General features: G+C 38.7%; 95 protein-coding genes, 3 rRNA genes, 2 pseudogenes and 2 other annotated features (1 of these 102 running past the window's edge). Of the genes and pseudogenes, 86 read left to right on the top strand and 14 right to left on the bottom strand.

What is annotated here, in order from left to right; translation table 11 throughout:
* From BN986_RS24325 to tuf, 31 genes are all read left to right on the top strand, one after another.
* Positions 1 to 1097: ribosomal RNA gene (locus BN986_RS24325) — 16S ribosomal RNA — on the top strand; the annotation flags it as partial.
* 190 nt (positions 1098 to 1287) lie between these two features.
* Positions 1288 to 4210 (top strand): 23S ribosomal RNA (locus BN986_RS24320).
* A gap of 55 nt (positions 4211 to 4265) precedes the next feature.
* A 5S ribosomal RNA gene (rrf, locus tag BN986_RS24315) occupies positions 4266 to 4381 on the top strand.
* Positions 4382 to 5056: 675 nt separating this feature from the next.
* Positions 5057 to 5743, top strand: coding sequence for an MgtC/SapB family protein (locus tag BN986_RS24310; protein ID WP_244445090.1), 687 nt, complete (start codon positions 5057 to 5059; stop codon positions 5741 to 5743).
* Between the two features lie 181 nt (positions 5744 to 5924).
* The gene (locus tag BN986_RS24305) at positions 5925 to 6392 is read left to right on the top strand and encodes a CtsR family transcriptional regulator (protein WP_040985148.1); all 468 of its coding nucleotides are present in this window, start codon (positions 5925 to 5927) and stop codon (positions 6390 to 6392) included.
* Positions 6393 to 6414: 22 nt separating this feature from the next.
* Positions 6415 to 6975 (top strand): protein-arginine kinase activator protein McsA, encoded by a 561-nt coding sequence (locus BN986_RS24300; RefSeq protein WP_040985146.1) that lies wholly within the window; start codon positions 6415 to 6417, stop codon positions 6973 to 6975.
* Entirely contained in the window at positions 6972 to 8036 is a 1065-nt protein-coding gene (locus tag BN986_RS24295; protein WP_040985145.1) for a protein-arginine kinase McsB, read from the top strand. The genes BN986_RS24300 and BN986_RS24295 overlap by 4 nt, the downstream gene beginning before the upstream one ends.
* 13 nt (positions 8037 to 8049) lie before the next feature.
* A complete protein-coding gene (clpC, locus tag BN986_RS24290) occupies positions 8050 to 10482 on the top strand; it encodes an ATP-dependent protease ATP-binding subunit ClpC (protein ID WP_040985143.1) in 2433 nt (810 codons plus the stop codon).
* 267 nt (positions 10483 to 10749) lie between these two features.
* Positions 10750 to 12123 carry a DNA repair protein RadA gene (radA, locus tag BN986_RS24285; protein WP_040985140.1) on the top strand — a complete coding sequence of 458 codons (1374 nt, stop codon included), beginning with the start codon at positions 10750 to 10752 and terminating at the stop codon, positions 12121 to 12123.
* A 214-nt stretch (positions 12124 to 12337) separates the two neighbouring features.
* A complete protein-coding gene (locus tag BN986_RS24280; protein ID WP_040985138.1) occupies positions 12338 to 13435 on the top strand; it encodes a PIN/TRAM domain-containing protein in 1098 nt (365 codons plus the stop codon).
* Between the two features lie 267 nt (positions 13436 to 13702).
* Positions 13703 to 15172 carry a glutamate--tRNA ligase gene (gene gltX, locus BN986_RS24275; RefSeq protein ID WP_040985136.1) on the top strand — a complete coding sequence of 490 codons (1470 nt, stop codon included), beginning with the start codon at positions 13703 to 13705 and terminating at the stop codon, positions 15170 to 15172.
* A gap of 136 nt (positions 15173 to 15308) precedes the next feature.
* Positions 15309 to 15526, top strand: a binding site (T-box leader).
* 136 nt (positions 15527 to 15662) lie between these two features.
* Complete coding sequence (cysE, locus tag BN986_RS24270; protein ID WP_040985181.1) at positions 15663 to 16331, top strand: serine O-acetyltransferase; 669 nt, start codon at positions 15663 to 15665, stop codon at positions 16329 to 16331.
* Complete coding sequence (gene cysS / locus BN986_RS24265) at positions 16312 to 17718, top strand: cysteine--tRNA ligase (RefSeq protein ID WP_040985134.1); 1407 nt, start codon at positions 16312 to 16314, stop codon at positions 17716 to 17718. Before cysE ends, cysS begins: the two co-directional genes overlap by 20 nt.
* Positions 17718 to 18113, top strand: a complete 396-nt coding sequence (locus tag BN986_RS24260) for a Mini-ribonuclease 3 (protein ID WP_040985132.1) — start codon at positions 17718 to 17720, stop codon at positions 18111 to 18113. The genes cysS and BN986_RS24260 overlap by 1 nt, the downstream gene beginning before the upstream one ends.
* Before the next feature lie 150 nt (positions 18114 to 18263).
* On the top strand, positions 18264 to 18992 hold the full coding sequence (rlmB, locus tag BN986_RS24255) for a 23S rRNA (guanosine(2251)-2'-O)-methyltransferase RlmB (RefSeq protein ID WP_040985179.1): 729 nt from the start codon (positions 18264 to 18266) through the stop codon (positions 18990 to 18992).
* Entirely contained in the window at positions 18993 to 19499 is a 507-nt protein-coding gene (locus BN986_RS24250; RefSeq protein ID WP_040985130.1) for an NYN domain-containing protein, read from the top strand. It abuts the gene before it with no gap.
* 327 nt (positions 19500 to 19826) lie between these two features.
* A complete protein-coding gene (gene sigH / locus BN986_RS24245; RefSeq protein WP_040985128.1) occupies positions 19827 to 20480 on the top strand; it encodes an RNA polymerase sporulation sigma factor SigH in 654 nt (217 codons plus the stop codon).
* A gap of 147 nt (positions 20481 to 20627) precedes the next feature.
* Positions 20628 to 20777, top strand: coding sequence for a 50S ribosomal protein L33 (gene rpmG, locus BN986_RS26570; RefSeq protein ID WP_077605138.1), 150 nt, complete (start codon positions 20628 to 20630; stop codon positions 20775 to 20777).
* Positions 20778 to 20826: 49 nt separating this feature from the next.
* Complete coding sequence (gene secE / locus BN986_RS24240) at positions 20827 to 21000, top strand: preprotein translocase subunit SecE (protein ID WP_040985126.1); 174 nt, start codon at positions 20827 to 20829, stop codon at positions 20998 to 21000.
* Positions 21001 to 21137: 137 nt separating this feature from the next.
* Complete coding sequence (gene nusG / locus BN986_RS24235) at positions 21138 to 21674, top strand: transcription termination/antitermination protein NusG (protein WP_040985124.1); 537 nt, start codon at positions 21138 to 21140, stop codon at positions 21672 to 21674.
* A gap of 241 nt (positions 21675 to 21915) precedes the next feature.
* The gene (gene rplK, locus BN986_RS24230) at positions 21916 to 22341 is read left to right on the top strand and encodes a 50S ribosomal protein L11 (protein ID WP_040985122.1); all 426 of its coding nucleotides are present in this window, start codon (positions 21916 to 21918) and stop codon (positions 22339 to 22341) included.
* A 230-nt stretch (positions 22342 to 22571) separates the two neighbouring features.
* Positions 22572 to 23264, top strand: coding sequence for a 50S ribosomal protein L1 (rplA, locus tag BN986_RS24225; protein WP_040985120.1), 693 nt, complete (start codon positions 22572 to 22574; stop codon positions 23262 to 23264).
* A gap of 49 nt (positions 23265 to 23313) precedes the next feature.
* Positions 23314 to 23457: a sequence feature (ribosomal protein L10 leader region), on the top strand.
* A gap of 49 nt (positions 23458 to 23506) precedes the next feature.
* Positions 23507 to 24004 carry a 50S ribosomal protein L10 gene (rplJ, locus tag BN986_RS24220; RefSeq protein ID WP_040985117.1) on the top strand — a complete coding sequence of 166 codons (498 nt, stop codon included), beginning with the start codon at positions 23507 to 23509 and terminating at the stop codon, positions 24002 to 24004.
* Between the two features lie 54 nt (positions 24005 to 24058).
* On the top strand, positions 24059 to 24424 hold the full coding sequence (gene rplL / locus BN986_RS24215; RefSeq protein ID WP_040985115.1) for a 50S ribosomal protein L7/L12: 366 nt from the start codon (positions 24059 to 24061) through the stop codon (positions 24422 to 24424).
* Positions 24425 to 24781: 357 nt separating this feature from the next.
* Complete coding sequence (locus BN986_RS24210; RefSeq protein WP_040985114.1) at positions 24782 to 25387, top strand: class I SAM-dependent methyltransferase; 606 nt, start codon at positions 24782 to 24784, stop codon at positions 25385 to 25387.
* 410 nt (positions 25388 to 25797) lie between these two features.
* Positions 25798 to 29343 (top strand): DNA-directed RNA polymerase subunit beta, encoded by a 3546-nt coding sequence (gene rpoB / locus BN986_RS24205; protein WP_040985111.1) that lies wholly within the window; start codon positions 25798 to 25800, stop codon positions 29341 to 29343.
* A 215-nt stretch (positions 29344 to 29558) separates the two neighbouring features.
* Positions 29559 to 33173, top strand: coding sequence for a DNA-directed RNA polymerase subunit beta' (gene rpoC, locus BN986_RS24200; RefSeq protein WP_040985109.1), 3615 nt, complete (start codon positions 29559 to 29561; stop codon positions 33171 to 33173).
* A gap of 355 nt (positions 33174 to 33528) precedes the next feature.
* Positions 33529 to 33948, top strand: coding sequence for a 30S ribosomal protein S12 (gene rpsL / locus BN986_RS24195; protein ID WP_040985107.1), 420 nt, complete (start codon positions 33529 to 33531; stop codon positions 33946 to 33948).
* A gap of 34 nt (positions 33949 to 33982) precedes the next feature.
* Complete coding sequence (gene rpsG / locus BN986_RS24190; protein WP_040985105.1) at positions 33983 to 34453, top strand: 30S ribosomal protein S7; 471 nt, start codon at positions 33983 to 33985, stop codon at positions 34451 to 34453.
* Between the two features lie 42 nt (positions 34454 to 34495).
* The gene (fusA, locus tag BN986_RS24185) at positions 34496 to 36574 is read left to right on the top strand and encodes an elongation factor G (RefSeq protein ID WP_040985103.1); all 2079 of its coding nucleotides are present in this window, start codon (positions 34496 to 34498) and stop codon (positions 36572 to 36574) included.
* A 106-nt stretch (positions 36575 to 36680) separates the two neighbouring features.
* A complete protein-coding gene (tuf, locus tag BN986_RS24180) occupies positions 36681 to 37871 on the top strand; it encodes an elongation factor Tu (RefSeq protein ID WP_040985101.1) in 1191 nt (396 codons plus the stop codon).
* A 126-nt stretch (positions 37872 to 37997) separates the two neighbouring features.
* Here the strand turns inward: tuf and glpX are convergent, their stop codons facing one another.
* A complete protein-coding gene (gene glpX, locus BN986_RS24175; RefSeq protein WP_040985099.1) occupies positions 37998 to 38942 on the bottom strand; it encodes a class II fructose-bisphosphatase in 945 nt (314 codons plus the stop codon).
* Positions 38943 to 40112: 1170 nt separating this feature from the next.
* Here glpX and rpsJ point away from each other — a divergent pair.
* From rpsJ to BN986_RS27515, 43 genes and pseudogenes are all read left to right on the top strand, one after another.
* Positions 40113 to 40421 carry a 30S ribosomal protein S10 gene (rpsJ, locus tag BN986_RS24170; protein ID WP_040985097.1) on the top strand — a complete coding sequence of 103 codons (309 nt, stop codon included), beginning with the start codon at positions 40113 to 40115 and terminating at the stop codon, positions 40419 to 40421.
* 28 nt (positions 40422 to 40449) lie between these two features.
* Complete coding sequence (gene rplC / locus BN986_RS24165) at positions 40450 to 41079, top strand: 50S ribosomal protein L3 (protein ID WP_040985095.1); 630 nt, start codon at positions 40450 to 40452, stop codon at positions 41077 to 41079.
* A gap of 26 nt (positions 41080 to 41105) precedes the next feature.
* Positions 41106 to 41729 carry a 50S ribosomal protein L4 gene (rplD, locus tag BN986_RS24160; RefSeq protein ID WP_040985093.1) on the top strand — a complete coding sequence of 208 codons (624 nt, stop codon included), beginning with the start codon at positions 41106 to 41108 and terminating at the stop codon, positions 41727 to 41729.
* Positions 41729 to 42016, top strand: a complete 288-nt coding sequence (gene rplW, locus BN986_RS24155; RefSeq protein WP_040985091.1) for a 50S ribosomal protein L23 — start codon at positions 41729 to 41731, stop codon at positions 42014 to 42016. The genes rplD and rplW overlap by 1 nt, the downstream gene beginning before the upstream one ends.
* A gap of 42 nt (positions 42017 to 42058) precedes the next feature.
* Positions 42059 to 42889: a 50S ribosomal protein L2 gene (rplB, locus tag BN986_RS24150; RefSeq protein ID WP_040985089.1), complete on the top strand. Its 831-nt coding sequence runs from the start codon at positions 42059 to 42061 to the stop codon at positions 42887 to 42889.
* A gap of 57 nt (positions 42890 to 42946) precedes the next feature.
* Complete coding sequence (rpsS, locus tag BN986_RS24145; RefSeq protein WP_040985087.1) at positions 42947 to 43225, top strand: 30S ribosomal protein S19; 279 nt, start codon at positions 42947 to 42949, stop codon at positions 43223 to 43225.
* An 18-nt stretch (positions 43226 to 43243) separates the two neighbouring features.
* Positions 43244 to 43585: a 50S ribosomal protein L22 gene (rplV, locus tag BN986_RS24140; RefSeq protein WP_040985085.1), complete on the top strand. Its 342-nt coding sequence runs from the start codon at positions 43244 to 43246 to the stop codon at positions 43583 to 43585.
* Positions 43586 to 43588: 3 nt separating this feature from the next.
* The gene (gene rpsC / locus BN986_RS24135; RefSeq protein WP_040985083.1) at positions 43589 to 44230 is read left to right on the top strand and encodes a 30S ribosomal protein S3; all 642 of its coding nucleotides are present in this window, start codon (positions 43589 to 43591) and stop codon (positions 44228 to 44230) included.
* An 18-nt stretch (positions 44231 to 44248) separates the two neighbouring features.
* On the top strand, positions 44249 to 44683 hold the full coding sequence (gene rplP / locus BN986_RS24130; protein ID WP_040985081.1) for a 50S ribosomal protein L16: 435 nt from the start codon (positions 44249 to 44251) through the stop codon (positions 44681 to 44683).
* Complete coding sequence (gene rpmC / locus BN986_RS24125) at positions 44673 to 44873, top strand: 50S ribosomal protein L29 (protein ID WP_040985079.1); 201 nt, start codon at positions 44673 to 44675, stop codon at positions 44871 to 44873. Before rplP ends, rpmC begins: the two co-directional genes overlap by 11 nt.
* A 26-nt stretch (positions 44874 to 44899) precedes the next feature.
* Complete coding sequence (gene rpsQ / locus BN986_RS24120; RefSeq protein WP_040985077.1) at positions 44900 to 45163, top strand: 30S ribosomal protein S17; 264 nt, start codon at positions 44900 to 44902, stop codon at positions 45161 to 45163.
* A gap of 42 nt (positions 45164 to 45205) precedes the next feature.
* Positions 45206 to 45574 carry a 50S ribosomal protein L14 gene (gene rplN, locus BN986_RS24115; protein ID WP_040985075.1) on the top strand — a complete coding sequence of 123 codons (369 nt, stop codon included), beginning with the start codon at positions 45206 to 45208 and terminating at the stop codon, positions 45572 to 45574.
* 34 nt (positions 45575 to 45608) lie between these two features.
* Complete coding sequence (rplX, locus tag BN986_RS24110; RefSeq protein ID WP_040985074.1) at positions 45609 to 45920, top strand: 50S ribosomal protein L24; 312 nt, start codon at positions 45609 to 45611, stop codon at positions 45918 to 45920.
* A gap of 27 nt (positions 45921 to 45947) precedes the next feature.
* Positions 45948 to 46487 carry a 50S ribosomal protein L5 gene (gene rplE / locus BN986_RS24105; protein ID WP_040985072.1) on the top strand — a complete coding sequence of 180 codons (540 nt, stop codon included), beginning with the start codon at positions 45948 to 45950 and terminating at the stop codon, positions 46485 to 46487.
* Between the two features lie 29 nt (positions 46488 to 46516).
* A complete protein-coding gene (locus BN986_RS24100; RefSeq protein WP_010652082.1) occupies positions 46517 to 46702 on the top strand; it encodes a type Z 30S ribosomal protein S14 in 186 nt (61 codons plus the stop codon).
* Between the two features lie 29 nt (positions 46703 to 46731).
* Entirely contained in the window at positions 46732 to 47130 is a 399-nt protein-coding gene (rpsH, locus tag BN986_RS24095; RefSeq protein WP_040985064.1) for a 30S ribosomal protein S8, read from the top strand.
* 30 nt (positions 47131 to 47160) lie between these two features.
* Positions 47161 to 47697: a 50S ribosomal protein L6 gene (gene rplF, locus BN986_RS24090; protein ID WP_040985063.1), complete on the top strand. Its 537-nt coding sequence runs from the start codon at positions 47161 to 47163 to the stop codon at positions 47695 to 47697.
* A gap of 30 nt (positions 47698 to 47727) precedes the next feature.
* A complete protein-coding gene (gene rplR / locus BN986_RS24085) occupies positions 47728 to 48087 on the top strand; it encodes a 50S ribosomal protein L18 (RefSeq protein WP_040985061.1) in 360 nt (119 codons plus the stop codon).
* 28 nt (positions 48088 to 48115) lie between these two features.
* Positions 48116 to 48616 (top strand): 30S ribosomal protein S5, encoded by a 501-nt coding sequence (rpsE, locus tag BN986_RS24080; RefSeq protein ID WP_187378617.1) that lies wholly within the window; start codon positions 48116 to 48118, stop codon positions 48614 to 48616.
* A gap of 13 nt (positions 48617 to 48629) precedes the next feature.
* Complete coding sequence (rpmD, locus tag BN986_RS24075; RefSeq protein WP_040985058.1) at positions 48630 to 48812, top strand: 50S ribosomal protein L30; 183 nt, start codon at positions 48630 to 48632, stop codon at positions 48810 to 48812.
* Between the two features lie 29 nt (positions 48813 to 48841).
* Complete coding sequence (rplO, locus tag BN986_RS24070; protein WP_040985056.1) at positions 48842 to 49282, top strand: 50S ribosomal protein L15; 441 nt, start codon at positions 48842 to 48844, stop codon at positions 49280 to 49282.
* A 1-nt stretch (position 49283) separates the two neighbouring features.
* The gene (gene secY, locus BN986_RS24065) at positions 49284 to 50579 is read left to right on the top strand and encodes a preprotein translocase subunit SecY (protein ID WP_040985054.1); all 1296 of its coding nucleotides are present in this window, start codon (positions 49284 to 49286) and stop codon (positions 50577 to 50579) included.
* 30 nt (positions 50580 to 50609) lie between these two features.
* A complete protein-coding gene (locus tag BN986_RS24060; protein ID WP_040985053.1) occupies positions 50610 to 51254 on the top strand; it encodes an adenylate kinase in 645 nt (214 codons plus the stop codon).
* A gap of 459 nt (positions 51255 to 51713) precedes the next feature.
* Positions 51714 to 51932, top strand: a complete 219-nt coding sequence (gene infA, locus BN986_RS24055; RefSeq protein WP_040985051.1) for a translation initiation factor IF-1 — start codon at positions 51714 to 51716, stop codon at positions 51930 to 51932.
* Positions 51933 to 51963: 31 nt separating this feature from the next.
* The gene (rpmJ, locus tag BN986_RS24050; RefSeq protein ID WP_010095733.1) at positions 51964 to 52077 is read left to right on the top strand and encodes a 50S ribosomal protein L36; all 114 of its coding nucleotides are present in this window, start codon (positions 51964 to 51966) and stop codon (positions 52075 to 52077) included.
* Positions 52078 to 52100: 23 nt separating this feature from the next.
* A complete protein-coding gene (rpsM, locus tag BN986_RS24045; protein ID WP_040985038.1) occupies positions 52101 to 52469 on the top strand; it encodes a 30S ribosomal protein S13 in 369 nt (122 codons plus the stop codon).
* 21 nt (positions 52470 to 52490) lie between these two features.
* Positions 52491 to 52880, top strand: a complete 390-nt coding sequence (gene rpsK / locus BN986_RS24040) for a 30S ribosomal protein S11 (protein ID WP_040985036.1) — start codon at positions 52491 to 52493, stop codon at positions 52878 to 52880.
* Positions 52881 to 53083: 203 nt separating this feature from the next.
* On the top strand, positions 53084 to 54028 hold the full coding sequence (locus BN986_RS24035) for a DNA-directed RNA polymerase subunit alpha (RefSeq protein WP_040985033.1): 945 nt from the start codon (positions 53084 to 53086) through the stop codon (positions 54026 to 54028).
* A 44-nt stretch (positions 54029 to 54072) separates the two neighbouring features.
* Positions 54073 to 54426, top strand: coding sequence for a 50S ribosomal protein L17 (gene rplQ, locus BN986_RS24030; protein WP_040985031.1), 354 nt, complete (start codon positions 54073 to 54075; stop codon positions 54424 to 54426).
* A gap of 324 nt (positions 54427 to 54750) precedes the next feature.
* The gene (locus BN986_RS24025; RefSeq protein WP_040985029.1) at positions 54751 to 55593 is read left to right on the top strand and encodes an energy-coupling factor ABC transporter ATP-binding protein; all 843 of its coding nucleotides are present in this window, start codon (positions 54751 to 54753) and stop codon (positions 55591 to 55593) included.
* Positions 55569 to 56438 carry an energy-coupling factor ABC transporter ATP-binding protein gene (locus BN986_RS24020; protein ID WP_040985027.1) on the top strand — a complete coding sequence of 290 codons (870 nt, stop codon included), beginning with the start codon at positions 55569 to 55571 and terminating at the stop codon, positions 56436 to 56438. Before BN986_RS24025 ends, BN986_RS24020 begins: the two co-directional genes overlap by 25 nt.
* The gene (locus BN986_RS24015) at positions 56431 to 57228 is read left to right on the top strand and encodes an energy-coupling factor transporter transmembrane component T family protein (RefSeq protein WP_040985025.1); all 798 of its coding nucleotides are present in this window, start codon (positions 56431 to 56433) and stop codon (positions 57226 to 57228) included. The genes BN986_RS24020 and BN986_RS24015 overlap by 8 nt, the downstream gene beginning before the upstream one ends.
* Positions 57229 to 57250: 22 nt before the next feature.
* Positions 57251 to 58024: a tRNA pseudouridine(38-40) synthase TruA gene (truA, locus tag BN986_RS24010; protein ID WP_040985023.1), complete on the top strand. Its 774-nt coding sequence runs from the start codon at positions 57251 to 57253 to the stop codon at positions 58022 to 58024.
* 230 nt (positions 58025 to 58254) lie between these two features.
* Entirely contained in the window at positions 58255 to 58692 is a 438-nt protein-coding gene (gene rplM / locus BN986_RS24005; RefSeq protein WP_040985021.1) for a 50S ribosomal protein L13, read from the top strand.
* A gap of 20 nt (positions 58693 to 58712) precedes the next feature.
* Positions 58713 to 59105 carry a 30S ribosomal protein S9 gene (gene rpsI / locus BN986_RS24000; protein WP_040985019.1) on the top strand — a complete coding sequence of 131 codons (393 nt, stop codon included), beginning with the start codon at positions 58713 to 58715 and terminating at the stop codon, positions 59103 to 59105.
* 358 nt (positions 59106 to 59463) lie between these two features.
* The gene (locus tag BN986_RS28170) at positions 59464 to 59565 is read left to right on the top strand and encodes a homocysteine S-methyltransferase family protein (protein ID WP_081922325.1); all 102 of its coding nucleotides are present in this window, start codon (positions 59464 to 59466) and stop codon (positions 59563 to 59565) included.
* Positions 59566 to 59855: 290 nt separating this feature from the next.
* A pseudogene (locus BN986_RS28165) lies at positions 59856 to 60570 on the top strand (BCCT family transporter).
* Entirely contained in the window at positions 60561 to 61040 is a 480-nt protein-coding gene (locus tag BN986_RS27970) for a BCCT family transporter (RefSeq protein WP_198136807.1), read from the top strand. Before BN986_RS28165 ends, BN986_RS27970 begins: the two are co-directional and overlap by 10 nt.
* Positions 61041 to 61064: 24 nt before the next feature.
* Entirely contained in the window at positions 61065 to 61235 is a 171-nt protein-coding gene (locus BN986_RS27520) for a hypothetical protein (RefSeq protein ID WP_198136805.1), read from the top strand.
* A gap of 42 nt (positions 61236 to 61277) precedes the next feature.
* On the top strand, positions 61278 to 62411 hold the full coding sequence (locus tag BN986_RS23990; RefSeq protein WP_040985018.1) for a M20 family metallopeptidase: 1134 nt from the start codon (positions 61278 to 61280) through the stop codon (positions 62409 to 62411).
* Between the two features lie 338 nt (positions 62412 to 62749).
* The gene (locus BN986_RS23985; RefSeq protein WP_244445089.1) at positions 62750 to 63064 is read left to right on the top strand and encodes a hypothetical protein; all 315 of its coding nucleotides are present in this window, start codon (positions 62750 to 62752) and stop codon (positions 63062 to 63064) included.
* Positions 63065 to 63545: 481 nt separating this feature from the next.
* Complete coding sequence (locus BN986_RS27790; RefSeq protein ID WP_244445088.1) at positions 63546 to 64292, top strand: hypothetical protein; 747 nt, start codon at positions 63546 to 63548, stop codon at positions 64290 to 64292.
* A 30-nt stretch (positions 64293 to 64322) separates the two neighbouring features.
* Positions 64323 to 64958, top strand: coding sequence for a hypothetical protein (locus BN986_RS27515; RefSeq protein WP_244445087.1), 636 nt, complete (start codon positions 64323 to 64325; stop codon positions 64956 to 64958).
* Positions 64959 to 65063: 105 nt separating this feature from the next.
* Here BN986_RS27515 and BN986_RS26555 read toward each other — a convergent pair.
* The 3 genes and pseudogenes from BN986_RS26555 to BN986_RS23970 form a co-directional block, all read right to left on the bottom strand.
* Positions 65064 to 65138, bottom strand: a pseudogene (locus BN986_RS26555) (metallothiol transferase FosB); the annotation flags it as partial.
* Between the two features lie 374 nt (positions 65139 to 65512).
* Positions 65513 to 66721, bottom strand: coding sequence for an MFS transporter (locus BN986_RS23975; protein WP_040985017.1), 1209 nt, complete (start codon positions 66719 to 66721; stop codon positions 65513 to 65515).
* A 77-nt stretch (positions 66722 to 66798) separates the two neighbouring features.
* The gene (locus BN986_RS23970; RefSeq protein ID WP_040985016.1) at positions 66799 to 67953 is read right to left on the bottom strand and encodes an FAD-dependent oxidoreductase; all 1155 of its coding nucleotides are present in this window, start codon (positions 67951 to 67953) and stop codon (positions 66799 to 66801) included.
* Between the two features lie 150 nt (positions 67954 to 68103).
* Here BN986_RS23970 and BN986_RS23965 point away from each other — a divergent pair, with 150 nt between their 5' ends.
* Positions 68104 to 68694 carry a TetR/AcrR family transcriptional regulator gene (locus BN986_RS23965; RefSeq protein WP_040985015.1) on the top strand — a complete coding sequence of 197 codons (591 nt, stop codon included), beginning with the start codon at positions 68104 to 68106 and terminating at the stop codon, positions 68692 to 68694.
* 597 nt (positions 68695 to 69291) lie between these two features.
* Here the strand turns inward: BN986_RS23965 and BN986_RS27785 are convergent.
* From BN986_RS27785 to BN986_RS23940, 5 genes are all read right to left on the bottom strand, one after another.
* Positions 69292 to 69486: a hypothetical protein gene (locus BN986_RS27785; protein WP_244445086.1), complete on the bottom strand. Its 195-nt coding sequence runs from the start codon at positions 69484 to 69486 to the stop codon at positions 69292 to 69294.
* 96 nt (positions 69487 to 69582) lie between these two features.
* Positions 69583 to 69822 (bottom strand): transposase, encoded by a 240-nt coding sequence (locus BN986_RS27780; RefSeq protein WP_040985012.1) that lies wholly within the window; start codon positions 69820 to 69822, stop codon positions 69583 to 69585.
* A gap of 20 nt (positions 69823 to 69842) precedes the next feature.
* Positions 69843 to 70451: a hypothetical protein gene (locus tag BN986_RS27775; RefSeq protein WP_040985010.1), complete on the bottom strand. Its 609-nt coding sequence runs from the start codon at positions 70449 to 70451 to the stop codon at positions 69843 to 69845.
* A gap of 397 nt (positions 70452 to 70848) precedes the next feature.
* The gene (locus tag BN986_RS23945; protein ID WP_040985008.1) at positions 70849 to 71298 is read right to left on the bottom strand and encodes a hypothetical protein; all 450 of its coding nucleotides are present in this window, start codon (positions 71296 to 71298) and stop codon (positions 70849 to 70851) included.
* A 543-nt stretch (positions 71299 to 71841) separates the two neighbouring features.
* Positions 71842 to 72024 (bottom strand): hypothetical protein, encoded by a 183-nt coding sequence (locus BN986_RS23940; protein ID WP_040985006.1) that lies wholly within the window; start codon positions 72022 to 72024, stop codon positions 71842 to 71844.
* Between the two features lie 249 nt (positions 72025 to 72273).
* On the opposite strand from BN986_RS23940, the gene BN986_RS23935 reads away from it, so the two are divergent.
* Positions 72274 to 72786, top strand: a complete 513-nt coding sequence (locus BN986_RS23935; RefSeq protein WP_040985004.1) for a type 1 glutamine amidotransferase domain-containing protein — start codon at positions 72274 to 72276, stop codon at positions 72784 to 72786.
* Positions 72787 to 72844: 58 nt separating this feature from the next.
* On the opposite strand, the gene BN986_RS23930 is transcribed toward BN986_RS23935, so the two are convergent.
* Positions 72845 to 73222: a winged helix-turn-helix transcriptional regulator gene (locus BN986_RS23930; RefSeq protein WP_040985002.1), complete on the bottom strand. Its 378-nt coding sequence runs from the start codon at positions 73220 to 73222 to the stop codon at positions 72845 to 72847.
* Positions 73223 to 73987: 765 nt separating this feature from the next.
* Between BN986_RS23930 and BN986_RS23925 the strand changes: the two genes are divergently transcribed.
* A complete protein-coding gene (locus tag BN986_RS23925; RefSeq protein WP_040985000.1) occupies positions 73988 to 74842 on the top strand; it encodes a formate/nitrite transporter family protein in 855 nt (284 codons plus the stop codon).
* 126 nt (positions 74843 to 74968) lie between these two features.
* Here BN986_RS23925 and BN986_RS23920 read toward each other — a convergent pair whose 3' ends face one another.
* Positions 74969 to 76321 carry an MFS transporter gene (locus BN986_RS23920; RefSeq protein WP_040984997.1) on the bottom strand — a complete coding sequence of 451 codons (1353 nt, stop codon included), beginning with the start codon at positions 76319 to 76321 and terminating at the stop codon, positions 74969 to 74971.
* An 824-nt stretch (positions 76322 to 77145) separates the two neighbouring features.
* Between BN986_RS23920 and BN986_RS23915 the strand changes: the two genes are divergently transcribed.
* From BN986_RS23915 to BN986_RS23905, 3 genes are all read left to right on the top strand, one after another.
* Complete coding sequence (locus BN986_RS23915) at positions 77146 to 78483, top strand: sodium/glutamate symporter (protein WP_040984995.1); 1338 nt, start codon at positions 77146 to 77148, stop codon at positions 78481 to 78483.
* Between the two features lie 24 nt (positions 78484 to 78507).
* A complete protein-coding gene (locus BN986_RS23910) occupies positions 78508 to 79932 on the top strand; it encodes an aspartate ammonia-lyase (RefSeq protein WP_040984992.1) in 1425 nt (474 codons plus the stop codon).
* A 281-nt stretch (positions 79933 to 80213) separates the two neighbouring features.
* Positions 80214 to 81974, top strand: coding sequence for a sigma-54 interaction domain-containing protein (locus BN986_RS23905; RefSeq protein WP_040984990.1), 1761 nt, complete (start codon positions 80214 to 80216; stop codon positions 81972 to 81974).
* Between the two features lie 167 nt (positions 81975 to 82141).
* Here the strand turns inward: BN986_RS23905 and BN986_RS23900 are convergent, their stop codons facing one another.
* Genes BN986_RS23900 through BN986_RS23890 form a run of 3 tightly spaced genes read right to left on the bottom strand, consistent with a single transcriptional unit; the run spans position 82142 to position 83768 of the window.
* Positions 82142 to 82468 (bottom strand): branched-chain amino acid transporter permease, encoded by a 327-nt coding sequence (locus BN986_RS23900; RefSeq protein ID WP_040985175.1) that lies wholly within the window; start codon positions 82466 to 82468, stop codon positions 82142 to 82144.
* Between the two features lie 2 nt (positions 82469 to 82470).
* Positions 82471 to 83178, bottom strand: coding sequence for an AzlC family ABC transporter permease (locus tag BN986_RS23895; RefSeq protein ID WP_052401138.1), 708 nt, complete (start codon positions 83176 to 83178; stop codon positions 82471 to 82473).
* A gap of 35 nt (positions 83179 to 83213) precedes the next feature.
* Positions 83214 to 83768 carry a helix-turn-helix domain-containing protein gene (locus BN986_RS23890; RefSeq protein ID WP_040984988.1) on the bottom strand — a complete coding sequence of 185 codons (555 nt, stop codon included), beginning with the start codon at positions 83766 to 83768 and terminating at the stop codon, positions 83214 to 83216.
* A 592-nt stretch (positions 83769 to 84360) separates the two neighbouring features.
* Between BN986_RS23890 and BN986_RS23885 the strand changes: the two genes are divergently transcribed.
* The 6 genes from BN986_RS23885 to BN986_RS23860 all read left to right on the top strand — a co-directional run.
* Positions 84361 to 85788 (top strand): PTS galactitol transporter subunit IIC, encoded by a 1428-nt coding sequence (locus tag BN986_RS23885; protein WP_244445085.1) that lies wholly within the window; start codon positions 84361 to 84363, stop codon positions 85786 to 85788.
* A 66-nt stretch (positions 85789 to 85854) separates the two neighbouring features.
* Positions 85855 to 86472 carry a hypothetical protein gene (locus BN986_RS23880; RefSeq protein ID WP_040984986.1) on the top strand — a complete coding sequence of 206 codons (618 nt, stop codon included), beginning with the start codon at positions 85855 to 85857 and terminating at the stop codon, positions 86470 to 86472.
* A 71-nt stretch (positions 86473 to 86543) separates the two neighbouring features.
* Positions 86544 to 87020 (top strand): PTS sugar transporter subunit IIA, encoded by a 477-nt coding sequence (locus tag BN986_RS23875; RefSeq protein WP_040984984.1) that lies wholly within the window; start codon positions 86544 to 86546, stop codon positions 87018 to 87020.
* 76 nt (positions 87021 to 87096) lie between these two features.
* Positions 87097 to 87396: a PTS sugar transporter subunit IIB gene (locus BN986_RS23870; RefSeq protein WP_040984982.1), complete on the top strand. Its 300-nt coding sequence runs from the start codon at positions 87097 to 87099 to the stop codon at positions 87394 to 87396.
* 89 nt (positions 87397 to 87485) lie between these two features.
* A complete protein-coding gene (locus BN986_RS23865; protein ID WP_040984979.1) occupies positions 87486 to 88535 on the top strand; it encodes a 2-hydroxyacid dehydrogenase in 1050 nt (349 codons plus the stop codon).
* Between the two features lie 93 nt (positions 88536 to 88628).
* Positions 88629 to 88984: the 5' portion of an L-fuculose-phosphate aldolase gene (locus BN986_RS23860; protein WP_040984977.1), read on the top strand. Its footprint extends 298 nt past the window's final position; the window shows 356 of its 654 coding nt (coding positions 1-356); it begins with the start codon at positions 88629 to 88631; the stop codon falls past the right edge of the window.

The raw sequence follows: 88984 nt of genomic DNA, 5'->3' as shown, positions 1-88984 counted from the left end.
GGAAGAACAAGTACGATAGTAACTGATCGTACCTTGACGGTACCCGACCAGAAAGCCACGGCTAACTACGTGCCAGCAGCCGCGGTAATACGTAGGTGGCAAGCGTTGTCCGGAATTATTGGGCGTAAAGCGCTCGCAGGCGGTTCTTTAAGTCTGATGTGAAATCTTGCAGCTCAACTGCAAACGTGCATTGGAAACTGGAGGACTTGAGTGCAGAAGAGGAGAGTGGAATTCCACGTGTAGCGGTGAAATGCGTAGAGATGTGGAGGAACACCAGTGGCGAAGGCGACTCTCTGGTCTGTAACTGACGCTGAGGAGCGAAAGCGTGGGGAGCGAACAGGATTAGATACCCTGGTAGTCCACGCCGTAAACGATGAGTGCTAGGTGTTAGGGGGTTTCCGCCCCTTAGTGCTGAAGTTAACGCATTAAGCACTCCGCCTGGGGAGTACGGCCGCAAGGCTGAAACTCAAAAGAATTGACGGGGACCCGCACAAGCGGTGGAGCATGTGGTTTAATTCGAAGCAACGCGAAGAACCTTACCAGGTCTTGACATCCTTTGACCGCTCTAGAGATAGAGTTTTCCCTTCGGGGACAAAGTGACAGGTGGTGCATGGTTGTCGTCAGCTCGTGTCGTGAGATGTTGGGTTAAGTCCCGCAACGAGCGCAACCCTTAATCTTAGTTGCCAGCATTTAGTTGGGCACTCTAAGGTGACTGCCGGTGACAAACCGGAGGAAGGTGGGGATGACGTCAAATCATCATGCCCCTTATGACCTGGGCTACACACGTGCTACAATGGACGGAACAAAGGGAAGCGAATCCGCGAGGTGAAGCAAATCCCATAAAACCGTTCTCAGTTCGGATTGTAGGCTGCAACTCGCCTACATGAAGCCGGAATCGCTAGTAATCGCGGATCAGCATGCCGCGGTGAATACGTTCCCGGGTCTTGTACACACCGCCCGTCACACCACGAGAGTTCGTAACACCCGAAGTCGGTGAGGTAACCTTTTGGAGCCAGCCGCCGAAGGTGGGACGAATGATTGGGGTGAAGTCGTAACAAGGTAGCCGTATCGGAAGGTGCGGCTGGATCACCTCCTTTCTAAGGATAATTAACGGAATTTGTACTGGTTTGTTTGGTTCAGTTTTGAGAGAGTAATTCTCTCTATTTGTACCTTGAAAACTAAATAAGAGTAACAACGACATCAAACTTTAGAAATAAGGCAAAGAAGCTATAATATAGCGACACAAATGATTACATGTTGTAATCAACGAGCTTATTCAAAAACTTTAGTTAAGTGAATAAGGGCGCACGGTGGATGCCTTGGCACTAGGAGCCGATGAAGGACGGGACTAACACCGATATGCCTCGGGGAGTTGTAAGTAAACATTATTATCCGAGGATTTCCGAATGGGGGAACCCACTGTTCGTAATGGAACAGGACATCTATCTGAATACATAGGGTAGATGAGGCATACCCGGGGAACTGAAACATCTCAGTACCTGGAGGAAGAGAAAGAAACATCGATTTCCCAAGTAGCGGCGAGCGAAACGGAAAGAGCCCAAACCAAGAAGCTTGCTTCTTGGGGTTGTAGGACATTCCATTGGAGTTACAAAAAAATGCTTTAGATGAATCGACTTGGAAAGGTCAGCCATAGAAGGTAACAGCCCTGTAATCGAAAAAGCGTTTTCTCCGGAGTGTATCCTGAGTACGGCGGAACACGTGAAATTCCGTCGGAATCCGGGAGGACCATCTCCCAAGGCTAAATACTCCCTAGTGACCGATAGTGAACCAGTACCGTGAGGGAAAGGTGAAAAGCACCCCGGGAGGGGAGTGAAATAGAACCTGAAACCGTGTGCCTACAAGTAGTCGAAGCCCGTTAATGGGTGACGGCGTACCTTTTGTAGAATGGACCGGCGAGTTACGATTGTATGCAAGGTTAAGTGGAAGACACGGAGCCGTAGCGAAAGCGAGTCTGAATAGGGCGAAGGAGTATGCGGTCGTAGACCCGAAACTGTGTGATCTACCCATGTCCAGGGTGAAGGTCAGGTAACACTGACTGGAGGCCCGAACCCACGTATGTTGAAAAATGCGGGGATGAGGTGTGGGTAGCGGTGAAATTCCAATCGAACACAGAGATAGCTGGTTCTCTCCGAAATAGCTTTAGGGCTAGCCTCAAGATCATGAGTACTGGAGGTAGAGCACTGATTGGACTAGGGGCCCCTACCGGGTTACCGAATTCAGTCAAACTCCGAATGCCAGTTACTTTAACTTGGGAGTCAGACTATGGGTGATAAGGTTCATAGTCGAAAGGGAAACAGCCCAGACCGCCAGCTAAGGTCCCAAAGTATACGTTAAGTGGAAAAGGATGTGGCGTTGCACAGACAACCAGGATGTTGGCTTAGAAGCAGCCATCATTGAAAGAGTGCGTAATAGCTCACTGGTCGAGTGACGCTGCGCCGAAAATGTACCGGGGCTAAACGTATCACCGAAGCTGCGGATTGTTCTTACGAACAATGGTAGGAGAGCGTTCAAAGTGCTGTGAAGTCAGACCGTGAGGACTGGTGGAGCGCTTTGAAGTGAGAATGCCGGTATGAGTAGCGAAAAAAGAGTGAGAATCTCTTTCACCGAATGCCTAAGGTTTCCTGAGGAAGGCTCGTCCTCTCAGGGTTAGTCGGGACCTAAGCCGAGGCCGATAGGCGTAGGCGATGGACAACAGGTTGATATTCCTGTACCACCTCATGATTGTTTGAGCAATGGGGGGACGCAGGAGGATAAGGAGTGCGCACCGATGGATGTGCGTCCAAGCATGCGAGGAAGTCAGATAGGCAAATCCGTCTGACATGTTTCTGAGCTGTGACGGGGAGGGAAATAGAGTACCGAAGTTCCTGATTTCACACTGCCAAGAAAAGCCTCTAGTTAGATCATAGGTGCCCGTACCGCAAACCGACACAGGTAGGCGAGGAGAGAATCCTAAGGTGAGCGGGAGAACTCTCGTTAAGGAACTCGGCAAAATGACCCCGTAACTTCGGGAGAAGGGGTGCTCACTTGTGAGTGAGCCGCAGTGAATAGGCCCAAGCGACTGTTTAGCAAAAACACAGGTCTCTGCGAAGCCGAAAGGCGAAGTATAGGGGCTGACACCTGCCCGGTGCTGGAAGGTTAAGGGGAAGAGTTAGCTCTTCGGAGCGAAGCTTTGAACCGAAGCCCCAGTAAACGGCGGCCGTAACTATAACGGTCCTAAGGTAGCGAAATTCCTTGTCGGGTAAGTTCCGACCCGCACGAAAGGTGCAACGACTTGGGCACTGTCTCAACGAGAGACCCGGTGAAATTATACTATGCGTGAAGATGCGCATTACCCGCGACAGGACGGAAAGACCCCGTGGAGCTTTACTGTAGCCTGATATGGAATGTTTGTGCAGTTTGTACAGGATAGGTGGGAGCCTTTGAAACGTGAGCGCCAGCTTACGTGGAGGCATCCGTGGGATACCACCCTAACTGTATGACCATTCTAACCCAGGACCGTTATCCGGTTCGGAGACAGTGTCAGGCGGGCAGTTTGACTGGGGCGGTCGCCTCCTAAAAGGTAACGGAGGCGCCCAAAGGTTCCCTCAGAATGGTTGGAAATCATTCGCAGAGTGTAAAGGCAGAAGGGAGCTTGACTGCGAGACCTACAAGTCGAGCAGGGACGAAAGTCGGGCTTAGTGATCCGGTGGTTCCGCATGGAAGGGCCATCGCTCAACGGATAAAAGCTACCCCGGGGATAACAGGCTTATCTCCCCCAAGAGTTCACATCGACGGGGAGGTTTGGCACCTCGATGTCGGCTCATCGCATCCTGGGGCTGTAGTCGGTCCCAAGGGTTGGGCTGTTCGCCCATTAAAGCGGTACGCGAGCTGGGTTCAGAACGTCGTGAGACAGTTCGGTCCCTATCCGTCGTGGGCGTTGGAAGTTTGAGAGGAGCTGTCCTTAGTACGAGAGGACCGGGATGGACACACCGCTGGTGTACCAGTTGTTCCGCCAGGAGCATAGCTGGGTAGCTACGTGTGGTAAGGATAAGTGCTGAAAGCATCTAAGCATGAAGCCCCCCTCAAGATGAAACTTCCCATCACTTGAAGTGAGTAAAATCCCTCAGAGACGATGAGGTTGATAGGTCCGAGGTGGAAGCGTGGCGACACGTGCAGCTGACGGATACTAATCGATTGAGGACTTATCTAAGTTTTTTTATGTCACGTTACTCTTATTTAGTTTTCAGGGTGCAAAATCTTGTAAGTCTGGTAGCGATAGCGAAGAGGTCACACCTGTTCCCATGCCGAACACAGAAGTTAAGTTCTTCAGCGCCGATGGTAGTTGGGGGCTTCCCCCTGCGAGAGTAGGACGCCGCCAGGCACACAAAAAGAGCTAAGCACAATGCTTAGTTCTTTTTTTTATTGAGGAAGAGATTACTAAAATTGATGTTAGGATATTTTTGGATAATCAACGCGTGATATATTATATACTTCCGACATCTCTCCACTTTTTTGAAAATATTTGTGAAATAAGACATTATTTTTACTAAACATACTTCTAAAAAGATGGGTAATAAGCATACATTATGTTTTTTGTGCCTATCCTCCCCCTCTATCAAATTATGCATTTTCTTTAATATTTTATATAGCTTTGGTATAATGACTTCCGTGAAAAGGTCTCTTTTGTAAATGTATTATGCTATTCAGGCATACAATCTAGGATAGAGCACCTTCTTTTTTTGCCTTCCAGAAAACTTTTTAACCTTTGAACTTACATTGAACCCCTTTCCAAAAATTTCAAAGGGAAGTAAGTACAATAACTTTCAAAAAGTTTACCTCCGATAGGATTATTAAAAATTAATAAAAGAATCTTTTCATTTCTATCTATGCCTGGTGTTATACGGATCCATTTTAAGGTATCTGATTTTCTATAGGAATCATTGACTTATTAAATCAAATGGTTTGCCTGTACAATAAAAATTAAGAATAATATTATTTCATTGAAATAAATTGTAAAATATATACAAAAATAAGGGGGAAAAAGGAGGAAAGCAAATTGGAACAATTCATTGGAGAAGATTTTCTAGTTATTGTATCACGTTTGTTTATTGCACTAATATTATCTGGTTTAATTGGTTTTGAGCGAGAAATTAATAATCATTCAGCTGGGTTTCGTACGCATATACTAGTAGGAGTAGGTTCTTGTTTAATGATGATTTTATCCATTTTTGGCTTTATTACATTTATGGAGCAATATGATGAAATCCGATTTGACCCTGCTCGTATCCCTTCCTATGTCATTAGCGGTATCGGTTTTCTGGGGGCAGGAACAATTATAGTTTATGGAGGAACTATCAAAGGATTAACAACCGCTGCTTCTATATGGGCTGTAGCAGGGATAGGATTGGTTGTCGGAGCTGGGATGTATAGTGTTGCTATTGTAACGACACTTATTATTCTTATCAGCTTAATTTTTTTAAACCGAATGGAACATTTCTTTCCCCGGTTTAGAACCAGTAATTTTATTGAAATTGTTGCTTCAGACGAATTTGAAATACATGAAGCTGTAAAATCGATTGAAAAGAATGACTTTAACATTAAGCAGGTCGAAATAAAGCTGTTAGAAGGTAATCAGCGCAGAATTCATATATGGACCAATATGAAAAGCGATAATAGGTTAGTTTATTTATTTGATGATATATCGAAACTTCCAGGAGTGGTAAATATAACAAAAAGAAATTAAATCAAAATATTTTCATAGATTTTCTATAATGATGTTTTGATTTTTGGTCTGTTTGTCAAAAATAGAAATAACATCCATTTGCAACTTAAAGAATTTATATTATAATAAAACCATAGTCAAAGTTAGTCAAAGTCAAAAGAAATAATTTATCAATTAAATTATTTGATTTGAGGTGCGAAGGATGAGTAACATTTCAGATATCATTGAACAATATTTGAAAAAAGTATTACAGGCAGAGGAACAACAAGCTATTGAGATTAAAAGAAGTGAAATTGCAGACCAATTTCAATGTGTTCCGTCTCAAATAAATTATGTTATTAATACGCGATTTACTATTGAAAAAGGGTATATCGTAGAAAGTAAGCGTGGCGGTGGCGGATATATTCGTATTATGCGTATACGTCATCAGGATAAATCCGAATTAATTGATGAGATTATTTATTTAATTGGTGATTCTATTCCACAGCGTGCTGCAATTGATATTTTAGATCGTCTTTTAGAGGAGGAGTTGATCACAGCGCGTGAGGCAAAGTTAATACTAGCAAGTATTGATCGAACAACATTAGCTTTTCAATTACCACTTAGAGATGAGCTGCGAGCACGTATTCTCAAATCTGCATTAACGACACTCAAGTATTTGAACGATTAATTACCTAAAGGGGAGGAATCGTATGGAATGCCAAGAATGCCATGAAAGAAAGGCGACGCTGCATTTTAAACATATTATAAATGGGAAAGAAACTAAAGTCAGCCTTTGTGAAGTGTGCGCCAAAAAGAAAGGATATTTAACCTATCCGGAAGAAGGTTATTCATTAAATGATCTTTTGGCAGGGCTTTTTCAAAAGGATGGATTAAATTTAAACGCTGCAGCAACAGCGAACTCTAACCAGCCCAAACAGCCTCAGGAGCTAAAATGTTCGTCTTGCGGCAGAACGTTTAGTGAATTTAAAGAAGCCGGAAAATTTGGTTGTGCAGATTGTTATGCTTCCTTTGGTTCTAAGGTAGAGCCTATTTTACGGCGCGTACATGCAGGGAATACCAAGCATATTGGCAGGATGCCAAAACGCGCCGGGAAATATATTCAACAAAAACAATTAATATCTTCCCATAAGGAGGAGTTAAAACAGCTGATTGAAGAAGAAGAGTTTGAAAAAGCAGCTATTTTACGCGATAAAATCAGAGAGTTAGAAAAAGCGAATCATCCTAATAAAGAAACGGGTGATGAGACGTGACATTAGAATCATTTATCAACGAAGCTATCAGCCCATGGATGTTGGAGGATGGTCCGGATAAAGATATTGTCATGAGCAGTCGTGTTCGTCTGGCCCGTAACTTTGCAGATAAATTATATCCGACATCTGGTAATAAAGAAGCATTAGAACAAGTATTGCAATTTATAAAGAAAAATTATACCCAGGAAGGTGATTCGGAGCAAGATTCTCTTTCTTTTATACCAATGAAGCAATTAAATATGATTGAAAAACTCGTTTTGGTGGAAAAACACTTAATAAGTCCACATTTAATTAAACATAGTGATTATGCGGCAGTTTTATTATCCGAAAATGAACAGACTTCCATTATGGTAAACGAAGAGGATCATTTGCGTATTCAGGTGTACTACCCAGGACTTCAGCTAAGGAAAGCTTTAGAAGAAGCATACTACTTAGATGATTGGCTGGAGGAAGAAGCCGATTATGCATTTGATGAAACAAAAGGCTATCTGACCAGCTGTCCTACCAATATTGGAACAGGCATGAGAGCTTCGATTATGATGCATTTACCTGCTCTTGTTCTGACAAAGCAAATTAACCGGTTAATCCCAGCAATTAATCAATTAGGACTTGTTGTAAGAGGTATATATGGGGAAGGAAGCGAGGCAAGAGGAAATATCTTTCAAATATCAAATCAGATTACACTAGGTAAATCAGAGGAAGATATTGTGGAGGATTTAGAGAGTATTGTCAATCAGCTTGTTGAGCATGAGCGTATGGCACGTCAGTATATTTACGAACAATCTGAGATCAGCTTGGAGGATCGTGTTTTCCGTTCATATGGCACATTAAAAAATAGTAGAATTATTGATTCAAAAGAAGCTGCTATCTGTATTTCTAATTTACGTTTAGGAATCGATTTAGGCATAATTGAAAACGTTTCTGAGAATATATTGAATGAACTAATGGTTTTAACACAGCCTGGATTCTTGCAACATTATGCGAATAAGGAGCTTCGATCAGATGAGCGGGATATTCGCAGGGCTTCCATTATTCGCGAACGATTAAATTTGAAAAAGTAGGAGGAAAAAACATATGATGTTTGGTCGCTTTACAGAGAGAGCACAAAAGGTATTAGCACTATCTCAAGATGAGGCTGTACGATTAGGCCATAATAATATTGGAACAGAACATATTCTTCTTGGATTAGTACGTGAAGGGGAAGGTATTGCTGCCAAAGCACTGCAATCTCTCGGGTTAGAAGTAGCTAAAATTCAAGAAGAAGTAGAAAAGCTTATTGGTGTTGGCAAGCAGCCATCTCAATCGATCCATTACACGCCTAGAGCAAAGAAGGTTGTGGAACTATCTCAGGATGAAGCAAGAAAACTGGGACACTCCTATGTAGGTACAGAGCATATTCTATTAGGTTTAATCCGTGAAGGAGAAGGTGTTGCAGCTCGTGTATTAAATAACCTTGGTGTAAGCTTAAATAAAGCCCGTCAGCAAGTTCTTCAGTTGTTGGGTAGTAATGAGTCTCAGACAGGCCGTCAAGGGCGTACAGGGCAACAAACAAACGCCAGCACGCCTACATTAGATTCCCTAGCCCGTGATTTGACGGTCAGTGCTAAAGAAGGAAAAATTGATCCTGTAATTGGGCGCTCGAAAGAAATCGAACGTGTGATTCAAGTGTTGAGCCGACGTACCAAAAATAATCCTGTATTGATTGGGGAACCTGGTGTCGGGAAGACCGCAGTTGCAGAGGGTTTAGCACAGCAAATTATTGATAATGAAGTGCCGGAAACGCTCCGGGACAAACGTGTCATGACATTGGATATGGGTACGGTCGTTGCAGGTACAAAATATCGTGGTGAATTTGAAGATCGTTTGAAAAAAGTAATGGAAGAAATTCGTCAATCCGGCAATGTTATTTTGTTTATCGATGAACTTCATACTCTCATTGGTGCCGGTGGAGCTGAGGGCGCGATTGATGCATCGAATATTCTGAAGCCGTCTCTTGCTCGTGGTGAACTGCAATGTATTGGTGCAACGACATTAGATGAATATCGGAAATATATTGAAAAGGATGCTGCATTAGAGCGCCGTTTCCAACCAATTCAAGTAGATGAGCCGACGCTTGATGAAACCATTCAAATCTTGAAAGGTTTAAGAGATCGTTATGAAGCACATCATCGTGTAACCATTACAGATGAAGCGATTGAAGCAGCAGCAACGTTGTCTGACCGATATATCACAGATCGTTTCTTACCAGATAAGGCAATTGATTTAATCGATGAGGCTGGATCCAAAGTACGCTTGAATTCATACACTATTCCACCAAATTTAAAAGAGCTGGAACAAAAACTGGAAGAAGTAAGAAAAGAAAAAGATGCTGCAGTGCAAAGTCAGGAATTTGAAAAAGCAGCGTCCTTGAGAGATTCTGAGCAGCGTTATCGTGAAAAACTTGAAAAAACAAAGAATGAATGGAAAGAAAAACAAGGACAGACAGATTCTGAAGTAACGATGGAAGATATTGCAGCAGTGGTATCTATCTGGACTGGGGTCCCTGTTTCTAAACTGACAAAAGACGAGAGTGATCGTCTGTTGAACATGGAAGAAATTCTCCATGACCGTGTTATTGGCCAAACAGAAGCAGTAAATGCAGTAGCAAAAGCAATTCGTCGTGCTCGTGCGGGATTAAAAGATCCCAAACGCCCGATTGGCTCTTTCATATTCCTTGGGCCAACTGGAATTGGTAAAACAGAGCTTGCTCGTGCACTTGCAGAAGTTATGTTTGCGGATGAAGATGCGATGATTCGGATTGATATGTCAGAGTATATGGAAAGACATGCAACGTCCCGTTTAGTGGGTTCTCCTCCGGGCTATGTAGGTTATGAAGAGGGAGGCCAATTAACAGAAAGAGTTCGCCAAAAACCATATTCCGTTGTACTCTTAGATGAAGTGGAAAAAGCACATCCAGAAGTCTTTAATATTCTTCTGCAGGTTCTTGAGGATGGACGATTAACAGATTCAAAAGGAAGAGTCGTTGATTTCCGTAATACGGTTATTATTATGACCTCTAATGTCGGAGCAAGCGAATTAAGGCGTAATAAATATGTCGGTTTCACATTAGATAATGATGAAAAGAGAGAGCATGAAGATATGAAATCGAAAGTGTTGGATGAATTGAAAAAGGCATTCCGTCCAGAGTTTCTAAACCGTATTGATGAGACAATTGTGTTCCATTCCTTAGAGAAAAAACACATGAAAGATATTGCATCATTAATGCTGAAACAGCTGCAAAAACGTTTGGAAGAACAAGAGTTAACCCTTTCCCTTACAGATAAGGCGATTGAAAAAATTGCTAACGAAGGTTTTGACCCAGAGTATGGTGCCCGTCCACTTCGACGCTCTATCCAAAGTAATATTGAGAATTTATTATCGGAAGAGCTTTTAAAAGGAAGCATTCAAAAAGAACAAAAAGTAAAAATAGGGTTAAATAGCAAAGGGGAGTTTATTGTCCTGCCTTAAAAAAAGCTGTCATGCATGAAAAGCTAGAAGAACACGATTCTTCTAGCTTTCTCTGTTTCATAAAAAATACTTGTGGCATAAATATGGAAGATTATTTTTGAATTTGATGCTTTTCTGTAACCTATGAAATCGAGAAATAGTCTATAATAGTAAATAAGGAAGGAACTTCTAATAAGGTCGTCCGCGTCTAGTAGTGGTCGGCGTAGAAGTCAGTGCAACAGGTGAGAAATTCGCTAGTTGAACAACACTTGAAGGAGGCTTGAAACGTTGGCAAAAAGAAAAACAAAATTTGTCTGTCAAGAATGTGGATATGAATCCGTTAAATTTATGGGTAAATGTCCAGCTTGCCAGCAATGGAATACAATGGTAGAAGAAATTGAAGCTGCTGCTGTAAAAGGCAGAGCAGGATATATGTCTGGTACAGCCTCCTCACAAAAACCTGAAAAGATAACCACGATAGAATCAAAGAAGGAACCTCGTATTACGACGAAAATGCGGGAATTTAACCGTGTATTGGGTGGAGGCGTTGTATTAGGATCGTTAGTTTTAATTGGCGGAGATCCGGGTATTGGAAAATCAACTCTCTTATTACAAATATCTGCGCAGTTGGCAGAGAAGGCTTTACCGGTTCTCTACGTGTCTGGTGAAGAATCTACAAGACAAACGAAATTACGTGCTGATCGATTAGATATAAAAACAGATGAATTATATGTTTTATCCGAAACAAATTTAATGGATATCAGCAGACAGATCGAAGAAATCAACCCTTCCTTTGTAGTCATTGATTCCATTCAAACCATTTTTAAAGAAGAAATAACAAGTGCACCTGGCAGTGTGTCACAGGTAAGAGAATGTACGATGGAGCTTATGAAAATCGCGAAGACCAAAGGCATTCCTATTTTTATTGTCGGCCACGTAACAAAAGAAGGTTCGATTGCAGGTCCGCGCTTATTGGAACATATGGTAGATGCGGTATTGTATTTTGAAGGAGAAAGGCATCATACTTATCGCATTTTAAGAGGCGTGAAGAATCGCTTCGGGAGTACACATGAAATGGGGATTTTTGAGATGAAGGAGGAAGGGTTACGTGAAGTGATGAACCCTTCAGAAATCTTCCTGGAAGAACGGTCTCAAGGAGCGGCGGGATCGACTGTTGTTGCTTCAATGGAAGGAACTCGCACCGTTTTAGTAGAAATACAGGCATTGATTTCACCAACAAGTTTTGGTAATCCGCGCAGAACAGCTACGGGGGTAGACCATAATCGTGTCCCACTTTTAATGGCTGTGTTGGAGAAACGTGTTGGACTCATGCTCCAAAATCAGGATGCTTATATTAAAGTAGCTGGTGGTGTGAAGCTGGATGAGCCGGCGATTGATTTAGCTCTTGCAGTCAGTATTGCATCAAGTTTTCGGGACCATCCCACAAAGCCAGAGGATATTTTTGTAGGTGAGGTTGGTTTGACGGGAGAGATACGCAGAGTATCCCGTATTGAACAACGTGTACAGGAAGCTGCAAAATTAGGGTTTAAACGGGTGATTTGCCCGAAAAATAATTTAGACGGCTGGAATTATCCAGCTGGTATCGAAGTGATTGGTGTTTCCAATGTACAGGAAGCTTTAGAAGTCGGGTTACAACAGTAGATTTTTACATGATATAAAGGTATAAGAAAAACGATGGGTTTAAAGGAATCTCGACTAAGCTTCTCATGTATTGGATCTGGGATTACGTTTACTCGTTCTATTGAAAATCATTGGCAACTTTTTAAACACAAATTTTTACAAGAATTCCAAGCAGATAAGCATATATTACATGTCATTGGGTAATACTATTATAATAGTCAGGAGGTGAAAGGAATTGATGAAAAAAGTAGTACACTTATTCTTTATTATATTAGGGGGGACCATGGGGTATCTCTATCTTCCAGGAATCGTCCAGTTATTAAATGTTGCTGAATCAAGTTGGTTAACTTCATCTATTTTGGGAATGATTGTTGGAGCTATTATATTTTTTATCTTGTCTTATTTACTAGTAAACTATATTGTGAATTTCTTTCGTTGGGTGGAAGATGCACTGGTAAAATTACCAGCCATGGATTTATTTTTTGGCAGTATTGGTTTAATTGTCGGTCTTGTTATAGCTTACTTTGTTAATATGCCATTTCAAGATATGAGTATTCGTGTTTTTTCGCAGGTCTTACCGCTTTTTATCATGATTATACTTGGTTATTTAGGATTCCAGGTTGGTTTTCGCCGGCGGGAGGAATTTATGAATATACTCAAACCTACGAAAAAGGACAAGCGTCGTAGCGCTGAAGAAGAGGATACGGATTCGAATGCGCAGTATCCAAGCCCCAAGATCCTGGATACAAGCGTGATTATTGATGGGCGGATCGCTGATATTTGTCAGACAAACTTTTTAGAAGGAACCATTGTTATCCCTCAATTTGTTCTTGGTGAATTACAGCATATTGCAGATTCATCGGACGCGTTGAAACGAAACCGCGGCAGACGCGGACTGGATATTTTAAACAGAATTCAGAAAGAACTTGCTGTACCAGTGGAAATTTATGAAGGGGACTTTGAAGATATTCCGGAAGTGGACAGCAAACTGATTAAATTGGCAAAAGTCATTGATGGTATTGTTGTCACCAACGATTTTAATTTAAATAAAGTATGTGACTTCCAGGGAGTGTCGGTCTTAAATATTAATGACCTGGCCAACGCTGTGAAGCCGGTTGTTCTCCCGGGGGAAGAACTGCATGTTCAAGTCATCAAAGACGGGAAGGAACATAATCAGGGTGTTGCCTATTTAGATGACGGAACAATGATTGTTGTGGAAGAAGGCAGAGACTACATTGGTAAAAACATTGAGGTTGTTATTACGAGTGTTCTGCAAACTTCTGCTGGACGGATGATCTTTGCAAAACCAAAATTACTTGAAAAAGCTTTGTAAAAAAGGTATAACTGATAAAGGATAAAAAAAGTGATAACATTTATATGTTATCACTTTTCGCATAGAGCTTGTTTGTTAGAAAAACTCGTATTTAAGGAACTTAGTTGAAGTTCCTTAAATACGTAGTTTAACTTATGCTTAAGATAAAGATAGAAGAGATCCTCTTCTGAAATATGTTTAAATGGTCTCATGTCGGTCCTTTTGAATATTTTCTTTAAGAAAAAGCAGGCAGCAATTATATAAAAAACTTTGAGGGAGGCATTTTAAATGAGTAAGGAAGTTCGCGTACGTTATGCGCCTAGTCCAACAGGTCATTTACACATTGGTAATGCTCGTACCGCTTTATTTAATTATTTATATGCAAAACATTTTGATGGAAAATTCATTATCCGTACAGAGGATACGGATGATAAAAGAAATGTAGAGGGCGGCGAAGAGAGTCAATTAAAATATTTAGAATGGCTTGGCCTAGAATGGGATGAAGGAGCAGATATCGGTGGGGATTACGGTCCTTATCGTCAAACAGAGCGCTTAGATATTTATCAAAAATTTGTAGATGAACTGCTGGCGCGTGATTTAGCTTATAAATGCTATATGACAGAGGATGAGTTAGAAGCAGAACGGGAAGAACAGCGTGCCAATGGACAAGTTCCTAAGTATGCCGGGAAACATAGTAACTTAACAGAGGAAGAGATTCAAAGCTTTGAAGCAGAAGGCAGAACGCCAAGTATCCGCATCCGCGTTCCTAAAAATAAAACATATACATTCCAAGATATTGTACGTGGAGAAATCACTTTTGAATCTAGTGATTTTGGTGATTGGGTTATTGTTAAGAAAAATGGAATTCCTACGTATAATTTCGCTGTGGCAATCGATGATCATTTGATGGAAATTACAGACGTATTGCGCGGAGAAGAGCATATTTCGAATACACCAAAGCAAATGATGGTTTATGATGCGTTTGGATGGACAGCACCGCGCTACGGGCATATGACATTAATTTTAAATGAAGAACGTAAAAAGCTGAGTAAACGCGATGAGCACATCCTGCAATTTATCGAGCAATATCGTAATTTAGGCTATTTGCCGGAAGCAATGTTTAATTTCATCAGCTTGCTTGGATGGTCACCAGTGGGCGAAGAAGAAATGTTTACACAGGATGAACTGATTAACATATTTGATCCAGAGCGTTTATCCACCTCTGCAGCAATCTTTGACCAGCATAAATTGAAATGGATGAACAATGAGTATATTAAAAAAGCAGATTTAAACCGTGTGATCGATTTAGCACTACCTCATTTAATCAAAGCAGGAAAGCTTCCTGAAAACATGGATGAGAAGACGCGCGAATGGGCAAAAAATGTGATCAGTCTGTATCGAGAACAATTGCGCTACGGGGCAGAAATCGTTGAATTGACAGAGCTGTTTTTCCAAGAGGATATTAGTTATGGTGAAGCAGAACGGAAAGTATTAGAAGAAGAACAAGTCCCTGAAGTATTACAAGTGTTCACAGATAAATTGATTCATTTAGAGTCGTTTGATAAAGATTCAATTAAAGCACAATTTAAAGCAACGCAAAAAGAAACAGGACATCGTGGTAAAAAACTCTTTATGCCAATCCGTGTGGCGACCACAGGACAAACCCATGGTCCAGAGCTTCCGTTTGCTATTGAATTATTAGGAAAAGATGTTATTGTAAAACGTCTGGATAAATTATTAAAGGAAATGGGAGCTTAAGAGTTCACATTTCCGATGTTATATAATATATTAGCTTTATAAAAGATGTTCAAAATAACCCAAGTAAAATGGTAATCCGTTTTTTATCGGTTTTTGAATATGTATTTAAAAAGATTATTAAGGAAAATGAAATAGAACGAAAGCGTAGATGGGGTAAAGTAAAAATGAATTTCTTACACAGAGAGAGTCACACTTGCTGCAAGTGACTTTAAGGTTTCTTTTTGAAGTGCGCCTCAGAGTCTATCATGGAACATAGAGTACATGATAGCGGTTCTCTGCCGTTAACAGAGCAAAGGGGAGAAAGACTTTTTTCTCTAAACAGAGTGGAACCGCGCTAAAAAAAGCGTCTCTGTGTTTTCAATAACACAGAGACGCTTTTTTTAATAACTGATGAAAATAAAGGAAAGACCGGAGCAGTGTTTCCTTCTTGATAAAAATTGCTGTCATAAATACTACGAATTATTTTAGACTAAAGGGGCTGAACATGGTGATCTTTCGAAGGATGAAGGAGGATATGGAAGTTGTTTTTGAACAGGATCCAGCCGCCCGGACGTATTTTGAAGTTATGTTAACTTATTCTGGCGTACACGCGATTTGGGCGCATCGCATCGCACATTGGCTGTATAATAAAAATTTGAAATTTTTGGCTCGCTTTATTTCGCAATTCTCTCGTTTTATTACCGGTATTGAAATACATCCTGGAGCCAAAATAGGAAGACGGTTATTTATTGACCATGGAATGGGCGTAGTGATAGGAGAAACCTGTGAAATAGGAGATAATGTCACTATTTTCCAAGGAGTAACACTTGGCGGAACGGGAAAGGAACAAGGTAAACGACATCCCACGCTTGAAGATAATGCCATGGTTTCGACAGGAGCAAAAGTGCTTGGCGCAATTACGATTGGGGAAAACTCGAAAATAGGAGGAGGCTCCGTTGTATTAAAAGACGTTCCAGCTAATGCCACCGTTGTTGGAGTTCCTGGTCAAGTCGTCGTCCAAGATGGAAAACGTCTAAACAGGGACCTGGATCATCAAAATATTCCAGATCCCGTAGCGGAAAAGTGCAAAGACTTACAAGAACAAATAAAGGAGCTAAAAGCGGAAGTAGAGCTTTTAAAGAAAGGAAGTATCAACAATCATGACGATTCAAATATATAATACATTAACGAGAGAGAAGGAAGATTTCAAGCCAATTGAGCCTGGGAAAGTTTCCATGTATGTGTGCGGTCCTACGGTATATAACTATATCCATATCGGAAATGCACGGCCGGCGATTGTATTTGATACTGTTCGCAGATATTTTGAATATCGGGGATATGACGTCAATTATGTCCTTAATTTTACAGATGTAGACGATAAAATTATCAAGGCAGCCAAGGAGGCTGAAGAGGAAGTCGGTGCGCTAGCTGATCGTTTTATTGATGCTTATTTAGAGGATGTGGGGGCATTAGGTGTTAAAGAAGCGACCCAAAATCCGCGCGTGATGGATTCGATGCAGGAAATTATATCGTTTATCAAAGAGTTGATAGACAAAGGCTATGCTTATGAAGCAGAAGGGGATGTTTACTTCAAACCTCGTTCTTTTGAAGGGTATGGAAAACTCTCTCATCAGTCTATCGATGAATTACGTTCGGGAGCACGTATTCAAGTCGGTGAAAAGAAACAAGATCCGTTGGACTTTGCTTTATGGAAACAAGCAAAAGAAGAAGAAATTGCTTGGGAGGCACCTTGGGGTAAAGGTCGCCCAGGCTGGCATATTGAGTGCTCGGCAATGGCTAAGAAACATTTAGGAGATACCATTGATATTCATGCCGGGGGACAAGACTTAACTTTTCCGCATCATGAAAATGAAATTGCACAATCCGAAGCACATAATGATACCACCTTTGCAAACTATTGGATGCATAATGGCTATATTAATATCGATAATGAGAAAATGTCGAAATCACTCGGTAATTTTGTGCTGGCCCGTGATTTAATAAATATGCATGACCCGAAAGTATTACGTTTCTTTATGCTTTCTGTTCATTACCGCAATCCAATTAATTTTACGGAAGAGCTATTACAAAGTGCGAAGACAAGTTTAGAACGCATTGAAACAGCATATCATAATTTAGGGCATCGCCGTCAGGCAAGCATGAATTTAAGAGAAGACAATAAAGAATGGTTAGATCGTATTCAGGAGCTCACAAACCGCTTTGAAGCAGAGATGGATGATGACTTTAATACAGCAAATGCCATTTCAATTCTTTTTGATTTGTCGAAAGTGGCAAATGTTTATGTGCAAGAAGAGCAAACAGCCACAGAAATCATTGATGCTTTTCGTGAAAAAATTGCCTCTATGCTTGAAGTGTTAGGGATTGATATTGAAAATGAACAGGAAGAATTATTGGATGAAACCATTGAAGCATTAATTGCTGAACGAAATGAGGCACGTAAAAATCGTGACTTTGCTCGTGCTGATGAAATACGTGACCAATTAAAGAAAGAGCAAATCATCTTAGAAGATACGCCCCAGGGTGTAAGGTGGAAAAGAGGTAAATAATGAAAGCCAGCGATGTCAAGCAAATGAAAAGCCTTGCTCTAGCTTATATTGGTGACGCGATTTATGAAGTATATGTGCGCGAGCTGTTGCTAGAGCGGGGAACAATTAAACCGAATCAATTACACCAGGCGGCGATTAGATATGTATCTGGTAAGTCACAAGCTAAGGTTATTCTTCATTGGCTGGAGCAGGATGCTTTTTTAACAGAAGAAGAGAGCCGAGTAGTTATCCGGGGAAGAAATGCAAAATCAGGCAGTATTCCAAAAAATATTAACGTACAAACATATCGGTATAGTACGGCATTTGAGGCATTGATTGGCTATCACTATTTATTAAAAAATGAACAAAGACTGCAAGAATTGATGTCGAAAGCAATTGATTTTCTAGCACAATAGAAGGGATAAGACAAATGATGGATTTAAAGAAACTTACGGGCTGAGAAAATGCCGAAGTTAGTATATCTACATGCTAGCAAAAAAATAAACGAATGCGAAACTTTCTAAAAGAAGGGAGTGCTTGAAGTGACACAAGAAAAAGAATGGATTATGGGAAAAAACCCCGTAATCGAAGCATTAAAGTCGGGCCGTTCTGTTAATAAAGTCTGGATATCGGAACAACTGCAGGGAGCGGCTGCACACAAAATACAACAGCTTGCCCGGGAAGCAGGAGCAGTTGTTCAGAAAGTTCCAAGGTCAAAATTGGATAAAATGCAAGAGGGGAATCATCAAGGGGTGGTCGCTTCGGTTGCTTCATATCCCTACGCATCTATTGAAGATCTCTTCGCTAGAGCAGACGAAAGAGAAGAAGCTCCTTTCTTTATCCTGTTAGATGAATTAGAGGACCCGCATAACTTAGGATCTATTTTACGTACAGCGGATGCAACGGGCGCACACGGGGTGATTATTCCTAAGCACCGTTCTGTTGGTTTGACAGCTACGGTGGCAAAAACAGCAGCAGGAGCTTTAGAACATATTCCTGTGGCCAGAGTGACAAATATTGCAAATACCATTGATGAGCTGAAGGAAAGAAATATATGGATTATTGGAACGGAAGCGAATGCTGATGAAGATTATCGGCAGTTGGATGGAACGTTGCCAATCGGAGTAGTGATTGGGAACGAGGGGAAAGGAATGAGCCGCCTCGTGAGAAAAAAATGTGACTGGACGGTTAGTTTGCCGATGGTGGGACAAGTATCCTCATTAAATGCCTCCGTTGCATGCAGCTTACTACTTTATGAAGTACTCCGAAAGCGTCAGCCGCTGGGGAGTTTTTAAATGGTTGTATTAATTGTAGATGGCTATAATATTATCGGTGCCTGGCCAGAGCTTGAACAATTGAAAGAAAAAGATATTGGACAAGCAAGGGATCGATTAATTGAACTTCTTGCAGAATATCAAGCATTTACCGGCGACCGCGTTATTGTCGTTTTTGATGCTTACTATGTTCGAGGAATTGAGTCAAAAGAAAAACAGTATAAAGTAGAAGTGATTTATACAAAGGAAAAAGAAACAGCAGATGAGTGTATTGAGAAACTTGTAAAGACGGTAAAGAATATACAAACGCAAGTGTATGTTGCGACGTCGGATTATGCAGAACAACGTACTATTTTTGGCCAGGGCGCTTTACGTAAATCAGCTAGAGAGCTGCAAATTGAAATGGAGGATATGAATCAAGAGATCCGTGTAAAACTTGAGGTGCATCAAAAAGAAAAGCCGTCTGCTAAAATTCCAATAAATCAAGATTTATTAAAACGTTTTGAAGAGATGCGCCGGGGGAAATAGAACAATATACAATAGACAGGCAATGCTTCTCATATCGTTCATGAGAAATCATTCCTGCAAACGGTTTTTAATTTCATAAATTCACGGAAAGAAAAATATTTTTTAGATACTTCAAATAAATAATGGTGGCCTCAAAGGGAGCTTAGGGTAAGCTGTTTTGCCCTTTTGGCCGCCTGAAAATCATAGGCATATAGTCTTGGTTATTTTCACGAAAACGACAAATTACGACTGCTTCTGTCATAAAAGGGCCGTTGACGGTATTTCAGCTCGTCTAGTATAATAGTTCCTATCGTGGAGATATTTGGAGATATCGATTAGGGGGGATTGTTGGTGAATGGTGGGCAAATCAATACACGCAGCAAGAAACTGGACAAGCTAGAAGATATTAATTTGCTGGAATTAATCGATCAAGGCGACAGCTATGCATTGGACCTCCTTATACATCGGTATTTAAATTTTGTGCGGTTAAAAGCAAGAACTTACTTTTTAGTGGGAGCGGATAAGGAAGATATCATCCAAGAGGGAATGATTGGATTATATAAGGCGATTCGTGACTTTGATATGGAGCAGCCAACTCCTTTTAAAGCATTTGCGGAGCTGTGTGTAACACGGCAAATTATTACAGCAATAAAAACAGCAACAAGACAAAAACACCTCCCCTTAAATTCTTATGTATCTCTTGATAAGCCAATCTATGAAGAAGAATCTGACCGGACGTTGCTGGATATCATCTCGAGTCCGGAAGACAGTGATCCCGAGGAAATGCTTATTAATCGCGAAGAATTTGGAGCGATGGAATTTAAATTATCAGAATTATTGAGCGGTTTGGAAAAGCAGGTATTGCAGCTATATTTGGATGGCTGCACTTATCAGGAAATTGCAGAGCAATTAAATCGCCATGTAAAATCAATTGATAACGCTTTAGTACGTGTGAAACGGAAACTAGAAATATTGCTTGAAGAGAATGGCGTTACAATTTAATAAAGTAGAAAGTGTGTCGTTTTTTATGCCAGCTACATGAAGCGACTGTTTTTAGTTGATAAAGAAAAAGAGCAGCTAACATTGACATTATCATACTGAAGTGCTATGTTAATATAGTCTATATCCCTGTGTATTGGGGTGGAAATGATGAATAAAAAGATAGTCTTATCGTGTGCAGTATGTTCTAGCAGGAACTATTCAACGAACAAAAACGCAGCCAATCAATCGCAAAGATTAGAAGTGAAAAAGTTCTGTAAGCATTGCAAAACACATACCCTGCATCGTGAGACCAAGTAGATATAGGTTGATGGATAGATTCGCGTAAGTTCGGAGGGAAACAGATAAGATGTTTAAGTTCTTAAAGAATGTTTCGAATGAAATGAAGAAAGTAAGTTGGCCAAAGGGGAAAGAACTAAGAAATTATACCTTTGTGGTAATTTCTACTGTAATCTTTATGGCGGTATTCTTTTTTGTCGTTGATTTAGGCATATCTGAATTTTTAGATGCATTTTTTGAATAATTCCGTTATAATGCAGGTATAATGAAAAGAAGAAAAAGTCAGCGAAAACCCGGTTTATGCGGGTTTTTTAAATTGGATAAAAAACGATAGTTTATTCATGAAGAGGAGGGGACAGGGCATTTTATTGTCCGATACAAATGGAAAAGAATTGGTATGTGGTTCACACTTATTCTGGTTATGAGAACAAAGTGAAAATGAATCTTGAAAAAAGAGTAGAGTCCATGGGTATGGAAGATAAAATTTTCCGCGTGATTGTACCAGAAGACGAAGAGGCGGAAATCAAAAATGGCAAGAAGAAAATGGTCAAGAAAAAGTCTTTTCCAGGCTATGTTTTAACTGAAATGGTTATGACAGATGATTCGTGGTATGTTGTCCGGAACACACCTGGCGTTACAGGGTTTGTTGGTTCCAGCGGACATGGCGCAAAGCCGACGCCGATATTGCCGGATGAAGTAGATGTCGTATTAAAAAGAATGGGTGTTAGTGAACCGGCTGTTCAAGTCGATTTTGAGATCAAAGAAAGTGTTCGTGTAACAGATGGTCCGTTTGCTGATTTCACAGGAACAATTGAACAAATTGATACAGATAAACAAAAATTGAAAGTACACGTGAATATGTTTGGAAGAGAAACACCAGTTGAGTTGGACTTTTCGCAAGTAGATAAGCTTTCATAGATTTTCTCTGCGCAATAAAAAAAGAGGATTGTTTTGGTGAATGAGAATGGTATAGTAAACTGACAATGATCTTCTACTATAAAGTGTTTTCACGAATTGAGGCTTGCTTTTTTTTTGAATTCATGCTAAGATTCTTTTGTTATTCTTGTTCTCAACTAAAAGGGGTACAAGAAATGAGTGGGAGGGTAAATAAAATTAGAGACCCTATTACCACATCACGGACTTTAAGGAGGTGTGTCTCGTGGCTAAAAAAGTAATCAAATTAGTAAAATTGCAAATTCCTGCGGGAAAAGCTAATCCAGCACCACCGGTTGGGCCGGCTCTAGGTCAAGCAGGTGTTAACATTATGGGATTCTGTAAAGAATTTAACGCTCGAACACAAGAACAAGCAGGTTTAATTATCCCTGTTGAAATCACGGTATTCGAGGATCGTTCATTTACATTTGTTACAAAGACTCCACCAGCAGCAGTATTGCTTAAAAAAGCAGCTGGAATCGAGTCTGGTTCAGGTGAACCTAACAAATCAAAAGTCGCTACTGTAAAACGCGACCAGGTAAAAGAAATCGCTGAAACAAAAATGCCGGATTTAAATGCAGCTGATGTTGATGCGGCAGTGCGCATGGTTGAAGGTACTGCGCGCAGTATGGGAATCACAATCGAAGACTGATTCGATATTCCGTAGACACGCTTTCTAAAGGGTAAAGGTTGCGGTTATTTTCACCCGCAGCCTTATTCGCACGATAGTAAAGTAAAAACTATCGGTTCACTTAAGGTGAGTGAATGCGAACTTTTCCATGAAAGTGATGGATAGATGATTCACGTGCTGGACAAGAGTATATCTCTTGTCTCGTGGGAGGTACAACCGCTATAACCACAAAAGAGGAGGATATAATTAATATGGCTAAATATGGTAAAAAACATCAAGAAGCTTTGAAGCAGATTGATCGTGCAAAAGCATATGAAATAAAAGAAGCTGTAGAGCTTGCAAAGAAGACTGCAAAAGCAAACTTTGATGAAACAGTTGAAGCTGCTTTTCGTCTTGGTGTAGACCCTAAGAAAGCAGATCAACAAATTCGCGGAGCAATGGTTTTACCGCATGGTACTGGTAAGACACAACGCGTTTTAGTATTTGCTAAAGGTGATAAAGCAAAAGAAGCAGAAGCTGCTGGTGCAGATTATGTTGGAGAAGGAGATTACATCAACAAAATTAACCAAGGCTGGTTTGAGTTTGACGTAATTGTTGCTACTCCTGACATGATGGCTGAAGTAGGTAAATTAGGTCGTGTTTTAGGGCCAAAAGGCTTAATGCCAAACCCTAAAACAGGAACAGTAACTTTTGAAGTAGAAAAAGCTGTTCAGGAAATTAAAGCAGGTAAAGTAGAATATCGTGTTGATAAGTCTGCTAACATTCATGTTCCAATCGGAAAAATTTCTTTCGATGAAACAAAATTAGCAGAAAACTTTGCTGCACTTACTGATCAACTTGTAAAGGTTAAACCTCAGTCTTCTAAAGGTACTTACCTTAAAAATGCTTCCATTGCATCTACAATGGGACCAGGAATCAAAGTTGACGTTTCTAACTTCCGTTAATTAGTAGTTGACTTTTAAGCCAACGTTCGATATACTAATTTTCGGTTTCATAAAATCGAATGTTATACCGTAGACAGCAGGGGCTCCTTAAAGCTTAATCATCCTGCCGAGGTGTTTATTTATAGAATGGCAAACCGTTTTGCCGGTCTAAGGTAAGCTCTCATGTCTACATGAGAGCTTTTTTTATAGAAAAGCACGTTCGAACGGTGTAATAATAGTGACTGTTATTAGGAGGTGGAAAGATGTCAGAGATTATTGAACAAAAGAAACAATTAGTAGAGGAAATCGCAGATAAGTTTCGTAATAGCCAGAGTGCAGTAGTAGTCGACTATCGTGGTCTTGACGTTTCGGAGGTAACTGCACTTCGCAGAGAGCTTCGCGAAGCAGGTGTTGAATTCAAAGTATACAAAAATACAATGGTTCGCCGCGCTGTTGAAGCTGTTGAGCTAAATGAACTTAGCGAAGTATTAACCGGACCAAACGCGATTGCATTCAGTGAAGATGTTGTAGCTCCAGCGAGAATCTTGAACAACTTCAGTAAAGATCATGACGCTTTAGAAATTAAAGGCGGAATCATTGAAGGAAGCGTGGCTTCACTTGAACAAATTAAAGAGCTTGCAGATCTGCCAAACTACGAAGGTATGGTATCTATGCTGCTTAGCGTACTTCAAGCTCCAGTTCGTAACTTTGCTTACGCTACAAAAGCTGTTGCAGAACAAAAAGAAGAACAAGGTGCGTAATACACCAAACGGTTTATTTATAAAAAACAAACTTATATCAGGAGGAATTTAATCATGACAAACGAAGAAATGATTAGTGCAATTAAAGAAATGACTGTACTTGAATTAAACGATTTAGTAAAAGCAATCGAAGAAGAGTTCGGCGTAACAGCTGCTGCTCCAGTTGCTGCTGCAGGTGCTGCTGCAGGCGGTGCTGCTGAAGAAGAAAAAACTGAATTTGACGTTGTTCTTAACGATGCTGGTGCATCTAAGATCAAAGTTGTTAAAGCAGTTCGCGAAATCACTGGTCTTGGCTTGAAAGATGCGAAAGACTTAGTAGATAACGCTCCTAAACCAATTAAAGAAGCTGTATCTAAAGAAGATGCAGATGAAGTTAAAGAAAAACTTGAAGAAGCTGGTGCTTCTGTAGAAGTTAAATAATTTAACGAATATAAGAGAAAGAGCTCGTCGTATTTTAGGCGGGCTCTTTTATCACGAAACCAAAAAGGTCACTTTTGTCACTAGAAAAAGTTCAAGTTTATATACGAGAATGTTTTTTAGCTGAACAAGTGGCCTTTTTTTAACCAAGAAAATATTTGGGTTGTTTGTATTAGATGTAAGTTAGTGTTTCTGACTATCGCTGCAGCGGGTTTTGATGGAGTGAGTAATCGCAGTCCCCAGAAATACATTACGCTTTCCGCGGGCTTGAGCTGTAACGGGCATCACCCTATGATTAGGAAGTGTACGATCGCAGCCCAGGTATTTTTCTTAATTTATATAAAGTGGGTGCTAATCCATATGACGGAGCATTATTACTCCAAACAGCCTCAAGCTAAATCACTGCCTCAAAGTTGGTCATTTGACTTGCGGGGCAAGACGTTTCAATTTACTAGTGATGTTGGTGTTTTTTCAAAAAATGAAGTAGATTTTGGATCGAGAGTGCTTATTGAATCTTTCCAGAAGCCCGAGGTCGATGGACCAATATTAGATGTAGGATGTGGATATGGCCCGATTGGCTTATCCTTAGCTTCCGACTTTCCAGATAGACAGATTTTTATGGTTGATGTGAATGAGCGTGCTGTGGAATTGGCCCGGAAAAATGCAGAAATCAATAAAATCTCCAATACAACCATTCTTCAAAGTGATTTGTATAAGCAATTAAATGGAAAAACATTTGCTTCCATTGTGACAAACCCGCCGATACGCGCCGGCAAAAAAGTGGTGCATGCTATTTTTGAGGAAGCCTGTAAGTATTTATCCGATCATGGAGAGTTATGGGTGGTCATTCAGAAGAAACAAGGAGCGCCATCTGCGAAAGATAAATTAGAAGCGATTTTTGGTAATGTAGAAGTAGTGACAAAGAAAAAAGGCTATTTTATATTGCGAGCAAAAAAGTTTGACTAACAATTGGGTATATGCTAAGATTGGAAGATGCTAAGATTAGGGTACGTTTGCCTAGCGTTTTTCTTTGGCTAAATGTATAAAATCTTTATAAATGGGAAAAGCTTATAGAATCGAGAAAAACAAAGGTTCGACAAATTGCTTTTCTATAGTTTATCAAAATTCTTTCATCTGCACAATCTAAAATCACAAAGTCCTTGGAACAGCTAATTTTTTAATAAATAAAAGAGAACCTATACTCTCATCAGAATTAGCTTTACAGAAGGAAAAAGTGATGGAGTTTGTGAATGATAGGATAATGAGTTTATAGTTTTATTTTTTAAAGAACAGATGATTTATTCAGACGTTCTTTTAAATATGAGTTACATTTTGTAGAACAACTACTAAAATGGATGATTTAAGGGGTGAAGCAGTTGACAGGTCAACTAGTTCAGTATGGACGGCACCGCCAACGCAGGAGCTATGCACGTATTAATGAAGTGTTAGAATTACCTAACCTAATCGAAATCCAAACCGCTTCTTATGACTGGTTCTTAGAAGAAGGTTTAAGAGAGATGTTCCAGGACATTTCTCCAATTGAAGACTTTACAGGAAATCTATCACTTGAATTTGTGGATTATAGTTTGGGTGATCCGAAATATCCTGTAGATGAAGCAAAGGAAAGAGACGTGACATACAATGCTCCCCTTCGCGTGAAGGTTCGTTTAATTAATAATGAAACCGGAGAAGTAAAGGAACAAGAAGTATTTATGGGGGACTTCCCATTAATGACAGAAACAGGAACATTTATTATCAATGGGGCAGAGCGTGTTATTGTATCACAACTTGTCCGTTCGCCAAGCGTTTATTATAACGAAAAAATTGATAAAAATGGGAAACGTGGTATCGCAACAACGGTTATTCCAAACCGTGGTGCATGGTTAGAATTTGAAACGGACGCCAAAGATGTTGCTTATGTTCGTATTGACCGCACTCGTAAATTACCAATCACAGTTCTGTTAAGAGCTTTAGGGTTTGGAACAGATCAAGAGATTGTTGATTTATTAGGTGAGAATGAATATCTGCGAAACACATTAGAAAAAGACAATACAGAGAACGCTGAAAAAGCTCTTTTAGAAATCTATGAACGTCTACGTCCTGGTGAACCACCAACAGTAGATAACGCAAAGAGTCTATTAGTATCTCGTTTCTTTGATCCAAAGCGCTATGATTTAGCGCATGTGGGCCGCTATAAAATGAATAAAAAGCTCCATATCAAGAATCGTTTATTCAATCAAGTGCTTGCAGAGCCTGTTGTAGATTCTGAAACCGGAGAAGTCATTGCTAATAAAGGCGATCGTTTGGAAAGAAAATTATTAGATAAGATTCTTCCATATCTTGTGCGTGAAGAAGATCGCTTCGGTGATAAAACTATTACGCCACATGATGGAGTTTTAGAAGAAGAAATTACAATACAATCTGTGAAAATTCTTGATCCAACAGATCCAAATGGAGAGCGGGAATTAACGGTTATCGGAAATGGAGAAGTAACTAAAGAAATTAAAAATATCACACCAGCTGATATCTTAGCTTCTATCAGTTATTTCTTTAACCTGCTACATCAGGTAGGGGATACAGATGATATTGATCATTTGGGTAATCGCCGTCTGCGTTCAGTAGGGGAGTTATTACAAAACCAATTCCGTATCGGATTATCCCGTATGGAACGTGTTGTGCGTGAGAGAATGTCTATTCAAGACACTTCCAGCGTAACACCTCAACAATTAATTAATATTCGTCCAGTTATTGCATCCATTAAAGAGTTCTTTGGTAGCTCGCAGTTATCACAGTTTATGGACCAAACTAATCCTTTGGGCGAATTAACGCATAAACGTCGTTTGTCCGCACTGGGACCGGGTGGTTTAACGCGTGAACGCGCTGGATTTGAAGTACGTGATGTTCACTACTCCCACTATGGCCGTATGTGTCCAATCGAGACACCAGAGGGACCGAACATCGGTTTAATTAACTCACTATCCAGTTATGCGCGAGTGAATAAATTTGGATTTATTGAATCGCCATATCGCCGTGTTGATCCTGAGACTGGTAAAGTAACGGGTACCATTGATTACCTGACTGCAGATGAACAAGATAATTACATCGTTGCACAGGCAAACTCGCCGTTAGATGATGATAATTTCTTCGTAAACAAGGAAGTAACTGCCCGTTTCCGTGAAGATAACATTATTGTTTCCCGTGATCGTATTGATTACATGGACGTATCACCAAAACAGGTTGTATCCGCTGCGACTGCATGTATTCCATTCTTGGAAAATGATGACTCCAACCGTGCACTGATGGGAGCGAACATGCAACGTCAGGCTGTTCCTTTGATGAATCCAAAATCACCAATCGTTGGAACAGGTATGGAATATGTTAATGGAAAAGACTCCGGAGCCGCTGTTATCTGCCATCACGATGGAATCGTCGAGCGCGTGGAAGCAAAAACCGTTTGGATACGCCGTATTTCAGAAGTAGATGGCAAAGAAGTAGAAGGTGACTTGGATCGTTACGGTTTACAAAAATATAAACGTTCGAACCAAGGAACTTGCTATAATCAGCGTCCGATTGTTGCAGAAGGAGAGCGTGTAACAAAAGGAGAAGTTCTTGCGGACGGTCCTTCAATGGAAGATGGCGAATTGGCATTAGGCCAAAACGTACTTGTAGGATTTATGACCTGGGAAGGTTATAACTACGAGGATGCCATCATTATGAGTGAACGTCTTGTAAAAGATGATGTATATACTTCTATTCATATTGAAGAATTTGAATCAGAATCGCGTGATACCAAGCTTGGACCGGAAGAAATCACGAGAGACATTCCTAACGTCGGGGAAGACGCGCTTAAAAACCTTGATGAACAAGGAATTATCCGTATTGGTGCAGAAGTAACGGACAGTGATATTCTTGTCGGGAAAGTAACACCAAAAGGAATGACGGAGCTTTCAGCGGAAGAACGCTTATTACATGCAATCTTTGGCGAAAAAGCACGTGAAGTAAGAGATACTTCCTTACGTGTTCCTCACGGCGGAGACGGAATCGTCTTAGATGTGAAAATCTTTAATCGTGAAGATGGCGATGAGTTACCACCAGGTGTGAATCAGCTTGTTCGTGTTTATATCGTTCAAAAACGTAAAATTCACGAAGGAGATAAAATGGCAGGTCGTCACGGTAACAAAGGGGTTATCTCCAAAATTTTACCGGAAGAGGATATGCCATTCCTGCCGGACGGTACACCAATCGACATTATGTTGAACCCGTTAGGGGTACCATCACGTATGAATATCGGACAGGTGTTTGAGCTGCATTTAGGAATGGCTGCCAGACAGCTTGGACTGCATGTAGCAAGCCCGGTATTTGATGGAGCAACAGAAGAAGATGTTTGGGAAACACTTGAGGAAGCGGGTATGCCAAGGGATGCGAAAACCGTCCTTTATGATGGACGTACCGGAGAAGCTTTTGACAACCGTATATCTGTAGGTGTCATGTATATGATTAAACTTGCACACATGGTTGATGATAAGCTGCACGCCCGTTCAACTGGGCCATATTCTCTTGTAACGCAACAACCACTTGGTGGTAAAGCACAATTTGGAGGACAGCGTTTTGGTGAGATGGAGGTTTGGGCATTAGAAGCTTACGGTGCGGCATACACCCTTCAGGAAATCTTAACGGTTAAATCAGATGATACCGTTGGACGTGTGAAGACGTATGAAGCTATTGTAAAAGGTGATAATGCACCAGAACCAGGCGTTCCTGAGTCGTTTAAAGTACTCATTAAAGAGCTTCAAAGTCTTGGTATGGACGTGAAGATGCTTTCTAGTACAGAAGATGAGATTGATATGCGTGAACTAGAGGATGAGGAAGGTCAAACGTCAACGAAGCTTAATATCGAAGTGGAAGAACCACTAAATCAATAAAATTTGTGCAGTAATGATTGGAGCTTCTTAGCGTGTTAGATTAATTTCTACGTTGGCTACATGATGTGGCTGACGTAGAAATATCTCTCTACAGAATCATTCATTCTGCGCTTCCTATAAAAATTCGTTTTAAGAAATCCCAGACTTTCGCCAAGACATGACGATAAGCCAGGTTTTCTCAAACTTTCTTAACTTGTAAAAGGGAGGATTGCCCCTTGTTGGATGTAAATAATTTTGAGTACATGAAAATAGGGCTTGCTTCACCAGAAAAGATTCGTTCTTGGTCTTACGGTGAAGTAAAAAAACCAGAAACAATTAACTATCGTACGTTAAAGCCGGAAAAAGATGGTTTATTCTGTGAGCGTATCTTTGGGCCACAGAAGGATTGGGAATGTCACTGTGGTAAATATAAACGTGTTCGTTACAAAGGTGTTGTCTGTGACCGTTGTGGCGTAGAAGTGACAAAAGCTAAAGTACGTCGTGAACGTATGGGGCATATTGAACTTGCAGCTCCTGTATCACACATTTGGTACTTTAAAGGTATTCCCAGCCGTATGGGATTAGTATTAGATATGTCTCCTCGTGCCTTAGAGGAAGTTATCTATTTTGCAGCATATATCGTAACGGATCCAGGAAGCACACCTCTTGAGAAGAAACAATTGCTTTCTGAGAAAGAATTCCGCTCTTATTATGATAAATATGGCAATAACTTCAAAGCTCAAATGGGAGCAGAAGCTATTCGCAAATTATTGCAAGATCTTGATTTAGAAAAAGAAGTTGATACGTTACGTGAAGAGCTGAAAACAGCACATGGTCAACGACGTACTCGTGCAATCAAGCGTTTAGAAGTAATGGAAGCATTCCGTAACTCTGGAAACGAATCAAGCTGGATGATTTTAGATGTTCTTCCAGTGATCCCTCCAGAAATCCGTCCAATGGTTCAATTAGACGGTGGACGTTTTGCTACTTCTGATTTAAATGACCTTTATCGTCGTGTGATCAACCGTAACAATCGTTTAAAACGTCTACTTGATTTAGGTGCCCCAAGCATTATCGTTCAAAACGAAAAACGTATGCTTCAGGAAGCAGTAGATGCTTTAATTGACAATGGTCGTCGTGGCCGTCCAGTTACAGGACCAGGTAACCGTCCGTTGAAATCTCTTTCTCATATGCTGAAAGGGAAGCAAGGTCGTTTCCGTCAAAACTTACTAGGTAAACGTGTTGACTATTCTGGTCGTTCTGTTATCGTCGTTGGACCACATTTGAAAATGTATCAATGTGGTTTGCCAAGAGAAATGGCGCTAGAATTATTCAAACCGTTTATCATGAAAGAATTAGTATCTAGAGGTCTGGCGCACAACATTAAATCAGCGAAACGAAAAATTGAAAGAGTGCACCCTGACGTATGGGATGTCCTTGAAGATGTTATTAAAGAACATCCGGTACTTCTTAACCGTGCACCGACCCTTCACAGATTGGGTATTCAAGCATTTGAACCTACGCTGGTTGATGGTCGTGCAATCCGTCTACACCCGCTTGTATGTACAGCATATAACGCTGACTTTGACGGGGACCAAATGGCTGTACACGTTCCGCTTGGAGCAGAAGCACAGGCAGAAGCAAGAATCTTAATGTTAGCAGCACAAAACATTCTTAATCCTAAGGATGGAAAACCGGTTGTTACACCATCGCAAGATATGGTACTAGGAAACTACTACCTTACATTAGAGCGTGAAGGTGCAATTGGGGAAGGTTCTTACTTCAAAGATGCGAGCGAAGCATTAATTGCTTATCAAACTGGATACGCTCATCTGCATACACGTATTGCAGTTCAAGCATCCAGCTTAAATAATAAAACATTTACCGAAAAACAAAATAGCCAACTATTGTTAACCACTGTTGGAAAACTAATATTTAATGAAATTCTTCCAGATTCTTTCCCTTATATGAACGAACCTTCAAAAGGGAATTTAGAAGACAAAACACCAGAACACTATTTTGTTGAGCCTGGTACAGACATTAAAGAAGAAATTAAAAACCGTGAAGAGGTTAAGCCATTTAAGAAAGGCTTCTTAGGTGATATTATCGCTGAAGTATTTAAGCGATTCAAGATCACAGAAACCTCTAAAATGCTTGACCGGATGAAAGACTTAGGTTTCAGTTATTCTACAAAAGCCGGTATGACAGTTGGTATCTCTGATATCGTTGTACTTGCTGAAAAGCAAGGTATCTTAGACGATGCGCAAGCTAAAGTAGATAAAGTATTAAAACAGTTCCGTCGTGGTTTGATTACAGAGGAAGAGCGTTACGATCGTGTAATTGCTATCTGGTCAGAATCAAAAGACGTTATTCAAGATCGCTTGATGGGATCATTGAGCAACCGGAACCCAATCTATATGATGAGTGATTCCGGAGCCCGTGGTAACGCATCAAACTTCACCCAGCTTGCTGGTATGCGTGGATTGATGGCCGATCCATCCGGTAAGATCATTGAAATTCCAATTAAATCAAGTTTCCGTGAAGGCCTGACTGTAATGGAATACTTTATTTCTACGCACGGAGCCCGTAAAGGTCTTGCTGATACAGCACTGAAAACAGCTGACTCAGGTTACTTGACACGCCGTCTTGTAGACGTTGCACAGGATGTTATCATTCGTGAAGATGATTGTGGAACAGACCGTGGCTTGAAAGTTGCTGCGCTTGTTGATGGTTCAGAAGTGATCGAACCGCTATTAGATCGTTTAATTGGTAGAACATCGTTCGAGAACGTGAAGCATCCTGAAACTGGCGAGGTCATCGTGGAGAAAAATGAACTTATTCATGAAGACCAAGCAAAAGCTATTGTTGAAGCTGGTATTGAAGAAGTAATCATCCGTACAGCCTTCACTTGTAACACAAAACATGGTGTATGTCAGAAATGTTATGGCCGCAATTTAGCTACTGGATCAGATGTTGAGGTTGGGGAAGCGGTAGGTATTATCGCAGCTCAATCTATCGGTGAGCCAGGTACACAGCTAACAATGCGTACCTTCCATACAGGTGGGGTAGCTGGAGACGATATTACCCAAGGTTTACCGCGTATCCAAGAGCTGTTCGAAGCTCGTAATCCGAAAGGGCAAGCGGTCATTACAGAAATTGCCGGTACCGTTCTTGAAATGAAAGAAGTGAAGGATAAACAAGAAATTGTTATCCAGGGCAATGTAGAACAACGCAGCTATGCTGTTCCTTACAACGCTCGTTTGAAAGTTCAAGAAGGAGATCAAGTGGAAGCTGGTCAAGAGCTTACAGAAGGTTCCGTTGATCCGAAAGAACTTCTTCGTGTGAAAGGTGTAGAAGGGGTTCAAGACTACTTGCTTAAAGAGGTACAACGTGTATATCGTATGCAAGGGGTAGAAATTGGAGACAAACACGTCGAAGTAATGGTTCGTCAAATGCTTCGTAAAATCCGTGTTGTATCTTCTGGAGATACAGAAGTATTACCAGGATCCCTGCTTGAATTACACCAATTCAAAGAAGCCAATCACAAAGTATTTAAAGAGAACGCTGAGCCTGCAACAGGACGTCCAGTATTACTTGGAATTACCAAAGCATCTCTTGAAACAGATTCCTTCTTATCAGCTGCATCCTTCCAAGAAACGACACGTGTCTTGACAGATGCCGCTATTAAAGGAAAACGTGATGAATTACTTGGCTTAAAAGAAAATGTTATTATTGGTAAGCTTGTTCCAGCAGGAACTGGAATGCCACAATATCGTACTTTAGAAGCTGAGCTTGATGTGCCTGAAACTGATGAAGAAGTTACAGATGAAGAGAGCACACAGAGAGTATAAATAATATGTTATTCAGAAGGGGGGGGGGTCCCCCCTTCTGATAATAATGTAATAAGTTATTTTGGAAGTCTATAAAAAAATACCATGAATATATTGACAAACAATATAGAGGGTGGTAATATATTCAAGGTGCTTCTGATTATGCTTATAAGCATATTTTTTGGAGTAATTCCTAATCGGAACTTCGGTTTAATTTAAACGATAATAACAAAAGCAATCTGATTATAAGGTGAATTGTTTTTCGCAAAGATTTGTGAGAGATTTTTTTATCACTAAAAATGAACCACCTGGATGTGTGGTATTACAAAAGATTGTTCTTTGATTACTAAAATCCTAATGGAGAGGAGGAAATATCATGCCAACAATTAATCAGTTAGTGCGTAAAGGCCGTGTGTCAAAGTCAAAAAAGTCTGACTCACCTGCACTTAATAGAGGATATAACAGCTTTAAAAAGAAAGTGACTAACGAGAATGCTCCCCAAAAACGTGGTGTATGCACTCGTGTAGGTACGTTAACTCCTAAGAAACCAAACTCTGCACTTCGTAAATATGCGCGTGTACGTTTGTCTAACAACATGGAGGTAACGGCATACATTCCTGGAATTGGTCACAACTTGCAAGAGCACAGTGTTGTTCTTATCCGTGGCGGTCGTGTAAAAGACTTACCAGGGGTACGTTACCACATCGTACGTGGAGCACTTGATACTGCTGGAGTAGAAGGCCGTATGCAAGGACGTTCTAAATACGGAACGAAAAAACCGAAACAAAAAAAATAAATAAATAATTATATAAAGGAAAGGAGGATGTACAATGCCTCGTAAAGGTCCAGTACCAAAGCGTGATGTTTTACCAGATCCGCTTTATAATTCAAAATTAGTTACACGCCTTATTAATCAAATTATGATTGATGGAAAGCGTGGTAAAGCACAAAAAATCCTTTATAATGCGTTCGAATTAGTTGCTGAAAGAAGCGGCCAAAACGCAATGGAAGTTTTTGAGCAAGCAATGAAAAATGTTATGCCAGTACTTGAAGTACGTGCTCGCCGTGTCGGTGGTTCAAACTATCAAGTACCAGTGGAGGTTCGTCCAGAACGTCGTCAAGCTTTAGGATTACGTTACATTGTTAACTACTCTCGCCTACGCGGAGAAAAAACAATGGAAGAACGTCTTGCTAATGAAATTCTTGATGCTTCTAATAACACAGGAGCTGCTGTTAAGAGAAGAGAAGATATGCATAAAATGGCAGAAGCGAACAAAGCATTCGCTCACTACCGTTGGTAATTTAAATCTAACAAACGCTTTCTATAGGAAGGAGAAGAATACATGGCTAGAGAGTTCTCCTTGGAAAAGACACGTAATATCGGTATTATGGCCCACATTGATGCGGGTAAAACTACTACTACTGAGCGTATTCTTTTCTATACAGGACGTATTCATAAAATTGGTGAAACCCATGAGGGTGCTTCACAAATGGACTGGATGGAACAAGAGCAAGAGCGTGGAATTACAATTACTTCTGCGGCAACAACTGCTTCTTGGGATAACCATCGTATAAACATCATTGATACACCTGGACACGTAGACTTCACAGTTGAAGTTGAACGTTCCCTTCGTGTACTTGATGGTGCGGTAACTGTACTTGATGCACAATCAGGTGTAGAACCACAAACGGAGACAGTATGGCGTCAAGCGACAACATACGGTGTTCCACGTATTGTTTTCATTAACAAAATGGATAAAACAGGTGCTGACTTCTTGTATTCAACAAATACATTAAAAGAGCGCCTTGGTGCAAACGCACATCCTATTCAGATGCCAATCGGTGCTGAAGATGAATTTAATGGAATTATTGATTTGATTAAGATGGAAGCCCATATCTATTTAGATGATTTAGGGCAAAAATCGGAAACAACTGAAATTCCTGCTGAGTTAAAAGACGAAGCGGAAGAGTTACGTGCTAACTTAATTGAAGCAGTATCTGAAACAGATGAAGAGCTTATGATGAAATATCTTGAAGGAGAAGAAATTTCTAACGACGAATTAACGACTGCTATTCGTCAAGCTACTTTAAATGTTGATTTCTACCCAGTACTTTGCGGTTCTGCTTTCAAAAACAAAGGTGTTCAGTTAATGCTGGATGCGGTTATTGACTATCTTCCTGCTCCAACAGATGTACCTCCAATTGAAGGTATCATCCCTGAAACAGAAGAGAAGGTAACACGCCCATCTACAGATGACGCACCGTTCTCTGCGTTAGCATTTAAAGTTATGACGGACCCTTATGTTGGTAAGTTAACGTTCTTCCGTGTGTACTCTGGTACACTTCACTCAGGGTCTTACGTAAGAAACTCTGTAAAAGGTAAACGTGAGCGTATTGGACGTATTCTGCAAATGCATGCAAACTCTCGTGAAGAGATTTCAATTGCATATGCTGGCGAAATCGCTGCAGCGGTTGGCCTAAAGGATACTTCAACAGGGGATACTCTATGTGATGAAAAAGATCTTGTTATTCTTGAGTCTATGGAATTCCCTGAGCCGGTTATCTCGGTAGCTATTGAACCGGAAACAAAAGCTGACCAAGATAAAATGGCAATTGCTCTTGCTAAACTTGCGGAAGAGGATCCAACTTTCCGTACAGAAACAAACGTCGAAACTGGACAAACGATCATCTCTGGTATGGGTGAGCTTCACTTAGATATCATTGTTGACCGTCTGAAACGTGAATTTAAAGTTGGTGCACAGGTTGGTGCTCCACAAGTTTCTTATAGAGAAACATTCCGTACTTCTGCTGAAGTAGAAGGTAAATTCGTACGTCAGTCTGGTGGACGCGGACAATTCGGTCACGTTTGGGTTAAATTTGAACCAAACGAAGAAGGTGCCGGATTTGAATTTGAAAACAAAATCGTTGGTGGTGTTGTTCCACGTGAATACATTCCAGCTGTTCAACAAGGTATTGAAGAGTCCATGGAAAACGGTGTTCTTGCTGGATACCCATTAATCGATGTGAAAGCTACACTATTTGATGGAAGCTATCACGATGTCGATTCCAATGAAATGGCGTTTAAAGTTGCTGCATCTATGGCGCTGAAAGCCGCTAAAAATAAATGTAACCCAGTTTTACTTGAACCAATGATGAGAGTAGAAGTTGTTGTTCCAGAAGAATACATGGGAGACATTATGGGTGATGTAACATCTCGTCGTGGACGCGTAGAAGGTATGGAAGCCCGCGGAACTGCTCAGGTAGTTAAAGCATTCGTACCACTTGCAGAAATGTTTGGTTATGCAACTGCTCTACGTTCAAACACACAAGGTCGTGGCGTGTATACCATGCACTTTGACCACTATGAAGAAACACCTAAAAGCATTACAGAAGAAATTATCAAGAAAAATGCAGGTCAATAATTGATTTTTTCTACAATCTAACGTATAACATTTAGTAAAGGCTAGGAAATTCTTACGGACTTTCCTAGCACAAAAAAATTGCTATATATTTAAGGAGGAACTATAAATGGCTAAAGAAAAATTCGACCGCTCGAAAAGTCACGTAAACATTGGAACAATTGGTCACGTTGACCACGGTAAAACAACTTTAACTGCTGCAATCACTACAGTAATGGCAAAAAGAAATGGTGATGGCACTGCAATGGCTTATGACCAAATTGATGGTGCTCCAGAAGAGAAAGAACGCGGAATTACAATCGCAACTTCTCACGTAGAGTACGAAACAGAAACTCGTCACTATGCACATGTTGACTGCCCAGGTCACGCTGACTATGTTAAAAACATGATCACTGGTGCTGCACAAATGGACGGAGCTATCCTTGTAGTATCTGCTGCAGATGGTCCAATGCCACAAACTCGTGAGCACATTCTATTATCTCGTAACGTTGGGGTACCTTCTATCGTTGTATTCCTTAACAAAACAGATATGGTAGACGATGAAGAGCTACTTGAATTAGTTGAAATGGAAGTTCGTGATCTATTAACAGAATACGATTTCCCTGGTGATGATGTACCAGTTATTGCAGGTTCTGCGCTTAAAGCACTTGAAGGCGATGCAGAGTATGAAGAGAAAATTGTTGAATTGATGGCTGCAGTTGATGAATATGTTCCAACTCCAGACCGTGACACTGACAAACCATTCATGATGCCAGTTGAGGATGTATTCTCTATCACTGGTCGTGGTACGGTTGCTACAGGTCGTGTTGAGCGTGGACAAGTTCGCGTTGGAGACGAAGTAGAAATCATCGGTATTAACGAAGAGTCTTCTAAAACAACTGTAACTGGAGTAGAAATGTTCCGTAAGCTTCTTGACTATGCTGAAGCTGGTGATAACATTGGTGCACTATTACGTGGTGTTTCCCGTGAAGATATCAACCGTGGGCAAGTACTAGCAAAGCCTGGTTCAATCACTCCACATACAAACTTCAAAGCTGAAGTTTATGTATTATCAAAAGATGAAGGTGGACGTCATACACCATTCTTCTCTAACTACCGTCCACAGTTCTACTTCCGTACTACGGATGTAACTGGAGTAATCCAACTTCCTGAAGGAACTGAAATGGTAATGCCTGGAGATAACATCGAAATGACTGTAGAACTTATTGCACCAATCGCGATTGAAGACGGAACTCGTTTCTCAATCCGTGAAGGTGGACGTACAGTTGGATCTGGCGTTGTATCTTCTATCCAAAAATAATAATTGTTTTAAAATAAAAAAGCAGCGTGACGACGCTGCTTTTTTTTGCGTTACGATGATCAGTATACAAGAAACCAAAAAGCTTCGATAAACCATCAGCTAGTTATCGAAGCTTTTTTTTACCAATTATATAGAGTGTTTCGGGTGTTCTGTTGCTATATGACGAAAACATTTATCCAAACCATTTAAAACAATAGAATGCGTTGTAAAGACATTTTGATTATTTTCTATTCCTTTAGATAGCATGTTGTTTGTAATACTAGTGGCGATAAAAGCGCATTCATCTGTACTAACTAATTGATCATGGGAAAGTGGCTCTTGTGGATTAGATATTCCCATTGATATGCAACGGCTGCGCTGTTCATCCGTTTTTGGAAGTAATCTTGCCTGCATTTCTCCACCTAAGCTTTTTACACCAACAGCAGCAAGAACTCCCTCTGGAGCTCCACCTACGCCAATAAATAAGTCTACATTAACACGATGGATACAAGTTGCTATTGCAGGGATGATATCCCCTTCTTCAAACAGTTCCGTTCTAACACCTAAAGCATGCGCTTCCTCTACCCAATCGTTATGTCTTTCCCGGTCTTGTACAATCATTTTTAATTCTTGCATCTTTTTACCTTTTGCTTCTGCAATAATACGTAAATTCTTCTCAAGTGAAAAATCAATATTAATTTTACCAGCTGCTTCTGGTCCTGTTACAATCTTTTCCATATACATATCCGGGGCATGAAGTAATGTTCCTTTATTTGCAACAGCAATAACCGCAATCGCATTATTTTTTCCTTTAGAGGTAGAAGTAGTTCCATCAATTGGATCGACAGCTAAATCAACACCTACACCGTTTCCAGTTCCTACTTTTTCGCCGATAAATAACATTGGAGCCTCATCCATTTCACCCTCGCCAATAACTACTTCACCATCCATAGGTATTTTATTTAGTAGCGTACGCATTGAATTTGTGGCTGCCTGATCAGCTTCTATTTTATTTCCTGTACCAATCCATGGGTATGTTGCAATTGCTGCTGCTTCCGTAACGTGTAGAAACTCTTGAATGAACTGATTCATATCTACCATCTCCCTAAGAAATTTATTCTTTCTTAAATATGAACTAAATGAATATCTACATTTATAGTAATATAATTTTCGTTTTATATCAATATTTTTTATTTATTTTTATTTATTATTTTTAATTTTTATTTGCGAATAAAGGAGACAGGACCAGGCAGGCGCAAGCTTAGAAAATTTAATGATAACTGTCAGGGGTTGTGAACGAGTAAAAAGGGTATAAGATAAGAAACTTGTGGAAAGACTGTTATTCCACTGCTTTAATGGCTATGAAACGTTTATATGGTCGGGTCGCAGTCTGTGGACTCTGCAGTTCAATCGATTTTACCTGAGGAAGAAAACGGGAAAGAGAAGTCGCGTCAATTGAATTAAAATCCAGGAAAGGAAAAACAACTATAAGATTGATGAACATTTTCGTGAAAATACAACTAAGGTGAAGCTGACCGGATTAAGCATTTTATTTAAACAGGATAGAGTTTTTTCAGAAGGGGATGATAGTGCTGTCAATGATGGCGCAGGATTGGTTTTGCAGCAGTAGAAGTCTAATGGGAATAAGTATGATGTCCCGGACTATTAAAAGGGGAGAGGAATTACAGTCCTTCACCCGATCCAGACATTGATCCGGAATCATTTCATCGAATTACATCCTTATCATTGGAAGGACTGGATGGAATGCAGCATAATAATGTTGTTTTAACACGGTTTACTATTAAAGAAATGTTCGTGGCATTATAGGATTCTGTGTCATGATTCTGTTGTTTAGTTTTATTCCAATTGCTATCGGCTTTTTACTATTATAATAGATATTCTGTATACTGCTATAGAAAGAAAAGGCGGATCGGCTGATGCCGCTAATTTTTTGGCGGATATTCGTAATCCACTAAAATGAGAAAGATGGAATTTCATCTATTATATAAGGAAATAAAAAAACTTTTAAAATAAGCTTGCAATCATGCCGGATGCTATGTATAATATAAAAATGTGCAAACTTATAGATGGTTATGTATAAGCTTGCTATGGCACAACTTTTCTGATAGAATAAAGAAGTTGGTCACTTAACGCGATGATGCGGAAGGTTGTTGGCACACCCGGCCCCTTTGCCATGGCGGCGTGCTAAGAAATTTTCGCTGAGAATGTCTATAACAATATAGGCGAGAAGGAGGGAAAATGATGGCAAAAGAGAAAATCAGAATTCGTTTAAAAGCATACGATCACCGTATTTTAGATCAGTCTGCTGAAAAGATTGTGGATACTGCAAAACGTTCTGGAGCGAAAGTGTCCGGTCCAATTCCACTACCGACTGAGAGATCTGTTTATACAGTTCTTCGTGCGGTTCATAAGTACAAAGATGCTCGTGAACAATTCGAAATGCGTACACACAAGCGTTTGATCGATATTCTTGAGCCTACACCAAAAACGGTTGATGCGCTTATGCGTTTAGATCTACCATCCGGTGTAGACATTGAAATTAAATTATAATTTGTTTTAAATACAGGAGGTGTAACGGATGACGAAAGGAATCTTAGGTCGTAAAATCGGCATGACTCAGCTTTTCTCTGAAAATGGAGAACTTGTACCAGTAACAGTCGTTCAAGCTGAGGCAAATGTTGTGTTGCAAAAGAAAACATTAGAAAATGATGGTTACGAAGCGTTGCAAATCGGTTTTGCTGATAAAAAGGAATCACGTACAAATAAAGCGGAAAAAGGTCATGCTGAGAAAGCAGGCACTGCCCCTAAGCGCTACGTTCGTGAAATCCGTGGCGCAGAGGCTGGCGATTACGAAGTTGGCCAAGAAATCAAAGTTGATATCTTTGAAGCTGGAGAAAAAATTGATGTGACAGGAACATCTAAAGGTAAAGGATTCCAAGGCGCTATCAAGCGTCACAATCAACAACGCGGACCAAAAACACACGGATCTCATTTCCATAGAGCTCCAGGTGCGATGGGAGAAATTAATTCCATGCGTGTTTTCAAAGGTCATAATTTGCCAGGTCACATGGGTTCGGAGCAAGTAACCATTCAAAACCTGGAAGTAGTTAGTGTAGATGCTGAAAAGAATTTATTACTAATTAAAGGGAATATTCCTGGCGCGAAAAAATCTTATGTAAAAATTACTAGTGCAGTAAAAGGTAACTAATCACATAAACGAAGGGAGGATATGTCATGCCTAAAGTAGCACTTTTAAAACAGGATGGAAGTAATGTTGGAGAAATCGAATTAAACGACGCTGTTTTTGGTATTGAGCCAAACACACATGTGCTTCATCAAGCGGTTGTTATGCAACGTGCATCTTTACGTCAAGGTACACATGATGTGAAAAATCGTTCTGAAGTTCGTGGTGGAGGACGCAAACCATGGCGCCAAAAAGGAACTGGCCGCGCACGTCAAGGGTCTATCCGTTCACCACAATGGGTTGGCGGCGGAACTGTTTTCGGGCCGACTCCACGTAGCTATAGCTACAAACTACCAAAGAAAGTTCGTCGCTTAGCGTTGAAGTCTGCATTATCTTCTAAAGTGAATGAAGAAGGCTTGTTTGTTTTAGAAGCAATCACAATCGATGCTCCAAAAACAAAAGAAGTTGTAAACATCCTTAACGGACTTAAAGTTGAAGAGAAAGCACTAATCGTTCTTTCTGAGAAAAACGAAACAATTGCCCGTTCTGCTAACAACTTACAAAACGTAAAGGTATTAACTGTAGAAGAATTGAATGTACTTGACTTGCTTACGCATGACAAGCTGATCATCACAAAAGATGCAGCTGAAAAAGCAGGGGAGGTGCTCGCATAATGAAAGATCTACGCGATGTAATTAAACGCCCTGTCATTACAGAGAGTTCTGCTGACTTAATGGCAGAGAAGAAATACACATTTGAAGTAGCTACAAAAGCTAATAGAACAGAAATCAAAGATGCTGTAGAAACCATCTTTGGTGTCAAAGTAGAAAAAGTAAACACAATGAACCTTAAAGGTAAATTTAAGCGAATGGGCCGTTACGGTGGATATCGCCCAGACCGCAAAAAAGCTATCGTTCAACTAACAGAGGATAGCAAAGAACTAGATTTCTTTGAGGCTTAATTAGAGGAATAAATATAATCCAAACTAGAAGGAGGGACAACGATGGCGATTAAAAAGTATAAACCAACCTCAAATGGTAGACGTAATATGTCTGGTTCAGATTTTGCAGAAATCACTACGAATACCCCTGAGAAATCCCTTTTAGCTCCATTATCTAAACGTGGTGGACGTAATAACCAAGGGAAATTAACGGTTCGTCATCATGGCGGCGGTCATAAGCGCCAATATCGTATTATCGACTTCAAGCGCGATAAAGATGGTGTGCCAGGACGCGTTGCTACAATCGAATACGATCCTAACCGTTCAGCAAACATTGCACTAATTCATTATGCTGACGGGGAGAAACGTTATATCCTTGCTCCGAAAAACGTAAAAGTAGGGCAAGTCATTGAATCTGGTGAAAATGCAGATATTAAAGTAGGTAATGCATTACCACTAGGAAGCATTCCAGTAGGTACCATTATCCATAATATTGAGTTAAAACCAGGACGTGGAGGACAATTAGCCCGTTCTGCTGGAGCAGAGGCTCAAATCCTTGGACGTGAAGAAAAATATACACTTGTACGTCTTGCTTCTGGAGAAGTTCGTTTAATCTTAACAACTTGCCGTGCTACAATTGGTCAGGTAGGTAATATTGAACATGAACTTATCCGTGTAGGTAAAGCTGGTCGTTCTCGTTGGCAAGGTAAACGCCCAACTGTTCGTGGTTCTGTAATGAACCCTAATGATCACCCACATGGTGGTGGTGAAGGACGTGCACCAATTGGCCGTAAATCACCAATGTCACCTTGGGGCAAACCAACACTTGGTTACAAAACGCGTAAACGCAATAAACCATCTGATAAGTATATTGTTCGTAAACGTAAAAAATAAACGGAAGAATGGGCGGGCTAAACCACCCGTCTCTAATCCCTGGAAGGAGGCTTATCCATGGGTCGTAGCTTGAAAAAAGGACCTTTTGCCGATGACCATCTAATGAAGAAAATTGAAGTGTTAAACACAGAAGATAAGAAGCAAGTAGTAAAAACTTGGTCTCGTCGCTCTACAATTTTCCCGCAATTCGTTGGTCATACAGTTGCAGTATATGATGGACGTAAGCATGTACCAGTATATATCACTGAAGATATGGTCGGTCATAAATTAGGTGAATTCGCACCAACTCGTACGTACAGAGGACACGCTGGTGACGATAAAAAAACAAGACGCTAATGAGAGGAGGTACTAGGCATGCAAGCTAAAGCCGTTGCGAAAACAGTTCGTATTGCTCCTCGTAAGGTTCGTTTAGTTGTAGATCTAATTCGAGGAAAAGAGGTTGGCGAAGCAATCGCTATATTAAAACATACACAGCGCGGAGCTTCTCCAGTCGTAGAAAAAGTATTAAATTCTGCTGTTGCTAACGCAGAGCATAACTATGAAATGGACGCAGATAATTTAGTAGTATCTGAAGCTTTCGTTAATGAAGGTGCTACTTTGAAACGTTTCCGTGCGCGTGCACAAGGACGTGCAAGCAGAATCAATAAACGTACTAGCCACATTACAGTTGTGGTAACTGAAAAGAAGGAGGGATAGTCAGTGGGTCAAAAAGTAAATCCAACAGGTCTTCGCGTAGGAGTCATTAAAGACTGGGAGTCTAAATGGTACGCTGGGAAAGACTATGCAGACTTACTACATGAAGATATTAAAATTAGAGAATATCTTGAAGGACGTCTTAAAACGGCTGCTGTTTCTTCTATTGAAATTGAACGTGCAGCAAACCGTGTAAACATTACGATTCACACTGGTAAGCCAGGAATGGTAATTGGTAAAGGCGGATCTGAAGTTGAAGCTTTACGTAAATCTTTAAACAACTTAACTGGCAAACGTGTTCACATCAATATCGTTGAAATCAAAAAAGTAGATCTTGATGCTACACTTGTTGCTGACAATATTGCTCGTCAATTAGAAAACCGTATTTCATTCCGTCGTGCTCAAAAGCAAGCTATCCAACGTGCGATGCGTGCTGGAGCAAAAGGAATTAAAACACAAGTATCTGGACGCTTAGGCGGTGCGGACATCGCTCGTGCAGAACATTATAGTGAAGGAACAGTGCCACTTCATACTTTACGTGCTGACATTGACTATGGTACAGCAGAAGCTGATACTACTTATGGTAAATTAGGTGTTAAAGTATGGATTTATCGTGGAGAAGTCCTTCCAACGAAAACCGACAAATAAGGGAGGGGGCTCATTACTATGTTAATGCCTAAACGTGTTAAATATCGTAGACAACATCGTGGTAAAATGAGAGGCCAAGCAAAAGGCGGTACATCCGTTTCTTTCGGAGAATATGGTTTACAGGCTGTTGAGGCTTCTTGGATTACAAGCCGTCAGATCGAGGCAGCGCGTATTGCAATGACTCGTTACATGAAGCGTGGCGGTAAAGTTTGGATCAAAATCTTTCCAGATAAACCTTACACTGCAAAGCCTTTAGAAGTTCGAATGGGTTCCGGTAAAGGTGCTCCAGAAGGATGGGTAGCAGTCGTAAAACCTGGTAAAATTATGTTTGAAATTGCAGGTGTATCTGAAGAGGTAGCTCGTGAAGCACTGCGCCTTGCAGCTCATAAATTACCTATTAAAACGAAATTCGTAAAACGTGAAGAAATTGGTGGTGAAAGCAATGAAGGCTAAAGAAATTAGAGATTTAACCACTGCCGAAATTGAACAAAATGTAAAAACATTAAAAGAAGAGTTATTTAATTTACGTTTCCAATTAGCTACAGGTCAATTGGAAAACACTGCACGTATCCGTGAAGTACGTAAATCCATCGCTCGTCTTAAAACTGTTGTTCGCCAGCGCGAACTAAGTGCAAATAACTAAAGATTCCAGAGGGGAGGTTAACCTCAATGTCTGAACGTAATGATCGTAAAGTTTATACTGGTCGTGTTGTATCCGACAAAATGGATAAAACTATTACAGTTTTAGTTGAAACTTACAAGTTCCATAAGCTTTATGGAAAACGTGTTAAGTATTCTAAGAAATTCAAAACACATGATGAAAACAATGTTGCAAAAACAGGTGATGTTGTACGTATCATGGAAACTCGCCCGCTATCAGCTACCAAACGTTTCCGTTTAGTAGAAGTAGTAGAAGAAGCGGTAATTATTTAATAAAGTTCGCTCGGAAGGTATCCGAAGGGAGGTCACAGTGTTATGATTCAACAAGAAACTCGTTTGAAGGTTGCAGATAACTCTGGTGCTCGTGAAGTATTAACCATTAAAGTATTAGGCGGTTCCGGTCGTAAAACTGCCAACATTGGTGATGTAATTGTTTGTACGGTCAAACAAGCAACACCAGGGGGCGTTGTCAAAAAAGGTGACGTTGTAAAAGCAGTAATTGTACGCTCTAAATCTGGTGCTCGTCGTAAAGATGGTTCTTACATCCGTTTTGATGAAAATGCTGCCGTAATTATCCGTGATGATAAAAGTCCAAGAGGAACTCGTATCTTCGGACCTGTTGCACGTGAATTACGTGAGGCTCAATTCATGAAAATCGTATCTCTAGCTCCAGAAGTTTTATAAGAAGAAATTTCCTCATCAAGGAGGTGCGTAAAGCATGCATGTAAAAAAAGGTGATAAAGTCAAAGTGTTGTCCGGTAAAGACCGCGGTAAAGAAGGCACTGTATTAGAAGCGTTACCGAAGAAAGAGCGTGTATTAGTAGAAGGCGTGAACATGATCCAAAAACATGCGAAACCTTCTCAAGATAACCCGCAAGGCGGAATCTTGAATATCGAAGCTCCAATTCATGTTTCTAATGTACTGCCAATTGATCCGAAATCCGGAGAACCAACTCGTGTTGGCTATGAAATAAAAGATGGTAAAAAAATCCGTATTGCAAAAAAATCCGGTGAAGCATTAGATAATTAAGTTTTTCTGTGAAAGGAGGGCTAACGCATGAACGAATTAAAACAAAAATATAATGATGAAATCACTTCATCTTTAATGAATAAATTTAATTATGATTCCGTAATGGAAGTACCTAAAATAGAGAAAATCGTGATCAACATGGGTGTTGGTGACGCTGTACAGAATTCAAAGGCATTAGACAGTGCAGTTGAAGAATTAGCTTTAATTTCTGGTCAAAAACCATTAGTTACTCGTGCTAAGAAATCAATCGCAGGTTTCCGTCTTCGTGAAGGAATGCCAATTGGTGCTAAAGTTACTCTACGTGGAGAACGCATGTATGAGTTTCTTCAAAAACTGATTGCTGTATCTCTTCCACGTGTACGTGACTTTCGCGGTATTTCAAAAAAAGCATTTGATGGCCGTGGAAACTACACTTTAGGTGTAAAAGAACAGTTGATTTTCCCAGAAATTAATTACGATAAAGTAAATAAAGTCCGTGGTATGGATATTGTTATCGTAACAACTTCCAACACAGACGAAGAAGCTCGTGAACTTTTAGCTGGTCTAGGCATGCCTTTCCAAAAGTAAGCTAAAGGCTAATACAAGGAGGGAAAACGTTGGCTAAAAAATCTATGATAGCGAAACAAAAGCGCCCGCAAAAATATAAAGTACAAGAGTACACTCGTTGCGAACGCTGTGGTCGCCCGCATTCAGTAATTCGTAAATTTAAACTTTGCCGTATTTGTTTCCGTGAACTTGCCTATAAAGGTCAAATTCCTGGTGTCAAAAAAGCAAGTTGGTAATCCCCGATTCGGGAAGGAGGTAATTAGTAATGGTTATGACAGATCCAATTGCAGATATGCTTACTCGCATTCGTAATGCGAACATGGTTAAACATGAACAATTAGAGCTTCCTGCTTCTAAAATAAAAAAAGAGATCGCTGATATCCTGAAACGCGAAGGCTTTGTAAAGGATTATGAGCTAGTTGAAGATAACAAACAAGGTATACTACGTATCTTCTTAAAATACAGTGCAAGCGAAGATAGAGTTATTACTGGAATTAAACGTATTAGTAAACCAGGTTTACGCGTATATGCTAAAGCAGACGAAGTACCGCGTGTATTGAACGGTCTTGGCATTGCTATCGTATCCACTTCTAACGGAGTGCTTTCTGATAAAGAGGCACGTTCTCAAGCAGTTGGCGGCGAAGTATTAGCGTACGTTTGGTAATCACTATTTTTTATAGAGGAGGTGCAAGGAATGTCTCGTGTCGGACTAAAGCCTGTAGAAATTCCAGAAGGTGTAGAGTTGAAATTCAACGAAACTACACTTACTGTTAAAGGACCAAAGGGTGAATTAACTAGAGATTTTCATCCAGATATTAAAATCAACGTTGAGGGTAATATTCTTACTGTAGAGCGCCCGAGCGATCATAAAGATCACCGTGCACTACATGGTACTACCCGTAGCCTAATCAATAATATGGTAGTTGGAGTAAGCAAAGGTTTTGAAAAATCATTGGAAATTAACGGTGTTGGTTACCGTGCTCAAAAGCAGGGAAACAAAACTGTTATTAACGCTGGTTATTCACATCCTGTTGAACTTGACCCAATTGACGGTATTGAAATCGAAGTACCTAAAAACACAGAAATCGTTGTTAAAGGTATCGATAAAGAATTAGTAGGAGCAATTGCTGCTAATATCCGAGCAATTCGCCCGCCAGAGCCTTACAAAGGTAAAGGAATTAAATATGCGGATGAATATGTACGTCGTAAAGAAGGTAAAACTGCTAAGTAAGTTTTTTAGCCCGAGAAAGGAGTGACCCAGATGATCACAAAGCCTGACAAAAATGTTGTTCGTAAAAAGCGTCACAATCGTGTGCGTAGAACATTATCAGGAACTGCAGAACGTCCACGTTTAAATGTGTATCGTTCAAACAAAAATATTTATGCTCAATTGATCGATGATGTCAACGGTGTAACCCTAGCAAGTGCTTCTACAATTGATAAAGAGCTTGAAATCAACGGTGGAAATACTGATGCTGCGAAAGCAGTTGGGGCAGCTGTTGCAAAACGTGCAATTGACAAAGGATATAAATCCGTAGTATTTGATCGTGGTGGTTATTTATATCATGGACGTATCAAAGTTTTAGCAGAGGCAGCTCGTGAGGAAGGCCTTGAATTTTAAAAGTAAAAGGAGGTAACCATCTATAATGATTAACAATATTGATCCGAGCAAATTAGATCTAGAAGAACGTGTTGTTACGGTCAACCGTGTTGCAAAGGTTGTAAAAGGTGGACGTCGTTTCCGCTTTGCAGCATTAGTAGTTGTAGGTGACAAAAACGGTCATGTAGGTTTCGGTACTGGTAAAGCACAAGAAGTACCTGAAGCTATTAAAAAAGCAGTAGATGACGCGAAGAAAAACTTAATTACTGTACCAATCGTAGGCACAACCATTCCACATCAAATTCATGGACAATTTGGTTCTGGTAATGTATTGATGAAGCCAGCTTCTGAAGGTACTGGAGTTATCTCTGGTGGCCCAGTACGTGCGATTTTAGAGCTTGCTGGTGTAGGTGATATCCTGACAAAATCATTAGGATCTAACACACCAATCAATGTTATCCGTGCTACATTGAACGGTTTAACTAATTTAAAAACGGCTGAGGACGTAGCAAAATTACGTGGAAAGTCTGTTGAAGAACTGTTAGGATAAGGAGGGAAACACGATGTCTAAAAAATTAGAGATAACCCTCAATCGCAGTGTTATCGGTGGCACTGACGTTCAACGTAAAACTGTTGAAGCGTTAGGGTTAAAGAAAATTCGTCAATCGGTTGTACGTGAAGATACTCCAGCCGTTCGCGGTATGGTTAACAGAGTGTCCCACTTATTGACAGTTAAAGAGGTATAATAAATCTATTGTAAAGAGGAGGTGCTCGCATGAAACTTCATGAATTAAAAGCAGCAGAAGGATCTCGTAAATCAAGAAACCGTGTAGGTCGCGGAACTTCTTCAGGTAACGGAAAAACTTCTGGCCGTGGACATAAAGGACAAAAAGCACGTTCTGGCGGTGGGGTAAGACTTGGTTTTGAAGGTGGTCAAATGCCTTTATTCCAACGTTTACCGAAACGTGGGTTTACCAACATCAACCGTAAAGAATATGCAATTGTTAATCTTGACACGCTTAATCGCTTTGAAGAAGGAACTGAAGTTACTCCAGAGCTATTACTAGAAACTGGTGTCGTAAGCAAATTAAATGCTGGAATTAAGGTTCTTGGAAAAGGTCAATTAGAAAAGAAACTGACTGTTAAAGCCCATAAGTTCTCTGCATCTGCGAAAGAAGCAATTGAGGCAGCGGGCGGTCAATCTGAGGTGATCTAATTTGTTTCAGACACTCTCCAATTTTTTACGTGTAAAAGATATAAGAAATAAAATTATTTTTACACTGCTTATGCTTATTATATTCCGTATTGGTACGTTTATAACTGTACCTTTTACAGATAAATCAGCAATTGATTTTATGATGAACCAACAAAATATGTTTGGTTTTATCAATACATTTGGTGGTGGGGCACTTGAAAACTTCTCTATCTTTGCGATGGGAATCATGCCTTACATCACCGCATCAATTATCATGCAGTTGTTGCAAATGGATGTTGTTCCGAAGTTTGCAGAATGGAAGAAGCAAGGAGAAATGGGGCGTAAGAAAATCGCTCAAGTAACACGTTATGCTGCAGTTGGGATAGCATTTGTGCAAGCAATTGCTATGTCTATCGGTTTTAATGCCATGGCAGGCGGATTACTTATCCATGACCCTAACGTAATTAAATTCTTAACCATTGCTATTGTATTAACAGGCGGAACAGCTTTTCTCATGTGGTTAGGTGAACAGATTACTGCTCACGGTGTAGGTAATGGTATTTCGATCATTATCTTTGCTGGTATCGTTGCTGCTATTCCGAATGGTGCTGCCCAAATATACAATCAATTTTTCTCTAATCCAGGAAGTGAATTGTTTATCAATATCGTTATTGTAACGTTAATTGTATTGGTAGTTATCGCTGTTACGGTTGGAATTATTTTCGTAAACGAAGCATTGCGTAAAATTCCAGTGCAGTATGCGAAAAAGTTAGTAAATCGCACACCAGTAGGCGGACAATCAACGCATTTACCGATTAAGGTAAACGCAGCGGGGGTAATTCCAGTTATTTTTGCGATTGCCTTTATGATTGCACCTACAACTATTGCTGGATTTTTTGAAGGAAACCAAGTAGCAAGTATAGTGACGTACATTTTTGATTACACACAGCCTGTAGGTATGGTAATCTATGTTGCACTAATTATTGCTTTCTCATATTTTTATACATTTGTTCAGGTTAATCCGGAACAAATGTCAGAGAACTTGCAAAGACAAGGTGGCTACATCCCTGGTATTCGTCCAGGGCACAATACTGAGGAATATTTAACAAGGGTTATTCGCAGATTGACTTTTGTTGGTGCCTTATTCTTAGCAACTGTTTCTATATTCCCAATTATCTTGGGGGGTCTTGCGAATCTACCGCAGTCCGTTCAAATTGGCGGTACTAGCTTGATTATTGTTGTTGGTGTTGCATTAACAACAATGAAACAACTGGAAGGTCAGCTTGTGAAGCGACATTATAAAGGGTTTATTAAGTAAATTTCCTGTCTACAAAAGCGAGGGGAAACAATGAATTTAATCTTAATGGGGCTACCTGGTGCCGGTAAAGGTACCCAGGCCGAAAAAATCGAAGAAAAGTATAACATCCCTCATATTTCAACCGGGGATATGTTCCGACTAGCTATTAAAGAAGGCACTGACCTTGGGAAAAAAGCGAAGGAATATATGGATCAAGGGAACCTTGTTCCAGACGAAGTAACGATCGGTATTGTCAAGGAGCGCTTAGGAAAGGATGATTGTGCAGAAGGATTTCTATTAGATGGATTCCCGCGTACAATCGCTCAGGCTGAAGCACTGCAAGAATTGACAGCTGATTTGAATAGAACCATCGATCATGTGATACATGTGGATGTACCAGAAGAAAAATTGGTAGAGCGTTTAACTGGACGGAGAATTTGTCCGACTTGCGGAACAACTTATCATGTCATTTATAATCCTCCCAAAGAGGAAGGTATTTGCGATAAGGATGGCTCCCAGTTAATTCAGCGAGATGATGATCAACCTGAAACGGTAAAGAAACGATTAGCCGTTAACGTAGAGCAAACACAACCATTACTTGATTTTTATCAAGATAAAGGATATCTTGTGAAGGTAGACGGTGATCGTGATATTAACGACGTCTTCTCTGACATTGAGTCCATTTTGGGTAAATAAGTCATCTATGGAATGAACAGAATAGGTGCAAAACCTAAGCTGGAGAGTTATAATAGGTGAGATAATGTGTAATGCTTTTATCAAACACGATAAAAAATTGGTTCATCAACCTTTTGATATAAACGAACAATTGCCTAGGTGATGGTGAGAGCAGATATACGTTAACAAATTGATTTTTTAACCAGGGTCCATTTGTACGTATGATGCAGGATAGTGATTCAGGTCAGTACAATTGATGTCTCGGTTGTGAACGGCCGGTTGTCCTACGCTGGCCCATGGAGGAAGCAGTGCTCTTATAAATCGTCTTTAGATGATGATAGTGCGCTAGATGTACGTTTAATGTTTTCCTGAAAATGAGCGAGCAGCACATCAAGAACGGCTCGTTACAAAAGGGAAATGAAGCTTTATCCTAGATTAAGATAAGGTTGTAACTGATTTGAAGAAGGGAGATCACACACAATGGCGAAAGATGATGTTATTGAAGTAGAAGGTACAGTGACAGATACATTGCCGAATGCGATGTTTAAAGTAGAGCTTGAGAATGGCCATACAGTATTGGCGCATGTATCTGGTAAAATCCGTATGCACTTTATCCGCATTTTACCAGGCGATAAAGTAACGGTTGAACTTTCTCCGTATGATTTAACCAAAGGACGAATTACGTACCGTTATAAATAAACGAGCTCCGATCTAAAAGGAGGTAATGATGATGAAGGTAAGAGCATCTGTAAAACCAATTTGCGAGAAATGCAAAGTCATCAAACGCAAAGGTAAAGTAATGGTAATTTGTGAAAATCCAAAACACAAACAAAAACAAGGCTAAAAAATAGGAGGTGCTAGCATTCTATGGCACGTATTGCAGGTATTGATATTCCACGTGATAAACGTGTAGTAATTTCCTTAACTTATATCTATGGTATTGGAAAAACTACAGCACAGGAAGTCCTTAAAGAAGCAGGCGTTTCTGAAGATACTCGTGTTCGTGATTTAACAGAAGATGAATTAGCGAGAATCCGTCAAGCGATTGATAATAGCTACACTACAGAAGGTGACCTTCGTCGTGAAGTATCTTTAAACATTAAACGTTTGATTGAAATTGGTGCTTATAGAGGTATCCGTCATCGTCGCGGATTACCAGTTCGTGGACAAAAAACAAAGAATAACTCTCGTACACGTAAAGGCCCACGTAAAACAATGGCTAACAAGAAAAAGTAATGTAAGGAGGTAAGCTTACAAATGGCACGTAAAACTAATACGCGTAAACGCCGTGTGAAAAAGAATATAGAATCTGGCATTGCTCATATCCGTTCCACTTTTAACAATACAATTGTTACAATTACGGATACGCAAGGTAATGCGATTGGATGGAGCTCTGCTGGTGCTCTAGGCTTTAAAGGATCTAAAAAATCAACTCCGTTTGCTGCACAAATGGCTGCTGAAACAGCTGCTAAGTCTGCAATCGAAAATGGCATGAAAACATTAGAAGTTACTGTTAAAGGACCTGGCGCTGGACGTGAAGCTGCAATCCGCTCTTTACAGGCTGCTGGATTAGAAGTTACTGCAATTGTTGATGTAACTCCAGTTCCTCATAATGGTTGCCGCCCACCAAAACGTCGTCGTGTTTAATTTAACCGTATATAATTTATCAATCTGTCAATAATGGTTGATAAAACATACGGTTATCTACTGTGTAGATAAACAGATTCCAAAGACAATTCGTACGAAAGATTTTTAGGTAGCGCAGAAACGCCAACTGCCTATTTGAGGAATTTCGGTTAGACTTTGTTTGTCTAGCCGGGGTTTCGACGTTTTAAAGGAGGGTTTGTTAAATGATCGAGATAGAAAAGCCAAAAATTGAAACGATTGAAGTTAGCGAGGACGCTACGTTTGGGAAATTTGTAGTTGAACCGCTAGAACGTGGATATGGTGCCACACTTGGAAACTCCTTGCGTCGTATCTTACTATCCTCACTACCAGGTGCTGCTGTAACATCTGTTCATATTGATGGAGCACTGCACGAATTTTCAACGATTGACGGGGTTGTGGAGGATGTAACTACTATCATTCTTAACTTGAAAAAACTTGCTCTTAAAATCTACTCAGATGAGCCGAAAACATTAGAAATTGATGTGCAAGGCGAAGGAGCGGTGACAGCTGCAGACTTAACCTATGATAGTGATGTAGAAGTGATGAATCCAGATCTTCATATTGCTACATTAAATAGTAAAGCTAGCCTTCATATGAAGTTAACTGCTGAAAGAGGTCGCGGATATCGTCCGGCAGATGAAAACAAGTTTGATGATCAACCAATTGGTGTTATTCCAATTGATTCCATTTTCACACCAGTATCACGTGTGACGTATCAAGTAGAAAACACACGTGTAGGTCAAATCGCTAATTATGATAAACTAACATTAGATGTTTCGACGGACGGTAGTATTCGCCCGGAAGAAGCTGTTTCCCTGGGTGCGAAAATTATTACGGAGCATTTAAATATTTTTGTGAGCTTAACAGATGAAGCACAGAATGTGGAAATTATGGTTGAAAAAGAAGAAGATCAAAAAGAAAAAGTGATGGAAATGACTATCGAAGAACTTGATCTTTCTGTTCGTTCTTACAACTGCTTGAAGCGTGCTGGCATCAATACTGTTCAAGAGCTTGCAAATAAATCTGAAGAAGATATGATGAAGGTTCGTAATTTAGGACGTAAATCATTAGAAGAAGTAAAAGTGAAATTAGAGGATCTAGGACTAGGTCTTCGAGATGATGACTGATATAACAGTCACCTGACTAGTTTCAAAAAAGGGAGGGATAGTCCGTGGCTAGAAAATTAGGACGTACAACAGATAGTCGTATGGCTCTTCTTCGCAACCTTGCAGCTGATGTAATCATTCATGAACGCATTGAAACAACAGAAGCAAAAGCGAAAGAGTTAAGATCGATTGTAGATAAAATGATTACTCTTGGGAAGCGTGGCGATTTACATGCACGCCGTCAAGCTGCAGCATTTTTATACAACAAAGAAGCGGATGAAGATAATAACGTAATTCAAAAACTATTTGATGATGTTGCTGCGCGCTATGAAGATAGACAAGGTGGATATACACGCGTTCTTAAACTTGGTGAACGCCAAGGCGATGGCGCTAAAATGGCAATCATTGAGTTGGTTTAATTACTACAAACGGCAAGGGGCAGGACTCAATCTCTCTCAGAGGTTATCCAAGCCCTTTTTTTGTATTGAAAATGATTATTCACTAGTTTTGATATAAAATCTTGATTAATATTGCCCCTAGTCTTTTTGTGTATAGAGAAAAATGAATTTTTTCACTCAATACCCAGCGTAGTGTATTTCCGTAGCGTTGGCCAGAATTACTATTAAACATTATCAGCTTTTGTTTAAGTAAATACTTTCGTTCATCAGCCGCTATGAGTAAAATAATAACCATAATAGATAAAACAAATTACATAATAAACAATAAGAGAGGGAGGTGTCTGGATGGACAGAAAAAAGCTGGTAGAGTTTAAGAATGTTTCCTTTCAATATGAGGAAGAGGGAGCGCTTGTGTTAAATCAGGTTTCCTTTGATATTTATGAATGCGAATGGGTAGCGATTATCGGACATAACGGCTCCGGGAAATCGACCATTGCCAAGCTGTTAAATGGATTATTAATGCCAAACGACGGGGAAATCACTGTCGACGGGAAAAAAGTAGATGACGATACAGTATGGGATATACGGAAAGATGTAGGAATGGTCTTTCAAAATCCAGATAATCAATTTGTTGGCGCAACCGTTCAAGATGATGTTGCATTTGGAATGGAAAACAGAGGGGTTCCCAGAGAAGAGATGAGAGAGCGAATCCAGCGCACCTTATCTGCTGTTCGTATGCAAGATTATTTAATAACAGAACCACATCGTTTATCCGGAGGGCAAAAGCAGCGGGTGGCGATTGCCAGTGTTTTAGCGATTGCTCCTAAGGTATTAATTTTAGATGAAGCAACTGCTATGCTTGACCCGACAGGTAGAAAAGAAATTATGCATACCGTGAATGATATTCAGGAATCAGAGGGTCTATCCCTGATAACCATCACACATGATTTACAGGAAATTGTTCAAGCAGATCGTGTGATTGTGATGAATAAGGGGCAAATTTGGAAGGAAACAACACCAAGGGAGTTATTCTTACAACGGGAAGAATTACGGGAAATTGGCTTAGATGTACCTTTTGTTGCACAATTAACCGATGAGCTGATGAAGCAGGGAGTCGAATTAAAAGAAGCAGCATTAAACCACGAAGAGTTGTTGGAGGAATTATGGACATTCAATTCAAAAACGTAAGTTATATTTATCAAGAGAATAGCCCTTTTGCCCATAAAGCACTTAAAGACATTTCCTTTACGGTTGATTCTGGTTCATTTGTTACAGTAATCGGTCATACAGGATCTGGAAAATCAACGCTTATTCAGCATTTAAACGGTTTAAGTTTGCCGAGCAGGGGAGAAATAACAATTGGTGATTTCCAGCTGACTTCAGAAGGCAAGCCTAAGGACATCCGTAATTTAAGAAAAAAAGTCGGTGTTGTGTTTCAGTATCCGGAGCATCAATTGTTTGAAGAGACAGTTGCGAAAGATATTGCTTTTGGTCCAAAGAATTTTGATGTCGAGCAGGAGGAAATTAATCACAGAATAGAAAGAATCCTCCCTGCTGTCGGCCTGCCTGAAGAAATATTAGAGCGTTCTCCATTTGATCTAAGTGGTGGGCAAAAACGACGTGTAGCTATTGCAGGTGTATTAGCAATGGCTCCAGAAGTGCTTGTATTGGACGAGCCGACTGCTGGACTGGATCCGCGTGGACAGCGTGAAATCATGGATATGTTTTATCAGCTGCATCAGGAGCGTAATCTGACAACGGTGTTAGTAACACATAGCATGGAAGATGCATTGGCCTATGCGGATAAAGTGATTATTTTAAATGGCGGCCAAAAATATATGGAAGGACCACCGCTCGAAGTGTTTAAGCAGGCAGACAAGCTGCAGGACGTCCAATTAGATGTTCCAGAGGTTATTCATTTCCTAAATCAATATAATAAGCGCTTTGGTGCTGCATTAAACTATCAGTATCAATCCTTGCAAGAGTTAGCAAATGAGATAAAAGGGCAGCTGGAGGTGGGTTCTGATGAATAATGCCTTAATCATTGGTCAGTATGTTCCTGGGAACTCCTTTATTCATCGTTTAGATCCTAGAACGAAAATAACGGTTGTCTTTTTCTTTGTGATTGTTGTCTTTTTTGCAAACAACGTACCGTCATACAGCTTATTAACAGCTTTTTCATTGCTTTGTGTTTGGAATTCAAAAGTACCGTTACAGTTTATATTAAAAGGACTATTACCTGTCTGGTTTTTAATTATTTTTACTTTTATTCTGCATTTAATTATTACAAACGAAGGAGATATTTTGGTAGATTGGGGATTTTTCAAAATCTATAGCGGCGGGGTTATCCAAGGTTTTGCAATTTCCTTGCGTTTTTTCCTGCTTATCCTGACGACTTCTTTATTAACGTTGACAACAACGCCGATTGAAATTACTGATGCGATGGAAGAAATGCTTCACCCCTTGAAAAAAATTAAGTTTCCTGTCCATGAGTTAGCTTTGATGATGTCTATTTCCTTGCGTTTTATTCCAACCTTGATGCAGGAAACGGATAAAATATCTCGTGCACAGGCAGCACGTGGTGTTGATTTTCGTACGGGACCTATCAAGGATCGGGTGATGGCAGTTATCCCATTATTAGTTCCTTTATTTGTCAGTGCCTTTAAGCGGGCAGAGGATTTGGCAATGGCAATGGAAGCACGTGGTTACCAAGGCGGGGAAGGAAGAAGCAAGCTGCGTGAATTACATGTAGGTGCAAAGGATATTCTTGTATTGACCGCCTTTGTATTGATGTTAGTGGCATTGTTTGTATTAAGACAGTAATGGAAGGAAAGGGACTATATAAATGGAAAGAATAAAATGTACAATTGCTTATGATGGTTCAGACTTTGCGGGTTTTCAGGTGCAGCCTGACCACCGGACCGTCCAGGGCTCACTGGAAAAAGCCTTAACTAAAATTCATAAAGGTGAAACGATCCGTATTCAGGCATCAGGACGGACGGATACAGGTGTCCATGCGGTTGGACAGGTTATTCATTTCGATACGCCTTTAACGATACCTGAACGAAATTGGAAACAGGCGATCAATACACTACTGTCAGATGATGTTCGGGTAGTCAACGTGGAGAAAGTGGCTGATGCTTTTCATGCGCGCTACAGTGTGAAGCAAAAGGAGTATCATTATCTTGTTTTGAATCGGGAAGATCCTGATGTATTTCGCCGGGATTATGTATTACACTTTCCTAAAAGTCTTGATATAGAGGCTATACAAGCTGCCTGTAAGCATTTAGAGGGGACACATGACTTTACTACCTTTTCTTCCGCAAAATCGTCTGTGAAAGGCTCTAAAGTGCGTACATTATTCCACGCATCCTGCAGGAAGAAAGATGATGATATAGAATTTGTTTTCCGTGGTAGCGGCTTTCTGTACAATATGGTGCGGATAATGGTCAGTTCGCTTTTGGACGTGGGAATTGGCAAGCGGAAACCTGAAGATATACCAGCGCTTCTGGAAGCAAGAGAAAGAGGGCAGCTTGGAAAGACGATTTCCCCAAAAGGGCTGTATTTATGGGAAGTAAGTTATGAGGAAGAAGGAGAAAGAAATCACACAGAAAATTGATTCAAGATGAGACAGCTTAATAATTTAATTTTATTTTTAATGGTCTATGTAAAACAAAAATAATTTTTCAATTACTTTCATACTGGGCTTGACTTTTGTTTGTAAAAGGTATAAGATGATATATGGCATTTTATTTCTAAACCATGATTAGCCCCGGAAACTAATTGTGTTGAGAATAAAAATATGATTACGAATAATAAAGAATGATTGATATATGGAGGGAAAAAATCATGCGCACAACTTTCATGGCAAATGAAGCAAATATTGAACGCAAATGGCTAGTTGTGGATGCGGAAGGGCAACGTTTAGGACGTTTAGCAAGCGAAGTAGCTTCTATCTTACGTGGTAAACATAAACCTACGTACACACCACATGCAGACACTGGTGATTATGTAATTATCATCAATGCAGACAAAATTGAACTATCTGGAAACAAGATCAATGACAAAATGTACTATAATCATTCCAATTATCCAGGTGGATTAAGATCTCGTAACGCATACGAAATGCGTACAAAGTATCCTGAAGAAATGCTTGAAGTTGCAATTAAAGGGATGCTTCCAAAAGGACCTTTAGGTCGTAAAATGAAAAAGAAATTGTATGTATATAGAGGCGCTGAGCATAGCCATCAAGCTCAAAAACCAGAAGTTTACGAACTTCGCGGATAATTAAAGGGAGGTAAATGAATTTGGCACAAGTACAATACTACGGCACAGGTCGCCGTAAAAAGTCAACTGCCCGCGTACGTCTAGTACCAGGTACAGGAAATGTTACAATCAATGGTCGCGATGCTAGAGACTATTTTCCATATGAAACCCAACTATTAATCTTGAACCAGCCGCTTGCTACTACAGAAACTCAAGGAACTTATGATGTTCTTGTTAATGTACATGGCGGAGGATTCACTGGTCAAGCAGGTGCAATCCGTCATGGAATCGCACGTGCACTATTACAAGCAGATCCAGAGTATCGTGCTTCATTAAAAACTGAAGGATTTCTTACACGTGATTCTAGAGCGAAAGAGCGTTATAAATACGGTCTTAAGAAAGCTCGTCGTGCTCCTCAGTTCTCGAAGCGTTAATACCATTTATATCAAGGGTTACGCCCATTTGGATAATTCCTCCAAATGGGCGTTTTTATATAAAATCAGCTGAAAAACGTAAGTCGTTGTTGGGCTGCTTGATACATATGGAGGCAATGCTTTAAAAAATTTTAATATCTTGTAATGATTTTAGTAAAGAGGGAGATTAACTTTCTTGCTTTTATTCATTGATGTGCTAAGTAAATTTTTAAAGCAAGACTTTATTGAGTGGAGAAAATAAGTAAATGAATCCAGTATTATCTGAATTTCCAGTCATGGCGCCTGATGGAGCAATGACCACAGAGTTAGAAGAATATGTTGTAACTGAAATGATAATTTATGGTTAGCCAAAGTATTATTGGAAAATCCGGATCTTATCAAGAATGTACATATGGCATATTTTGAGGCGGGAGCTGATTGTGCAATAACTGTAAGTTATCAAGCGAAAAGGATTCATTGAGTGTGGCATGACCGAACAAAAAGCAATTGAACTAATACAAAAATCTGTTCAAGTTGCGATAGATGCTCGGGAAGGGTATCTACAAAACACGGTACATCAATCGAATCGTCCCACTCCTTTAATAGTGGCTTCTATCGGTCCTTTGTTTTGAAGTTTTGATTAGTAAACGTTTACGGGAAACGTGCATCTTATAGGATTAGTCGTTTTTACAACATGAGAAAAACATGGGGAATTAACTTTTGAGTAAAAAGGTAGATACTAAATTAATAGCTTTAACCATTATCTTGTTAATGAGTGTTGTTGTGCCAATTGCATTCTGGCCTGATAAAGCATCTAATATGATTAATGGTTTTTTTAATATGATGACAACAGATTTTGCATGGGCATTTTTGTTAATAGGATTTGCATGTACGATATTTGTTATATTTATAATAATTTTAAAATACGGAAATATCCGATTAGGCGGAGAAGATGCTAACCCTCATTATAAAGGTTTTACTTGGATATCAATGATTATTACGTCCGCATTAGCCGCAGGAATACTTATTTTTTGTAGAGTGGATGTTTTATGTAGAATCCACTCCATTTGGGATAGAACCCAGATCTGTGGAAGCATATGGGATGTTCCACTGGGGATTTTCAGCATCCGCATTTTACTTGCCGGCATCGTTAGCAATTGGATATATGCTTTGGAATCGTAAGGGTAAATCCATGAAAATTTCAGAAGCATGCTCGGAAGTACTGGGGAAAGAAAAGACGAAAAATTCCTTTTTCAAGCTAACCATTGATGGAGTCGTAGCATTTTGTTTTGTAGGTGGTTTGTTAATAACTGTAGGGTTGGGAACTTCTGTTATAGGAGAGCTTATTGCAGATGTATTTAACCTTGCAAATACACTTACATTAAGAGTTACCATTATTTTTGCGTTCTGTGCATTTTTTATTGCAGCTACGTCAAAATCAATTGCTAAAGGTATGGCGAAAATCAGAAATTTTATATCTATTTAGCGCTTGCGTTTTTCTTATTTGTTTTTCTGGCAGGGCCGAAATCATTTATATTAAATAATTTTGTAATGGCTGTTGGTACTAATATTACAAACTTTGTTAAGATGAGTTTTTACACGGATGCAGTTGCCCAAACAGGATTTATTCAAAACTGGACAATCTTTTATTGGGCGTGGTATTTGAGCTTATCCATTTCGGTCGGCCTATGGGTAGCAAGAATATCCTATGGAAGGATAGCGATAGGGGTTACTGTCTGTTTACCGTTAGCCTGCTGGATATCTTTTGCTATATTAGGGAATTACGGTATGGGGTTGTTAGAAGTAAATAATATAGCGAATTTCTCAGAGATTGCAGTAACAGAGGGCAATAATGCAGCTACACTTGCTGTACTAAAAACAATGCCTGTTGCAACGATTACGTCTAAAAATCTGCAAGTAAATGAGGGACCAAATAAATGGTTCAAAGTGCTATGAGGATGTATTTTTATGGTATTGCCTGTGACTATACTATATTTAGAAAATGCCGTGGCCGAGCTTAATATATTAGGCATCATGCAATCGATGACCTCCTTATTTGGAGTACCGTTATTTTTTGTTAATATTATTCTGATTTGGTCAGCGGTAAAAGCTATTAAATCTGATTACAAAAATAATAAGCTGAAATTATAAGATGCAGTTACCTGTAATCTAAAATGGCAGGAGGAGATAAGGATGTACGAGGACTTAGCTGTTGAATTGACAAAGGAATTCATTCGCATAGAATCCTTTTCCATAGAAGGAAAGCAAAAAATAATAGCGTTTATGTACGATAAAATCAGGCAGGAAACGAATGCAGAGGTTCACATGATAGATGGCCGTACGGAAAACCCATATCTGGTCGCACATCATAAAAATGGAGAAGGGTATCATTTATTATTGCAAGGGCATCTGGATACCGTATCGTTAGAAGGGGTCCAAGATCCCTTATACCCAATTGAAAAAGACGGTGAAATATATGGGCGCGGGTCATGTGATATGAAGGCGGGAAGTGCAAGCAATTATGCTGCATTTAAGTATGCCTGTGACCATCAGGTTAAAGGCGATGTCTACTTAATGTACTCTACAGATGAAGAGACATACGCACAGCAAACCGTATCCGCTTTTGAAAGAGGCTTATTGCCAAGCTGTGATATAGGCATTATCTCGGAACCAACCAATCAAAATCTTATGGTGGCGCAAAAGGGTAATGCCTGGATAGAAGTAGAGTTTATTGGTAAAAGAGCTCATTCCAGCATGCCTGAGCTCGGTGAAAATGCAATTTACATGGCATCTGCATTTATACAGGCATTTAAGAAGTATACAGAGGAAAAATTCAAAGGAAATGCCCATCCGCTGTTAGGGGAAGCGAAAATGAATGTTGGGGTAATAGAGGCTGGTATACAGGCGAATAGTGTACCAGCTAATTGCAGGATTGTGATTGATAAAAGATACTTGCCCAATGAAACCATAAATGATTTTCAAGAAGAAATTGATATTGTAGCAAAAAGGCTAAAGGAGACATGTCCAGCATTCAGCTATCAAACTGACATCTTAGTGGATTGCACACCGATGGAAATAGACAGCAGTTCAGAGAAATTTATTCAACTTAAGGCGATACTTGAGAAAGAGCTGGATAGAAAACTAAAAGTTGACGTATTTGGAGGCTGGGGAGAAGGCGGTACGCTTGCAAAATATGCTACCGATACATTGTATTTCGGTCCAGGAAATTCGATTTATGCACATACGGATGAGGAAAAGGTCGGAATACAGGCAATTAAAGAGGTTACGAGTGGAATCATTGCCATTGTAAAAAATAAGTGTGTATAAAGTAAGCCCAAACCGAGACGATCATTTTGCATCTAATATCGATTAAAGGACAGTCTGCCCTAAAAGCAGTTAGTTTCCGATTCTATTTGGAAGATATTGTGGCAAGGGGTTAGAGTTTAAGTTATATTTTTTAAGATTAGTAAATTGTAATTGTAAAGGTTTCTAACCAAATTTAGGGGATGGAAAGCCGATAATCGTTAAGATGTGTATATACGATAGCGACTTAATAATCAATGTGAAAGAACCCAAGCTTTCATCTCCCTAAAAAGTCATATTTTCAGCTTATATGTCATACCATCTCTAAAGAAGCCTAATCAGGCTTGGAGGGAGGAATGTCAATGAGCAATGACAAAAACGAAAGAAACAAAAAAGATGATAATTTGATTAAAAAGACTTCTAAGGAAGTTAATGACTTATTTGGGCACACTGTAGATACGTCCGGAAAAATTATCAAATCAATTTCAGGTGAAGGAGGACTTGTTGGCAAAGCAACTGATGCCTCAGGGAAAATTTTAAAGGGTACCGCCGGCAAGGCCAATGATATTATCGGGAAAACGTCAGAAGTACCCGGGAAGCTTTACAAAAGCACAACAGATCACGGTAATAAAAAGGACAAAAATAAGAAAAACTATAATGATGAACAGGACAGGTAATTGAAAGGAGCCAGGAATAGCTCACTGTCGATTAACTTTTATTATTTTTGTTAAATACTGTGATTAAGCTGATTAATAAAGCAGGAACTATCACATTAAAAATGTTTGAATAATGCATGTAGGACGTCATTTGTAATTAAAGTCTAATTATGCCCAAAGCTGATGGAAATGGAACATCCGGTGAGTCGATAAATTCGCCATTAATTTTAGAACCTAAGTTGATGCTGCGGAAACATTTCTTTCAATTGTAGGAACGTTAATACAAATAAATTTATAGCCTTTGAGTCTTTACGACTTGAAGGCTGTTTTTTTGATTCTTTATAATACTGGACAGTGAAAAGTTCTCTATTTTTGCAGGAAGAATAGCCCTTTCAATCGAATAATACTGATAACCTAAGGTTTGCCGCCAGAAAGGAGATCAGATCGCTGAAAGGGCTATATAAGAATAGTTTACCCTATTTTCAGACGATTGACCATACCTATGTTAAAATATATCGATTCTATCTTACGTACATTTCGTCCCTGTTTTTCCCGAGAAGCTACTTTTCGTTGGTTTGTTATCATCATTTTAGGTTTGATACCGCGCCCGGATCGCTTAGGTGTCACTACTTCGGTGATGCGTGCCCTTTCACTGCCAGTCCGATGCTATAAAAAATGTCATCAATTTTTCCGTTTCGAAGCATGGTCCTTGAAGTCTCTGCGACAGACATGGCTTCGAATTGTTAAAAATAAAGCTCCTCTCATTCGTTACAACGGGAAGGTGGTGCTTGTCGGCGATGGTGTCAAACAAGCTAAAGAAGCCAGGCGGATGCCTGCTGTCAAAAAGCTTCATCAGGAATCTGAAAATAACTCCAAAGCGTTATATATTTTTGGGGATTTGTTTGGTGCTGTCGGTATTTTGATGGGAACCCCACAGAAAGGCTTTTGTTTGCCTCTATTCATCAACTTGCAGGATGGCATCAAAACCATTTTCGGTTGGAATAAGCAGAAGAATCCTTCCCGGCTGGAATCCTATGTCGTTCAGATGATTGAACAGGGATTTAATACGGCACGCGTATTTGGCAACGCCTTGTTGCTCCTGGATCGTTATTTCTTATCTGTTCCTGCATTGAAGCGGTTGAATCAGCTCCAAAAATCTGAAAACCCGCAGATGCACCTGGTTACCAAAGCCAAGAAGAATGCTGTCGCATATGAGCATCCTCCTGTGAAAAAGAAAGGGCGTGAATGACCACCCAAAAAAGGGAAAACGCTCAAGTTAATGACGCTGTTCCAATCTCGTGCGGATCAGTTTCAATCCGCAAAAGTGATGCTCTATGGCAAGGAAGAAAACGTCCAATACCTCTGTCTTGATTTTTTGTGGGGCCAGGGATTATATCAGGAACTCCGTTTTGTTTTAGTCCGGTATGGTAATCGGTCAGCTATTCTGGTAAGCACCGATCAGACGCTTGTACCAACAGATATCATCGAGCTGTATGGACATCGTTTCAAAATCGAATCTACTTTCCGGGAAATGAAACAGGTCATCGATAGCTTTGGTTATCATTTCTGGAGTAAGTCGATGCCAAAACGAAATCGTTATTTGAAAAAGGCAGGAGCCCATCCGTTAGAACAGGTTACGGACACCAAAGATCAGGAAAACATCCGATTAACCATCAAAGCCATCGAAGGGTACATGATTCGCAGCTGTATTGCCATGGGTCTATTACCATTGATTTCTGTTCGTTATTCCCATCGTGTTCCAGCACTATTCTTTCGCTACTTGCGGACACCATCCAAAGCAGTGGTTTCCGAAGCTACAGTGAAGGCTTATTTACAGCGGCTATTTTTTCATGTTTGCGAAAAATCCGCATGTATCCATAACGCAAATAATTCAATCCAAGCAGGAAATACCTGATGTTGAAGACGATTCTTGGGCTTCTTAGTGTTCAGAACTTTTTACTGTCCAGTATGCAATTTATCGTTAAAAATGACACCGCAAGCACCATAAAGAATAACAGCATGAGAAAGCAATATGAGTGTATGACTGACTTATTTCATTATGAGGTATATCCTTCTCTAAATTAAGTGCCGGCCACATGCCATTCCACCCTAGGAAATCATTTCGCCAGAAATGGTTATTTTTCCTACTAAAACTTTTCACTGCCCAGTTGCCTTTATGAAAAGATAAGCTAAGCTAAGCTGTTTAACTATACCAATAACAAACATTTTGAAATATGGTAGCTTTGATAAGTAATTCATATTTTTGGACAGTTTTTAGTACATGGCAAAATTAAGAATAAAATATTATCAATCAACTTATGTGCTGTTTTTCTGTTATTTTATTAACACTTGAATCATATGCATAATTTTATTTTTCAATTAATGGACTATTGATTTTTACACCCTTAGCATCTTCTTCTGTAACATAAAAACACCCCCATAATTATTGGGGAGTGCTTCTTCATAATCCTAATTTCTTACATAGTCTTTTGCTTTAACTGTAATAAATAAAGTGATAATTAATCCAACAATCGAAAATGCGAACATCACTGCCTGGATACTGATCCCCATCGTATTAAGAAGACTCACCATAGCGTAAGCAAGCGGATCGAAACCGTTCATTGCAAGAAATATTATACTCATCACCCTGCCCATTAAACGGCTATCAGTCTGCTCCTGTGCCGCAGTGAAAAATGGGATATAAACAAATGACATTGCGAATCCGATAAAGAATACAATCACTGTAAGAACCATCAGATCTGAAACCTGACTGAATAGTAAAGCAGTAATCAGAGTGCCAAACAGCCCCATTACCGAAACTAATCCTTTTCTGTTTATCTTGACAAAACTCAGTATCATAGTGCTGGCCAGCATACCTATCATTTGAGCTGATTCCATTATACTGAGGTTAATCGGAGTGCCATCGAGCAGCTCAACAATGATAGGGATTGCAATATATAATGCTCCGAATACAAAGAAATTCATCGTTATAAGAACCAATATTCCAACTATTAGGAAACGGCTTTTTCTTAAATATGAGAACCCTTCTTTGAAGTTTTGAACCGGTGTCGCCTTACCGGTATCCGGATCTTGTTCTTCTTTAATAAGCGGCGGAAAAACAAATACAGCTGACAGGAGGACTAATATGGTTGATGCTAAATAACTCATTTCTATACTCCCGGCTTCCATAACAAGTCCTGCTATAATCGGGCCTCCAATGAACGCCAGCTGATCCACACCCTGAAAATATGCATTGGCTTTTTGCAGTTGGTACCTCTCAACTACTTTTGGAATCATTGATGAACTTGCCGGACCGAAAAATGCATCAAGTGAACCGAACAACCCGGATAATATTAACAGCCATATTAAATTGAGATTATCTGTAAGCAGCAGAATGAACAGCAGGAGCAGTATAAAACCCTGAACCAGGTTGGATACAAACATGATTGTGGTTTTTTTGTATTTATCAGCCAGCACCCCGCCAAACGTCATCATAATCAGTCTCGGTACAGTAGCAGCTATTAATATTAAACCAAGCGACCCTGCTGATCCCATTACAGTTACTGCATACCATGTAGTCGTCGTCAGAAATACACTAAATCCCAGTACCGCAAATATGCCGGCTATCAACAGCAAAATGAACGTGCGGTTTCTAAATAAAGAAATGCTCTTTTCCATAATTTTTTCTCCCTTAACTTAACTTATAAATAAGTTAAATACTTTTTGGATGCTCTCTATTGGGACTGGAGTTTCCTTTACCATACAGCATCTATTCCTTCATCGAAGATCGCAAAATCTTCAAATTTTGCATCTGGATCGTTAATCAGTTCTGCACTTTTATATACTTTTTCGGCACGTGGTTTACGGTCATGCTCGTAATAGTAAAATGCATCTTCATAATCATTGTCACGCAGCATTTTTGCAAGATACATTGCGTCTTCAAGTGCCAACGTCGTTCCCATACCAGCAAACGGATCTGCTGTGTGCAATGCATCACCAATAAGAACGACCCGCCCATGATAGTAATGCCTCATTAAATCAATCATATACAGCTGCTTCGCTATAATATGATCGGTCGTCATTACCAGCTCCTTGATTGGCATCTCCCAGTCTTCAAACTTTGAAGCTATATCTTTTTTCAATTCTTTAACCGGTTTTTCTTCAAAATCTTTTTTAGGCAGTTTTCCCGGTCTTTCTGAAATCAGAGACCATGAAATCTCTTCTGCTGAAGGGTGGTGTTTCGAGACAAAGAAGATTGAATTTTCATCTACATACATCAGTGTTGTATCCATCGTGAAGTAGTCTTTGAGTTTTCCAAGATCATCATTATCAACCATACCGAATACAGCCGTTTTCCCGGAATATTTTAAAGGATTGGCAGGGAACGGGAATAACAACTCCCTTGTTTTCGATTTGACACCATCTGCCCCGATTAAAATAGAACCAAAGTCTGTACTGCCGTCCTCAAAAGTAACCGTTACTCCATCTTTATCCTGTGTAAAACCATTCAGACGTTTGTTAAAACGAATATCGATACCCTGTCTTAAAGCTTCCTGATACAGTACATCAATCAAACGGTACCGGGCAGCATTGATGAAGGGTGGCGTATCATCCAGGTCAATCTCATCCAGACCCATTTCTGCCATTTCATCTTCATCTATCAATGAATTATTATTTTTATCCAGAATTGCCATATCGGTTATGAAATGAGTGTTTTTTTCCACTTCTGATCCAAGGCCAAGCATTTCAAGCATATTGAGTCCACTGGGATGTACGACAAAATGTCCACCACTTTTTCTATATGCTTTCGCCTGTTCGTACAGTACACTTTCAATATTTGCTTTCTTTAAAAATAGGGACATTGCCAGCCCTGCAACGCCGCCTCCATTAATTATCACTTTATTTTTCATATTAATTTCTCCTTTCGAATAAAAAGATATCATTATTCGGACGTTCGGTCAATTAATTTGTATAACATATTTAAAAACGCTGAATTGTTCTATATAAACACGTATAATAAAAATTAAATCATTAAAATAAATTAGAAATCAGGAGGACCTATGAGCAGACCAACAGGCGTAAACAGTGCAGATACAAAACAATTCATTGTGGAGGTCGCTACGAAATTATTTGAACGCAAAGGATACAGTGCTACTTCCATGGGGGACATTAAGAACGAAACCCGTTACAGCAAAGGTACAATTTATTATCACTTTAAGAACAAGGAAGAATTATACTTGTACTGCATTAAACAGGTATCAGACGAATTTATAAACAGTTGGAACACTAAATCAAGCATCGGCCAATCAGCTGAAGAACAATTATATATATGGTCAGAATTGAATCACGTCATGCAGGAAAAACCGATTATGAATACAATTTATGAATATTTTGTATCAACTGATCAAGACAGTTATGAGATTGTAACTGAACTGTATGAACCGGAATTTGAAATTGTGCAGGAAATTTTAGAAAAAGGTGTGACGCAGGGAGAATTTAAAAAAGGACTGAATATTTATGAGATATCCGTACTGTTATATAATTTCATTTCTTCTCTCGAAAACTTGGAACTATTCGGCTATCGTCAGAGGCAGGAACAGAAAAATCTGTACAAACATGCAATTGACTTAATTCTGCCGGGATTAAAATAAAAAAAGCACTTCCCAATCTTTGGGAAGTGCTTTTCAATATATGATGATATATTCCAATAAACTACCATTTATTATACCTTTTGCAGGATTGAAATTAATCCTATTTGTCATTTTTAACGATAAATTGCATATATTTTAAGTATTATTCTGCATAACCAACTTTAAAACCCAGCTGCCTTTATGAAAAGATAAGCTAAGCTAAGCTATTTAACTATAGTGCAAGTTATCGCCTAAATCAGTGCAAAATAAGTCCTAAAGTTACAGGTAAGAGAGAAAGAGCAGCGAATCTACTGCTCTTTTTGTACGTTGTGAAATCATTCATCTAACTCCGCATAAACAAAGCTTCCTCCACCTTGCCATTCTACTTTTTTAGAGATACCGTTCACCTTGAATTACCTTTTTAATCTTTCAATTGATATATTATGTATGTAATCCCACTAGCGTTGCATAAAAAAATAAATATAAAAGCAAGTAATATGATTCTAAAATTTCAATTTATTATTATAATTTTCAGATATTAATCCTGTTTTATTTAAGAAAAAAAGGCAGTAGGTGCGAAAAGTAGCCCTTCATCTATTTTCGGAATTTTATATACTTTTAAATAATTGGGTTGTTTGTTAAATTATCTAAATGCCCAGCTTCTCCTGTTTCGTATTGTTCTAAGGTTTCTTCAAATATTCGCTCGTGTTTCAGCCTTCGTCGTCCTTTAGATGTACGTTCTGGTTCCTTGAATACGTTGGAAATAAACTGTTCCATGGATTTCGTCCAATAAACACGAATCCAGTTCAACATTTCCAAAAGGGTTCCCCGGTAGCCTAAGTTGATTTTCATTAACAGGGTCAGGCAGAAGGTAATCATCGCTAGAAAAAGTTGATTATATACGGCATTTTAACTTGTTTCATACATTTTTTTAATGACTAAATGCTGCTTGACCCACTTGAAAAATAATTCAATCTGCCACCTGTTACGGTATAGATCACTGATTTCCTGTGCATTTACTTTGGCATTATTACAAATAATTCGAATCTCATTCCCTTTATTGTCTACCGTTTCTACCAATTGGACGGGATGCTTTATCTTTCCAATCTTAACAACGGCATGACGGGTAATCGGAGAAAGAGGAAGCAACGGGTAATTCCTCGATCACTTTAACAACGGTATTTGTTTTTATGCGTGTCACAAACCGAATGCCCTTCTGCACAATAGACATCAAACGTAGTAAAGTTAAAATATCCTCGGTCAAATACATGAAGCACCTTTTTATACGGTACAATCAATGCGTCCAGCTGTGTTTCATCTGCCGGTCTTGCAGGGGTAACAATGACTTCATTTGGATAGGAAATCCCATCGCAAAAGACAATAGAGGTGTGCAGCTTTACCTCGGATTTGGTCTCCCGAAAATCCGCCCATTCGTATTGGCTCAAGCAAATGGAAATGGTGGATGAATCGATCAAATGCAGTTCTCCAAGTGCTTTATCAGCCTTTTGAGGCCCGAGCAGCTGGTGTATTTGTTGAATCAAATGATGCAGAATATCCTGGAAAATGGCAGGCGGCATTTCTCGGTTCTTTCGGGAGAGTTGCGATTTACTAATACTTTCTAAGCCTTTTAACCTTTGAACAGTTTTCTTACGTGTAATCGTATCACTTATCCGCTGGAGATTCCCCAACTGTTTCAACTGTGCATAAATAAATGCGTTCACAAATGTAAGTGCATCAAACTTTTTGACATATTTATCAATTTCCGTGTTATCAATCATTTTTTGAATAACTTTTGAATCTAATGGATGTAGATATTCCTTGTACCGTTTTTATGGTACGATTGTCCATGATTACTCCTTATAATTTAGGATTTGGACAGGACTACCATTCCCTTATTATAAGGTTTTTTATGGATTTCTTAGTAATAATTTCCATTATTCATAATATTGACATAAATATTTTTCTTGACTTTTGGTTGAAAATTTTATGCAACGCTAGTGGAATAACTTAGAAGCGATGGAAAGAGGATAACCATTCACAAGTGACTTATGATTGATTTCATCCAACAGGATATCTGAAGAAAACATCCCGACTAATAAGTACCAGCCGTATCCTAAAGCGAATAAAAAGAGGATGATATAAGTTGGAAAATTAGAGTTTTGAACCAGCAATCTTTCATCTTGAGCCTGGATTTCCCGTAAAAAGTGCATAATCTAACTGGTTTTGCCGATATGTAGGGATGAATTGGGCTACATCCTTGAACCCGTCCATAAGATACGCTTCATTCCTTACTTCTGTAAGGTCAATGGCATCCTGTATATATGTTTCCTTGTCCTCCATCACAAGGCCTAAAGTTCTGTTGGCTAAGTTACTTGATTGACTTATTAAATTTCGATACAGCGGTGATGCTACCTCTGAATCCGTAGCATCTACATTCCTGAACTGATCTAAAGCAGAATTTAATGCCACAACTTCAGCAGCAGTACCTGGTTCAAGCTCTCTAAACTGGCTGTTTTCCAAGTAAACAAAAGAACCAATGATGAAAAGAATTAAAATGACCATAATGGACCTGAATTTTATATTCTTTCGTTCCACTAAAAAAAGGACTTTCATTAACCTGAACATTTCTACCCTCCCCACAGGTAACATGTATTGTAAAATTTCTGACCTTTCATACCTTTTTTATTGTAACATTAATTGTAAGCGATTTCATTAAAGGTTATAAAATTACAAATTTTTTCTTATAGGAACATTTTGCGTCCTTCAGTGGCAGAAAAGAGAATAAAACAATTCACATGGGGGTTATGGCGAGGTGTGCTGTCCCCCTGAATCACGATTGTGGGAGGGGAGAGTAACCCTTGCGATATCGGGAGCTTGTAATTACTTGGCCCACGAAAAATTAAGGCAATAACTCTCCTGGAGGAAATATATAAGTATCCAAAACCTTTCATTAAATGAAGTTTCACTTTATGAAAGGTAAAAACGCTTTAATCGGCATGTGTTGTCTCTTGCAGAACAGCTGGTTATAATAGCATGTAAATATTATATGCGGTTATGCTTAGGAATCTAATCTATGCAGAATGAAAGGATAATTACAAAAAATCAACGTGGCACGCATTATAATATTGCTTTTGTGCCACGTTGATTGATTTTATGATTCAGCTTTACTTATAAAGGCCCTGTGTAGTTGTCAAATAGACCAAGCTTGTCTACCATCATACCAGACCATGATGCAGGTGTGTCATTAGGCAGATGTTGAGCTTGCACATCATTTGCCCCGGTGAGAACTCCAACACTACTGAATGCAACAACAAAAGCACCTATCATTACAAAATTTCTAATCTTTTTCACAAAAACACCTCCTAAAAAATGATTTACTAAATTGTAACAAAAATGACTATTTTTAGTAAATGCATATTTGTTAATGGTTCGATATGCTCTTTTGAGAGATAAGGTGATTCAACTGAAACATTGTATTAAAAAATAACTGCATGGATACAATAGTTACCTGTAAGTAACCTGCGCAACTAAAAGTGCGTACTTCCCAGTTTTGGGAATGTTTGATATCATAAATGTAGATTAATGAAGGAGGACTAGAAAATGACAAAACGAGTTGCAGTAATTGTTACAGATATGGTGGAAGAAATAGAACTAACAGACCCTGCAAAAGCTTATAAGGATGCTGGCCATTCAGTAGAAATCATTAGCGATGAAGCTGGGAAAGTAATTAAAGGAAAGAATGGAGAAGAAATAAAAGCTGATAAAGGAATTGAAGAAGTGAATGCAAGCGACTATGATGCATTATTGGTTCCTGGTGGATTTTCTCCAGACTTACTCCGTATTAATCCCAAAAATGGTGACTTCGCAAAAGCATTTATCGAAGCGGATAAGCCCGTATTTGCAATTTGTCACGGTCCCCAGTTTTTAGTGGAAACAGATCTATTAAAAGGCAGAGAATTAACAAGCTTTGTTTCTGTTAGAAAAGACTTAGAGAATGCAGGAGCAACTGTAAAAGATGAAGAAGTTGTCGTTGACCAGAATCTCGTTACCAGCCGTACTCCTGATGATCTGCCAGCCTTTAACAGAGAGGCATTAAAGCTATTAAATAATTAATTTAAAAAATGACGGTCAGATTGAGAATCTGGCCGTTTTATTATTTTTCAATATAAATTCAACTGATAACCCCCTCCTTTTTTAATTGCTCTATACGATTTTTCCCCCACTCATACATCATCTCAATGATGGGTAATAAGGTGTATCCCAACTCTGTCATGGAATACTCTACCTTAGGCGGGCTCTCTGGATACACTTTGCGGCTAATCACGCCGTCCTCTATTAATTCTTTTAACTGATTGGAGAGCGTCTTATGAGAAATATTTTTAAAAAGTCGTTGCATATCGTTAAAACGGTGAGGGCCTTCTACGCCTAAATGCCATAAAATAACGACCTTCCATTTACCGCTAAAAATAGAAAGTGTCATTTCCTTTTCACAATGATAATCCCCGTTCTGCAATTTCTCTTGTATTTCTTCCCGTAATGTATTGCACACAAGTATCAACGCTCCTTCTGCTCTTGCCTATTTTATTACGTTAAGAATAATCCTGAATCAATTCCGCTTTTCTGTCCAGTAATATGACTCTGAATCAAAGTGTGTCGGGCTTTTTGGTTATCTTCTTTATGGAGCCGGGATCCGAAAGTAGATTACATATATGCATACTGCACGCTGTCTCAAATAGTTGTTCTTGACTTTCAAGCTTTTACGAATTATTATCAAACAACATGATATCTTCATTTTAAAGGTTTTATACACATGCACATACTTATTGCGTCATTGGTTGATGTTTTGTTGCCTATTACATGAAGAATGTCCCTGTGGGAATAAAACAGAGGCAGAAAGTGTGCCGGTACTCTAAAAACCTTTTTCGTTAAAAGAAAGAGGATTTAAAAGCGCAACATTTCAAAAGCTTGAATTCTCAGAAAAGGCATCCATTGATCTATAAAGCAAATTAGATACAGAGGCTGTTATCGTTTTTGTAAAAGGTGCTCCAGATAGTATAAATATTGAAACATACTAGAATCCTAGTCCACTGATGGTGCTAGGATTTTTGGTGAGGAAAAACAGGAATTTCTGTATAACTCATTCCGTTTAAGGATGGTATATGTACTTGTTTTAAGAAAAAATGAAGAGAGAGCATTTTTAAAGCATCGTTTGGGTAAATACAAACAAGGCAGATTATACGAAAACAATGCAGAAAAAAATGCCTTTATGATAAAACAACTGTCCTTGTTAATTCGAAAGTCTAGGAGGGATACTATGGGAAATAATAATAACACTGAACAATCACATCAATTGAACAACACGCAAAAGGAAGCTGAGAGGCAGTTTCTCCTACCTTCACAAGTTATGCGATCGTTCGCTGAAAAAGGAGGAGAGCACCTTGATAAAAATATTCCCTCGCAATTGATTCTTTCTTTAACAGCCGGATCATTCATGACTTTTGGGGCTGTTTTTTCCGTATTACTTGCTATCGGTATTGATCCTCAAGCACTGACATACCTACTGGAGGGATTTGGATTTACTGCGGGTTACCTGATGGTATTTATGTCAGGATCAGTTCTATTTACCGAAGTGAATGTGCTGCTTCCGACATATTATTTGCAAAAATCGTATTGGATGAAAAATAAATTCCTCAAATTCTGGGCAGCCACCTATATCGGTAATATTGCAGGTGCATTATTTGTTGCTTTATTAATAATAGGTTCAAGTTCCATGTTACCTGAGTTCACGACAGAGCTTGAAAGTCTTCTGGGACAAAAAATGCAATTTGCTGAACGAGGCTGGGTCGGATGGTTTCAAGTCGTATTGTCGGGTATTATCGCCAATTGGCTCATCGGCATGGCTGCCTTTCTAACAACAGCTGCCAGGGATGTAACCGGAAAAATTTTGGGAACCGCACTGCCTGTCATTCTCTTTGTTGCAGGTAACTTTCAGCACAGCGCTGCCAATATGGGCTATTTCAGCCTGGGTTTGTTTACTTCTGATAACTATGCATGGTATGAATATTTTTTCCTTAACCTGATTCCCGCAAGTATCGGCAATATAATTGGCGGAGCTATCTTTATCGCGTTGGTCTTTTCCTACGCATTTCGAAAAGAGCTTCGAAGTTAAGGTTGGTTTGTGTGCCGTAACGGAGGATTATTGTACATTACAATTAAATCATAAAGACCTTTGGAAGAAATTAAAAAGCAATCCACTATCACTAAAATAGCGGATTGCTTTTCTTAGTTGTCCCGTCTACGCATTTTTTTCCTTCAATCTCCCTGGAAGTTTAAACGCCAGGGCAACAACAAATATACAGAAGACAAAACAGATAATCGCAACAAGATGCAAATGCTCGGTATCTAAATGACGATTAAACGTTAAACCAAGCAAGCTGGACGATAATATGGAACCGAGATAGCGGCTGGTTTGAAATAAACCTGAGGCTGAACCGGTATCCTCAGCGTCTACATGTTCATAAAGTGCAGTCTGTGAAGAAATATTATTAAATCCATTACTCATGCCAAGCACAGCCATAATAATGATAAACCAAATTAAAGGGGAGGCTTCATTGTACGTCAATAGCAGACCAGTACCAACTAAAAGTAAAGATGCACCGATGACCATCGGCAGTTTTGAACCATATTTGTCAATCAGACGGCCTGCTAACGGCGCAACAATCACTCCAAATCCAGCCAACGACAGCATGATAAGTCCGGTATGCTGTTCATTGTAATCACGAACTTGCTGCAAATACGTCGGGAATCCAAAAAAGAAACAATAATGAATCAAGTTAATACTCATGAATTGTAAATAGATAAAAGAAACATACCGGTTTTTCGTTAGTCCTTTCACATCGATGAAAGGCTCCTCCTGCCTACGCTCGAAAAAGTAAAAGCCAACAGCAGCTGCTACAAAGAGCAGTAACGCCCACCAGCGTATATTCTGATCAAGCGATAGCAGGAACAGTATTAAACCTACAATGGCAATAATAAAAAGGGCAATCCCACTGAAATCAATCCGTTTCGCCTCAAATTTTCCTTGTTCTGTATTTGGTAAAATAAAAATAGCCAGCAAAAACGATACAATAATAAACGGAAAATTAACAAGAAAAATGGAATGCCAATCCCAAGACGCCACTAAAAATCCGCCAATAGATGGTCCGAAAGCAGCAGAGGTGGAAGCGAAGACGGATAATACAGCCAACGCTTTCCCCTGACCTTCCGTAATATGTGTCCGCACCATACTCATGCCGCTGGGAAATAAAGTTGAGCTGCCAATCGCCTGCAATGCACGACATCCTAGAAGAAATGGATAGTTTGGTGAAAAGGGAGCTAATATCGATGCAGCTGCGACGATAATAAGCCCTGCTATAAACAATTTTTTCGGGCCAAACATATCACTTAATTTTCCCATTACAGGCTGTCCGGCAGCGCTTGCAAGGTAAAAGATCGAAATGAGCCAGGAAGCATCTGCAAAGGTTAATGCAAATTCATTTTGCAGCCTCGTTAATGCCACGGAAATCATGGATGAATTTAATGGGTTGAGTAATGTGCCAAGCCCTATGGTTATAACAAGCAGCCATGGCTTGCGTATGTTTTCTTTCATTGTGTTCATCACCTTAGGTATGTAAATTAAAATCATATATTTATTGCAAAGAACAACTCGTCACAAAAAGATGAAGTAACTTATATAACATCTGGTTGCTTAAGTGTTTATCTGATTATTTTAGTCCTTTTTTGTGTTTAATGCAAAATGAGCTGTAATGACTGAATACATAAAAAGTAACTTTTCTGTGAAAGAGTGCACTTTATATACGCTTAACAGAAATAGCGGAAAAGAATGAGGGAGATGTGTGTAATCACTTCCGAAAAAAGATTACGCTCCAAAGGCAGGACCGGCAGAAAGAGAAAATAAAAAGTTAATATCGTCGTCGATTAGGAATCAAGTTTAAACGTGTTAGTATTCAACTTACAGAAATAGACCCAGTATGTAAGATAAATCTAGAAATAAAGGTTGTTTATTATTCATATAGTGATTGAGTGTTTTATTCTAAACCTATTTTCATTATTACCCTTGTAGGAGAAAAGATGTAGAAATTACTCTAAAAAAACGTATCTATGCACCTTGAGCTATTTTGTATTGCGTTTTAATTATTCTATAACTGATTCCCTATGTTGATTCAAATCTCAAAAGCAATTAATCAAAATGAGGTTATCGAATTAAAATAAATATCTTTGTCTCATTGTGGGACATTTTTGGTGTTTCATATTGATACTGAAACAAATAAAGAATAGTTAATGCTTTAAATCATGCTTTTCCTTTTTTGGCATTAAATTTGCAAGTGAATGCATAAGAGGAGGGGAGTAGTATAATTAGCGAAAATATTATGCAGGCAGTAGGTATTATATTGAATAACAAGGAGGTTTAGTATGGAGATTACAGTCTGGGATTTGGTCATGGACATAGGACTAGTATCATTATTGTTACTTATTGGAATCATTTTAAGAGCAAAGATTAGTTTTTTACAAAGGATATTTATGCCGGCTAGTTTCATTGCGGGAATTCTTGGTCTTGCTTTGGGCCCAAATGGGATAGATGTTATTCCATTTTCTGCACTTTTTGAAAGTTATCCAGGTGTTCTGCTTGCAGTTGTCTTTGGTGCAATTCCTTTGGGAGCAGCTAAATTTAATTTCAAAAAAGCATCAAAACGTATAAGAAATATGTGGATATATTCCGTATTCTTCTTTTTGCTTTTATATGGTGTAGGTGTGCTGATTTCTGAAATGGTTTTCACACCATTTTTTAATATACCAGTAGGTTTTGGATTAATATTAGGAGCTGGTTTTATAGGTGGACATGGATCGGCTGCAGCGATAGGACAATCATTTGAAGCATTAGGATGGCATGAAGCAACAACCCTTGGATATACTTCGGCAACTGTTGGAATGTTAGTAGCTATTGTAGGTGGGATGCTGATTATTAAAAAGGGTTCACAAAAGAAAGAAACATCCTTCATTTCACGTTTTGACGAGTTGCCTAAAGAATTGCGAACAGGTTTAGTACCAACGAATGCTCGTAAATCAATGGGAAACATCACCTTCTCTCCGAATTCTGTAGACCCGTTATTTGTACATTTAGCATTTATGGGGCTTATAGTGATGCTAGCTTATTTTCTACAACAAGGTTTAGAAAGTTTAATGCCAAACATTAATCTTCCTTTATTCAGTTTCGCTATACTAATCGCTATTGCATTACAAGCTGTATTAAGAATCACAAAAGGAGACCAATATGTGGATAAAAATATCATTGATAGAATTAGCGGGACAGGGGCAGATTTAATCGTGGTTTTTGGTATAGCTTCTATTAATATATCTGTCGTACTAGATTATGCGGTTCCGTTAATTATACTATTTATTATCGGTGTTGTTATTGCCTATATTACTTTTCGTATTTTGGCGCCTAAAATGTTTCATCAACATTGGTTTGAGAATGGTATTTTTGGTTGGGGATGGACCACGGGCACTTTAGCAATGGGGATTGCTTTATTGAGAATAGTCGATCCTGAATTAAAAAGTACGGCTCTTGAAGATTACGGTATAGCTTATTTAGGATTAATTCCTTTTGAAATATTTACGTTAACTTTTGCCCCAATGATTCTTATGGCAGGGTTTGGCTGGACCTATATTTTACTTGCTTTGGTAATAAATGTTTCATTGATCATGATTGCAGTAAAACGAGGTTGGCTTGTTAAGAAAAAGGTTGTTTAACTTTTAAAAAGGAAAAAGGTGAAAATGATGAGAACAGAAAAAGATTCTTTAGGTACGCTTCAAATAGAAGATAGTGTTTATTATGGAATACAAACCAAAAGGGCAACATTAAATTGCCCTGTATCAGATGAAAAATTGAATAAATTACCCTTATTTATTCAGCAGATGGTGATGATAAAAAAATCTGCATCTATTGCAAATAATCAAATTGGAGTACTGTCAAAAGAAATTTGTGATGCTATATGTATGGCATGTGACGAAATAATCAACGAAGAAATATATGATCAATTTCCAGTTGATCTATTTCAAGGAGCAGGCGGTACTTCATTTAATATGAATATTAATGAAGTCATTGCCAATAGAGCGAATGAAATTCTTACTGGAAATAAAGGTTATGAAAAAGTGCATCCTAATAATCATGTAAACCTTGGACAATCAACGAATGATGTCTTACCAAGTGCAATGAATATGGCCTTTTATCATTACTTCCAAGAATTAAGTGATGTACTTAGAAAATTGGAAAATGTATTAAAGGAAAAATCTGAAGAGTTTCAACATGTTGTAAAGCTGGGACGTACTTGTTTACAAGATGCGGTACCAATCACGTTAGGACAAGAATTTAGTGGGTATCGGTCTTTTATCCAGAGACAAATAGAAGAAATAGAAATAACCCAAGAAAAATGTCTTCCTCTTATTTTAGGGGGAACAGCTATTGGCACTGAACTTGGAACGTACAAAGGGTATTTGGAGAATGTCTATAAAAATTTAAGAGAAATATCCGATATTCCGGTAGTAAAAAAGGAGAATTTTTTTGATGGTTTCCAAAATACAGACACGTATGTACAATTTTCATCTACATTAAAATCTCTAGCCACTGGTCTTTCTAAAATGGCAAATGATTTTCGTATCATGTCTTCTGGACCTCGAGCTGGATTTGGTGAAATAAAAATTCCTGCTGTTCAACCCGGTTCTTCTATCATGCCAGGAAAAGTAAACCCTGTCATGCCTGAAATGATGATTCAAATCTGTTATCAAGTTTATGGAAATGATTATGGGATTACAATAGCAGCCGATAAAGGAGAATTAGATATAAATGTATGGGTTACCTATATGTTGAAAAATTTGACGGAATCATTTGATTTATTAATTAATGGAATTGAGTTGTTCAGTGAAAAATGCGTAAGCAAGATTGAAGCAAATAACGAAATTTGTCAGCAATATGCGGAGGAATCCTTGGCTAACTCGACAATAATTTCTGCTAAGTTTGGATACGAATCTGCAACGGAGGTATCTAAGGAAGCTTATAAAAGAGATATGACGATTCAAGATATAGTTGTAGAAAAAGGACTGCTTAATGAAAAACAAGCAAAAGATTTATTAAATCCAATAAAACTAGCTGATCCATCGCAAAATGTATCTTTAGTAGAAATTAACAAAAAGAATAGATAGTTAATACAATCGATCTAATGCTAGTAATAATTAGTTAAGGTTGAATAATAACGAAAGTAAGAAAAAGAATAATTACGTTCATAGGATAAACCGAGCTCATTGAAACGCTGATAAAGGAAAGTCAAATGAGAATTCGGTTTTTTTCCTCTCACGAAAATTTTTTCAATAATGATGTAAGCCTTTTATTTTACTTGACAAGAATGCTTGTTTCTGAGAATTATATATATAAGTTAATTCCTTAAAAACAGATAAATCAAATTATTCAAAAAGGAAGGGATTAAGTGGATATTCTCAAGGATATAGCAGAACACGTGCAACATATGGCTGAGATAATTAGTGAAACTTTTTCTATGGATGTAGAAATTGTGGATAGTAACTTTGTTAGGATAGGTGCTGCAGGAGTCGTTGGGAAAAAAATAAATCAGGCAGTTAGTTTTGGGACGACTACTCGAGAAGTCCTGGATGACCCTAAGATTATCGTGGTAGAAAGTAAAAGCAATCATTTTTGCTCCATATGTCCTGGACGGAAAAAGTGTCCGTACTATGGAGGAATAGTTGCTCCAGTGCTTTATAATAATGAAGCGATTGGAGTAATAAATATTTTAGGGTATTACAAAGAAGACATGGAAAAGTTAATTAATAATCAACATCGGCTTTTTAATTTTATAGAAAAGATAACAAACATGATTTCTTTAAAAATAAAGGAAATAGAAACAAAACTGATTTGTCAAAAAGTACAAGACGATTTGCCTTATGGTCTCATTATGATAAATCATAATGGGATTGTTCAAAGTACGAATAACGAAGCAAATTATCTCCTTGCTAGGGGAAAGAACCTTTTAGGGAAGCATATAAATGAAGTGTTAGGGAGAGATATCAACTTATTTGAAAACATGGAGCAGTCAATAGAAATCAAAATAACTAATTCTAAAGATAGATGGAATAAGAATGATAACGTTGATATTCATGTAGAGGCCGTCAATCAAAAAAACAATTTATTGGGATTTCTAATTACGATCAATAAGAAGAAAAATAATAAAGAAGAAAAAATAGAAGTTGGAAATGAAACGCGTTTTTTAGAGCGAATTATTGGAGAAAGCTCTGCCATTAAGGAGATGAAGCAAAAAACAGCGCGTTTTGCTAAAAGCAGTTCGACAATCATTCTCGAAGGAGAAAGTGGAACAGGAAAAGAATTATTTGCAGAAGCTATACATTATAACAGTAATCGCTCAACGAAACCTTTTATCCCCATAAATGCTTCAGCTATACCAGAAAGTTTAGTAGAGAGTGAGTTATTTGGCTATGAGAAAAATACTTTTACAGGTGCGGATAGAGATGGAAAGATAGGGATTTTTGAGGCTGCTAATGGTGGGACAATCTTTATAGATGAAATTGCAACAATACCATTTTATCTTCAAAGAAAATTATTGAGGTTTCTAGAAAATAAGGAAGTTTTTCGAATTGGAAGTACTAAACCAAGAAAATTAGATGTTCGAATTGTAACAGCTACCAATGAAGATCTTAAAGAATTAGTTAAAGAGGGGAAGTTTCGTAAAGATTTATATTATAGGTTGAATGTGCTTTCTCTACGAATTCCTCCTTTGCGAGAAAGAGGACACGATATATTAATACTTGCTGATTATTTTCTTCATAAGTTTTGCTTAGAGCTAAAAAAGGAAAATGTATTTATTTCAAAGCATACGAAAAACTTATTACTTAATCATGTATGGGAAGGAAATATAAGAGAACTTAAAAATGTAATGGAATTTGCAGTTCATGATCTTAAAGATAATAGGAAAGAAATCAAAACGGAAAATCTCCCTAGTTATCTTATGGAGGATTTGGTAACAAACCAATCATTTATAAATAATGAGGATGAAAAAAATGTAGCAAGTATTAAACAATATGAAAAAAATATATTAAACAATTTAATAAACGAGGTAGGAGCAGGGAAAGAAACCATGAGTAATGTTGCTAAAACCCTTGGAATAAGTAGATCAACCCTTTATCGAAAAATAAAAAGTTATAATTTAAAAGCGTAGTGCAATGATATTGTTAATAAGATAGTAATAAAATACTTTGTTGCTGTATTCCAATGTGATGACATGATATTTAAAATAAAAATGAGTAAAAGGATTTTGGCTATGAGAATGTCATACCAAAATCCTTTTTATACTTTAGAAAATAGAAGAGCCCTGACTTGTATACATCAAAACACACCCTGCACTAAAAACATATAAAACACCGTCCCGCCTGCGATCGATAGCAGCATGCTTCGTTTCCAGTAATGCAGAGCGATAATCAATCCAACTGCAAGAAGTTCTGGCAGGAAACCTTCTAAGGACGTAAGACTGACTCCTTTTAACGAATAAACAACCAATAGGCCAAATACAGCCGGCGGCAAGACATATCCTAAGTATTTAATATATTTTGGCGTAGGTTTATCTGGTTTAAATATCATAAAGGGCAAGAATCTGGTCAATAGGGTGCCAATAACTACAGAGGCAATTATAATGATTTGCTGCGTGATGGTCATCATTAGGAAATCACCTCATTTTTTGTGATGAATTTTTTAATTAGAGTCAGAAAGATTAAGATAATAAGCATAGCAGGAATAATAAAGTGTTCTGTACCAAATACAATGAGGCACAAAACAGAAGCGGCTATTCCTATAAGAGAGCTGATATGATTACGCTCCTTCATCCATTGGTCCAAAAAGATAACGACAAACAGAGCTGTCATAACAAATTCTAGGCCATCTGTATTAAACGTAATCATCGAACCAAAAAGACTTCCAATCGTTGCACCGCTGACCCAATAGATTTGATTTAATAAGGTTACATAAAACATAAACCAGCCATTATTTATACTGGCAGGGGTGCGGGCTGTACTGTTAATGACAAATGACTCGTCACACATTCCGTAGATCAGATAAGCTTTTTTCTTCCCGGTACCTTTGAATTTATCCAGCATGGAGATACCATAGAAAAGGTGCCTTGCATTGATCATTAATGTTAATAAAAATGCGCTTAACGGGTTAAATGCACCTAATAATAAGCTCCCAGCTACAAACTCCATCGAGCCCGCAAAGATAAGTATACTCATTAAGATGGCATAGATTGGTTGAAACCCTAGGGAATGCATGTACACGCCGTAAGCAATACCTAAAAAAGTGAAACCAGCCAGTATTGGTAGTGTTTTCGGAAAGGCATGTTTTAATGTTGAAATATGATCATCTAAAGACATTTTTGTTCACTCGCTTTCAAACAACAGAAAATAATTCATGTAGCATAATAGATTAGTACAAGAAGATGAAGTACTTCGTCACCGATATTTCTATAAATATGCGTTTGATTTCCATCAAATATAATTGCTTCATCTTTAGCTACTGTTTCAACAGTGCCGTCAATATCCATCTCTAATTGACCTTCTTTTACAAATACATGTTCTTCTACACCAGGGTTGTGTGGAGACGATTTTTGCTCATTTTTGGGGTCCAGTTCGACTGTAAACACCTCAAATTGTTTTTCAGGCGAAAAAGGTACCATAATATGTACGCGATAATGATTTTCTTCTTCTGTAACCAAATGTTTGTTTTGCTTTTTTATTACTCTGATCGGGCTTGTTTGCTGACTGATCAGAGACGAGAAGGACACTTTAAGACCGTTAGCGATTTTCCAGAGTGTTGTTACAGTCGGGACAGAGTCACCTCTTTCTATTTGTGCAAGCATGGCTTTACTTACTTCCGTGATTTTCGCAGTTTTATCTAAACTTAAACCACGTTCTTTACGAATCGATTGCAGATTTTCACCAATGAAATCTGTGATTTCTTTCACTAGTTTCCCTCCCTTTATGAATCGCTACCATTTTCTAATGAAATTTATATTCATATAATATAACATATTTATGTATGTTATAACATACATAAATTTATATAGTAGTTAATAGCTTTTTGGAAGTACTAATACGTTAAACTATCTCCTCTCTAAATTCTTTCCTTGTCTTAGGTAATAAGTTACCTTCATTTTAATTTCAAATTAGGCGTAGTTTTGAGTTCATATAACAATACTTTTAATCACTAATTAAATAGTGATTTTTTTACTTTCTATGAATTTTGCTGTTCATAATTCTCGAAATATACTATTTACTTTTTTGAAAATAGTGTTATTATAAACACAAGCAAAAAAAATCAATCATAAAACCACATTAACAAAAATAAAACAAAAAAGGAGGTGTACTTTTAGAAATGTAAGCGGTTAAAGTTATGTGAGAAAATTATGTAGGTTTATAGATTGAGAACTCGAAAATAAGGAAAAACATATCATTTTCTATGTAAAACTTAAAAAATGATATTCCGGTAATAAACATTTTTGATTTATCGAAAAACATTTAGAGAATGAAATCAAACAAGGGGAGAGGGTGTATAACTTGCAATCTTTTCTAGATTCTTTAGCAAATATTATGGATGCATTTGGAGCTTCAATTGTTGTGCCGGTTGTACTCTTTATCATTTGTATAATAATGAGAGTATCCACCAAAAGAGCATTTCAATCAGCTTTAAATGCCGGTATCGGCTTAACTGGTTTTAATTTACTAATTGGAGCGTATACACCAATAGTTACACCAGTAGTAGAAAGAATGGTGGAGTCGACCGGACTGAATTTAAGGATTCTTGATATAGGGTGGCAGGCAACTAGTGTGGTTGCATATTCAACACAAGTCGGAATGATTTTTTTAGGCTTAGGTTTATTACTACAAATTATTTTGTTTTTAACAAAATTTACAAACATATTTATGCCGTCTGATTTATGGAATAATTATTCCTTTATGTTATGGGGTTCTATGCTATATATAGCAACAGGGAATGTGTTCTTAGCAATTGGATTAATGGTGCTATCCAATTTATATTCATTAGTTTTCTCTGAAGTTGCTGCAAAGCGATGGTCAACATATTATGGTTATCCACGAGCAACTATAACAGCGCCACATCACATATGTTCAGTACCTTTAGCTGTTGGCATGGATTGGATACTTAATAAGTTAGGCGCGAATAAAGTTAAATGGAATCCAGAGACGCTGCAAAATAGATTAGGGTTTTTAGGTGAGCCTACTACGCTAGGACTTATAGTAGGTATCGGCTTAGGAATGGTCGGTAATTTTATGAGATTAGATACGCTTGCAGGATGGGGAGAAATAGCAATAGTTGGTATTTCTACAGCAGCTGTAATGGCCATTTTTCCAAAAATCGCAGGGATTTTCGCATCAGCATTTACAGCAATTACTGACTCTAGTAAAAAAACTGCAAAATCTGGTGGCAAAGACAGAGGGGAATGGTACCTAGCTATTAATGATGCAGCTGGTTATGGAGAGTCCGCAACTTTACTAACTGGGATATTACTGATTCCAATAACACTTGTTTTAGCATTTGTTTTACCAGGAAACGAAACATTACCAATGGTCGATCTAATTGCCATACCGTATATGATCGAAGTAATCATTGCAGTATCTAATGGAAATATATTTAAAACATTAATTTCTGGCTCTATTTGGATTGCAGGTGGACTATACATGATTACGGCAGTGTCCGAAATATTTACTGAAGTTGCTATAGATGTAGGGGTATCGATACCTGCAGAAGCACTATTAATTGCTAGTTTTGCTGTAATGACAAACCATATTATGGGCGGGTTATTTCTAATATTTATGACTCAAAATCCATTATGGATTGGCTTAAGTGTTGTAGTTTATATTATTTTATACTTGTTTGTCCGTATTAAGCGTGATGCAATCCATGATTATTTGGAGAAACAAGCACTTGGAGATCAATATGAATCAAACCAGTCTGTAGTTCCATGATTTGAAAATTAACTAATTTTTCATACAAGTTAAATCTCTATCTCTATTGAAAGAGGGGTGAAAAGTATGGGGACTGGAATTATTGTTAGAAGAATTAATGGTAATAATGCGTTTCGTCACCTGATACTTCTAATAAAAGGGACTACCGTATTGTATTTGTTATTTATCATTAATAATATTTTCATGATGGAAATGGTTAATACATCTGAAGTTATACGGGTAACTGCTATTTACTTCATACTACAATTGGTATTTGTTTTTGCGTATGTGAAAAATAGAAAATCTAATCGTTTAGAAGGAAAAACATTATTTAAAGAGTTAAATAAAAATTATGATGTAAATAGTTATGAAGAGATTAAACAATTAGATAAAAGATTAGCAAAGCAATTGCGAACCAAAAAGAAGTTTGTTACCCACAAAGGCCAAATTGCAGCCACTGATGATTTTATGTTAATGGAAATGAAAGACCAGCGCTTCTTTGTATGGCCAACAGCCGGTCTAAAAGAAATATCTGTAAGACCTAGCCAAGGTGAACAGAAGGAATACGGAGAATATGCAATCTATTTTCATTACAATGATTGTGAAAGAGCATTTGGATATAGCAGCTATGAAAAGACTCTAAAACTTGCGAAAAAGTATGCAGACGCATATGCAGTAAAGTTAAAAGAATCTGGGAAGTATTAGAATATGAATGGTTATGATATACAGGAAAAAGTTTTATTTAAATAAAATATCAATTTATGGGAGGTGTTTGTATGAGTGTAATTAAAACAGATAGTTTATTTAAAGAAAATTTAGTTAAAATTAATCAAAACTCTGATTCAAAAAGTGATTTTTTTAAAGAGGTTAGTGTTTGGTTAAATAAACAAGGATATGTAACTGAATCATTCGGCGAAGCTATATATAATCGTGAAATTGAATTTCCAACTGGGCTCCATACAGCAAGTTTTGATGTAGCAATTCCGCATACAGATCCACAATATATTATAGATCCATTTATAGCTGTAGTACGTCCTGATAAGCCTATTGCGTTTAAAGAAATGGGTAATCTGAATAATGAAATAGCTGCACGATTAATATTTGTGATCGGGTTTAAAAAAGGTGAAGATCAGTTGGAAATATTGAAGAGATTAATGGCGATGTTTAATGACCAGGAAGTTATGAATAGGTATATGAGCTTAAATAAGGAAGAGGAAATTTTTAGCGAATTAGTAAATTACTTTAAAAAATAATGTGAAACAATAAAATAGTTAATAATTAAAATGAGAAAAGTCAAAAAATATAATTATATTTATGGAGGAAAAGAAAATGAAAAAAATTAATGTATTGTCTGTATGTGGATCAGGTACGGTTACAAGTTCTATGATTGCTGGGAAAGTAAAAGATATATTAGAGGAAAATGGTTATCAGGCAAAAACAGTAGAAGTGAATCCAGGAGGCGTTGATGGAGAATTAGAAAGCGGGAGTTGGGATGTAATTGTTCATACGAGCCCTTTGAAAAGAGAATATGATATTCCGACCATAAACGCTGTTGGTCTTTTGACAGGCTTTGAAGAAGAGGAATTTATTGAAGAACTCTTAGAAGCTGTAAATAAACTTGAAAAATAGAGTGAACCAAGATATTTAATAGTTACGGCTGCTCTATATAGATAATTTAAGATTCAAATCTATCCTTGATATGATGGGGAGGACTGACATTGTTAAAAGTTGTTGTAGTAGGAGATAGTCTGGTAAGCAGTGATACATTGGAAGATGCAGCTCGACAATTAAATATTGAAGAGCCGTTAGAAGTTAAGAAATTTGAATGGAATTCTAATTTAGAAAAAGATGCGTTTCAGGAAGTAATTCTTAAAATTGAAAAACATGGACCTGAGTCTATGGAAATTCCAGAAGGTATCTTGGAAGAAATAGAAACGGCTGATTATTTATTTGTTCATATTGCTCCCGTTTCCAAAGAAATGATAGATAAGGCAAAGAACTTAAAACTGATAGGTACTTGCCGTGGCGGACTAGAGCATTTAAATATGGAAGAATGCACTAATAAAAAAATTCCTGTCATTCATGTAATACGCAATGCAGAACCTGTAGCAGACTTCGCTTTAGGTTTAATGCTTACAGAAACTAGAAATATAGCGCGAGCCCATCATTATATTAAAGAAGGAAAATGGGTCAAGTCATTTGCAAATGACCCCTATAAAACAACCTTAAGAAACTTGAAAGTCGGATTGCTGGGATTAGGATATATAGGGAAATTAGTAGTGAAACGTTTAAAAGCATTAGGAGTAGAAATTATTGCGTATGACCCTTATGTGGACCGTGAAAAACTAAAACAAGAAGGAATAGATATTGAATTTGTTGAACTTGAAGAATTATTTTCAATATCGGATATTATATCTTTGCACGCAAGGGTAACACCTGAAACAACAAATATTGTAAATAAGAAATTATTTGAATTGATGAAGCCAAGCTCTTATTTAATTAATACAGCTCGGGCAGGGTTAGTTGATAAGAAAGATTTAATTGATGTGCTTAAAAATAAAAAAATTGGGGGAGCGGCATTAGATGTTGTATGGGAAGAGCCAATTGCTGCGGGAGATGAATTATTAGAATTGGAAAATATCACCCTTACACCTCATATAGCTGGTGATACAATTGATGCAATTCCTAGATCACCCTATTTACTACGCGATGTGATAAATGATTATTTAGAAAATAATACTAGTGACATGCTCGTAAATTTAAAGTGAGGTAACTATACCAGATAAGAATGATGAACGTTTTAAAATATGGATATCCAACAACAAATCTTATATTATCCATGCTTAAAAGGAGTATTTAATATGTTATTACAAGAAGAAAGGGAATTGGTAGTTGAATATGGTAAGAAATTAATAACAAGTGGCTTAACAAAAGGTACTGGTGGAAACATAAGTATTTATAATAGAGAAAAAGAATTGATGGCAATTAGCCCAAGTGGTATAGATTATTTTGAAACTACACCTGCTGATGTAGTTATTACCGAATTAAATGGGAAGATAGTTAGTGGTAAAAGAAAACCATCTAGTGAATTAGAGATGCATCGAATTTTTTATGAGAAAAGAGACGATATGAATGCTTTAGTTCACACACATTCTATTTACAGTACTACATTGGCTACACTTAGATGGGATCTGCCAGCATCAAACTATTACGTTGC

Origin of the sequence: Oceanobacillus jeddahensis (genome assembly GCF_000750635.1) — a bacterium.
Lineage (GTDB): Bacteria > Bacillota > Bacilli > Bacillales > Amphibacillaceae > Oceanobacillus > Oceanobacillus jeddahense.
The sequence above is the reverse complement of the archived record's forward strand: the minus strand, read 5'-3'. Positions and strand labels throughout refer to the sequence as shown.

Excerpts from the sequence above, each read along its gene's own strand:
- BN986_RS24305 (WP_040985148.1), top strand. The coding sequence starts at position 5,925 with ATGAGTAACATTTCAGATATCATTGAACAATATTTGAAAAAAGTATTA.
- BN986_RS24300 (WP_040985146.1), top strand. The coding sequence starts at position 6,415 with ATGGAATGCCAAGAATGCCATGAAAGAAAGGCGACGCTGCATTTTAAA.
- clpC (WP_040985143.1), top strand. The coding sequence starts at position 8,050 with ATGATGTTTGGTCGCTTTACAGAGAGAGCACAAAAGGTATTAGCACTA.
- gltX (WP_040985136.1), top strand. The coding sequence starts at position 13,703 with ATGAGTAAGGAAGTTCGCGTACGTTATGCGCCTAGTCCAACAGGTCAT.
- cysS (WP_040985134.1), top strand. The coding sequence starts at position 16,312 with ATGACGATTCAAATATATAATACATTAACGAGAGAGAAGGAAGATTTC.
- BN986_RS24260 (WP_040985132.1), top strand. The coding sequence starts at position 17,718 with ATGAAAGCCAGCGATGTCAAGCAAATGAAAAGCCTTGCTCTAGCTTAT.
- rlmB (WP_040985179.1), top strand. The coding sequence starts at position 18,264 with ATGGGAAAAAACCCCGTAATCGAAGCATTAAAGTCGGGCCGTTCTGTT.
- BN986_RS24250 (WP_040985130.1), top strand. The coding sequence starts at position 18,993 with ATGGTTGTATTAATTGTAGATGGCTATAATATTATCGGTGCCTGGCCA.
- rpmG (WP_077605138.1), top strand. The coding sequence starts at position 20,628 with ATGAATAAAAAGATAGTCTTATCGTGTGCAGTATGTTCTAGCAGGAAC.
- secE (WP_040985126.1), top strand. The coding sequence starts at position 20,827 with ATGTTTAAGTTCTTAAAGAATGTTTCGAATGAAATGAAGAAAGTAAGT.
- nusG (WP_040985124.1), top strand. The coding sequence starts at position 21,138 with ATGGAAAAGAATTGGTATGTGGTTCACACTTATTCTGGTTATGAGAAC.
- rplA (WP_040985120.1), top strand. The coding sequence starts at position 22,572 with ATGGCTAAATATGGTAAAAAACATCAAGAAGCTTTGAAGCAGATTGAT.
- rplJ (WP_040985117.1), top strand. The coding sequence starts at position 23,507 with ATGTCAGAGATTATTGAACAAAAGAAACAATTAGTAGAGGAAATCGCA.
- rplL (WP_040985115.1), top strand. The coding sequence starts at position 24,059 with ATGACAAACGAAGAAATGATTAGTGCAATTAAAGAAATGACTGTACTT.
- BN986_RS24210 (WP_040985114.1), top strand. The coding sequence starts at position 24,782 with ATGACGGAGCATTATTACTCCAAACAGCCTCAAGCTAAATCACTGCCT.
- rpsL (WP_040985107.1), top strand. The coding sequence starts at position 33,529 with ATGCCAACAATTAATCAGTTAGTGCGTAAAGGCCGTGTGTCAAAGTCA.
- rpsG (WP_040985105.1), top strand. The coding sequence starts at position 33,983 with ATGCCTCGTAAAGGTCCAGTACCAAAGCGTGATGTTTTACCAGATCCG.
- fusA (WP_040985103.1), top strand. The coding sequence starts at position 34,496 with ATGGCTAGAGAGTTCTCCTTGGAAAAGACACGTAATATCGGTATTATG.
- tuf (WP_040985101.1), top strand. The coding sequence starts at position 36,681 with ATGGCTAAAGAAAAATTCGACCGCTCGAAAAGTCACGTAAACATTGGA.
- glpX (WP_040985099.1), bottom strand. The coding sequence starts at position 38,942 with ATGAATCAGTTCATTCAAGAGTTTCTACACGTTACGGAAGCAGCAGCA.
- rpsJ (WP_040985097.1), top strand. The coding sequence starts at position 40,113 with ATGGCAAAAGAGAAAATCAGAATTCGTTTAAAAGCATACGATCACCGT.
- rplC (WP_040985095.1), top strand. The coding sequence starts at position 40,450 with ATGACGAAAGGAATCTTAGGTCGTAAAATCGGCATGACTCAGCTTTTC.
- rplD (WP_040985093.1), top strand. The coding sequence starts at position 41,106 with ATGCCTAAAGTAGCACTTTTAAAACAGGATGGAAGTAATGTTGGAGAA.
- rplW (WP_040985091.1), top strand. The coding sequence starts at position 41,729 with ATGAAAGATCTACGCGATGTAATTAAACGCCCTGTCATTACAGAGAGT.
- rplB (WP_040985089.1), top strand. The coding sequence starts at position 42,059 with ATGGCGATTAAAAAGTATAAACCAACCTCAAATGGTAGACGTAATATG.
- rpsS (WP_040985087.1), top strand. The coding sequence starts at position 42,947 with ATGGGTCGTAGCTTGAAAAAAGGACCTTTTGCCGATGACCATCTAATG.
- rplV (WP_040985085.1), top strand. The coding sequence starts at position 43,244 with ATGCAAGCTAAAGCCGTTGCGAAAACAGTTCGTATTGCTCCTCGTAAG.
- rplP (WP_040985081.1), top strand. The coding sequence starts at position 44,249 with ATGTTAATGCCTAAACGTGTTAAATATCGTAGACAACATCGTGGTAAA.
- rpmC (WP_040985079.1), top strand. The coding sequence starts at position 44,673 with ATGAAGGCTAAAGAAATTAGAGATTTAACCACTGCCGAAATTGAACAA.
- rpsQ (WP_040985077.1), top strand. The coding sequence starts at position 44,900 with ATGTCTGAACGTAATGATCGTAAAGTTTATACTGGTCGTGTTGTATCC.
- rplN (WP_040985075.1), top strand. The coding sequence starts at position 45,206 with ATGATTCAACAAGAAACTCGTTTGAAGGTTGCAGATAACTCTGGTGCT.
- rplX (WP_040985074.1), top strand. The coding sequence starts at position 45,609 with ATGCATGTAAAAAAAGGTGATAAAGTCAAAGTGTTGTCCGGTAAAGAC.
- rplE (WP_040985072.1), top strand. The coding sequence starts at position 45,948 with ATGAACGAATTAAAACAAAAATATAATGATGAAATCACTTCATCTTTA.
- rpsH (WP_040985064.1), top strand. The coding sequence starts at position 46,732 with ATGGTTATGACAGATCCAATTGCAGATATGCTTACTCGCATTCGTAAT.
- rplF (WP_040985063.1), top strand. The coding sequence starts at position 47,161 with ATGTCTCGTGTCGGACTAAAGCCTGTAGAAATTCCAGAAGGTGTAGAG.
- rplR (WP_040985061.1), top strand. The coding sequence starts at position 47,728 with ATGATCACAAAGCCTGACAAAAATGTTGTTCGTAAAAAGCGTCACAAT.
- rpmD (WP_040985058.1), top strand. The coding sequence starts at position 48,630 with ATGTCTAAAAAATTAGAGATAACCCTCAATCGCAGTGTTATCGGTGGC.
- rplO (WP_040985056.1), top strand. The coding sequence starts at position 48,842 with ATGAAACTTCATGAATTAAAAGCAGCAGAAGGATCTCGTAAATCAAGA.
- BN986_RS24060 (WP_040985053.1), top strand. The coding sequence starts at position 50,610 with ATGAATTTAATCTTAATGGGGCTACCTGGTGCCGGTAAAGGTACCCAG.
- infA (WP_040985051.1), top strand. The coding sequence starts at position 51,714 with ATGGCGAAAGATGATGTTATTGAAGTAGAAGGTACAGTGACAGATACA.
- rpmJ (WP_010095733.1), top strand. The coding sequence starts at position 51,964 with ATGAAGGTAAGAGCATCTGTAAAACCAATTTGCGAGAAATGCAAAGTC.
- rpsM (WP_040985038.1), top strand. The coding sequence starts at position 52,101 with ATGGCACGTATTGCAGGTATTGATATTCCACGTGATAAACGTGTAGTA.
- rpsK (WP_040985036.1), top strand. The coding sequence starts at position 52,491 with ATGGCACGTAAAACTAATACGCGTAAACGCCGTGTGAAAAAGAATATA.
- BN986_RS24035 (WP_040985033.1), top strand. The coding sequence starts at position 53,084 with ATGATCGAGATAGAAAAGCCAAAAATTGAAACGATTGAAGTTAGCGAG.
- BN986_RS24025 (WP_040985029.1), top strand. The coding sequence starts at position 54,751 with ATGGACAGAAAAAAGCTGGTAGAGTTTAAGAATGTTTCCTTTCAATAT.
- BN986_RS24020 (WP_040985027.1), top strand. The coding sequence starts at position 55,569 with ATGGACATTCAATTCAAAAACGTAAGTTATATTTATCAAGAGAATAGC.
- BN986_RS24015 (WP_040985025.1), top strand. The coding sequence starts at position 56,431 with ATGAATAATGCCTTAATCATTGGTCAGTATGTTCCTGGGAACTCCTTT.
- truA (WP_040985023.1), top strand. The coding sequence starts at position 57,251 with ATGGAAAGAATAAAATGTACAATTGCTTATGATGGTTCAGACTTTGCG.
- rplM (WP_040985021.1), top strand. The coding sequence starts at position 58,255 with ATGCGCACAACTTTCATGGCAAATGAAGCAAATATTGAACGCAAATGG.
- BN986_RS23990 (WP_040985018.1), top strand. The coding sequence starts at position 61,278 with ATGTACGAGGACTTAGCTGTTGAATTGACAAAGGAATTCATTCGCATA.
- BN986_RS23985 (WP_244445089.1), top strand. The coding sequence starts at position 62,750 with ATGAGCAATGACAAAAACGAAAGAAACAAAAAAGATGATAATTTGATT.
- BN986_RS27790 (WP_244445088.1), top strand. The coding sequence starts at position 63,546 with ATGTTAAAATATATCGATTCTATCTTACGTACATTTCGTCCCTGTTTT.
- BN986_RS27515 (WP_244445087.1), top strand. The coding sequence starts at position 64,323 with ATGACGCTGTTCCAATCTCGTGCGGATCAGTTTCAATCCGCAAAAGTG.
- BN986_RS23975 (WP_040985017.1), bottom strand. The coding sequence starts at position 66,721 with ATGGAAAAGAGCATTTCTTTATTTAGAAACCGCACGTTCATTTTGCTG.
- BN986_RS23970 (WP_040985016.1), bottom strand. The coding sequence starts at position 67,953 with ATGAAAAATAAAGTGATAATTAATGGAGGCGGCGTTGCAGGGCTGGCA.
- BN986_RS23965 (WP_040985015.1), top strand. The coding sequence starts at position 68,104 with ATGAGCAGACCAACAGGCGTAAACAGTGCAGATACAAAACAATTCATT.
- BN986_RS27785 (WP_244445086.1), bottom strand. The coding sequence starts at position 69,486 with ATGTTGAACTGGATTCGTGTTTATTGGACGAAATCCATGGAACAGTTT.
- BN986_RS27775 (WP_040985010.1), bottom strand. The coding sequence starts at position 70,451 with ATGATTGATAACACGGAAATTGATAAATATGTCAAAAAGTTTGATGCA.
- BN986_RS23945 (WP_040985008.1), bottom strand. The coding sequence starts at position 71,298 with ATGTTCAGGTTAATGAAAGTCCTTTTTTTAGTGGAACGAAAGAATATA.
- BN986_RS23935 (WP_040985004.1), top strand. The coding sequence starts at position 72,274 with ATGACAAAACGAGTTGCAGTAATTGTTACAGATATGGTGGAAGAAATA.
- BN986_RS23925 (WP_040985000.1), top strand. The coding sequence starts at position 73,988 with ATGGGAAATAATAATAACACTGAACAATCACATCAATTGAACAACACG.
- BN986_RS23920 (WP_040984997.1), bottom strand. The coding sequence starts at position 76,321 with ATGAAAGAAAACATACGCAAGCCATGGCTGCTTGTTATAACCATAGGG.
- BN986_RS23915 (WP_040984995.1), top strand. The coding sequence starts at position 77,146 with ATGGAGATTACAGTCTGGGATTTGGTCATGGACATAGGACTAGTATCA.
- BN986_RS23910 (WP_040984992.1), top strand. The coding sequence starts at position 78,508 with ATGATGAGAACAGAAAAAGATTCTTTAGGTACGCTTCAAATAGAAGAT.
- BN986_RS23900 (WP_040985175.1), bottom strand. The coding sequence starts at position 82,468 with ATGACCATCACGCAGCAAATCATTATAATTGCCTCTGTAGTTATTGGC.
- BN986_RS23895 (WP_052401138.1), bottom strand. The coding sequence starts at position 83,178 with ATGTCTTTAGATGATCATATTTCAACATTAAAACATGCCTTTCCGAAA.
- BN986_RS23880 (WP_040984986.1), top strand. The coding sequence starts at position 85,855 with ATGGGGACTGGAATTATTGTTAGAAGAATTAATGGTAATAATGCGTTT.
- BN986_RS23875 (WP_040984984.1), top strand. The coding sequence starts at position 86,544 with ATGAGTGTAATTAAAACAGATAGTTTATTTAAAGAAAATTTAGTTAAA.
- BN986_RS23870 (WP_040984982.1), top strand. The coding sequence starts at position 87,097 with ATGAAAAAAATTAATGTATTGTCTGTATGTGGATCAGGTACGGTTACA.